The organism is Sphaerisporangium melleum (assembly GCF_014646695.1).
Lineage (GTDB): Bacteria > Actinomycetota > Actinomycetes > Streptosporangiales > Streptosporangiaceae > Sphaerisporangium > Sphaerisporangium melleum.
Window position 1 is genome coordinate 138,211 of the sequence record NZ_BMNT01000002.1, and the last position, 112,681, is coordinate 250,891.

Below are 112,681 nucleotides of genomic sequence, written 5' to 3' on the forward strand. Positions count from 1 at the left end.
TGCCGACGCTGGAGTTCCGCGCGGCCGACACCTGCGCCACGGTCGAGGAGACCGTCATGCTGGCCGCGCTGGTCCGCGCCCTGGTCGCGACCGCGCTGGACGACGTGCGCGCCGGCGTTCCCGCGCCCCCGGTCGAGCACGCGCTGCTGTGCGCGGCGTACTGGCGGGCGGCGCGCGACGGCGTGGAGGGTGCGGTCTACGACATGTTCAGCGGCCGGCTCGTCCCGGGATGGGTGCTCGCCGAGCGGCTGCTGGCGCGGGTGCGGCCCGCGCTGGAGGCCACCGGCGACCTGCCACTGGTGACGGCGGCGCTGTGCCGGATGCGCCGGGACGGCTCGGGGGCCGCGCGCCAGCGGACGGCTTTCCACCGCCGCAGGCGGGTCGCGGACGTGGCCGAGCTGCTGCTGCGGCAGACCGGCGCCGTCCCCGACTTCCTGGCCCGCTCCGGCCCCGGGCCGGGCACCGCGGTCGCCCGCCCGGCCCGCTGGGCCACCGTCCCGCGATCGGCGCGGCCGCACGAGCCGGCGCTGGTCGAGCACGCGCGGACGCGGGGGCCGTCACGGGTCGAGGAGGCGGGACGGATCCAGGAGCCGGCGCTGACTCAGGAGCCGGCGCGCCAGGAACGCAGGTAGTCGGCCTGGCCCGCGGTGAGCTCGTCGATCGCGATGCCGGCCGCCTCCAGCTTGAGCCGCGCCACCTCGGTGTCGATCTCGGCCGGCACCTCGTACACCCCGGGCGCGAGCCGTCCCCGCTCCTCGGCCAGCCACGCGACGGCGAGCGCGTGCGCGGAGAAGGACATGTCCATCACCGCCGCCGGATGCCCCTCGGCGGCGGTGAGGTTGACCAGGCGGCCCTCGGCGAGCAGCAGCAGCCGCCTGCCGTCGGCCAGGACGTACTCGTCGGTGTAGGGCCGCACGCCGAAGTTGACCTCCTGCGCCATGCCCTCCAGGGCCCGCACGTCGATCTCGACGTCGAAGTGGCCGGCGTTGGCCAGGACGGCGCCGTCCCGCATCTCGGCGAGGTGCTCGCCGCGGATCACGTCCCGATTGCCGGTCACGGTGATGAACAGCTCGCCGGCGCGGGCGGCGTCGGCCATCGGGAGCACCTCGTACCCCTGCAGCGCGGCGTCCACCGCCTTGACCGGGTCGATCTCGGTGACGATGACCCGGGCGCCCTGCCCCCTGGCCCGCTCGGCGACCCCGCGCCCGCAGAAGCCGAACCCGGCGACGACGACCGTACGTCCGGCGAGCAGCATGTTGGTGGCCCGCACGATGCCGTCCAGGGTGGACTGGCCGGTGCCGTACCGGTTGTCGAACATCCGCTTGGTGCGGGTGTCGTTGACCGCGACCATCGGGAACCGCAGTGCCTGCTCGGCCGTCATCTGCCGCAGCCGGATGACCCCGGTCGTGGTCTCCTCGCAGCCGCCGGTCACGGCGTCCAGCAGCTCGACCCGCTCGGTGTGCAGGATGTTCACCAGGTCGCAGCCGTCGTCCAGCACGAGGTCGGGCCCGATGTCCAGCGCGCGGTGGATGTGCCGGTAGTAGGTCTCGATGTCCACACCGGCCCGCGCGTGCACCTCCACGCCGTACCCGCCGAGCGCGGCGGCGACGTCGTTCTGGGTGGACAGCGGGTTGGAGGCCGCGAGCGCGATCTCGGCGCCCCCGGCCTTCAGCGCGCCGACCAGCACCGCCGTCTCGGCGGTGACGTGCAGGCAGGCGGCGATCTTCAGCCCGTCGAGCGGCCGCGTGTCGGCGAAGCGGGCGCCGATCGCGCGGAGCACCGGCATGGAGCGCATCGCCCATTCGATGCGGCGCTCGCCCACCTCGGTGAGCGGCGCGTCCTCGGTCTCCACCGTCTCCTCGTCCCAGGTGCCTTTGTGCGGCGCGGGGCCTCGTGCGCCGTGGCGCGGAGGCCCCGCCGTGCTCGTCCGCCGATCAGTAGCGGTAGTGGTCCGGCTTGTACGGGCCCTCGATGTCCACGCCGATGTACTCGGCCTGGGTCTTGGTCAGCTTGGTGAGCTTGACGCCGAGCGCGTCGAGGTGCAGCCGGGCGACCTTCTCGTCCAGGTGCTTGGGCAGGACGTAGACGCCGATCGGGTACTGCTCGGTCTTGGTGAACAGCTCGATCTGCGCGATCACCTGGTTGGTGAAGGAGTTCGACATCACGAAGCTCGGGTGGCCGGTGGCGCAGCCGAGGTTCATCAGGCGGCCCTCGGCCAGCACGATGATCTGGTGCCCGTCGGGGAAGGTCCAGGTGTGGACCTGCGGCTTGACCTCCTCCTTCACGATGCCCGGGATCTTCGCCAGGCCGGCCATGTCGATCTCGTTGTCGAAGTGGCCGATGTTGGAGACGATCGCGTTGTGCTTCATCCGGCTCATGTGGTCGGCCGTGATGATGTCGAAGTTGCCGGTGGTGGTGACGAAGATGTCGGCGGTCTCGACGACGTCCTCCAGCACGGTCACCTGGAAGCCGTCCATGGCGGCCTGCAGCGCGCAGATCGGGTCGATCTCGGTGACGATGACCCGGGCGCCCTGGCCGCGCAGCGCGTCGGCGCAGCCCTTGCCCACGTCGCCGTAGCCGCAGATTACGGCGACCTTGCCGCCGATGAGCACGTCGGTGGCGCGGTTGAGGCCGTCGATCACGCTGTGCCGGCAGCCGTACTTGTTGTCGAACTTCGACTTGGTGACCGAGTCGTTCACGTTGATCGCCGGGAACAGCAGCGTGCCGGCCTTGAACATCTCGTACAGGCGGTGGACGCCGGTCGTGGTCTCCTCGGTGACGCCCTTGATGGCCGAGGCCACGGCGGTCCAGCGGCCCTCGTCGGTCACCGTCCGGCGCAGGAGGTCGAGGATGATCTTCCACTCCTCCGGGTCGTCCTCGGAAGGCGAGGGCACGGCGCCGGCCTTCTCGTACTCGGCGCCCTTGTGCACCAGGAGGGTCGCGTCACCGCCGTCGTCGAGGATCATGTTCGGGCCGGTGCCGTCGGGCCAGCGCAGCGCCTGGTCGGTGCACCACCAGTACTCCTCCAGGGTCTCGCCCTTCCAGGCGAACACCGGCACGCCCTTGGGGGCGTCGACGGTGCCCTCGGGGCCGACGACGACGGCGGCGGCCGCGTGGTCCTGGGTGGAGAAGATGTTGCAGCTCACCCAGCGGACGTCGGCGCCGAGCGCGACCAGCGTCTCGATCAGCACCGCGGTCTGGATGGTCATGTGGAGCGAGCCCATGATCTTGGCTCCGGCCAGCGGGCGAGAGTCGGCGTACTCGCGGCGGACCGCCATGAGGCCGGGCATCTCGTGCTCGGCGAGGCGGATCTCCCTGCGGCCGAAATCGGCCAGCGCAAGGTCGGCGACCTTGAAGTCCATGGTGTCTTCTCCTCAACCAGGTCATTGTGCGTCTCTGCGAGTTTAAGAGCCGGGCGGACCCCAACGCATCCCCAGAACTCGGAAGCTGACACAAGAATGTAAGAATGGCCGTCATGCGCATCACTGAGGCGGCCAAGCGGCTCGGCGTGTCCCCCCGCATGCTCCGCTACCGGGAGGCACTCGGCCTGCTGCCGCCGACCCGCGAGAAGGGCTCCCACCGGCGTTTCGGCCCCGAGGAGCTGGGAGCGGTCACCCAGGCCATGGAGCTGGAGCGGCGCTTCGACGTCTCCCCCGCCGAGCTGGCCTTCGGCCTGCGCGTGCTGAGCGAGCCCGCCGTGGCGCAGGCCGTACGCGACCTCGGCCTGCGCATCGGCCGCATCCAGGCCCCCCGCAGAGCCCTCGACTTCGAAAAGGAGAAGGCCCTCCGCCTCCTCCGCCAGGGCCGCTGACAGCGTGCGGCCGACCGCACTACCGCATCTGATCAGCCGGCTGGTCGCCGCTCCGCAGGTCCGCGATGAATGCCCGCCATTCGGCGGCGGAGAAGGCCAGCTTGGGCCCTTCGAGATTCTTCGAGTCGCGCACGAAGTACAAGTTGTCGGCGCGGGCGACCTCCACGCAGTTCGCGCCCTCACCACTTCGGCTGCTCTTGCGCCAGGCGACGCGGGACCAGTCCACTCTGGACACCCCTGCGCTTTCTTGATCAGATTGCGACGACGGTTCAGGTGAAACGTTCGGCGGACCTTGCGATGACCGACTTCGACTCCTCTGTGCCGAGAGCGGCCGCCCGTAGGTGGTCGAACGCGAGGGTATACCGGTAGATCTCAGCATCACTCTCGACATACAGGCTACTGGTCATGCTTTCGAGGTAGACCACATCTGGATCATGCGGTTCGCGGAACTGCATGATGCTGAACGGTCCTGCCGTAGCCGGATGGGCACCGGATGTCGCCGGAAGGACTTGAATGGTGACGTTCGGCAATTCGGCCCCCATCCCCCAGGTTCCCGCCCAGGTGGGCCCGTTCAGTGAAGGCGGACGTGGTCTGTGGCTGGTCCGGGAGTTGTCCACGGCATGGGGGTGGTGGCAGGAAGGGCAGGGGCGAACAGTCTGGTTCGATCTGGAACCCTGACGTGTATCCTCCGGACGGCGACGGCGCCGTCCGGCAAAGGACATCCGCAGACCTGGTTCTGCATTGGATCTCCGTTCGGAATGCCGAACGCAGCGGCCTGCACTGAGGTCGGGGAGCTCGAGGGGCAGAGCCCTTCGATGGGGGGTCGAAGGGGGGCTTGCCCCCCTGGGAAACACGGCCCGAGCCGGAGCGCCCTCAGGGCGCGGAGGCGAGGACCTTGGTCAGGCGTGGTCTGCCTGCGCGCCTGAGGGGGTGGTGGGTGAGCTCGGCGCCTTGTCGGCGCGGTAGAGGTCGGGCTCGACATAGATGACCTTGGCGATCGGGACGGCCTCGCGGATGCGCCGCTCGGCCTCGTCGATGCCCCGGGCGACCTCGGCCGCGGTGTCGTCGTGCCGCACGGCGATCTTGGCGGCCACCAGCAGCTCCTCCGGGCCGAGGTGCAGCGTGCGCAGGTGGATCACGCGGTCCACCTCGGGGGCGCCCTCCAGCGCGTCGCAGATGCGGCGCTCGGTCTCGGGGGCGGCGCTCTCGCCGATGAGCAGCGACTTGGTCTCGATGGCCAGGATCACCGCGATGACCGCGAGCAGCAGGCCGATCATCAGCGTGCCGATGCCGTCCCAGACGCCGTCGCCGGTGACCACGGCCATGGTGACGCCGAACAGCGCGAAGATCAGGCCGAGCAGCGCGCCGAAGTCCTCCAGGAGCACGACCGGCAGCTCGGGAGACTTGGACCGGCGGATGAAGGTGAACCAGGAGTGGTCGCCCTTGTGTGGCAGCGACTCCACGATCGCGGTGCGGAACGAGAAGCCCTCGGCCACGATCGCGAAGATCAGCACGCCGAACGCCCACCCCGGCGACTCCACCGCGTGCGGATGGGCGATCTTCTCGAAGCCCTCGTAGATCGAGAACACCGCGCCGATAGTGAACAGCACGACCGCGACCACGAAGGCGTAGAAGTATCGCTCACGACCGTACCCGAACGGGTGCCGCAGGTCCCTGCGCCGCCGGGAACGCCGGTCTCCGAGCAGGAGCAACGCCTGGTTGCCCGAGTCGGCGACCGAGTGCACCGACTCGGCGAGCAGTGAGGACGAGCCCGTGAACAAGAACGCCACGAACTTCGCCACCGCGATCGCGAGGTTCGCCCCCAGCGCCGCGAGAATCGCCTTGGTACCGCCGCCCGCGCTCACCCGAAGTCTCCGCCCATCACCGTAGAACCGTGCACGACCCGCCTCAAGGCGGTCACCGCAGATCCTAGGGGGTAGCCCTGGCCTTGAGCTCCGTGACCGCCGCAACCGGCGCCGGATCGACACCGTACCCCAGGGCGAGATAAACAGTCCCATAATCGATCAGCCCGACGAGCGAGGCCAGCCGCTCCAGCGGGTGCTCGCCTTCGGCGGACACCTCGGTGACCGGGACCCCCCGTGCCTCGGCCAGCCGGACCGCCGTCACGCGCTTCTTGCTCACCTGGGGATGCTCGTCCAGGTCGCGCAGCACGACCAGCCGCAGGGTGGTGGACGGGCCGTCCGCGAAGATGTCGCGCTCGGCGAGCGGGCCGTCGAACACCGACACCTGGTCGTGGCCGGCCGCGGGCATCTCGCCGCTGATCGCGGGGTACTTGGCGTTCTTGGCGAGCTGGGAGGCCAGGCGGCTCGCCGCCACGGCGGTGACCGGGGAGGTGCCCCACACCATGGGGATGGTGCCGGCGAGCTCCATGGCGAGGGTCTTTCCGGGGTTGATGAACGACTCGCTGGAGGGACGGCAGCGGTGCGCGAGGTCTTCAAGACGCGCGGCCACGGCCTCCACGATCTGCGGCCCGACGTCGGTCAGCCCGAGCTCGGCGGCCACCGCGAGCATCGGGACGGCCAGCGCCCACAGGCTCGCCCGGGGTGCGGGGTGGCCGCCCGCGACGGTGGCGACGGGCAGGTGCAACCCGGACGCCTGCTCGGCGATCGCCGCCAGCGGGGACCCCGGCCGGCACACCGCCAGCAGGCGGCACCCCCGGCGGACGGCCTCCAGCGCCAGCGCCTGGGTCTCCTCGGTCGCGCCCGAGGACGACACCGCGATGACCAGGTCGGCGGCGCCCACCCAGCCGGGCAGCCGGTAGGAGCGGACGGTCACGATGGGGATCGGGACCCCGCCCCCGCACACCGCGGCGAGGACGTCCCCCGCGAGGGCGGAGGTACCCATGCCCGCGACCACGATGGCCCGGGGCCGGTCGCCGCGCGACAGCCGGGACACCCCGGCCTCCAGCGCGGCGCGGTGCGCGGTGCGCACCTGCGCGGCCGAGGAGGCGACCGCGGGCAGCATGCCCGAGGGGTCGCCCTCGCCGAGGAGCGCCGCGTCGTCCAGCCGCTCGGGCTCGAAGGAGGTCACGCCCTGCGCGCCTCGTCCACGAGCAGCACCGGGATGTCGTCCCGGACGGGGTAGACCAGCCCGCAGGTCTGCGAGGTGCACGCCAGCTCGTCGCTGTCGGGGACGGCGTTGAGCGGCGACTTGCACGCCGGGCAGGCCAGGATGTCGAGCAGCCAATCGTCGATCTTCATGGTGTACTCCTCACGACGGCGAGGACCTCGTCCCGGACCGCCGCCATCTGCTTCTCGTCGGCCGCCTCGGCGTTCAGCCGAAGGAGCGGCTCGGTGTTGGACGGACGAAGATTGAACCACCAGCCGGCCCCGGACACGGTGAGGCCGTCGAGGTCGTCGACGACCGCTCCCTCGCGGCCGGCGAAGGCCGCGCGGGCCCGGGCCAGCGCCGCCTGCTGGTCGGAGACGGTGCTGTTGATCTCGCCGGACGCGGCATAGCGGACGTAGACCGCGATGAGCTCCGACAGCGGACGGTCCTGCCCGCCGAGCGCGGCCAGCACGTGCAGCGCGGCCAGCATGCCGGAGTCGGCGAACCAGAAGTCGCGGAAGTAGTAGTGCGCGGAGTGCTCCCCGCCGAACACCGCCCCGGCCCGGGCCATCTCGGCCTTGATGAACGAGTGGCCGACGCGGGTGCGCACGGGGACGCCGCCGTGTTCGGCGATGATCTCGGGCACCGCCCGGGAGGTGATCAGGTTGTGGATCACCGGCGCGCCGGGATGCCTGGCCAGCTCGCGCGTGGCGACCAGCGCGGTGATCGCCGAGGGGGACACCGACTCGCCGCGCTCGTCGACCACCCAGCAGCGGTCGGCGTCGCCGTCGAAGGCGAGGCCGAGGTCGGCCCCGTTGGACAGGACGGCCTTCTGCAGGTCGCGGAGGTTGTCGGGCTCCAGCGGGTTGGCCTCGTGGTTGGGGAAGGCGCCGTCGAGCTCGAAGTACAGCGGGACGACCTCGACCGGCAGGCCCGCGAAGACCGCGGGGACGGTGTGCCCGGCCATGCCGTTGCCGGCGTCCACGACGACCTTCAGCGGGCGGACGCCCGACAGGTCGACCAGGGCGCGCAGATGGCCGGCGTACCCGGCGAGCAGGTCACGGCCGGTGACCTCGCCCACCGCGCCGTCGCCGTCCGCCGGACCGCCTGCGGCGAGGATCTCGGCGGCGCGGTCGCGGACGGCGGTCAGCCCGGTCTCGGCACCCACCGGGACGGCGCCGGCCCGGCAGAGCTTCATGCCGTTGTACCGGGCGGGGTTGTGGCTGGCGGTGAACATCGCGCCGGGCAGGGCGAGGCTGCCGCTGGCGTAGTACAGCAGGTCGGTGGAGCCGAGGCCCGCGTCGATCACGTCGGCGCCCCGGCCGGTGGCGCCACGGGCGAAGGCGGCCGACAGCGGCACCGAGGAGGCGCGCATGTCGCGGGCGATCACGACGGCGGCGGCTCCGAGCACTTCGACGAAGGCGGCGCCCACGGCCTCGGCGGCGGCTTCGTCGAGCTCACCCGGGACCACGCCGCGGATGTCGTACGCCTTGAAGATCTTGGCGAGGTCGCCCACTTCCGCTCCGCACCTAGTCATGTCTTTTCGGACGAGCCTACTGCGTCCTCGTGGAGTTCTGGCCCGAGCGGCAGGACGCCATCGCGCTCGGACACCCTAGGGACGGCGTGGTGCGGGACGCCGCCGGGATGTCAACGGTCGAGGTTCTGCTGCTGGGCCGAGCGCAGCACCCGGAGGTGGCCGCGGCGGCCGACCTCGACGCCCTGGCCCACCGGCTCGCCGGAGGAGGGCGTGGGCCGCGCGGCCTCGCGCACGGCGTTGGCCAGGGCTTCCAGGTCGTCGGTGCTCGGCTGCCCCGCCTCCGACGGCAGCCGGACGACCTCCCACCCGCGGGGGGCGGTCAGCCGCTCCGCGTGGTCCGCGCACAGGTCGTAGCAGTGTGGTTCGACGTACGTCGCCAACGGGCCGAGCACGGCGGTCGAGTCGGCGTAGACATACGTGAGTGTGAAGACGGCAGGCTGCCTGCAGGCGGTACGGGAACAGCTGCGGACGGGGCTCACGGAGGGACCGTATCCGGTCCGCGTTCACATTGCCACCACCGAGGAGCTCTTAACGAGCGTGTCGCCACATTTCGGACACTTACCCTCCATTTACGGCCGCTATAACCCTGCCCGGAACCCCCTTGACGCGCTCCCCGCTCCACCGGGGCCCATACGGTGCGTGGCCCGTGAGTACAGGGAGTGGGCACGGGATCCGGCAGGCACGATCTAGGCTTGGCTATGTGAGTTCGGCCCCAGGCGGCACGCCCCGCCCCAACGGCCCGCGACGCCGCGACCGGCACGGCCGCGGCATGCGCGGTCCGATCGCCCCGTCGCACGTGCCCATCGCGCGTTCCCGCAGCGAGCGCTTCGACGACTTCGTGCTGGACGCCGTCGAACGGCTGCGGCCGAAATGGGGCGACCAGCTCTCGGCGGTCGAGTTCGCGGTCGAGGACGTCCCGCCGCCCGACGAGCTGATCGACGGGCCGGGCAGGCTCTCCCCCGACCCCATTCCCTTCGGCCGGGCCCAGCAGGCCACCGCCGGCTCCCCCGCCGCCGTGGTCGTCTACCGCCGCCCGCTCGAGGCCCGGGCGCGCGACCGCGACACCCTGGGCGCGCTCGTGCACGACGTGGTCGTCGAGCAGGTCGCGAGCCTGCTCGGCCTGTCCCCCGAGACCGTCGACCCCGGGTACGACGACCGGCACTGACTCCGGCGGCCCGCCGCGGACGTCAGCGCGCGGCGGGCAGCACCACGTCGGAGGTCTCCTCGACCGGCGGGACGATCGCCCAGGTGCGGGCCAGTGCGAGCGGCTGGGCGGTGATCAGCAGCCCCTCGGGCGTGCTCTCGTCCAGCACCCGCCCGCCGTACACCGGGCCCGACCCCGCCAGCGGCTGCACCATGACGCTGAAGTCGCCCCCGCCCGGCGGGGCGAGTTTGATCTCCTTGGTGCGCGCGGCCGGGATCTCGACCTCCACCGGCGCGGGCGCGGCGCCCTTGCGGGGCAGTGCCTGCACACGGACCTTCGCGGCCGCGCCGGGCGCCGACAGGATCAGCCGCGACGAGAGCTTCTTACCGGCCCGGTTGTCGGCGACCACGCTGCCCACGTCGATCGCCGGGGCCCCCGCGCTGAACGCGACGTCCGGACGGCTGCCGGTGCCGGTGGTCATCGCCCCGGCGACGATCGGCACGTCCGCCGTCAGGACGATCGCCGCCGGCTGGCCGCCGATGCCGGTGGACAGGTCGAGCGAGGCGGTCGACCCGGCGGGGACCTCCAGGGACTCGCGGTTCTTCATCGCGTAGAACCCGTCGGCGGTCAGCGCCTTCACGTGGACGACCGTGTCGGCCTCCCCCGGCGCGGTGACGTACAGCTCACGCAGACCGCCGCCGCCGGGAATGCCGGGGACGACGACGGTCGTGGCGGGCTCGGCCGCGGCGGGCAGCCAGTCGGTGCCCTTGCCCTTGGGCAGCACCGCCCGCGCCGCCGCGGCGACACGCCCGCTGATGGTGCGCACCTCGACCGCCATGACCAGCGGCGAAGGGGCGAGGTCGCGCAGCCGCACGGTGCGGTGCTCGCCGGGTTTGAGCACCAGGCTGCTGCCGGAGTCGTTCACCACGGGCCCCTCGCCCGCGTAGACCAGGATCTCCACGATGGTCTCGGCGTCGTCGGCGTTGGTCAGGAAGAGCCGGACGTCGGCGGCGGCCGGGCCGGGCCCGACGAACCAGGCGACGGCGCCGGGCTCCGCGCACCGCACGCCGGCCAGGCCACGCGCGTCGCCGCCGAGCCGGCGGCTGGTCTGGGCGGCCTCCAGGCCGGCGGCCATCGCACCCGCGCCTGCGACCTCCACCGGGCCGACGCGGGCCGGCACGTCCCGCTGCCACGGCACGCCCGGCCCTTCCAGCCGCGACGCGGCGGACGGCTTGCCGCCGACCTCGGCCACCGTGGCGGTCCCCTCGCCCTTGCCACCCGGCGGAGTGACCGCGGTGACCCGGGCGCCGCCGGGGTCGGGGCAGACGGTCGAGACCGACTCCACCGCCACCCGCGCGGGGGCGGGGACGGGGGCCGGCGCGACGCCCTGGCGGGTGGCGAACGCCACGCCGAACATGGCCGCGAGGACCACCAGCACCAGGGCGAGGAACCCGAAGCGGTTCTCGATCAGCAGCCTCACCGGGCCGGCACCTCCTGAAGCTCGCGCTCGGCGGCCACCGGCTCGGCGTACTCTTCGGTGATCTCGGCGCCGCGCGCGCCGGGCGAGGCCAGCACGAGGACGAGGACGACGATCGCGAGCTGGGCCCACAGCCAGATCCGGTGCCAGGAGGCGCCGTACTCGATGGTGACGCGCCCGCCCGCCGCCGGCGGCTCGAAGCCCTGCGCCCAGCCGTCGATGGTGCGGGCGGCCGGCGAGGAGCCGCCGGCGGTGGCCGTCCAGCCGCCCGCGGGCTCGGCCAGCACCAGGGTGCGTCCCGGCTCGCCGGGCGGGACGGTGACGGCGATGCCGCCGCCCGCCGGCTCGGTGTACGGGACGGGGGTGCGCCCGCCGTCCTTGCCCTGCAGGTAGACCCGGCCGAGCGGTGCCACCATGCGCCACAGGCCGCCGTTCGGCGAGAGGTTGACCCGGGTGAGCGCCGGGTCCGCGTCCAGGGAGCGCCGCACCTTGGCGTCGACCGGGCCGGGGACGGCGACGAAGCGCACGCCGTAGGAGGCCAGGGCGACCGCGTCGTCCCCGCCGCGCCCGGAGATGACCCCGGCGACCAGGTCGGACAGCCGGCGGCGCAGAGCATCGGGCACCGGCAGCTCGGTCTCGCCGATCAGCGGGGTGCGTCCGCGCAGCACGGTGAAGGTCAGCAAGCCGTCCGCTCCCGAGCGGAGCACGATGGTGCCCTCGCCCTGCCGGGAGGCGGCGGCGACGAAGTCGGTGATCACGCTCGGCACGCCGCGCCGCAGCGGCCCGTCCACCCCGTCCTTGATCCACAGGCCGGCCACCAGGACGGGCGACGCACAGGCCACCAGCACCATCAGCGCCGCGCCGACCCGGCGCAGGCCGCCCGCCCGGTGCAGCTCGATGACGCGGTGACCGGTCAGCGCCGCGGCCACGATGAGGCCGGTGGCGGCGAAGGCCAGCGGCACGCCGGGCCAGGCAGGGGCGTCGCCGACCGGGACGCGGGCCGCCACGGTGGCCACCAGCACGCCGAAGACCGTGACGCCCCAGCCGACGACGACCACCATCTGGTGCCGGCGGAACAGCAGGGCGGCCAGCGCGGCGGCGAAGAGCCCTCCGGTCACCCAGACGGGCGGCACGCCGGGACCGCCCGGGCTGAGCAGCAGCAGCGCCTCGGGGGGCAGCCGGGAGTCGACCAGCTCGGGCCGGTGCAGGCCGGCCTCCAGCAGGATGCGCCCGGGGTCGGCGGCGAGCTGGGCCAGCCAGGGGGCCAGCAGCACGATCGGCACGGCCATCGCGATGCCGAGCGAGGCGCCCACCCCGCGCCGTACTCCGCCGAACGAGACGGCGGCGAGGCCGCCGAGCACCGCGACCAGCACGTAGACCAAGGGCGCGAACGCGGTGCCGACCGCGAGCAGCAGGCCGAGCGCCCAGGCGGCCCGGCGGGCGCGGCGCCGCTCGCCGGTGATGACCCTGGCGGCGAGGGCGGCGTAGGCGGGCAGCAGCACGAACACCACCGCCGTGCCGAGCCGCCCGGCCGCGACCGCGCCCGTCGCCACGGGCAGCAGCGCGTAGGACGCGGCGAGCCACACCCGGGCCAGCGGGTGCGAGATCATCGAGCGGGTGGCGATGTAGGCCGACAGGCCGGCGAGCGGCACGCAGCCGAGCAGCAGCACCGAGACCGCGAGCCAGGTCTTGCCGAGGAAGATCGTGGACAGCGCGGCCAGGACGGCGACGTACGGCGGAGCCCAGCCGCCGGAGCCGAGCCCGGCCGCGTGGTACCCGGAGGTGTAGAACTGCCACAGGTCGGAGGCGCCGCCCACGACGGGCACCAGCGCCCCGCCGCCGAGCAGCCCTCCGTACAGCAGCGACCGCTCCGCGGCGATGGTCACCGCGAGCAGCCCCAGGCAGAGCAGGACGCCGGGGTTGCCGAAGACGCGCTGCATGAGGCCGGCGTCGGTGAGCAGCTCATCGCCGTCGTCCTCGCCGGAGGGCTCGGAGATGACGGCGTGGTGGCGTCCGGCGGAGTCGATGGGCCCGGCGCCGGACAGATAGCCCTGCACCATGTCGGTGAGGCGCCGCAGGGCCATGCCCGGCGGGGTGAACAGGGCTTTGACCTTGGGATATCCCTGTTTCCTGCCCTGCTTCCTGGCCTTCCTGGCCTTCAGCAGGCGGCGCGGAGAGGAAAGGACGCCGCCGAAGGCGACCACCTCGTCCAGGGCGTTGGCCGGCTGTTTGGCCAGCAGCAGCAACAGTGTGCGCAGCAGGGAGACGAACAGGTTGCGCACGACCGACCACAGCATCGAGCGGAACGGCAGGTTCGCCATGACGACGAACATGGCGTTGCGCCGGTCGAGCCTGCGCGGGTGGGTGTCGCTGACCGCCATGCGGCGCCTGCGGCGCGCCGCCGCCTCGGCGTGCCAGGCGACGGCGGCGGTGACGCACAGCACCTTGTGCCCGGCCGCGGTGGCGCGCCAGCACAGGTCGAGGTCGTCGCGGAACAGCGGGAGCTCGGGATCCAGTCCGCCGAGCCGCTCCCACACGTCACGGCGGACGAGCATGCCGGCCGTGGAGACCGACAGCACCTCGTGGACGCCGTCGTGCTGCCCCTGGTCGTACTCCCGGGGCTCCAGCGCGGTGTCGCGGCGGCCCGACCGGTCGACCGTCACGCCGACTTCCAGCAGGGTGCGGCGGTCGAGCCAGTCACGGATCTTCGGGCCGAGGATGACGGCCTCGCGGTCACCGGCGGCGGCCCACAGCAGCGCCTCCAGCGCGTGCCGGTCGGGCGCGCAGTCGTCGTGCAGCAGCCAGATCCATTCCTCGCCGCCAGTGTGCGGCAGCCGTTCGAGCACCGCGGCGACCGCCTCACCGAACCCGGTGGAGCGGGGCATGGTCAGGACGGAGTTCGCGCCGAACGCCTCGGTGAGCAACGCGGCGCTGCCGTCACGGCTGCCGTTGTCCACACCGACGAGCCGGTCGAGGGGACGCGACTGACGCAGAACCCCCTGGAGTGTCTCCTTCAGCCAGCGTGCGCCGTCATGGGAGACGACGATGGCGGTGACCGATGGACGCGGCGGTTGCACGGGGACGGTGTCCTTGGGGGCTCGTGTGGCTTGCGCCGATCACGATACGGCAACCTGGGCGCGGAGGATCCGCTGGTCTGCCAACTCGGCCTGGCAGTGGATCCTCGGGCATACGTCATCGTCGGACGCCACGTCTCGCCGCCTCGCCGACCACGTCCCCTCGCCAGGCCGCCGCCGCGGGCTCCCCTCCCCACGCCGTGTGGCCGTGACCGTGATCATCTCGGCGTCGTGGCGCCGTTCACCTGCCGCTTCGCACCGTGCCGGCGGGCCGCGGCCCGCCCGGCCCGGTCAGCCGGCCTCTCGCTTGATCCGGCGACGCTCTCGTTCCGACAATCCCCCCCAGATGCCGAACCTCTCGTCATGCTGCAAGGCGTACTCCAGGCACTCGGCCCGCACCTCGCACGACCGGCAGACCTTCTTGGCCTCCCGCGTTGACCCGCCCTTCTCTGGAAAAAACGCCTCCGGGTCGGTCTGCGCGCACAGCGCGCGCTCTTGCCATCCCAGCTCTTCCGCGCCGAGCATCTGTGCCATGACCAGGTCGGTCACTGCACACCTCCTGCTGATCGCCCGCCCGCCCCGCAACGGAGCCCCCCTTAGAACACCTTCCTCCATACCCAGCATGTGAAAGGCGTAACAACACAGTTGTAATTACACGCGTGTGCCGCGTGTGGCGTCAAGCAGCATGACAGCGCACGGGGAGAACGGCTCTCCCCGGTATACGGGCCGCAGGGAACCCGCCACCGCCCGCGCCTCCCTGTGGAGGGCCGGACGGTCTAGCGCGATTCCCGATCTTGTATGCCCTCAGCGGTCCGAACCGTACCAGGGAGTTCCCTGGTCCGCGCCGGGAACTGCCCGATCTCTACCATCGCTTTCCTCCGGCTTGGCCGGAGAGGTCCGGTCGGGGGCGTAGATGGCGGTCGGGTCGATGGGCTCGTCTCGCCGGCCCGGCTGGACCTGCTGCGGCATCGGGGCGTTCAGCGGGTCCTTCTGGAACGCCGCCTGGTCGTACCGCACCGTCTTCTCCGAGTGCGGCTCCTCCCAGGCGGGCCGGCCCTGGCCGGAATAGGGCTGGTCCTGAGGCGGGTAGGACTGGTCCTGCGCCGGGCGGTACTGGGGGGAGTCCGCCGGGCGGGCGTATCCGGGTGCGTCGGCGGGCGACTGCGGGTGGCCGAACGGGCCGCCGCCATAGGTGTTGGTGTAGTCCGGCGTGCGCACCGGCTGGGTGCCGGTGTACTCCGGCGCGCCCGGCCCCGAGGCCGAGGAGGCCTGGCCGGCGCCGGAGTCGGCGGAGGACGTCCCGGCGACGCCGCTCTGCCTGCCGCCCTGCCCCTGCTGGTAGCTCTGGGCCTGCTGGTAGGCCTGCGCGAGCTGCTGCCGTCGCGGGTCGGCGGCGTTCTCGCCGTACAGCGGGGAGGGCTCCGCGGGCCGGCCGAACTCGCCGGAGGAGTAGCCGCCGTAGGGCTCGCCGCCCGGCTGCGCGCCGGTCGCGCCGTAGGAGCCGGGCTGGGTCGTGCCCAGGCCGTAGCCGGAACCGCCCTCCACCGGGCTGGTCTGCGGGCCGGTGGCCCCGTACGCCGGCGGCTGGTCCAGCGGGCTCGCCTGCGGACCCGTCGCGCCGTACGCCGGCGGCTGGTCCAACGGGCTCACCTGCGGACCGGACTGCCCGAACGACGAAGCACCCTCCACCGGACTCGTCTGCGGCCCCGTCGCGCCATACGACGGCTGGTCCAGCGGGCTCGCCTGCGGACCTGTCGCCCCGTACGCCGAGGGCTGGTCCGATGGGCCGGTCCGCCCGTACGCGGCGCCACCGGGCTGGGGGGTGCCATAGGGCGCCGAGTCGAAGGGGGACGGAGTGTCCGGCTCGCCGGTCGGCAGGGCCTGGCGGGCGCCGGTGGTGAAGGCGTCGGGGTGCCCGAAGGCGCCGGGGCCCGCAGGCGCGGTCGGACCCGTCGGGCCGTCGGAGCTCGCGGAGCCCGCGGAGCCCGCACCGGCCGGGGTGTAGGGAGAGGGCGTCTGCGGCCCGTAGGCGTCACCGCTCTGGGCCGCCGGCCCCGACGAAGCGGCGTACGCCGCGGGCTGCTGCCCGCCGAAGGCTCCGGTGCCCACCGGCCGCTCGTAGGCCCCGGAGGGCTGCGGCTCGTACGCCCCGGGCTGCTGCGGCTCGTAGGCGCCGGACGGCCGGGGCTCATAGACGGGGCCGGCGGGCCGCTCGTACGGGCCGGTGGCCTGCGGCTCGTATCCGCCACCGGGCTGGGACTGCTCGTATCCGCCGGCCTGCTGCGCCGCCCCGGCGGGCTGAGGCTGGTCGTGACCGGGCGCGGGCTGCCACTGCTCGTGGGGGTTCGACGGCTGCGGCTCGTAGGCGCCCGGCGCGGAGGGCTGCGGCCGCTGCTCGTCCGGCCGGCCCTGCGGGCCGTATCCGTCCGGGGCGGGCGGTGCGTACGGGTCGAGCGGCTGGGAGTGCTGCGAGGCGTACGCGCCGGGGCCGGGCGGCAGCGCCGGCTGCGACTGCGGACCGTCGTGGCCGCCCGAGTGCGCCTGCGGACCCGGCTGCCCGTGCTGCCCATGCTGCCCATGCTGTTCGGCGAACGCCGGCTGCGGGCCGGGCTGGTACGGGCCGGACTGCTGGTGAGGATGACCCGGGTGCTCGGCCATGCCCGGGGGCGGACCGGGGTGCTCGTGGAAGCCCTGGTGAGGAGCCTGCTGGGGGCCGGGCATGCCCTGCGGGGGGATGAAGCCCTGCGCGCCGAACGCCTCCTGCCGAGGCCGGGCCGCCGCGGGCGCGAGTACCGACATCGCGTACACCAGGGCGACGGCGGTGAGGGCGAGGGAGGACAGGCCGGTCAGCAGGTGCTCGATCACCGCCAGGCCACCGGCCGCGAAGGCGTCCCCGAAGCCGGCGAGGAAGGCGATGAGGCCGAACAGGGTCGCGACCGCGAGCACGCCGACGGCGACGAGGTTGACCAGGCGGGCGCGGGGGGTGGGCGGTCCGAACCGGGTGACCAGGACGATCGCCCCGATCGCGAGCGCCGCGTACACCGGTGAGGTCATCCGGATGAGCGAGGAGGACGCCCGTTCGGCGAAGGACTCCCCGGCTCCGAGGAACATCCGCTCGACGCCGACCAGGACCTGCGCGCAGACCACCGCGAGCATGAGCCAGGCCGCAGGCTCGCGGAGCCGTCCAGGCTCTACTTTGACCACAACTACCCCCCAATGGGTCCATACGGCATGCGCAGTTTCGCACATCTCCGCACTTTGGCGGCACAAGACCCAACAACCTCACAGATCACAGAAGATCACTGTGCTGCGCCGCTCGGAGCCGTATTCCGCCGTCGAGCAGGGCTTTCCGTCCCCTTTCGCCCACGCCGACCGGCCCGGAACCGGCGGCGCGCCGGCCAGTGGAACACTTGACGGCATGCGCATCCTGTCCCTCGCCGGCGGCATCGGCGGCGCCCGGTTCCTCCGTGGGCTCAAGGCCGCCGCCCCCGACGCCGAGATCACCGTCATCGGCAACACCGGCGACGACATCACCCTGTTCGGACTACGCGTCTGCCCCGACCTCGACACCGTCATGTACACCCTCGGTGGCGGCATCGACGAGGGGCAGGGCTGGGGCCGCGCCGACGAGCACCACACCGTCAAGGAGGAGCTCGCGGCCTACGGCATGGAACCGCAGTGGTTCGGCCTCGGCGACCGCGATTTCGCCACGCACATCGTGCGCACCCAGATGCTGGGCGCCGGCTACCCGCTGTCGGCGGTGACCGAGGCCCTGTGCGCGCGCTGGCGGCCGGGCGTCCGGCTGATCCCGATGACCGACGACCGGGTCGAGACCCACGTGGTCATCGAGGACGAGCAGGGCCGGCGGGCCGTCCACTTCCAGGAGTGGTGGGTGCGCATGCGCGCCGCGGCGCCCGCCCTGCGGTTCGTGCTGGTCGGCGCCGACGACGCCAAGCCCGCCCCCGGCGTGCTGGAGGCCGTCGAAGAGGCGGACGTGGTGATCCTGCCGCCATCCAACCCGGTGGTGAGCATCGGGACGATCCTCCAGATCCCCGGCATCCGCGAGGCGCTGGAGCCCAAGACCGTGATCGGAGTCTCCCCCATCATCGGCGGCGCCCCGGTGCGCGGCATGGCCGACGCGTGCCTCACCGCGATCGGCGTGGAGACCAGCGCCCAGGCGGTGCTCGACCTGTACGGCGCGCGGCTGCTCGACGGGTGGCTGGTCGCCGAGGAGGACGCCGGGGTCGCGCTGGACGGGGTACAGGTGGTGGCGCGGCCGCTGCTCATGACCGACGTCGAGGCCACCGCCGCGATCGCCCGCGCCACCCTGGAGCTGGCCCGATGAGCACCACGACCGGCCGCGAGCTCCGCGAGCTCGTCGTCCACGGGGTCACCGGCCTGCCCGAGGTGCGGCCGGGCGACGACCTGGCCGCGCTGATCGCCCGCGCCGTGCCCGGCCTGGCCGACGGCGACATCCTCGTGGTCACTTCCAAGATCGTCAGCAAGGCCGAGGGCCGGGTGCGCCGGGCGCACGACCGCGCCGAGGCGATCGCCGCGGAGACCGAGCGGGTCGTGGCCCGCCGGGGCGACACCGTGATCGCCCAGACCCGCCACGGGTTCGTGATGGCCGCCGCCGGGGTGGACGCCTCCAACACCGAGCCCGGCACCGTGCTGCTGCTGCCGCAGGACCCCGACGCCTCCGCCCGCCGCATTCGGGCGGGGCTGCCGGTCAGGGCCGGGGTGATCCTGTCGGACACCTTCGGCCGTCCGTGGCGCAACGGCCTGACCGACGTCGCGATCGGCGCGGCCGGCGTCCGGCCGCTCGACGACCTGCGCGGCCGCTCGGACGGCTACGGCAACCCGCTGTCGGCGACGGTCACCGCGCTGGTCGACGAGATCGCGGCGGCGGCCGAGCTGGTCAAGGGCAAGCTGGACGGCGTCCCGGTCGCGGTGGTGCGCGGCCTGGCCCACCTGGTCACCGAGGAGGACGGCCCTGGGGTACGGCCGCTGGTCCGGCCGGCCGACGAGGACATGTTCCGGTTCGGCTCCTCGGAGGTGCTGTTCGCCCGCCGGACGATCAGGGAGTTCTCCGCCGCGCCGGTGGACCCGGCGGCGGTCGGGCGGGCCGTGGCCGCGGCGGTCAGCGCGCCCGCTCCGCACCACACCACTCCGTGGCGGTTCGTGCTGCTGGAGTCGGCCGGGACGCGGGAGAAGCTGCTGGACGCCATGCTCGCGGCCTGGGTGCGCGACCTGCGCGCCACCGGCTTCACCGAGGAGTCGATCGCCCGGCGGGTGAAGCGGGGCGACGTGCTGCGCCGCGCCCCGTACCTGGTGGTGCCCTGCCTGGTGATGGAGGGCTCGCACACCTACCCCGACGCGCGGCGCAACGCGGCCGAGCGCGAGATGTTCGTCGTGGCGACCGGCGCGGGCGTGCAGAACCTCCTGGTGCAGCTCGCCGTCGAGGGGCTGGGCTCGGCGTGGGTGTCCTCCACGATGTTCTGCCGCGAGGTCGTGCGCGAGGTGCTGGACCTGCCGGAGTCGTGGGACCCGATGGGCGCCGTGGCCGTCGGCCACGCCGCCGCGCCGCCGCGTGACCGTCCCCCGCGCGACCCGGACGACTTCATCGTCACCCGCTGACCTGCCGGACCGCCCGATCACCCTCCGGCCGCGACCGGGCGGCCCCGCCCCGGGCGCCTGCCATGGCGACCGGGGCGAGGCCCGCCCGCAGCGGGGTCAGGGAGGTCACGAGGGAGGTCACGAGGGGGTGACGAGCGGGATGGTACGGCGGACGCTGCGGCAGACGCCGTCGCTGGCCCGCGCCGCGGCCACCCGCTCGGCCGAGGGCACGCCGTAGCCGGTGAGGCGCTGGCGCAGCGGGCGGCCGGTCGGCTCGACCATCGCGGCGATGTCGCTGATGGTCTTGTAGGAGCCGTTCTCCGAGCCGGCCATCCGGCTGATCGTCTCCTCCATCAGCGTGCCGCCCAGGTCGTTCACCCCGCCCGCCAGCACGGCCCGGCACAGGTCGTCCTGGAGCTTGACCCACGAGCACTGGATGTTGGCGATCGCCCCGTGCAGCATGACGCGGGCGAGCGCGTGGACCGCGCGGTTCTCCCGTGCCGTCGGCCCGGGCCGGGCGATGCCGGCCAGGTAGATCGGGGCGCTGTGGTGGACGAACGGCAGCAGCACGAACTCCGAGAAGCCGCCGGTCTCCTCCTGGATGCGGCGGATGAGCCGCAGGTGCGCCACCCAGTGGGCCGGGGTGTCCACGTGGCCGTACATCATCGTCGCGGTGGTCGGCAGGCCCACCCGGTGCGCGGTGGTGATGACCTCGACCCATTCGCGGGTGGGCAGTTTGCCCTTGGTCAGCACCCAGCGCACGTCGTCGTCCAGGATCTCCGCGGCCGTGCCCGGCAGTGAGTCGACGCCGGCCTCCTTGGCGGCCACCAGCCAGTCGTGGATCGACATGTCCGTCCGGCTCGCGCCGTTGATGACCTCCATCGGCGAGAAGGCGTGCACGTGCATATCGGGGCAGCGTTCCTTGACCGCCCGCGCGATGTCGAAGTACGCCGTGCCGGGCAGGTCGGGGTGGATGCCGCCCTGCATGCACACCTCGGTCGCCCCGGCCTCCCACGCCTCGGCGGCCCGGTCGGCGACCTGGTCGAGGGACAGGGTGAAGGCGTCGGCGTCGGTGCGCCGCTGGGCGAACGCGCAGAACCGGCAGCCGGTGTAGCAGACGTTGGTGAAGTTGATGTTGCGGTTCACGACGTAGGTGACGTCGTCGCCCGCGGCCTCGCGGCGCAGGTCGTCGGCCACCCGGCACAGCTCGGCGAGGTCGGCGCCGTCCGCGCCGAGCAGGGTGAGCGCCTGGGCGTCGGTGAGCCCGGCCGGGTCGGCGGCGGCCCGGCGCAGTGCCTCGCGCATGTCGCCGCCCGCGGCCCCGCCCGCCACGGCACGCCCTCCGCCTGAACCCTGCCGCTCGCCCGCGCCGGTGACACCGTCCGCGCCGCTCAGGCCGTCCGCATTGTTCCGGCCGTCCGCGTTGCCGAGGCCGTCCGCGCCGGTCCCGGCGTCCGCCGCCGGGGTGGCGCCCGCGCCGGCCGGGACGCGCTCGCGCAGGGCGTCCCAGTCGCCGTACACGTGCGCGAAGTCGTCCCGCCTGTCCTGCGCCCGCCCGGAGGCGTCCACCTCCACGTGCAGGTCCGTGCGCCCGGAGGCGGAGAACCCGCCGTCCGGCTCCTGCCAGGGCAGGCCCTGCGGCCGCAGGTCCCGGGCCAGGCCCGTCTCCGGGTCGGCCAGCGCGTCGACGTGGCCACGCAGGCGCGGGTCCAGCCACGGCTCCCCGGCCAGGACGTACTCGGGGTAGATGGTGAGCCGTTCCTTCAGGTCGTAGCCCGCGGCGGCGGTGCGCGCCGCGAGCTCCTCGATCTGCGGCCAGGGCCGCTCGGGGTTCACATGATCGGGAGTGACCGGCGAGACCCCGCCCCAGTCGTCGATGCCGGCCCTGATCATCAGTGCGTACTCGTCGCCGATGAGGTTCGGCGGGGCCTGAACGCGCATCTTCGCGCCGAGCACCAGGCGGGTGACCGCGATCGTGGCGGCCAGTTCCGAAAGGTCGGCGTCCGGCATGCCGCGCATCGCGGTGTCCGGCTTGGCGCGGAAGTTCTGGACGATGACCTCCTGGACGCCGCCGTACTCGCGGGCGACCCGGCGGATCGCGAAGATCGACTCGGCCCGGTCGGCCACGGTCTCGCCGATGCCGATCAGGATGCCGGTGGTGAAGGGGACGTTGGACCGGCCGGCGTCCTCCAGCACGCGCAGCCGGACGGCCGGGTCCTTGTCCGGGGAGCCGTAGTGGGCCTGCCCCTTCTCCTCGAACAGCCGACGGGAGGTCGTCTCCAGCATCATGCCCATGGACGGGGCGACGGGCTTGAGCCGTTGCAGGTCGCGCCAGGTCAGCACGCCGGGGTTGAGGTGCGGCAGCAGCCCGGTCTCCTCCAGGACGCGGACGGCCATGGCCCGCACGTAGGACAGGGTGTCGTCGTACCCGTGGGCGTCCAGCCACTCCCTGGCCTGGTGCCAGCGGTCCTCCGGCCGGTCGCCGAGCGTGAACAGCGCCTCCTTGCAGCCCATGGCGGCGCCCTGCCGGGCGATGGCGAGCACCTCGTCGGGGCTGAGGAAGGGCGCGGGGAGCTTGCCGGGGGCGGTGGCGAACGTGCAGTAGCCGCAGCGGTCCCGGCACAGCCTGGTGAGCGGGATGAACACCTTGCGGCTGTAGGTGATGGTCCCCTCCCGGCCCACGGAGGCGAGCCCGGCGTCGCGGACGCGGCCGGCGTGCTCCAGGAGGCGATCCAGATCGGTGCCCCGGGCGTGCAGGAGAACGGTGGCCTCCGCCGCGTCGAGCGCCTTCCCGTCCCTCGCCCGGGCCAGCGCCCGCCGCATGGCGGCGTCCGTAGGGTTCGCGTTCATGCATCGCACAGTACGAAACCGGTCAAGCTCGACACCCCGCCGGGGTGCATCAGGGCGGCACGACCAGGCAAAGACTTAGCATCTCTTAATGATGGGATAGAGAAAGTCTCGATAGACGTGAACATATGCACGGACACACACTTGGGAGTGCAAGCACCGACCCAAGGAGATCACGATGTCCTGGCTGATCATCGCCCTCATCGCCGCCGCCGCACTGCTCGCCCCGCTGTTCGGCGCCGACACCCGCGACGGCCGCGACTGGGCCCAGAGCGACCTGCCGGCCGGTCTGCGGTCGATAGCCTCCCGCTGACCGCCCCGCCCAGGCGAGCCCTGCGTACTGGGCACGCCGGCCGGGCCCAGGGTGATCGGGCAGCCGATCCGGTCGCGATGGCGACCAATGTCTCGCGAGGCCTCACCTCCTCACCGCCTCACTCAGCGGGAACCGCTTTCGACCGCGCCGTTTCCGACCGCTTTGAACCGCTTGAGACCGCTTCAGAACGAGCGGTAGTCGCGGGCGGCCATCCGCGGCCCGCGGGCGGGCGGGCGGCGCCCGCCGAGCTCCAGCAGGCGGACGACCCGGTGGCGGTGCCCGCGATAGGGCGCGAGCAACTCCAGCATCCCGGCGTCGTCGGTCCTGCCACCGGTCAGCGACCAGCCGACCAGTGACGGCAGATGGTAGTCGCCGACCGAGACGGCGTCCGGGTCGCCGTGGGCGCGCTGCCTGACCTCCGCCGACGTCCAGACGCCGACGCCCGGCAGTGCCCGCAGCAGCCGGTCAGCCTCGGCCTCACCTGCCGCCTCCAGCTTGGCCGCGTGCACGGCGGCGTTCACGATCGTCCTGGCCCGCACGGCCTCCGCCCCGGCCCGGTGCCAGTCCCATGACGGGATGGCCCGCCACACCTCGGGCTCGGGGAACACCCGCATCAGCGCCGGGGCCGGACCCGGCGCCGGCTCGCCGTACCGGGTGAGCAGCCATCGCCACGCCCGCCACGCCTCGCGCCCGACGACCTTCTGCTCCAGCACGGCCGGCACCAGCGCTTCGAACACCCGCTGCGTGCGGCCCACCCGGAGCCCGGGGTGACGCGAGGCCAGCTCGCGCACCAGCGGGTGCGCCTCGTGCCCGAGACCGCGCAGCAGATCGGCGAAGTCGGCGGTGCGGTCGTCCGCGCCGAGCAGGCCGGGCAGCGTCTCCAGCAGCCGGCCCGCCCCCGGCCCCCACGCCTGCGCGACCACCTCTCCCTCGCCCGGCTCGACGGTCACCCGCAGCGTGCCGGGCCCCTCCGGAGTGCGGGAAGTGCGCCACAGCGCGCGGTCGGCGGTGAGCTGCCAGGCGGGGTCGCCGCCACCGCGCCGGTGCGGCGCCATGACCGGCTCCAGCTCCAGCGGCCCGTCCGGCCGCCACCTGCGTTCCCGCACGACGCCCACACTATTGGCGCGCCCCGGCCGGCCCGTACGCCAGGGCGGCGAGCCCAGCGGCGCGGAGCGGATCAGACGTCGCTGGAGAAGCGCACCGCGCCCGCCGGCAGCCGGACCCCCGGCCACAGGCGCGCGCCGGCCAGCAGCTCGTTGCCGGGCCCGACGACCGCGCCCTCGCCGATCACCGCGTTGCGCACCACAGCGCCGGCGTCGACCCGTGCCCCCGCGCCCACCACCGAGTCGACGACGATGGCCCCGGACTCGACCACGCAGTCGGCGTCGAGCACGCTGCCGTGCACGGCGGCGTCGGACCGCACCATCGCCCGCGGCCCGACCACCGTGCCGCCCTCGATCTTGGCGTTCGGTGAGACCTCGGCTCCCGGCATGGCCAGGAACTCCCCGCACGGGCCGGGCAGCGCCGGAGAGGCCAGCCGGCCGAGCACCAGGTCGCACGAGCCCTGGACGAACGCGGCGGGCGTGCCGACGTCCAGCCAGTACGACCGGTCGGCGTACCCGAACACCGGCTCACCGGCCTCGATCAAGCCGGGAAAGGTCTCGCGCTCGACCGAGACCACCTGCCCGGCGGGGATCTCGTCGATGACCGAGCGGGTGAAGACGTAGCAGCCGGCGTTGACCCGGTTGGTCACGGGGTTCGGGGTCTTCTCCAGGAAGGCGGTGACCCGGCCGTCCTCGCCGGTGGGCACGCAGCCGAAGCGCGACGGGTCGTCCACCTCGGTCAGGTGGAGGGTCACGGCGGCCCCGCGCGAGACGTGCAGGCCGACCTGCTCGCCGATGTCGTGCCCGGAGAGGATGTCGCCGTTGAGCACGAGCACCGGCGCGTCCGACGGGCAGGTGAGCGCCTGGGCGGCGTTGCGGATGGCCCCGCCGGTGCCGAGCGGGGTCTCCTCGGTCATGTACTCCAGCGACAGGCCGTACGCCGAGCCGTCACCGAACGCCTCCGCGAACATCGACGCGCGGTAGGAGGTGGCGAACACGATGCGCCGGACTCCGAAGGAACGGGCCCGGGCCAGCTGGTGGGCCAGGAAGGGGACGCCCGCCGTCGGAAGCAGCGGCTTGGGGGTGCTCAAGGTCAGGGGGCGCAGACGGGTGCCCTGACCACCCACGAGGAGGATGGCCTCGAGGCGCGCCGACTCCGGCGAGTAGCTGCTCGTCACACCGTGAGGCTAGCTCACTGATCGGCCCCGTGGTGAGCCGCGGCCGGGACGTCCCAGGTGAACACCCGTGATCCGGCGAGACTCAGCCGTCGCGGCGGGCGGGCCGGTCACCGCCGGCGGTGACCGGGACGGCGTCCGCGCGGCGGGCGGCCAGCCCCGCCAGGCCCGCGCACACCAGGTCGCCGAGCGAGACCACCAGGCGCGAGCACAGCGCCGCCGCGACCGCCGTGCCGCCGTCCAGCACCGGGGCGAGCGCCGCCACCATGGCGACCTCGCGGACCCCTACCCCGGCGGGCGCGATGACCACGATGAAACCGAGGCACCACGCGAGCGCGAACGCCCCGAGGGACAGCGCCAGGGCCCGCGGGCCCGCCGCGCCGAGGCCGGCCGTGATCAGCCACAGGTGGACGCCGTACGCGGCCCAGCCGGCGAAGGCCCACCCGGCCGAGGCGAGCACCCCGTGGCGGGTGAGCGGGCGTTCGAGCGGCGGCCGCTTGAGCAGCCGGAGGCCCAGGCCGAGGACGCCGTTGACGACGCGCGGGTGCAGGGCGGCGACGAGGACGGGGAGCAGCAGGAGCAGCCAGGCGTAGCGGGCCACCGAGTCTCCGGCGAAGACGGGCAGGGTGAGCACGGCCACCATCAGCCCGCTGGCCAGATAGATCGGATATGTCAGGAAAAAGGCGGCGGCGCTGCGCGAACGCGGAATGCCGAGGTCCTTGCCCATCTCCATCTGCGCGAGGACCGGCCACAGCGACCCGGGGATGTACTTGCCGAGCTGCCCCACGAAGAAGACCTTGGCGGCGTCGGTGAGCCGCAGCGGCGAGCCGAGATCGGCCAGCAGGGCCCGCCACATGAGCATTCCCGCCGTCAGCGCGGCCAGCACGGCGACCAGCGAACCCGCCATCAGCGGCCAGGAGAGCCGGGCGAACGCGTCGGCCACCTGCGTCCACCGCCCGGCGACCGCCCACGCGCCGAACCCGAGGGCCACCAGCAGGAACAGCAGCCGGACGAGCTTCTTGCGGGTCATCGCCCGCGGCCCGCCCGCGTGCCTTCCGCCGCCGTACGGACCGGGGGCGTGCGGACCGGCTCGGGCGGCTGCGGGAGCGCGGGCCCGAGCGGCGCACGCGGCGTCTTGGTGGCCACCCACAGATAGGTCGGGACGATCGGCAGCAGCGCCCGCAGCACCGTGCGCGGCGTCCGGGCGAGCGTCCCCTGGGCGACGCGGCCCACCGCGCCGGAGAACAGCTCGCCGCCCGCGAACCGCTCGGGCGAGGCGAGCACCGGGAAGGAGTAGTCCCACACGTGGAAGCCCGCGAGCATGCGCCGCAGCCCGCCCCTGGTGCGGAACCGCTCGTAGTAGTGGTCGGCGCGGCCGAAGGCCCGCACATAGCGGTCGGCCGGCGACGGCGGCAGGTAGGACAGGAACGGCAGCTTGTAGTGCGGCTCCATCACCCCGAGGCGGTTGCCGAGCCCCAGGTAGAGCACGCCGTCGTCGGACAGCACGCGGTGCAGCTCGCCCACCACGGCGTCCGGGTCGACCACGTGCTCGTAGATGTGGTTCAGGACCAGCACGTCGACCGAGCCGTCGGGGAACGGCAGCGCGGTGCCGTCCGCGCACAGGAACTCCACCCGTGAGCCGAACCGCTCGTCCGCCTTGCGCAGCCCGGGCACGTCGATGTCCACCCCGAGGGCGTGCCGCGCGCCGGCCGCGGCCAGCTCGTCGGCGATGAACCCGGCCGAGCAGCCGATGTCGGCCACGGTCAGCCCGTCGAGGACCCCCGGGCCGTCGCCGGCGGGAGCGGGATCACGGCCGAGGAAGTGCGCGAGCACCGCGATGATCTTGGCGGCCTTGCGGCGCCGCTTGGCCTCGTCCAGCATCGCCGCCTGGAACTCCGAGTACTCCAGTTGCGCCACGCGTTCAGTGCCCACGGCGCCCAACATTAGTGCGTGAACGGCGCGCCCACGGCCCCGTCCCCGCGCACGCCCGCGTCCGGGACCCACGCACGCGCACGTCCGGGGCCCACGCACACCGGCCATGGCCTTGCGCACCCCACCACCGCGGCCTCCTGTACGCCCGCGCCACGGCCTCGCCCGCGCCAGGGGCCAGATGCACCCGTTCGTCGCACGTCCCGGCACCGGGCGCGCGGCGGTCACGGCTCGTACATGATCGGGTAAGGCGCGGCGCGCTCGGCCTACCCGCTGGTAACCGGGGACCGTACGCTGGGCGGGTGATGAGCCGGTTGCGATCGAATCCCCTGCTGCGGGCCGGGCTGGCGCTCGCCGCCCTCGGGTTCCTGGCCTACGGCCTGTCCCGCAACTGGGAGGGCACCGTGACCGCGCTCGGCCGGCTGTCGTGGTGGACGGTGGCCGCCTCCTTCGCGGCGGTCCTGGCCGGGCTGGGGTGCATGCTGGTCGCCTGGCAGGTGGTGCTGGCCGGGTTCGGCTCGCCGCTGCCGCTACGGGTGGCCGCGAAAGTGCTGTTCATGGGGCAACTCGGCAAATACCTGCCCGGCTCGGTGTGGGCGTTCGCCGCGATGATGGAGCTGGCCCGCGACCACGGCTCGCCGCCCCGCCGGACGTTCGGCGCCACCGTGGTGGGCCTGGTCATCTCGCTCGGCTGCGCGCTCGGCCTCGCGGCTGTGACCCTCCCCCTGGTCTCCGGAGACCTGGCGGCGCGCACCTGGTACCTGCTGGCGCTGATCCCGCTCATCGTCGTGGGCCTGCACCCGCGGGTGCTCACCTTCGTGCTCAACCTCGCCCTGCGCGTCGTCCGCAGGGAGCCGATCGAGCAGGTGCTCCCGGGCAGGGCGATGCTCGTGTCCGCCGCGTGGACCATGGCCGGCTGGCTGTGCTACGGCCTGCACATCTGGCTGCTGCTGGACGCGCGGGCCGACGGGCCGACGCTGTTCGCCGTCTCCACGGCGGCGTACGCGCTCGCGTGGGCGACCGGGCTGCTCGCCGTCGTCGTCCCGGCCGGCATCGGCATCCGGGAGGGCGCCATGGTGCTAGTGCTCGCGCCCGTGCTCTCCGCCCCGCAGGCGCTGGTCGTCGCGGTGGCGTCCCGGCTGGCCTTCACCCTCGGGGACGTCGTCTGGGCCGGCGCGGGATTCGCGCTGGCCCGTGGTCACGCGCCGGCGGAGGGCCCGGAGAGCAAGGCCGCGGTGTACGCGGCCCAGTAGGGCTCGGGGTCCACGGCCTTCACGCCCCGGCGCAGCCGCTCCGGCTCCCCCTGCTGGTAGAAGCGGGTGAGCGTCTCGGCGAGCGCGTCCACCGAGCCCGGCTCGACGAGCAGGCCGTCCACGCCGTCGGTGATGTGGTCGGCCAGCGCGCCCACCCGGGTGGCGATCACCGGCAGGCCGTGCTCGTGACCGAGCCAGGCGTTCTGGCTCGCCGTCGCCGAGCGGTACGGCAGCACCAGGGCGTCGGCGCCGGCGAACAGCCCCGGCACGTCCCCGGCCGGGACGTACCCCGGGCGCAGCTCGACCCGCTCGTCCAGGCCCAGCTCGGCGATCAGCGCCCGGGTCTCGTCCAGGCCGCCCCAGAACTCCCCGGCCACGGTCAGCGACACGCCCGGAACCCGGGCGAGGGCACGCAGCAGCAGGTCCAGGCCCTTGTACGGGCGGACCATGCCGAAGAACAGCAGCCGGCGGCGCACGCCGCCCGTGCCTTCCTCCGCGTCCGCCGGCGCGCCCCCGGCGGGCAGGTGCGGCGGCAGCCCGGCCACCCGGACCGGGGCGGGCGCGAGGCCGCGGGCGAGGGCCGCCTGCTCCTCCGAATGCGCGAGCACGCGGTCCACCCGCCGCAGCAGCGCCTTCACCAGCGGCGCGTCGTAGGCCTTGCGCTCGTGCGGCAGCACGTTGTGGCAGAGCGCGACCACCTCGGTCGCCCGGCGCAGCCCGGCCAGGATGCCGAGGTAGGGCGGCACCTGCACCGGGCTGAGCAGGGTCAGCACGGCCAGGTCGGCGCCGCGCAGCCGCCGTCCGCACCGCACCCAGCCGTCGGGACGGCGCCAGTCGAGGTCGCGCCGGACGTGCGGGAACGGCTCCCCCTCCGGCGAGGAGATCGTCTGCCGGCCGGGGTAGAGGAAGGAGGGGTACTGCGCGCGCCAGGACTCGATCACGACGTCGTGGCCGAGTGCCGTCAGCCGGTGGGCCAGCTCGGTGGTGTGCTGTGCTCCGCCGCCCTTGTACGGATAGGTCGGCCCGACGATCGCGACCCGCACCTCACTCGCCCCTGGAGCGGACGATCAGGTCGGCGAGCAGCGCGAGTGATCCGATGATCAGCCCGGACAGGAAGGTCATCACCGTGCTGGCCGGGAAGTAGAACGGGTGCCTGATCATGTCGACCACGCCCTTGCCCAGAGCGATCACCACCAGCCAGATCGCCGGGGGCATGAGCACCTTGAGCGGGTTGAAGTACATCACCATCCGCAGCACCTGCAGGATGTAGCGGTAGGCGTCGGAGATGAAGCTGAACTTCGACGTGCCCGCCCGCTTGCTGTACTCGATCGGCACATAGTGCACGTCGTGCTGGTTGGACAGGAACGCCAGCGTGATCGTCGTCACGCAGGAGAAGCCGGGGGGCAGCAGCCGGAGGTAGGGCAGCGAGACCGACCTGCGGAACGCGCGCAGCCCGGAGTTCAGGTCGGGGATCTCCTGCCCGGCCAGCCGCTCGGCCACCTTGCGGATGAACCACTTGGCCGGCACCCGCAGAATCTTGTGCGAGCCCTGCTCGCTGGTGCGCGCGCCGACGACCTGGTCGATCGTCGGGTCCTTCTCCAGGATCTGCACCAGCTCGGGGATGCGCTCGTTGGGGTAGGTCATGTCGGCGTCGGTCCACACGACGATCTCGCCGCGCGCGTCCTGGGTGCCGATGCGGCGGACGGTGCCCGAGCCGCCGTTGCGGTGGAAGGCGACGATGCGCATGTTCGGGAAGCGCGGCACGGCCTCGCGCAGCCGGGCGAGCGTCTCGTCGGTGGAGTGGTCGTCCACGGCCATCAGCTCGTAGGTGTAACCGCTCTCGTCCATGGCGCCGCAGATGCGCTCGACCTCTGCGATGACATGGTCCTGCTCGTTGTAACAGGGCAGAACGATCGTCACGTACGGCTTGGCGTCCACGGCGGATCCAGTCTCAGGCGTCTCGGTCACACTCACGTCGGGCGAGGATACAGTGCCCGGCCGGGTATCGAGTGGCCCTCGACCCATCAAGGCCCCTTCTGTCCCCTTTGGTGCTTCTGCCCGCCCCGGCGACGCCTATTCCCCGAACGCGGCTCACCGGCCAGGACGGGGCCCATGTCCGCATCGCGACAAGCCACCAGAAAATCAGAACATCCTTCACTCTGGGTGACCTATGCTGCCCTCACTTCGGCAGGCGATCGACGGCCGGCACAACCCTCAGCGCATGGATCACGGCCAAGTCTTTCTGTGGTGCACATCTGGAGGATTCCCGGTGACGAACCGTTGGGTCATGGCGTTCCTCATGTTCGCGGTGACGGTGGCAGGGTGCGCGGCGCCGGCGGCCACCGGGGCGCGTCCGCATTCGGGAGACAGCGCCACGTCTTCCCAAGGAGTGGCTTCGCCGGCCGACGTGGGCCCGGCGACCGCCTCCATGTGGTACGGAACCGTCGAGAACGCCGATCTCGGCGTGACCGTACAGCCAGCGTTCTTCGATCTCTTCGGCTCGTGGGCGATGCGGCCCGGCAAGGCGCCGCCCGCCCGCTTCGACGACCCCGACCGGCAGAAGTACCAGCCGTTCATGGCGGCACGCGCCACCCCCGTCGAGCTCGTCTCCTTCCTTCTGCGGGTCAAGGCGGGCGAGCTTCCCCTCGAAGTCCAGGACATCCAGGCGGTCGTGTCCCGCAGGAACGGCCCGCTTCCGCCCAGCGACGTGATCGTCCCGCTCGCCCTCGGCGGGCCGGACCTCGGCGGGGAGCTGCCCAAGACCGTGATCCTGCGGCTGGACGAGCCGAACGCGTACGCGTGGACACCCAAGGCCGACGAGGTCTCCGTCGAAGGGCTGACGCCGGTCCGGAGGTTCCGCCAGGCCGGTTACCCGATCCCCGACCTGCAGGACGGCACGTTCCTCATGTACGCCGTCACGCAGAAGTGCGGCCTGTGCCAATGGCACCTTCTGCTCCATTACGAGATCAATGGCGTCGCGCACAAGATCAGGGTGCCTGGGGCGGGGCGGGAGTTCCTGCTGGCGTCCTATCCCCGAGTGCGGCAGGTCTACACGGCGGACGGCCAGGACGAGGTGGGAATCGTGTTCAAGAGCTCGCCGCTGATGTGCGGGGCCACGTTGACCGACTGCGGGCGCGTCCGGCATCCGAGCCTGCTCGGCAGGCAGCCCGACGGCACGATGCTCCGGCGATGAGCGAAGCCCCGCCCTCCGGCGGTTCGGGCGAGACGGGTACGAGCCTCGTCTGGGGAGCCCTCCTCCCGGCCATTCCGCTGATCGTCGGATGCGTACAGCTCTGGGTCGCCGCCAGAGGGCAGATCTCGGTGGCCATCACCCTGGTCCAGTACGCGAACATCACGTCGATGACGTTCTCGGTCGCGCTGGACCTGCTGCCCTGGGCGGTGCTGGCGTGGCTGCTCGTCATGGCCGTCACCGCCGGCACGGGACGGCGGGCACCCGTGCACTCGACCGGTCTGGTCCTCCTCGCGGCCTGCTACGCGCTCCTGCTGCTCCCGATGTACGCGGCATGGGCCTCTCCCGCGGCCGCCATGCTGCTCCTGGGGCCGGCCGTGAGGGGAGCACCGCTCCCCGTGCCGCTGCCGTCGCGCGGGCCCGCCGTCGTCCGGGCGGCGGGCGGGGCCGTCAGGGCACTGCCGGTCGCGGCGCTCGCGGCGGCCGGTCTCGCGGACCTGCACGCGCTGCGGTACCCCGTCGCGCCGGTGACCGGCGCCGTCCTGTGCGGGGCGGCGCTCGCGGCGGTGGCCCTGGCCGGCCGCATCGGCACCCCGCCGCGCGCCGCCGCGGCCTTCGCCGCGGTGGCCGGCGTCGCGCTCATGGCGCTCAGCGTCCCGGGGATCGCCTGGCTCCCCAACGAGAGGGTCGGCATCGGCAGCCCGTCCACCTGGGTCGAACCCCAGGAAGCCAGGGTGCTGGCGCTGAGCGACGGCTGGGCGGTGCTGTTCCACACCGACGGCCGGGTGCAACACGTGCGGACCGATCGCATTCAGTACCGGGTCACCTGCAACGACGCCGGACCGGCCACCCGTCTGAGCGCGTCGGCCTCGATCGCCGGCCGGGTCATCTCACTGACCGCGGGACCACCGCCGGAGAGCCCGCTCTGCCGGACCCGCAAGCGCTGAGACCGGGGCAGCGGAGCAGGACGGACACGACCGGCGATGCCGTGGAGTGATCGAGCGTGCGCCGGCTAGCCGCCGCGGTAGACCCCCAGGACTCCTGGGACGCCGTTGATTGCCGCGCGTACCGCCGGTACGGCGTCCGGCCGGGCGATCTTGATCCGGAAGGATTCCTGCATGTAGGCGAGCGTGATGGGCGCCCCGTAATCCCGGCCTTCAGGGTAGTAGTGCTTCTCCAGCTTCAGCGCGTGCTCCCGGTCCTCGAAGTAGATCTTCTCGACGCCGTCCACCTCGCGGATCCGGTCGAGCACCGCCTGCCGCTCGTCGTCGGTGAGCGTGCGGTTCACGATCGGCCCGCACACCTTGGCGAAGGGGTTGCCGCACAGGGCCACCGTCACGTCCGCCTTGCCCGCCCAGAAGTCGGTCGGAGTGCGCTGGACCCGGAACACACCAGAGACGAGATGCGCCTCCGCCGCGACCTGGCGGAAATCGGCGGGACTGCGCAGCACACCGTCGAACTCGTCGTCGAACATGTCCGGCGTGACCTGCACCGAGGTACCGTCGTCCGGGTCGGACGACGACGTGCCGAACTGCTCGTACTGCTCCTGGGCGCTCACGAACCTCACGGACGCGACCCCGGGGATGGCCCGCAGCTCCGCCTCCATGCGCCGGTGGTCCCTGGCGGCCTCCGTCGCGCCGAACTGGCAGACGGGCCACCTGGCTTCGCACAGCTTGACGGAGAAGCGGTTCTGCACCGGCAGGGCGACGTCGGGCGGCGGGAGCGGCCTGCGGGACTCCTGGTACAGATACCAGCCGCCGGCGCCGAGCAGGACGACGACCGCCGCCCCGGCCGCGAGCAGCCGGCGGTGCGCCGACGCCCACCCCCGGACGGCCGTCTCCCAGAGCCGTAACCGCGACTCCCGGTCGGCATCGTCCCCGAACGACAGCTCCTCCTGGGCCTGCGGCGGTTCCACTCGCCAGTTCATTCCGCAACTCTCCTCATCATGACCGCTCGCCGTCAATCGGCGGACAGGCCAGAAGGGCGGGGCGGGCGGCCGAAAATCAGCCGGTGGCCGGGACGACCATCCACACGTCGATCGACAGCGACCAGGTGCCGTTCGGCGGGTCGACGAGAGAGCGCTCGTCCTGACGGGTGCGCAGGCGCACGACCTGCGTCGGGGTGCCGTACCTGAGCAGTTGCAGGCGCTCGGCGGCGAGCAGGACGGGGACACGGCCGGCGGCGCGGATGCGCCCGGCCAGGCGCAGCACGTCGGAGGCCGCCGCCACGTCCCGGCCGGCGCCCGTGCCGGCCGAGGAGCCGTCGGCCGCGCCCGTCCCGGCGCCGGTGCCGTCGCCCGGCGTGGCGTCGGCGCCGCCCGGCCTGCGCACCACGGCGGCGGGGCGGTCGCACATCGCCCGCACCACCTGGGTGAACCGGTCTCCGGTGACCCGTTCGACCATCAGCACCGAGGCGTCGCGGGGCAGCGCGGCGCACAGCCCGCGCACCGCGGCCGCCTCGCCACGCTCGACCGGCGTGAACGCCGTGCCGATCGAGGTGACCACCGCGGGCACCACCAGCAGCACGACGCTTCCCGCGACCGCCACGCGCAGCACCGGCGGCCCGTACCCGGCGTCGCGCATCTTCGCCCAGGCCCAGCGCGCCCCCCAGGCCGCGAGGACGATCAGGCCGGGGATCACCACGGGCACCAGCCGGCGGGAGGCGAACGGGTGATCGGGGGTGATGGCCGGGCGCCACAGCGTCGTGACCGTCGTCCAGCCGATGACGGCCAGCGGCAGCAGCCAGCGAAACTCCCTGCCCCGCGCCATCCGCCAGGTCACCACGGCCGCGGCGAGGGTGGCGAGCGCCACCGCCGGCACGCCGATGTACCAGAACACCCAGTACAGCGACTGCTCCGAATACAGCCGCTCTCCGTCGGCCGGCAGCCCGTTCGCCTGCTGCGTCCACTCGATGAAGATCGAATTGAGCCTGTCGTCCAGGTTGGCCGGCACGCGGCGCACCGTCTGCACCCACGGGCGCACCGCGAAACCGGCGGCCACCAGGACGACCAGCGCCGCCGCGAGGCCGGGCAGCAGGCGGGCACGCCACCCCGTTCGCAGCAGCCGCGGCACGCCCGGCGCGAGCTTCGGCCCGGCGACCGCGCCCACCGCGGTGAGCACCAGCACCACCGCGCAGATCGCCAGCAACGGCCGCACCGAGCCGGACAGGTAGTTCAGGTACGGCCTGGCCAGGAAGAAGGCCGCGGCCAGCCCCAGACCGCTGCCCACCAGCAGGCCGCCCAGCAGCGGGGGCCCCATGCGCGCGTACGCCTCGCCCCGGCCGCGCGCGCCGCGCAACGCGATCAGCAGCCCCGCGTACGCCAGGACGGGCAGCACATCGCGCAGCCCGTCGATGCGCACCAGGACCGCGAGCCCGAAGGCCAGCCCGGCGAGCGCCGCCATCCAGCGCGAACGGCCACGGGCGTCGAGCGCGAGGGCCATGCCGCCGAAGATGAGGATCAGGGACGGGATCTCGCTGAACGTCGTGCGCGAGGTGTACAGGATCGGCATGGCGACGGCGGACGCCAGCGCCGCCGGAGGCGCCCAGCGCCCGCCCGCCAGCCGGGCGGCGACCCCCGCCACGGTCAGCACGGCCAGCGCCCCGAGCACGGGCGGGACCATCAGCAGCCCGGTCAGTCCGCCGAGCCAGTAGCCGATGGCGTCGATGAGCGGCGCGCCCGCCATGAACTGCGGCACCACGGCGCCGCCGTGGTCGTAGAAGCCGATGGTCTCGAACTGCAGCGCGGGATCGGGGCCGCCGAACGCCGCCGTGGGGTACGGGATGGGCAGCGAACCGTGCCGGGCGATCCAGGCGGTGTACTGCGCGTACGTCGCGGGATCCCTGCGGACGATGAGCTGCTCGGTGCGGAAGACGGCGTTGAACGCGCCCGAGGCGGCGGCGATGACCGCGACCGCCACGACCTGCCACACCGACGCGTCCGTCACCTCCCCACCCGCGCCCGTCCCTGGCCGTCCCGCGCCCACCCCGCGCCATGCCATGCCCGTCCCTGGGCGTAGCACGCCCAACCAGCGCCGACCCACGCCCGTCCAGCGGTCCGCCCCGGTCCCGTGTCCTCCAGCCTCCCGCGCATCCCGGCCACCGGACGTCTCGCCTGCGCGCGCGCCACTGTGCCGGGCCGGTCCCGCCGCACCCTCGCGCGGACCGTCCCCCGTGCCCGCCGTGCGGTACGGCCGGACCGCGCGGGAGCCGGTGCCGTACAGGCAGAGGGCGAGCGCGAGCGCGCCGCCGAGGAGCAGGGCGGGCAGCGGACGGAACCAGCCGGCCAGCAGCAGGGGGAGCCCGGCGAGCAGCCAGCCGGTCAGCGCGAGGACGGGCATGACCGTGACCGCCGCGAGCACCCGGCCCGCCGGCGGCCATCGTGACCGATCACGCAAGATTCCGTCCATCAACCCCGCGAGCCTAGCCCCCGCCCCGTCGCCCCCATGCCACCGAAACCCTCCCCCTCTGACGACGGCCAGGACCTGCCCCCCCTCGGAGCCGTCCTGCCGGACCCATCGTCGGCGGGAATCCTCACCGGGCTCTGACCGGGCCGCCCCCATCAGCCCTCTGCCACCCGAATGCCGTCCTCTCCATCCCCCGGCCCCTCTCGGTCCCCGCCCTCATGCCGCCGAAGTGCTGCTCTCCCTGGTCGTTCCCATCTTCGGGCGGCGTCCCGGGCACGGCAGGTGGCCCGCCCGGCGGACGTCGCGTGGTTATCCACAGGCCCCGGCAGGCGGGCACCGGATGGCGCCGGTGACGGGTAACGTACGGCCCGGGTCACAGGTCAGGGCCCAGGTCCGGACGTCGATCCGGGCCGTCCATGAGCGACCGGCCGGGGGTGACGTGGTGGCAGGACGAACGCCGGGCGGTGCCGTCCGGCGGCGCCACTCCGAGATGCCCTTGAGGGCGGCTTTCCCGCTCACCGTCCGGACACGAGGAACGCGGGTGGGAACGGACGCACGGCGTCCGCCGGCATCCGGAAGGAGCCACGGGTGACCACACCGGCCCGGTCCCGGGCAGGCGGCGAGCATGCCATGAGCGGCATGGATGGGCGGCAGCAGCCCGGCGCGCCAGAGCGACGGTCCACGTTCGGCATACGGGTGCGGGCGTGGCCGGCGTGGGCACGGCGCGCCGCAGGGAGGCACCGCTGGTTCCTGGGGGTGCTCGGGCTCGGCGCGGCGCTGCGGGTGGTGGCCATGCTCGGCTACCGGCCCGCGCTGTGGTTCCCCGACTCCTACACCTACGTGGTGACGGCGTTGCGTCCCCGTCCCGATCTCGTACGCCCCGCCGGGTACTCCATGTTCCTGCGCCTGCTGGAGCCGTTCCACTCCTTCGGGGGCGTGGTCGCCGTCCAGCACCTCCTCGGGCTGGCCATGGGCGTGCTGGTCTACGCCGCCGTGCTGCGGGCGGGCGGGCGGGTGTGGGCGGCGGTGCCCGCCACCGTGCCGGTGCTGCTGGACGCCTACCAGGTGCAGCTCGAGCACCTGCTCGTCTCCGACACCCTCTTCGCCTTCCTGCTGGTGGCAGCCGTCTTCGTCCTGCTCGGCCGGCGTGGTCCGATCGTCTGGCGGGCGGCGGCCGGGGCGGGGGCGCTGCTGGGCGCGGCGACCCTCACCCGGACGATCGGCCTGCCGCTGATCGCGGTGGTCGCCGCCTGGCTCCTGCTCCCCCGCACCGCCTCCGTGAAGCGCCGCCGGGCGAGCGAGGACGCCCACCGGGCCGATTCCCCGGCCTCCTCAGCCGCTCCGGGCCCGGGGAACGTCACGCTCGACCCCACTCCCCCTTCCTCAGGTGCGGAGCCATCCCTGCCGGAGCGCGGAGTGACAGCCGGCCGAACACCCCGGAACCGGTCGCCCGGCATGCCCACTCGGGGCAGGATCCGGGCCTGGCTCCCAGGCGCACCCATTCGGGGCAGGGCAGGGCTGGCGGGGGTGCTGGTCGCGGCGGCGCTGGTGCCGATCGTGGGGTACGGAGCCTGGTTCTGGGGCACCTACCAGCGGTTCGGCATCGTGGGCGCCAACGGGGTGTTCCTGTACGGGCGCACGATGTCGTTCGCCGACTGCGCGGTGCTGCGGCCGCCGCCCGACCTGGCGGTGCTGTGCGACGACCGGCCGCCCTCCCGGCGCCCGCCGTCCCAGTGGTACGTCTGGGCGCCTGACGCGCCGCTGGTGAAGCTGCCGGGCATCACCTTCACCCAGGAGACCGACCGGCTCGCGGGACGGTTCGCGTTCCTCGCGCTGCGCGGTCAGCCCGCCGACTACGCGGCCTCGGTGCTCACCGAGCTGGCCAGGTCGTTCTCCTGGGGGCGGCCGGTCTATCCTGACCGGGAGACCTACGACTACTACGAGTTCCCCACGCGCGCTCCCGCGCCGCCGGACGGCTACCCGGCCCGGCACGGCGCCGAGCTCGCGGTGCGCTACGAGCGCGGGGCCATCGACACGCGTGTGGTGGAGCCGTTCGCCGGGTGGCTGCGCGCCTACCAGGGCGTGGCCAGGACGCCCGGCACGGCGCTGCTCGCCGTCCTGCTGCTCCCCCCCGCCCTGGCCGCCGTCCGAGCCGTGCATGGCCGTCGCCGCAACCGCGCACCGGGTCATGCACCCACGTCGGACCACGCTCCCGCGCCGGGCTGCGCACCAGCGTCGGACCACGCCCCCGCACCGGGCTGCGCCCCCACGTCGGACCGTGTCTCCGCGGCAGACCGTGTCGCCACGCCGGACAGGACCAGCGCGCCGGCCGAAGGCTCCGGAGCGGACGCGGCGGCCGGCGCCGATGGGCGATGGAGGGGCCGTGGGACGGGGTGGGCGTTGCCGTGGGTCGTGGCGGTGTCGTTGCTGGTGCTTCCTGCGGCCACAGCGGAGTTCGACTACCGCTACGTCCTGCCCGCCGTCCCGCTGGCGTGCCTCGCCGCCGCACTCCTTACGGCGGGGCGGCCGGGCCGGTCAGAACGGCCGCGACCTGCCGATCCTGTGAACTTCCAGTAAAGTCACCGATTCCGTTATTCCAGGAAATAAGCTCAGGTCGGTATGCTTGGCGGCCGAATCGACCCCCTCTGGAGTAATCATGATCATGCACCTGTTCCTCCGATCATGCCGCCCAGAGCCGGGCCGGTGACCTAACCTCGTGACGAAATGAGCGAGCACCGATACGGCGCGCCGGTCACCGACCAGCGGGCGGCGTCCTCTCCATCCGGTCGCCGGGCGAGCCGCGGCCGGGCGATGGAGCCACCGGCCGAGGGCCCACCGCGCGAGGGAGGCCGTGGCCGCCGAGGCATTCCTCCCGACCCGCGGCAGTTCCCCCCGCCGCCGAGGCCGGCCGGCCCGCAGGGGCCGTACGAGAACCACCCGTCCGGGCCGCAGGACTTCCCGGCGTCCGGGCCGCAGGACTTCGCCACGGTAGAGGCGCCACGCGGCCGCCGCCAGCGTGGCGCCCCGGTCGAGCCGGCTCCGCCGACGGAGGAGTCACCGGCCCGGTCCCGGCGCCGGGGCGGCGGTCCCGGGGAGCCGCCCCTGCCGCCGCCCCCGCACGGCGGCGGCGACCGGCGCATGCGCCTCCTGGCCTATGTCAGCGTCGCGCTCACCGGCGTCCTGGTGCTGCTCGCGCTCACCGGCTACACGCTGTACCGCAACGTCCTGGGCGAGGTGCGCACCGAGGACGTCGCCGGCGACCTCAACGCCAACCGCCCGGTGAACGCCACCGGCGCGCTGAACGTCCTGGTGGTCGGCTCCGACTCGCGGGCCGGCGACAACAAGAAGTACGGCCAGCACATGGGCGACCTGGGCGAGCGCACCGACACGATCATCTTGATGCACGTGTCGCCGAACCGCGACAAGGCCACACTGATCAGCTTCCCGCGCGACTCGATGGTGCAGATCCCGTCGTGCAGGAACGCACGCACCGGAGCGACCATGCCGCCACGGCTCGACATGATCAACTCCGCCTTCAACGAGGGCAGCATGGCCTGCACGATCAACACGATCGAGGCGAACACCAAGATTCGTATCGACCACTTCATCAAGGTCGACTTCACCGGCTTCAAGGCCATCGTCGACGCGCTTGAGGGCATCCAGATCTGTGTGCCGCACGCCGTCGACGACCGGCAGGCCAAGCTCCACCTGGCGGCGGGCAAGCAGACCGTCAAGGGCGAGACCGCCCTCGCGTACGTCCGGGCCCGCCACTCCCTCGGCGACGGCAGCGACATCAGCCGCATCAAGCGCCAGCAGATCTTCCTGTCCCAGGTCGTGAAGAAGGCCACCAGCGGCGACACCCTCACCGATCCGGTCAAGCTGCTGGCCCTGATCAGGGCCGCCGCGCACTCGATCGTGACCGACCCGCAGCTCGACGTGGACACCATGTTCCAGATCGGGCAGAGCGCGCGCAGCCTCACCGCCAAGGGCATCAAGTTCGTCACGGTTCCCTGGCAGCCGTACCCGGAGGACAAGAACCGCGTGCAGTGGAAGCAGCCGGACGCGGGCAAGATGTTCGAGTCCCTGCGTACCGACGTCGAGGTGACCCCGAGCGCCAAGCCGAGCGCGGCCGCCTCCACCGGCCCCGCCAAGCCGGCGATCAAGCCCGGCCAGGTGCGCATCCAGGTGCTCAACGGCACCAACACCGCCGGCAAGGCCAGAGAGGTCGCCGAGGCCCTCGCGGCGCAGGGCTTCAAGGTCACCCAGGTCGGCGACGCGCGCAACGCCGACGGCACCGACCGGCCCAAGACCATGCTGCTGTACGCCAAGAACGCCACGGAGGGCGCCGGCTACGCGGCCCCGGTGTCCGACAAGGTCGTGCCCAAGGTCGCCCCGGCCGCGGGCAAGGTCAAGGCCGCGCTGCTGCAGCCGTTCACCCCGTCGGTGAACGCCACGGCGCCCGCCGGGACGACCGCGACGCCGCCGGCCGGCTCGCCCATCATCCAGCTGGTCATCGGCGCCGACTTCAAGAACGTCAAGGTCCCGGTCACCATCCCCGACAGCGCCCGGGTCGTGGACGCCAAGACCGACGTCTGCAGCACCTGACCCGTCAAGGCGGCACGAGGGCCCGGTCCGATTCCCCCGGACCGGGCCCTTTTCCATGCCCGCGCCGGCCTGCGGGACCGGCTCCGCGGCGGCCGATCCCGGATGCCGGCGACCGGCCCCGAAAGGGCGGCCGACCTGGGGTGGACCTGTGCGGAAGGCGATGCGGACGGTCGTGGGAGAGGTGGCGGGCCAGGGCAACTTGCTGGTCCGTCGCGACATTTGAAGATCGGAGCGTTAGGGTGGATGATCTGGCAGGCGTGTTCTCGGGTCCCGTTCCGCCGCATCGGCCGAGGATGACCGCCACCATCAGAAGGTGCCCCTGGTTCCCGACAGATAGCCGAGCGTTTCCCCCGTGAGTGACTCCAGATCCTCTTTCCAGGCATCGGCATCCCGCACCGAAGGCGTCTCCACCGGCGCCGGCGGGGCCGCTCCGCCCGATGGACGAGGACAGGTGCCCGCCGACCCACTCGCGGCTCCCGGCACGGGCTCCGGCTCGCCCGAGGAGGACGCGCCCACCGCTCGCTGGCCGATCCCCGACTACGCCGAGCCGCCCACGGGAGCCTGGGACCGCCACCGCTCCCCCACCGGCGACCACGACGGCGGGCCGCGCTGGCCCGCCCCCGACTTCGCCGCGGGTGCGTCCGGCGCGAGCGCTGGCGCCGGCCACGGCACGGGTGGCGCCGGCGATGCGAACAGCACGTCCGGCGGGTACGGAACGAGCAACGGGCTCGACGCGTACGGCACGACCAGCGGGCCCGATGCCGGCGGTGCGTCCGGCGGCGCCAGGCTGCCGCGGCGCGCCCCGCGCTCGGGCCGGCCGCCGGCCGCCGACGATCCCGAGACCTTCACCTTCGACCGCCCCGACTGGGACGACCACGGCTCCGCCCGTCAGAGGCAGGACGCCGGCTCTTCCCGAACGGACGGGCACGCCGCCCCCGCCTGGCACGACCAGCGCCCGACCCAGGACGGCCGGCCCACGGCCCAGGAGGGCCGGTGGGAGGCCGAGCGGCCGGCGCACGAGGGCCGTGCCGCCTGGCAGGGCGGGCGGCCCGAGCGCGATGACCACCGCGCCGCCCGCGAGGACCACGTGGCCGCCGAGCCCGCCGCGGACGGTTTCTCCTACTGGCAGCGCCCCGCCGTCCACGAGTCCGCCGCGCCCGTTCTCACCGGCGCGATGACCGCCGGGCCGGGCGCCGCCTGGGGAGGTCAGCCCGGCCGGCCCGCCGACCCCGCGATGGACGACTGGGACCGGCCCGCGCCCGAGGAGGCGCCCCCGCCGCCACAGCCGGCCAAGCGCGCCCGCGAGCCGTACCTGGACAACGTGAAGTTCCTGCTCATCGCGCTGGTGCCCGCCGGGCACGCGCTCGTGCCCACGCTGTCGGCGCACTCCTCGCGCGCGGCCTACCTGTTCATCTACGTGTTCCACATGCCGCTGTTCGTGATCATCAGTGGCTATCTGAGCCGCAACTTCTGGAACTCCAACGCCAAGACCAACAAGCTCGTCGACACCTTCCTTGTGCCGTACGTGATCGTGGAGATCGGCTACGCCGTGCTCCGCTTCGCGCTGGGACAGAAGTGGAGCCTAACGATCATCGATCCGGCCTGGCTGAACTGGTACCTGCTGGCGCTGCTGCTGTGGCGGCTCTCCACGCCCGTGTGGAAGCGCATGCGCTACCCGCTGCCGATCGCGGTCGCGGTGTACCTCCTCGCCGGCCTGTCCGACCTGCCGGGCGACTTCAGCATGGACCGCTTCTTCGGGCTGATGCCGTTCTTCGTCCTCGGCCTGTGGCTGCAGCCGCGCCACTTCGAGATGCTGAACCGCGTGTGGGTGAAGATCCTCTCGGTCGTCGTGCTCGTCGGCGCGGCGGGGGTGGCGATCCTCATCGCGCCGCACGTGCCGCTCGACCCGATCTACTACAAGGACAGCTACGCCGAGCTGCACCTGTCCTGGTGGCTGGGCATGGCCATGCGCGCCGGGCTCCTGGTCGCCGCGCTGACCGTCTCGGTGGCGATCCTCGCGCTGGTGCCGCGCCGCAACACGTGGTTCTCCGAGCTCGGCACCCGCACGCTGTACTGCTACCTGCTGCACGGCGTCCCCGTGCTGATCGCCAAAGAGATGGGCTGGCTGAGCTTCCCCTGGCTGTACGGGCCGCTCGGGGTGATGGCCATCATGTGCAGCGCCTTCGCCCTGGCGATCCTGCTGTGCCTGCCCGAGACGCGCACCGTGTTCAAGTGGCTGCTCGAACCACGTCTGGTCTGGCTTTATCGCAGGCCGTCCGGCCAGGCCAGGCAGGCGGCGTCCTAACGGCGGATGTTCAGCCGCATTTCCTTTGTGATTCACGGTACGCACCCGGGCAGGATGGCAACGGCGCTCAGCATCGACACATGAAGGTATGTGTCGGCACGGTCGTCCACCACCCGGAGGACGCGCGGATCATGCACCGTCAGATCCGGGCGCTGCTCGACGCCGGGCACGAGGTGACGTACGTCGCGCCGTTCACCCACTGCAACGTCACCCCGCCCCAGGAGATCCGGGCGATCGATGTGCCGCGCGCCGTCGGCCTGCGCCGTGGGCACGCGCTGAACGCGGCGCGTGCCGCGCTCCGCAAGGGTGTGCGGGACGCCGATCTGCTGCTGATCCACGACATCGAGCTGCTGTTCGCGCTGCCGCGACGACGTCCGGCCACGGTGTGGGACGTGCACGAGGACACTGTGGGCGCCCTGGACACCAAGACCTACCTTCCGCCGTCCGCGCGCCGGATGCTGCCCGGCCTGCTGCGCCGCATCGAGCACCGGGCCGAGCGGCGGCTGCACCTGATCCTCGCCGAGGCGGCCTACCGCGACCGCTTCGCCGGCGACCACCCCGTGATCCCGAACACCACCTACGTCCCCGAGACGCCGCCGCCGCTGCCCGGCGCGAACCGCGTGATCTACGTCGGCCAGCTCTCCGAGGCCAGGGGCGCGCTGGAGATGATCGAGCTGGCGCGCAGGCTCCGTCCGCACGGCATCCGGCTGGACCTGGTCGGCGCGGCCGATCCCGAGGTGCGCCCTGCCTTGCGCGACGCGCAGCGTGAGGGTCTGCTCGACTGGTTCGGGTACGTGCCCAACGATCACGCGCTGCGCATGGTCCACGGGGCGCTGGCCGGGCTCTCGCTGCTGCACGACGTGCCGAACTACCGGCAGTCGCTGCCCACCAAGGTCATCGAGTACATGGCCAGGGGCGTGCCGGTGGTCACCACGCCGCTGCCGCTCGCCGCCTCGATCGTCGGCCGCGCCGACTGCGGGGTGATCGTCCCCTACGGCGACGTGGACGCGGTCGCGCAGGCCGTGCTGCGGCTGCGCGACGACCCCGAGCGGCGGGTCGTGATGGGCGCCCACGGGTACGCCGAGGCGCGCGGCCACTACCACTGGCCCGACCAGGCCCGCGAGTTCGTGGCCCGGCTGGAGGAGTGGGCCACCGCACCCGCCCTGGCCCCCGCCCGCACCCACGCCGCCCTCGCCTGACCGCCCCGGCTTCCGCGTCAACCACGCCGCCCTCGCCCGAAGCCCCGGCTTCCGCGCCGGCCCCCGCGTCAACCCACGCCGCCCTCGCTCGACCGCTCCGGCTTTCCCGCCCTCCGTCCTTCCGTCCCGCCGCACCGCATCCATGTCCACCGCGTCCGCCGGCAGATGCGTCGCCGTCATCGGCGCATGCACGCTCGCCGGCGGCCACGACACCCTCGATCGGAGTCCCCGCTTCCGCGCACCCACCTGCTCCCGGCCTTCGCCCAAGGCGCATAGGGGGCAAGCCATCCGTGGCGCACCTCCACCGAACCACCTCGCGTCGCCATACGGCCGTCGGGAACGACGGCGGATCCGGTCCCCGTACGGCTGGCGCCCGACATGCTTGGTTGGTGTACTGGACGCTGTGACTAGCCATCTCATCCAGGGACGCCGGGTCACCATGCCCGTGGAGGTCAGGGACGCCGCCGTCTGCGCCGCCCTCTACCTGGTCCGGGCCGGCGCCGCCCGCGCCGTGCTCGCCTACTCCGATCTGGACGTCACCGAGGTGCTGCCCGGCCGGGCGCTGTGCGTGCTGGGTTTCATCCGGTACAACGACGGCGACCTCGGCTCCTACAACGAGTTCGGCATGGGCTTCGTGGTCCGCCCGCCGGGCGCGGCGCGGCCCACCGCGCGCGGCGCGCTGGCCGGGCTCGCCGACCTGCGCCGGCACGGCGCGGGCGCGTTCGTCCACTGGCTGCCGGTGGACCAGGGCTTCACTCTGGAGGCCGGCCGGTCGATCTGGGGGTTCCCCAAGGAGATGGCCGAGGTGGACATCCGGCTGTCCTCCCCCTACAAGCGGTGCGTGCTGCGCAAGGACGGCCGCCTGGTGATCGACCTGCTGCTCCGCCCCGGCATGCCCGTACCCGGCCCACCCCCGCCAGGCATCCCCATCCCCGGCCTGACCGTCCCGGGCGGCGGCTCGATCGACCTGGACGCCTACACCCGTCTGGACGGGGTGACCCGGCGCATCCCCTGGACGACCCGTCTCCGCGGCCTGCGCGCCCGCCCCGGCGGAGCGCTGATCAGGCTCGGCAACCATCCCATCGCCAAAGAACTCAGCGAACTGGGCCTCCCCAAACGCGCCCTACTGACCGCCACCGCCACCCGCGTGAAAATGACCTTCCACCCCGCCCACCCCCTCCGCGATCCTCAGCCGCACGACCACTGACACCGTCTCGTCCGGCGGCATCGTCCGTCAGAAGGTGCGGTCCTGGCTCCGGGCCGGCTTGGCCAGGCCGGTGATGATCATGTGATGCAGGAGGGCGTAGGTGTCGTCCGTGTCGGCGGGCAGGCCGAAGCCTCCGGCGGTCTCCAGGACGGCGAAGCCATGGGCGGCGGCGCGCAGGCATCGCGTCGCGTGGATGACGTCAGCCCCCTTCAGCCCGTACCCGCGGAGCGCGCCGACCACGATGCCGACCAGCGCGTCGGCCGCCTTGGCCTGGGCGCCACCCTCGGGGGGCGCGGCCTGGCTCATCGCGGCGTACCGGCCGGGGTTGGCGACGGCGTAGTCCCGGTAGGCGTGCATGAAGGCGCGCAACGCCTCGTCTCCGGAGCGGCCGAGCAGCGCCTCGCGCAACCGGTCCGCCAGCTCGTTCATGACGCGCACGGACACCAGGTCGTTGAGTTCAGCAAGGTTGCGCACGTGCTTGTACAGCGACGGCGTGGCGACGCCCGCGCGCCCGGCCACCGCCGCCAGGGTGACCGCGGCCGGGCCGTCCTCGTCGATGATGGCGAGCGCGAGGTCGACGACCGCGTCCGGCGAGAGCCCCGCCCTAGCCACGGATGTCGTCCTTCAGAAAGCGCAGCATGGCCTCGGCGACCTCGGCGGGGAACTGCGCGTGCGGGTAGTGGCCGGCGCCGTCGATCATCGTGACGACGCCACGCCCAGCCGGCATTTCGGCGACGACGCCCTCGGCCTCGGCCCGCGGGTCGGCCCAGTCGGGGTCGAGAGTGCCCATGACGACCAGCGCGGGAACGGTGAGGTTCGGGAGCTGGGCGCCGGCGTCGGTGGGCGCGGACGTGCCCATCTTGCTTACCACTGCCATCCGTTCCGGTCGGCGCAGCGCGGTCGCCAGGTCGGACATGTACGCGTCGTAGTCGGCGGGCCGGATGCCGGGGTAGGCGTGGTCGAGGTAGCGGCGCCAGAACTTGATGCTGCGCAGCGTTGCGGTGGCCATCAGCAGTGCGATGCCCTTGCGGTGCCGCCCGTTCCGCAACAGGCCACCGAAGTCGATGTTCTGCGCCCGGGTGAACGGGCCGATCTCGACGACCGCGCTGACCAGTTCGGGGTGGCGGGCGGCGGCGATGGTGGCCGCACCGCCGGAGAAGGAGTGCCCGACGAGCACCGCCGGCCCGCCCAGGTGGCGGATGAGCGCGATCAGGTCGGCGGCGACGTCGGTGCGGGTGTAGGTGGGCCAGCCGGTGCTCGACTCCCCGTGACCGCGCAGGTCCACCGCGGCGACCCGGTACCCGGCCGCGACCAGGCGGGGCGCCAGCAGCCGGTACGCCCGCCGGCCGTCCCCCATGCCGTGCGCCAGTACGACCAGCGGCCCCTCGCCCGACACGTCGTAGGCGAGCCGTCCATCCCCGACCTCAAGGAACTCCGTCACGATGCCCTCCATCCGTTCAGCTACTCTGCTTAGCCTTAAAGCTAATGGCATTAGCTGGCGCCGTCAAGGCATCACCGTGACCGCTCGTGCGACCTCAGCACCGCGCCGGCGCGCTCACGACCAGGCTCCAGGGCTCGAACTCTTGGGGGCGGTCAACGGTGCGTCGCATCCGCCGTCGATCTCCTCGAAATCCCCTAAATCCGTAAGTGGTTGTCTAAAGTCGGAGCGTGAGCGGAGAGCTAGCACCGCAGTCGCCGGAAATGCGGATGTCCGACGCCGATCGTGAGCGGGTCGCCGAGAGACTGCAGGCCGCGATGGGTGAAGGACGGCTGACGGGCGAGGAGTTCACCCAGCGCCTGAACGCGGTGCTCGCCGCGCGCACGTTCGGCGAGGTCGAGCCGCTCCTCGCCGACCTGCCGGGGGCGCCGATGTCGGCGCCGATCCGGGATCGGGCCGAGCTGCGCACCACGGCGGCCTCCCTGAAACGGCGCGGCCAGTGGACCGTGCCCCGGCAGCTCCTGGTGACCGCCAAGGCCGGGTCGGTGAAGCTCGACTTCACCGACACCCGGATCCCGCACCGGGTCGTCGAGATCGACCTCGACGTGACCGCCGGTTCCACTGTGCTGGTGCTGCCGCGTGGTGCCACGGTGGACGTCGAGGACGTCGAGATGATCGCGGGCAGCGCCAAGGTGCGCAAGGTGACGACTTCCCCCATTCCCGGCGACGGGCTGCACTTCGTGGTGCGCGGCAAACAGCGCTTCGGCAGCCTCGTCGTCCGCACCCAGCGCCGCCTCGGCCCCTGGAGGTGGTGACCATTCACCCTCTCGACGGGACGCGCTGAGGCTTTCGCGCTTTCGGCCATTATCATCCCGTGATGGGATATCTCGATCTGCTCCGCGGCCGGCACGTGCTCAGGCTGCTGGTGGGCACGCTGGTCGGACGCCTTCCCAGCGCCATGGCACCGCTGGCCATCCCGCTCGCGCTCCGGCAGTCCGGCGCGACGTACACGGTGATCGGCCTGGCGGTCGGTACGTTCGCCGTCGCCGCGGCGGTGGGCGGCCCGGTGCTCGGCCGCCTGGTCGACCGCGTGGGCCAGGTCCGGATCCTGGCCCCGGCCGCCGTCCTGGCCGGGATCGGCCTGATCGCCATCGCGGTCGCGCCATCGTCGCCGGCCATCGTCTTCACCGGCGCGGTCCTGGCGGGAGCGGCGACCCCGCCGCTCGAACCCTGCCTGCGGGCGCTGTGGCCGGACGTCGTCCCCCCGGGCAGGCTGGAGTCGGCCTACGCCCTCGACTCCGCGTCCCAGGAACTGGTCTTCATCGGCGGCCCACTGCTGGTCGGCGCCTGCCTCGCCTTCGCATCCCCCATGGGCGCGCTGTGGCTCGCGGCGCTCGTCGGCGGCCTCGGCGTCCTCGTCGTCGCCACCGCGCCGCCGACCCGCGCCTGGCGCGCCCCGGCCAGATCCGCCGACTGGCTCGGCCCGCTCACCAGCCCTGGCCTGCGTGTCCTGCTGGTGAGCCTCACCGGGGTCGGCGTGGCCCTCGGCACGCTGAACGTCCTGGTGATCGCCTACGCCGAGCGGCAGCAGGTGCCCGGTGGAGCGGCCCTGATGCTCGCCCTGAACGCCGGCGGCGCCCTCATCGGCGGGCTGGGCTACGGCGCCATCCGCTGGTCGTCCTCGCCGCGGCGGCGCCTCGTACTGCTGACCGCGGGCCTCGCCTGCTCCTACGCCCTGCTGTGCCTGGTGCCGTCCCCGCCGTACATGGCCGTCGTGATGGTGGTGACGGGCCTGTTCCTGGCACCCGTGCTGTCCGCGAGCTTCGTCCTGGTCGGCGACCTCGCCCCGGCCGGCACGGTCACCGAGGCGTTCGCCTGGCTGGTCACCCTGATGACCGTCGGCGTGGCCCTCGGCTCGACCGCCGTGGGCGCCGTCCTCGAACAGTCCACCCAGTCATGGGCCGCCGCCTGCGGAGTCCTCGGCACCGCCATCGGCCTCCTCATCCTCCTCACCGGCCGCCACCACCTCTCCCCCACCCCGACCCCCGCCAGCACCCCCTCGAGCACATCCACCTGACCCACCACCGGCAAGCGGCGCCGACCGCAAGCGGCTGTGCGGACGATGATGCATGCCGCCCAGGGTGAAGGGAGCCGGGATCGAAGCGTGGACAGCGCAGCGCTGAAGTACAGTTCGGTGGACTGTACTTCAGTGGCGGGGTGGTGACTCTTGGTGGAGAAGCCGGATCACGTCTTCGGGCGTGACTGGGAGTGGGAGGCGCTGGCCGAGTTCGCGACCGGCTCGCAGGCCGAGGTGGCGTTCGGAGTGGTCAGCGGGCGGCGACGGCAGGGGAAGACGTTTCTGCTCAGGTCGTTGGCCGAGGCGCTGGGCGGCTTCTATTTCGAGGCGACCGAGGGCACCGACGTCGAATTGCTGCGCCTGTTCGGCATGGCCCTCGCGCGGCACACGGGCTCGCCGGTGGGATTCCCGTTCGCCGACTGGCGGGACGCGCTGACCTTCCTGTTCTCGCTCCCGAAGGACCGGCCGATGCCGCTGGTGATCGACGAGTTCCCGTACCTGATGAAGGCGAACCCCGCCATCGCGTCCATCCTGAAGCAGGAGATCGACCTGAGGGGTCGCACTCATGGGGGCAGCAGCAACGGGCGCCTGCTGATCTGCGGCTCCGCACTGTCGGTAATGGGCAAGGTCCTCGCCGGACAGGCGCCGCTGCGCGGTCGGGCGCGCCTGGAACTCCTCGTCCAGCCGCTGCCGTACCGCGAGGCGGCGCGGTTCTGGGATGTGCCGGATCCTCGGCTGGCCGCGATGCTGCATGCGGTCGTCGGCGGCACTCCGGCCTACCGCGACGAATTCGTGGCGGGCGACCGCCCGGCCTCACTCGCCGACTTCGACGCGTGGATCTCCCGTACGGTGCTCAACCGGCGTACGTCCCTGTTCCGGGAGGGACGCTATTTGCTGGCCGAGGAACCGGCCATCCGCGACCCGGCTCTGTACCACTCGGTGCTCGCGGCGGTCGCCGAGGGCAACAACACCTGGGGCGGCATCGCCGGGTACATCGGCCACAAATCAGCGGACATCGCCCACCCGCTCAACGTGCTGGAAGACTGCGGCCTGCTCGTCAAGGAGAAGGACGCCTTCCGCACCGGGCGGACGCGCTACCGCATCGCCGAGCCGCTGATCACCTTCTACCAGGCGATCATGCGCCCTGAGTGGACGGACCTCAGCCTCGGGCTGGCCGAGGAGGTCTGGGCACGCTCGCGCCAGCGCTTCCTGTCCAAGGTCATGGGACCGCACTTCGAGAACCTCTGCCGGGAATACGTCCTGCGGTACGGGCGGCACAACTTCGGGGAGGGCGGGATCGGGGAGGTCGTGGCCGGAACAGTGGCCGATCCGGGCGAGAGAGCACAGATCGACGTGGACATCGTCGTTCTCGGCGTGCCGTATCCCGGCGAACCCCGTGCGATCAAGTCGTTGGGCGAGGCCAAGTGGGACAAGGTCATGGATCTGCGGCACCTCGGCCGGTTGCGCCGGGCTCGCGATCTGCTGGCCGCCAAGGGCTACGAGACCGCCATCACGGTGCTCGCCTGCTACAGCGGTGCGGGCTTCGACGACGCCCTGCGCGCCGAGGCGGACCGGGACCCCCAGGTGCTGCTGGTAGACGTCCCCATGCTGTACGGGCTGGAGTGATCATGGCCGCCCCGAGGTCCGGGTCCTGCCGTCTCAGCTCGGTTCGGTGGGGAGGGTGGCGTGGATGGCGGGGAGGGTGGCGGCGCGGAAGGCGGCGTCCAACTCGGCGGGGGTGGCGGTGATCTCGCCGTCGGCCCAGGCGCGCACCAGCGCCATGAACGCGCCGACCACGCAGATCACCAGCAGGTCGAGCGATGGTCCCGGGCGGGCGCCGGCGGCGGTGAGCTCCTGGTGGACGGCCGTGCTGAGCACCTGCTCGCCGCGGGCCACGACCGGCTGCGCGCCGCGTCGCCCCAGCAGCGCCCGGAGCAGGCGTCCGTGTTCGTGCACGTGCTCGAACATCGGCAGGCTGAAGGCGAACAGCTCCGCCGGGCGGCCGGCCGGCGCGGCGTGCAGGAAGTCGAGCTGGTCGATGTTGCTGAGCAGCGCGTCCTTTTTGTCGGTGAAGTGGGCGTAGAAGGTCGAGCGGCCGACGTCGGCGCGGGCGATGATGTCGGTGACGGTGACCGCGTCGTACCCCTTCTCCAGGATGAGCGCCACCAGCGCATCCTGGACGGCCCGCCGAGTTCGCCGGACCCGCCGGTCTCCGGGGGCGGCCTGCGGGTGTCCGGAGGTCATTGGCCGGTCCGCTGAGACCACGTGCCGGTCCCCGGCGGCAGGCCTGATGTGATCTGGGGATCCTCGGGCATTTTCCGGCTCCTGTCCGGTACGGCACATCCGCGCGGATCTGCTCGTTGACCCCGTCAGCCTAACGGACGCACCATTCATAACCGAACAGGTTGTTCGGAAGGCGGAAGGGGAACGTCATGGGAATCGGCAAAGCACTGCGGCACGACCACGACGCCGGCGGCGGGACCATCGACCACCCGCGCGCCTACGAGGTCATGTCGTTCATCGGCTTCCTCGGCGGGCGACGTGCCGTCTTCACCCGGATCGCCGCACTGGCCGGGCCCCGGCCGGGCGAGCGCGTCCTGGACGTCGGCTGCGGCACCGGCTACCTCAGCAGGGTGATCGCCCCGGTCGTCACCCCGTCCGGCCACGTCACCGGGGTCGACGCCGCGCCCGCCATGGTGGAGTACTCCCGCCGCCGGGCTCCCGGCAACTGCGACTACGTGGTGGGCGAAGGGCAGGACCTGCCGTTCCCCGACGGCTCGTTCGACCTGGTGGTGTCCACCTTCGCCGTCCACCACATCCCCCCGGCGGCCCGCGCGGAGACCCTGCGGGAGATGTTCCGCGTGCTCCGGCCGGGCGGGCGGCTGCTGATCGCCGAGTTCCGCCCGCCGACCGGCCGGGTGTCCGGCCGCCTGATGAGCCTGGTGGCCGCCCCGGCCATGCGGAACACTCCGGGCGAGCTGCTGGGCACGCTGATCCCCGACGCGGGGTTCACGATCGACGCACAGGGCGACCTGAGCTCACTGCTGTACTACGTGCGGGCCGTACGCCCCGCCTAGCGCGGTGCCCGTCCCCGGCGCAGATGGTCAGCGCGGGAGTGCGGTCAGACGATGGGGGGGCGGCCGAGGCGGAGCATGCGCCAGGCGGTGCGCCACGCCATGGGGCGTCGCTCGCCGGCCGGCTCGCGCAGCCCTTCCTTGAACCCGCGGAACCACGACTTGATGGCCACGCCGGAGCGCTCGCGCACCACGGTCAGCAGCATCCAGTCGAGCAGGTAGAGCGCGGCCAGCAGCCAGGGAAGGTTGCGGCGGGCCAGCCACACCCGGTTGCGGGCGTTCAGCCGGTAGAAGTCGGCGTGCCGGGTGGGCGGCACCTGCGGGTGGTACATGACCGCGTCCGCGTCGTACTCGATGCGGTAGCCCTCACCGAGCAGCCGCCAGGCCAGGTCGGTCTCTTCGTGCGCGTAGAAGAACCGGCCGGGCAGGCCGCCCACCTGGAGGAACGCCGAACGCCTGATGGCGCAGGCCCCGCCGAGGAAGGTCGTGACCGGCGAGGAGCGCTGGGGGTCGCCGGCGCGCAACCGGGGCACGTGGCGCCGCTGGCCGACGCCGCCTTCGGGGTCCATCACGCGGAAGGAGATCACCGCCAGGTCGGGCTCGGCGGCGAAACGCTCGCGGACGTGCGCGGCGACCTTGTCGTCGGCGTACCAGCCGTCGTCGTCCAGGAAGAGCACGACGTCGCCGGTGCACTCGCGGACGCCGTGGTTGCGCCCCTCGGGGATGCCGACGTTGTGCGGGATGCGGACGGTGCGGACGGTGGCCGCGCCGTTCTGCGGCGCCGCGGCGAGCCGGGGCACGTCGGCGCCGTTGCCGACGACGATGACCTCGACGTCGCCGTCGGTCTGGGTCAGCGCGGACTCGACGGCCCGGTCAAGCTCGGCGAGGCGGTTACCCATGGTGAGGATGACACAAGAGATCTTCAACGCGTCATCGCCTCGACGCATGGAGAACGCATTGAATCATGTTCACCGAGTCTGTGTGAGCGGGCCATCGTGGGTGTCGCCGGGTACTGCGGACTAAGGGTATCGGAACTGCCAGCGAACCCCCGCCAAACGCTGGCGTAAGTCTGGTGGCGGCTCTTGACAGTGATACGACGCCGGTGAGCCGCCGCCGGTTCCGATGGGTTCGCAAGTCGGGGTGAACCCGACGAACCGCCCGGTGTCCGGTGGCGGCCGGACGCCGGGCGCGCGGACCAGCCGCGCCCCCGGCCGCCTCGGCACACACCCGCACTGGACCGCGCCCGGCTCATGTCAGTCCAGACGGCGGGACGCCAGGATGCTGACCAGGTGCAGGACGGTCTGCAGCACGGCGAACACGACGCAGGCGATGGTGAGCACCTGGGTGGCGGTCTGGCCGCCGGCGATCGCGTCCCAGAGGGCGGCGAGCACCGCGATGATCGACAGCTCCACGGCCTGGATGACCCGGTGGAAGCGCAGCGCCGCCACGATCTTGCGTGCCGCGCCCAGGCGCCGCGAACGGAAGTGCTCGGCCGCGGCCTCCGTCGTGGCCACCAGCCCGGAACGGGCCCGGGCGACGTCCACCAGGTCGGTCTCGGACTTGATCAGGATCGCGCCGAGGGCGGCGGCGAACCCGAGCACGGTGTACCAGTCGGGCAGCGTCTCGGAGGCCCGGAACCCCAGGCCGATGAGCAGCGCCGCCTCGGCGAAGTAGTGCCCCACCCGGTCGAGGTACACGCCGGTGATGGACGTGCGGTGCGTCCACCGGGCCAGCTCGCCGTCGGAGCAGTCGAGCAGCAGGTAGATCTGGATGAGCACGGCCGCGGCGACCGCCGCCCACAGGCCGGGCAGCGCGAGCACCACCCCGGCCAGCAGCCCGAAGAGGATCATCAGGCCGGTGACCTGGTTCGGCGAGATGGGCGTACGCGCCAGCGCCCACGTCACGTAGATCGAGAGCCTGCGCATGTAGAGCGCGCCCGCCCAGTGCTCGCCGGAGTTGCGCTCCATGGTGCTGTGCGGCTGGGCGACCGCGCGCAGCTCAATGACCGACGGCCCGGACATATTCCTCCACCCGGTCGTGCACCTCGGTCTCGGACAGACGCAGGTGCTCAAGGATCGTGTACCGCCCGGGGCGGGTGGACGGGGCCAGCATCACCGCTTCGGTGAACTGCTCGGCCGTCAGCCCGACGTCGTACGGGGTCACCGGCAGGCCGTGACGGCGCAGGCAGCCGGTCACGAGCGACAGCCGGGGCGCGTCCTCCCGCAGGAAGAAGCAGAAGGCCGCTCCGATGCCGGCGAGCTCGCCGTGGTTGGAGGTGCCGGGAAAAAGCTGATCCACGGCATGCAGGATCTCATGATCTCCACCGCTGCTGGGACGTGACGAACCCGCCACGACCATGCACATGCCGGACAGGATCAGCGCCTCGGCGAGGACGGTCAGGAACGCGTCCGACTCGATCGAGTCGGACCGGCCGAGAACGGCCTCGGCGCTGGTGCGCGACATGGACACGGCCAGGCCGTCGATCGGCTCCCCGCGCTCGACGTTGCCGAGCTGCCAGTCTTCGATCGCGGACAGGTTGCTGATCACGTCGCCCACACCCGAGCGCACCAGCTGCGACGGCGCCCCGTGGACGAAGTCCAGGTCGACGAGGATCGCGAGCGGCATCGGCACCCCGAACGAGCCCTTGCCGCCCTCGTGCTCCAGGGAGGAGACCGGGGAGCAGATGCCGTCGTGGGAGAGGTTGGTGGCCACGGCCACCATGGGGATGCCGGCGAGCGAGGCGGCGTACTTGGTCACGTCGATCGTCTTGCCGCCGCCGATGCCGACCACGGCCTCGTACGCGCCCTTGCGCAGGTCGGCGCCGAGTGCGACCGCGGCGTCCACCGACCCGTCGGGGACCCGGAAGACCTCGGCGTCGACCAGCGTCGGCGCGATCAGGCCGCTGATCGCGTCACCCTGCCCGGCGCCGACCGCGACCGCGACCCGCCCGGAGGTGGCCACCCGGCTGTCGGCGAGCAGCGCGCCGAGCTGGGCCACCGCGCCGCGGCGGACCTCGACGGTCAGCGGGGCGGTGAGCATTCGTGCTAGCAGCGGCATGCGGTCTCCCGTAGCCCGTTCCGGGCGATCGTCCCGGGGCGGGATCGTCTCCCGGCCCGGGGTCTCGTCCCGGCGCGGACCGGCGTGCCCGCCGGCGCCGGCTCGGCTAGTAGGTGCACGCGATCTCCCGGGCTCTGGCGAGGTCGTCGTGGTTGTCCACTTCCACCCAGTCGACCTTGCCGATGGGCGCGACGGAGATCTTCTCACCCCGGGCGACCATCTCGCCGTAGCCGTCCTCGTAGTACAGCTGGGGGTCGCGCTCGAAGGTGGCCTTCAGCGCGTCGGCCAGGCGCTCGGCCGCGCCGGGCCGGATCAGCGTGGCGCCGATGTACTCACCGTAGGCGTCCGCGGGATCCATCAGCTTGGTGATGCGGCGCAGGTGGCCGCCCTCGTCGAGGGTGACCTTCATCTCCTCGTCGGCGAGCTTCTTCACGTCGTCCACGGCGAGGAGGATGTCGCTGGTCTCCGGCGCGGAGAGCAGGGTGCGCTCGACCGAGACGGGGTGCACGGTGTCGCCGTTCACCAGCAGCGCGCCCTGCGAGAAGTGGTCGCGCGCGCACCACAGGGAGTAGGCGTTGTTCCACTCCTCGGCCTTGTCGTTGTGCACGAGAGTGAGCTTCACGTCGTGCCGCCGCTCGAGATCGGCCTTGCGGTCGTGGACCGCCTGCGCCGCGTAGCCGACGATCACCACGACCTCCCGGAGGTCCACCGCCGCGAGGTTACGCAGAGCGATGTCCAGAATCGTGGTCTCCCCGTCGACCGGCACGAGCGCTTTCGGCAGCGTGTCGGTGTACGGCCGCAGGCGTCGTCCGGCCCCGGCGGCCAGCACCATTCCCAGCAACGTGCACTCCTCAGTCAAGCCAGAATCCGTAGGCCAAAGGTTAGTTGCCTGGGAGCCGTGATCGTGTAATCGCCGGTTCACCTATTCCGTTCCCCGACCAAACGTTGGCAATGGCGGTGCGTGGCGCCCCGCGTGTCCCGCTCAGTCCTGGGCGCCGAGGTCGGCCGCCTCGACGCCCGATCTGGGCGCGGCCATCCAGCAGGTGACGCTCTCCCAGCAGAACAGCCCGGCCAGGTAGACCGCCATGAGCGCGAACACCGGCGTGACGATGCCGAGCAACGCGCCGAGGGCCACCAGCAGCATGCGGCCCTCCCAGCCCAGACCGGCCGAGGCCAGCCAGGGCGGCGGGTAGACGTGCTGACGGTAGCGGTAGACGACGTCGTAGTGGTGGAACAGGATCGCGCCGAGCAGGGCGTACACCAGCACCCTGGGCACCCCCCAGGCGAAGCCCACGGAGGCCACGAAGCCGTACTCGGTGAGGCGCAGGATCGGCGGCACCAGCCAGTCGAGCCGTCCGTCGTGCGGGTGCGAACTGCCCGGCCCGGCCAGCATCAGCGCGACGGCGGGTGCGAAGACGGCGGGCCCGTCGGCGCCCGCCACGCCGAGCAGGAGCATCACCCCGGTCACGAACGCCCCGGCCAGCGCGGGCGGCAGCGGTGGGAGCTGGCCCGCGACCAGCAGGCCCATGCCGCGCGACAGGACCCCGTCGTCGCGGTAGGCGGCCACCGAACCGCGCGGCACCCGGGTCATGTGGACCGTGGTCATGCTCATAGGGACCTCGCGAAGCGGCCGGTCAGGGTGTACAGGGCGGCCAGGCCGCCCCACGCGAGGAGCGCGAGGAAGGTCACGCGCCCGTTGAACAGGGCCGCCGTCACCGCGATCAGCAGCATGCGCTCGCCGATCGGCAGCACGACGATCTTCTTCAGCCAGCGCGACGCGGTGTTGCGGTCGAGCCGCGCCGACAGGCGCACCACCAGGCCGCCGCCCCCGCGCCGCCGTGTCACCGCTGCTTCGCCCGCCGAGGCTCCCGCGCGCGGGGCCGGCAGGTCGAGCGAACCGCCGTGCCCCGGGCGCTCCCAGATCGGGTCGATGCCCGCCGCGTCCGCCCGCGCGCCCGCGTACGAGAAGTCGATCATGTGGCGGATGGCCTGGAGCAGCATGGCCGCCACCGCCAGGGCCCAGATGCCCTCCGGACCGGTGACACCGCCTTCCGCGGCCCCGGCGTACCCCACCGCGAGCCCGACGTACACCACGTACTCCTTGACCCGGTCGAAGGTGGCGTCCAGCCAGGCGCCGAGCGGCGAGAAGGCACGGGTGTAGCGGGCGAGCTGCCCGTCCACGCAGTCGAGCACGAACGACAGGTAGAGCAGCACCGCGCCCACGAGCTGCGCGCGCCGCTGCCCGGCGGAGAAGGCCACCGCGGCCAGGCCCGCCAGCCCCACGGAAAGACCCGTCACGGCGTTCGGCGTGAGCCCGGCACGCGCCGCCAGGCGTACCAGACGCCCCGACCAGGAGCTGACGAGGAAGGTCGCGGCGAAGCCGTCCTCGGACTTGACGGCGGCGGCCAGCCGGGCGCGGTCTTCGTCCACCTCGGCGAGGTGGGCGATCGCGGCATCGGCCTCGCGCTGCCCGGTCACCCTGGTGCAGTGCAGGAGCCCGAGGGGCACCGCCCGGACGGCCACCCCCACCCGGACCAGCCCGGCCAGCAGCAGCTCGGTCACCTCGGCCTCGCCGGCCGAGCCGAGGCGTCGGTCGCCCGCCAGGTTGGCGAGCTCCTCGGCCACCTCGGCGAAGCTCGCCAGGTCGGCCTGCGCCACGTGCAGCACGCCCTGGAATCGGGCGTTCGGCGCGGTCACGGTGTGGAAGGAGTTGCCCGCGGCGACCACCCGCCCGCGCTCGGCGCGCACCGGCGCGCGGACGCCGCCCGCGCCGTGCCCGGGCTCGGCGGCGATCAGGACCGCGGTGCCGCGCGCGGGGTCGTCGAGCAGCAGGGCCAGCGCCTCGGTGTGCGCCACCAGGTCGCCGGGCAGCACGGCCACCGGCCCTTCGCCGGCCCGGGCCGCGGCGGCCACCGCCCGCAGGTCACCGGGCAGCCCGGAGCTGCGCACCCGGTCGGGACGGGGCAGGCCGGGCAACGACTCCTCCCCGCCCAGCAGGCCGGGAAGGGACTCAAGGGACTCATCCGGTCTCGCGGCGGCCACGCCGTCAGAACCGCCGGGAGCATCGGGCGCGAGGAGGCCGGGTACGGAGATGTCCGGCTCGCTGAGGCCCGACGCGGAGATGTCCGTGCCCGCGACCTCCCGGGCCAGGTCGTCCGGGAGAGGCGCGTCCGGCGGCGGACCGTCCGTACGCCGGACGACTTCGGGTACGTCAGGGGTGAGGGTGTCCGGTGACGCAGTGCCCGTACGCGGGACGACGGCCTCGGGTGGTACGCCGGAAGGCGCCGCGACCTGCGCGGACTGCTCCGCGGAGTGTGCGGGCCATCGGGGGACGGGGACCGGCGGGGCGTTCCCCGCCGGTTGGGCGTGACCGGCCCGGGTCGCCAGCGCGGGGCTGAGCACGGCCCTGGTCACCACGTGCAGCCGCCCGGCCTCCAGCGTGACGAGCTGGTCGGCCAGCCGCTCGACGAGAGTGCCTTCCGCGCACTCCAGCCGGGTCTGCGGGGTCGTGGCGAGCACCACGGCGACGACCGGCGACGACCGCCTGCCAGGCGGCCGGCCCGGACGGCTCACGGCCCCCCGCGCGCCACTGCCGGCGCCCGGCGGCCGTTCGGGAGGCGGGTACGCGGATGCGGGCAAACCAGGGGCTCCTTCCGCGACCGGGGATCGTCCACCCCGCAAAGTAACCGAGCCGTCACGGCCCTTGCAATCCCATCGGCCCGGTTCTCTGGCGCGCCGCAGGTCACGCTCCCCGGAACGCCGCCGCGAAGCCGGAGCGCCGGGCACGGAACGTGACGGATGACCACCGGGCGCGATCGGCCGCGGCAGGAGCCGGCACGGGGAGTGGAGACGGCGTCGGCCGCGGGTAGGGGTGGGTGAGGTCAGTAAGGTCTGCGGTGGAACCAGGAGCAGGAGGAAGTCGTCACCTTGGCCGCACAGGAACCACGCCTGCGGACCGTCGGAGTGGTGCTCGCCGGCGGCGTCGGGCAGCGCGTCGGGCTCGGCACGCCCAAGCAGCTCATCGAGATCGCCGGTCGCACCATCCTCGAACACACGCTGTCCGTATTCGAGAGCGCGCCCGAGATCGACGAGATCGTCGTACTGATGGCACCCGGCCACGTCGCCGAGGCCGAGCGGGTGGTCCGGCGTGGCGGCTTCCGCAAGGTGACCAAGGTCGTGGCGGGCGGGGCGAGCCGTCCGGAGTCCACCTGGCGCGCGCTCCAGGCGCTCGGCCAAGGCGACTGCGACGTCCTGCTGCACGACGCGGTGCGCCCGCTGGTGGAGCCGCGCATCATCTCCGAGTGCGTCGAGGCGCTGCGGACGCACCGGGCGGTGGGGGTCGCCATCCCCTCCTCCGACACGATGGTGGTCGCCGTCCCGGGCCCGGATCGGGAGACCATCGGCGCGGCCCCCGACCGGTCGCTGCTGCGGCGCAGCCAGACCCCGCAGTGCTTCCGGCTCTCGGTGATCCGCGAGGCGTACGAGAGGGCCTTCGCCGACCCGGAGTTCGAGAAGCGGCCGGCCACCGACGACTGCGGCGTCGTCCTGCGGTACCTCCCCGAGGTCCCCATCTGCATCGTGCCGGGCAGCGAGCACAATCTGAAGGTCACCCACCCGGTGGACCTGCACATCGCCGAGAGGCTCTTCCAGCTCGCCGCCGACGCCGTGGCAGAGCCGCAGGACCCGGCCGCGTACCGCGAGGCGTTGACGGGGAGCACGGTGGTCGTCTTCGGCGGCGAGCACGGCGCCGGCGTCGCGGAACTCGCGGCCGGGTACGGCGCCGCCGTGCACGCGTTCGCGGGCGGGCCGGGCGGCGTCCGCGTGACGGACCCGCTCGCGGTCGCCGAGGCCCTCGACCGGGCGGCCAAGGAGAGCGGCCGCATCGACCATGTGGTGTACGCCGCCGAGGTGTCCTACCTGGGCGGGCTGAGCGAGGCCGACGACGCCGCCGTCGCGGAGACGGTCGCGGCCGGTCACCTGGGCGCGGTCACCGTCGCCCGCGCGGCCCTGCGCCACCTCCGCGAATCCGGTGGCCACCTCCTGCTGACCATCTCCCCGGCCGGGTACGCGCGCCCCGGCGCGGCACGGCCACACGTCCCATCCGGCGACCTGTCCGGCTCACGGTCCGGCGGACAGGCGGGCCCCGCGTCCGGCGACCCGTCAGGCTCACGGTCCGGCGGACAGGCGGGCCCCGCGTCCGGTAGCGGGGATCAGGCGGGCTCCAGCCTGTACGCCTCGGCCCGCGCCGCCGTGGCCGCCCTCGCCCGCGCGCTCGCGGACGAGTGGGCCGAGTACGGAGTGCGGGTCGACTGCGTGACCGCCGGCGACACCACTCCCGTACGCCCGCCCCTCTCCGGCCGCTCCCCCGCCGACGCGCCCCCGCGCACCCTCGCGCAGGCCGCCATCGGCCTGCTCGCCTCCCCCGGGACCGGCCGCGTCATAGAGACCCACTGACCCCGCCGCACGCGACGGCGCCGGGGAAAGACACTCGCTGCTAGATCATTCGCGCGCCATACCGCGCGTTCGATCTTGCACCTGCGGGGAGGAAGCGCCCGGCCCGGCCCGGTGGTGGGCCGGGCCGGGAGAGGCTTGTGGTCAGGCGGGTGGGGTGGGGGTGCTCGGGGTGGTGTGGGCGGGGCGGGGAGCCTTGCTGAGGCCGGGCGGGCTGGTGAGGAAGCCCCAGCCCCACGACAGGTGCATGGTGGCGTACACCAGCGGCAGCCGGGCCAGCGCGGCGGTGGGCAGACCGCGGCCGGTGGCGAGCGAGCCGGCGAGGATGGCGGCGAGGTAGGCGCCGGGGATCAGCAGGCCGGGCCAGTAGAACGGCGAGATGAGCACCCCGAGCAGCATCGCCGCCACCGCGAGCGGCGGCGCGAGGTAGCGCAGGTTGATGGTGCCCTCGTGGGTGCGCGCCACGACCCTGCGCCAGCGCCCGTAGTGGAAGTACTGCTTGGCCAGCGCGCGGACGTTGGGCCGGGGCCGGTAGGAGACGCGCATGCGCGGCTGGAACCACACCAGGCCGCCGGTCTCGCGGATGCGGTGGTTCATCTCCCAGTCCTGCGCGCGCTGGAAGTGCTCGTCGTAGCCGCCGACGCGCTCCAGCGCCTCGCGCCGGAAGACGCCGAGGTAGACGGTGTCGGCCGGGCCGGCCTGCCCGCCGGTGTGGAAGCGCGCGTTGCCCACGCCGATCTTGGAGGTCATGGCGCGGGCCACGGCCTGCTCGAACGGCGTGACGCCCTCGGCGGCCATGATGCCGCCCACGTTGTCGGCGCCGGTGCTCTCCAGCGTCTCGACGGCGACCCGCAGGTAGTCCTCCGGGAGCATGGCGTGCCCGTCGACGCGGGCGATGATCCCGTTGCGGGACGCACCGATCGCGGCGTTGAGCGCGTTCGGCGTGCGTCCGGTCGGGTTGGGCACGACCGTCACACGGGGGTCCTCGGCCGCGAGGGCGTCGGCGACCTCCTGGGTGCGGTCCTGGGACGGGCCGATGGCGAGGACGACCTCGATGGGACCGTCGTAACGTTGGGCGAGGACCTGCCGGACGGCCTCACGCAGGTGCCGTTCTTCGTTGAGCACCGGCATGATGACCGAGATCGGCGGCCAGACGCGGGTGCTCTGGCCGGTCAGGGGCGAGTCGGGGAACTCCTTCATGGCGGCGCTCACGCTACTGTACGAGCGGGTGGGGACGGCAACCCATCGGCCGGCGCACACGTCCCCACCGGTGGGCGTTCGACACGCGGAGGAGGCCGCCAGGTGACCGACGACGACTCCGGCGTGCACGTCGGCGGTGATTCCTATGGCGGCGTCCGGCTGTCCCCCCGCCGCACCAAGCGGGCCAGGGCGGGGCTGCGCGGCCTGGTCGTCAGCGGGACGCTGTCCGCCACGGTCCTTCTCGGGTCGGGGGTGTCGTGGTTCCTGTCGGCCTACGCGGCCGGCCAGATCAAGCCGGTCGAGGCGGGGACGGTGGAGTCCGACGCCACCGGCGCGATGAACATCCTGCTGGTCGGGGTGGACAAGCGGGACGATCTCACCCGGCGGCAGCAGAACCAGCTCCATCTCGGCCGGGAGGTCGGCCAGCGTACCGACACCATCATGGTGATCCGCCTCTCCGAGGACCACTCGAAGATCACCGTGGTGAGCATCCCCCGGGACAGCTGGGTGGACATCCCCGGCAAGGGCCAACACAAGATCAACTCGGCGTACTCCCTGGGCGGCGCCCCGCTCGCCGTCCGCACCATCCGCGATCTCACCGGGCTGACCATCAACCACTACGTCGAGGTCAACGTCCTCGGGTTCATCAACGTCGTGGACGCCCTCGGCGGCATCTCGGTCTGCACCCCGGTCGCCATCGACGACCAGCACACCGGCTTCAAGCTCCAGCCGGGCACCTACGAGCTGGACGGGGCGAAGGCGCTGTTCTACGCGCGCACCCGCGCCACCGCCCGGTCCGACCTCGACCGCATCGACCGCCAGCAGCAGGTCATCTCGGCCCTGCTGCAGCGCGCGCTCAGCGGCGGCACGCTGACCAATCCCGGCAAGCTCTTCGGGCTGGTCTCCTCGACCCTGAAGACCCTCACCGTCGACCAGGCGCTCGCGAACGACCTGGTCGGACTGGCCGAGCAGCTCAAGGACGTGTCCACCGACGATGTGACCTTCACCACGGTGCCGCTGGCCGACGTCGACTACAAGACCCCCACCGGGGAGTCGGCGGTGCTGTGGGACAAGCCGGCGGCGCGCGACCTGTTCCGGCGCATCGAGGCCGACGAGTCCCTGGTCAAGCCCGCGCCGTCCAAGAGCGCCACCGCGTCCGCCTCGCCCACGCCGTCGGCCTCGGCGACGGCGCTCACCATCGCGCCCTCGCGCATCGCGGTGCGCGTGCTCAACGGCACCGCGATCACGGGCCTCGGCGCGCGGACGAAGAACGACCTGCTGAAGGGCGGTTTCCTGGTGCCGTCCGCGCCCGGCGACGTCACGCCACGAGACCAGGTGGACACCCTGGTCCGCTACCCTGCCGGGCGCGAAGACTCGGCCCGTACGGTCGCCGCCGCCATCCCGGGCGCCAAGCTGCGCCAGGCGGACGTCTCGGGCATCGAGGTGGTCGTCGGCACGAAGTACTCCGGCGTCAAGAAGGTCACCGTGGCGGAGGCGACCCCGTCGAGCTCCCCCACGCCCTCCTCGGCGCCCGTGGCCCGCACGGCCACGCAGAACATCTGCAAGAAGTGACTCCACCTCCGCCGGGCGGTCGATCGGCCGGCGGCCGCGTGTACGAGCACGAAGCGGCCCGGCCGTGACGGGTGCCGTTGACATCCGCCGGGCACGCGCGCGACCGTGATCCTGATCGTTCGCGGCCGTGGGGAGGGCGAGGCTTGGGCGTGAACGTCGTGCCGCCGCTTCCTTCCGGCTCGGTTCCCCCGGGGACGGGAGCCCCCGCGCCGCCGCGGCCGGACGCGGCCGTGCCGTCCACGCCGGGCGAGGTGCGGGCCCTGCTCGACGACGCCGAGCGCCTGCTGAGCGCCGCCCGGGCTCTGCTCGATGACGACGCCGCCGCCCGCACCGCCGTCCAGCGCGCTCTGAGCGCCCTGCGATCCCGCGCGGCGCGCGCGGACCTGGCCGCCATCCCGTCCGCGCGGCTGAAGGACGTCACCGACGGGCGGCTGCGGCTCGGCGTCCTGGAACAGGCCGGGTACCGCACGGTTCTCGACATCCTGGACGCCACCCCGTACGCGCTGCAGTTGCTCCCGGGCATCGGCGCGCGCACCGCGGCGCAGGTGCACGCCGCCGCCGCGCAGATCGCCCGGGCCGCCGAAGAGACCGTGGCCGTGCGCATCGACGTCGACCATCGCGAGGCCGAGACCACCCATCTGCTGATCGCGCTGCACCGGCTGGTGTCGGCCGGCCCCGACCTGCCGCGGGCGCAGCGGGCGGCCGGAGCCGTGCGGGAGGAGCTGGCGGCGCTCCTGCCCGCCGCGCAGCCCGCGCGCGGCCGGGTGCGCATGCTGCTCGCGGGGCGAGAGGGCCGCCACCGGGCGCGGGAGGCCGTCGCGGAGGTGGCGGGCCTGCTGGCGGCGGCACGCGCGTCCGGCACGCCTCTGCTGCTCGGCCAGACGTCGGTCGACCTGCTCCGCCCGCCGCCCTCCGACATCGAGGCCTGGTCGGACTTCGAGCTGCGCCCGCCCGAGTACTACAACCTGCTGGCCGAGATCGCCGCCCTGGAACCCGACCGGGTGGCGGCCGAGGGCTTCCTGCCCGACTCGGTCTCGACGCGGGTGCGGGCCCAGGCGCTGGACGACACGCACCGCCGGGTGTCGCTGCGCGGCTACCAGGCGTTCGGCGCCCGCTTCGCGCTCACCCAGCGGCGGGTGATCCTGGGCGACGAGATGGGCCTGGGCAAGACCGTCCAGGCCATCGCCGCCATGGCGCACCTCTGGTCGTGCGGGGAACGGCACTTCCTGGTCGCCTGCCCGGCGAGCGTCGTGATCAACTGGACGCGGGAGGTCGAGGCGCGAAGCACGCTGGCCGCCTACCGGCTGCACGGCCCCGACCGGGCGGCGGGCCTGGCCGAGTGGATCCGCGCGGGCGGCGTCGCGGTGACCACGATCGACTCCCTGCACCGGCTGCCGGTGCCGGCCGACGTGGCGCTCGGCATGCTGGTCGTGGACGAGGCACACTACGTCAAGAACCCGGCGGCGCGCCGGTCCCAGGCGGTGGCCGAGTGGTGCGCCCGCACCGAGCGGGTGCTGTTCATGACCGGTACGCCGATGGAGAACCGCGTCGAGGAGTTCCGCAGCCTGGTCGGCCACCTGCGGCCCGACATGGTGCCCGAGATCCGCGGCAGCGACGCGGCGGCGGGCGCGCAGTCCTTCCGCAGGGCCGTGGCCCCGGTCTACCTGCGGCGTAACCAGGAGGACGTGCTCACCGAGCTGCCCGAGGTCGTCCTGGTCGACGAGTGGGAGGAGTTCAGCCGGACCGACCTCGCCGCGTACCGGGCGGCGGTGGCCGAGGGCAACTTCATGGCGATGCGCCGGGCCGCCTACGCCGTGCCGGGGACCTCCGCCAAGCTCCAGCGGCTGCTGGAGCTGGTCGAGGAGGCGGCGGGCAGCGGCCGGAAGGTCGTCGTCTTCTCCTACTTCCGGGACGTGGTGGCCGCGGTGCACGAGGCGCTCGGCGGCCGGGCGCACGGGCCGATCTCCGGCGGGCAGTCATCGGCCGCCCGCCAGCGGGCCGTCGACACGTTCACGGCGGCGCCGGGGCACGCGGTGCTGCTGAGCCAGATCCAGGCCGGCGGACTGGGGCTCAACCTCCAGGCCGCCTCGGTCGTGATCATCTGCGAGCCGCAGGTCAAGCCGACCCTGGAGAGCCAGGCGATCGGACGGGCGCACCGCATGGGGCAGACCCGCAGGGTGCGGGTCCACCGCCTGCTGACGACCGACAGCGTGGACCAGCGGATGCTGGACATCCTGCGGGGCAAGACGAAGATCTTCGATGTGTACGCCAGGCACAGCGACCTGGCCGCCTCGACTCCGGACGCCATCGACGTCTCCGAGCAGACGCTCGCCCGGCGGATCGTCGAGGAGGAGCAAGTCCGCCTCGACCTGCCCCCCGCCGCCGCTCCGCCACCGGAGGACCCCATCGCGGAAAACGCGGCCGGCTGAGGTCCACGCGACCCCGGACACCTGCCGAACTCCCGGAGGCACCTCCTGCCGACCCTACGCCTGCCGGGTTCCCGGAAGACATGTCCGCACAAAGGCACCCGGCGAGGACCACCCCCGGAGGAACCGGGCCGGGACCCGATGAGACCGGGGGTACCGACGCCTCCCCGCCGGCTACGCCTGCGCCTCCCGGATCCGGACCGACCGGCACGCGCGCCCGCACAGGCCCGGTGCAAGGACCGGGTCCGGGCTGGCTCCCGGGGCGGGCCCGAGAAGACCGGCGGTACCTCGACGCCTTCCCGCCGGATACAGCGTCCGGATCAGAGCCGGCCCGCGCGGGGACCCGCCCGGGCAGGCCCGGGTGCGGGCGGGAGCCCGGGCCGGGGCGGCGGGGGTTACCAGGAGGTGCCGGTGATGCGTTCGTACGCCTCGATGTAGCGGGCGCGGGTGCGCTCGACGACCTCCTCGGGCAGCTCGGGCCCGGGGTCCTTCTTGTCCCATCCGGTGCCCGTGGCCCAGTCGCGGACGTACTGCTTGTCGAAGGCCAACTGCGGCCGGCCGGGCTCCCACTGCTCGGCGGGCCAGAAGCGCGAGGAGTCGGAGGTCAGCACCTCGTCCGCCAGCACGAGCGTGCCGTCGGCGGCCCGGCCGAACTCCAGCTTGGTGTCGGCGATGACGACGCCCCGCCCGGCCGCCAGCTCCGAGCCGCGCCGGTAGATCTCCAGGGTGAGACGGCGCAGCTCCTCGGCGGTCTCTGTGCCCTCCTGGGCCACGACGTCGGCGAAGGTGATGAACTCGTCGTGCGCGCCGAGCTGGGCCTTGGTGGTGGGGGTGAAGATGGGCTCGGGCAGCTTGGAGCCCTCCACCAGCCCCGGCGGCAGCGCCACGCCGGACACCGCGCCGCCCGCGCGGTACTCCTGCAGGCCGAGCCCGGCCAGGTAGCCGCGGGCGATGCACTCGACCTGCACCATGTCCAGCCGGCGGCAGCGCAGCGCGCGGCCCGCGAACTCCTCCGGCACGTCGGTGGCCGAGATGACGTGGTTGGGCACGATGTCGGCGAGCCGCTCGAACCACCACAGCGAGAGCCGGGTGAGGATCTTGCCCTTGTCGGGGATCGGCGTCGGCAGGATCACGTCGTACACCGAGATGCGGTCGGAGGCGACGAGGATGAGGTCCCCGCGGTCCTCGTAGACGTCCCGGACCTTCCCTGAGTGGAGGAGCTTCACCCTGCCCGCGCCCTGCTTCCTGTGCTCGACCTGCGATGACCGGCGGCGCCGGCCGCCGTCCGCCAGGTTACCCCCGCCACACCTCCCCACCCACGGCGGGCTCTCGCCGTCCGCGGGCCCGCCGGACGGCCGGACGGCTTCCGGGGGAACGGTCAGCGGGTGGCGCCGGTGAGCGCCTCGCCGGGGGCCGCCTGGTGGGCCGGGGCACGGCGGGCGGCGGGGACCAGCAGCGTCAGCGCGACGGTGACCGCCGCGCACGCCGCCAGCAGCAGGAAGGCGTACGTGAAGCCGGACTCCTGCGGCAGGCCGTCCGGCCGGGCGCCGGAGGCGATGACCGTCCCGACGACGGCGGTGCCGATCGAGCCGCCGATGGTGCGGATGTTGGCGTTCATGCCGCCCGCGACGCCGGTCTGGTGCGCCGGCACGCTGCGCACGATCAGGCCGGTCATCGCGGCGTAGGCCAGGCCGATGCCGATGCCGATGATGCCCTCGGCGAGCGCGATCTGCCACGGCCGGTCGTGGTAGGCGGCGAGCAGGAGGCAGGCGACCAGGCAGAGCACCGATCCCCACACGAGCTGGGCCTTGGCGCCGATGACCGGCGAGATGGGGCCGCTGAGGCCGCCGGCCACGGCCATCGTGACGAGCATGGGCAGCGTCATCAGCCCGGCCTCGGTGACGCTGGAGCCGAACCCGTATCCGGTGGCCGACGGGATCTGCACGAATATCGGCACGAAGGCCACCACCGAGAACATGCCCGCGCCGAAGAGCAGTGCCACCAGGTTGGTGGTCCACACCGCGGGGAGCCGCATCATGCGCATGTCCACCAGGGGCGCGCTCGATCGCGTTTCCACGGCGATCCACCCGGCGAACGCGAGCACGGCGAGGACGAGCAGCGTGATGACCGGGAGCGAGGTCCAGCCCCACGCCGCGCCGTTGCTGAGCGGGATCAGCAGGGCCACCAGCCATCCCGACAGCAGCGCCGCGGCCGGCCAGGCGACGCGGCCCTCGGTCCGGACGGGGGACCGTGGGATGTACCGGTGCGCGAGGACGGCGGTCGCGGCGACGACGACCATGGGGATCCAGAACAGCCACCGCCAGTTCAGCAGCTGGACGATGGGCCCGGCGATCAGGGTGCCGAGGCCGCCGCCCACCGCGAGGACGGCCGACAGCCCGCCGACCGCTCCGGACACCCGCTCGGGCGGGAACTCGTCGCGGATGATGCCGAACGACAGCGGGAACACCGCGCCCCCGAGGCCCTGGATCACCCGGCCGGCGATGAGCACTTCGATGGTGGGGGCGAGCGCGGCGACGAGGCTGCCCAGCGCGATCGCGCCCAGGGCGACGAGCAGCGTGCGGTCCTTGCCGAGCATGTCGCCGATCCGGCCGAGCAGCGGGGTGGCGACCGAGGCCGACACCAGCCACGCGGTCAGCACCCAGGTCACGGCGCTCTGGGTGGTGGCCAGGTCGTGCTGGATGGTGGGGAGCACCGGGCCGACCAGCGACTGCAGCATCGCGAACGACGCCGCGGCGGCCGACAGCACGGCGAAGGTCAGCCGATGTGAGGAGGTCTTGCCTGCCATGAGGGTCCTTCAGTGGGTCATCACGCGGGCACACGGGGTCGTACGCCGTGTGCCGTGCGTGGCGGGAGCGGGCGCGGCCGAGCCGCGGCGCGCGGTAAATTGGAGGGGAGCCTCCGCATCAGCGGAGCCGTACCGGAGGCACACCTCCACAATAGCGGAGGCATACCTCCGGTTCAACCGGGGTCACAGAGGAGGCCGAGCGTGACCGAGCAGGCGCCATCCGTCACCGGTGTCACCGTGCGCCGCCCGCAGCGCGCCGACGCCCGGCGCAACTTCGACGCCCTGCTCTGCGCCGCCCGCGAGGCGTTCGCCGAGCACGGCACCGGCGCCTCGCTGGAGGACATCGCGCGCCGCGCCGGAGTCGGCATCGGCACCCTGTACCGCAACTTCCCCACCCGCCAAGACCTCTTCGAGAGCGTGTACGTCGGCGAGGTGGAGGCACTGTGCCGCGCGTCGCAGCAGGTGAGCGGCATGCCGCCGTGGGAGGGCTTCGTCACCTGGCTGGGCGACTTCGCCTCCTTCGCCGCGACCAAACGCGCCATCTCCGAGGCGCTGAACCGCGACTCGGAGATGTTCCGCTCCTGCCGGCAGGCGATGTACGCCGCGGGTCAGCCGCTGTTCGCCCGCGCCCAGCAGGCCGGCCAGGCCCGTGCGGACGCCGATTTCGACGATGTCCTGCGCATGGTCGCGGGCCTGCTGTCCGCGGCCTTCGTGGACGACGAGCAGCGCGAGCGCGTCCTCGGCTTCGCCCTCGACGGCATCCGCGCCCAGCACACGGCCCCCACCCTCTGAGCCCGGCCGGCCCGGCCCTGTTCCCTCAGCGCGGTCGCGAGCCTCAGGATCACGACATTGCCGGTCGTGTCGGCGGTGAAGACCTGCCCGAGGCGGCATGGGCGGCCAGGCCCTTCCGGCGGCACCCCTGCTCGTGCCGCACCGGCGCCTCTGGCCGGACCACTAGGCCGGTGACGGTGACCGGGCGCCCCCCCGGAGGTTGCTATAGTGGGCAGCCCCTGACCTCTATCTGGGAGACGTGACATGGCAGGTGACGACGACATCTCCGGGTGATACCGGAAATACCGCCCGCGGGTTGAGCGCAGCAGCGCCCCTGCGTGGCCGTGCCGTCGTTCGTCCACCTCGTCCGCATCCGCTGGGCCGCCGCCCCGGCGTGCCCGCGTCGTCCTCAAGGTCTGTCACATGTCCGACGCGTTCATCGTCTGCTCCAGCCTCTCCTTCTCCTGGCCCGACGACACCTCCCTCTTCCAGGACCTCTCCTTCACCGTGGGCGCCGGCCGTACGGGCCTCGTCGCCCCGAACGGCGCCGGCAAGAGCACGCTGCTCAAGCTGATCGCCGGCGAGCTCCGGCCGCGCCACGGCTCCGTCACCGTCTCCGGCGTGCTCGGCTACCTCCCGCAGAGCCTGCCCCTGTCCGGCGACCTCACCGTGGCCGACGTGCTCGGCATCGCCCCGGTGATCAGGGCCCTGGACGCCATCGAGTCGGGGGACACCGGCGAGGAGCACTTCGCCGTCATCGGCGACGACTGGGACATCGAGGAGCGCACCCGCGCCCAGCTCGACCGTCTCGGCCTCGCCGATCTCCCGTTCACCCGGCGGCTGGACACGCTCAGCGGCGGCCAGGTCATCTCACTGGGGCTCGCCGCGCAGCTTCTGCGCCGGCCCGACGTCCTGCTGCTCGACGAGCCGACCAACAACCTCGACCTCGACGCCCGCCGCAAGCTCTACGACGTGCTGGACACCTGGAACGGCTGCCTGCTGCTGGTCAGCCACGACCGGACGCTGCTCGACCGCATGGACCGCATCGCCGAGCTCGACCGGGGCGAGCTGCGGTCCTACGGCGGCAACTTCACCGAGTACGAGGAGAGCGTCCGCGCCGCGCGCGAGGTGGCCGAGAAGAACATCCGCACCGCCGAGCAGGAGGTCAAGCGGGAGAAGCGCGAGATGCAGCAGGCCCGTGAGCGGGCGGCCCGCCGGGCGAGCAACGCGAGCCGCAACCTGAAGAACGCCGGCCTGCCCAAGATCTTCGCGGGCACGATGAAGCGCAACGCGCAGGAGTCCGCCGCGAAGGCCGACGAGACGCACGCCTCGCGGGTGAGCGATGCCAAGGCCCGGCTCGACGAGGCGAGCCGGGCGCTGCGCGACGACCAGAAGATCACGCTGGAGCTGCCCGGCACCAACGTCCCCGCCGGGCGCACGGTCTTCCTCGGCGAGCGGCTGCTGGTCCGCTACGGCGACCGGCCGCTGTTCGCGGGGGACGGCGTCGACCTGACGATCCGCGGGCCCGAACGCATCGCGCTGACCGGCCCGAACGGCGCGGGCAAGTCCACACTGCTGCGCCTGGTCAACGGCGACCTGACGCCCGACGGCGGTACGGTCAGGCGGGCCGAGGGCCGGGTCGCGTACCTGTCGCAACGGCTCGACCTGCTGGACCTCGACCGCACCGTGGCCGAGAACCTCGCCGCGTTCGCGCCGGCGATGCCCGAGGCGCAGCGGATGAACCTGCTGGCCCGGTTCCTGTTCCGCGGATCCCGCGTCCACCTGCCGGTCGGCGTGCTGTCCGGCGGCGAGCGGCTGCGCGCCACCCTGGCCTGCGTGCTGTGCGCCGAGCCGGCGCCGCAGTTGCTGCTGCTGGACGAGCCGACCAACAACCTCGACCTGGTCAGCGTGGGGCAGCTCGAAAGCGCGCTCTCCGCCTACGAGGGCGCGTTCGTGGTGGTCAGCCACGACGAGCGGTTCCTGGCCGAGATCAAGGTGGACCGCTGGCTCCGCCTGGCCGACGGCCGTCTGCTGGAGACCGCCGCCCCCGAGGCCGGCTGACCCACCCGCCGTCCCCGGGTCTTCGAACGGCGGACGGTCCTGCCCCGGGGGTTCATCCCCGGGGCAGGACCGTTCGAGGTCGCGGGCTCAGCCCACCGGGTTCCAGCCGTCGGAGCCGGCCAGGTAGCGCTGCGGGGTGTAGTTCGCGGCCTGCGCGTCGCTCAGCTGCGGCCGGTTGGTGTTCGTCCCCGCGCCCGCGCCGGTGTTCCGGTACTCGAAGAACCGGGCGTTCTTCCATGAGTTGCCGGACATGTCGGTCCAGGGCTGCGAGGTCTTGATCGTCGCGCTGAGCGACGACTCCCGGTAGAGCACCTGGGCGTCCGGCCCCCACGGCCGCCCGAGCTGGGTGGTGTTCCCGGTCGCCCCGGTGATCCGGGACCGGTAGATCAGGAAGCCGTACGTCTTGGCCGCCGGGGTGCGGGCCGCGGTGATCGGGGCGCCGGAGCTGCGCTTCTCGTAGATGTCGCAGTTGTCGATGACCAGAACGCCGTCGCCGAAGATGAAGTCGACGGTGCCCTCGATGTAGGAGTTGCGCACGTACGCGCGGACCGAATCGTTGATCAGGAAGGTGTCCTGGTCGCCGAGCAGGCGCACGTTCGTCAGGGTGGCGCGGTCCCCGGCGATGCGCAGCGCCACGGCCTGCTGCCCCTCGGAGGTGTTGTTCTCGGTGTAGTCGTTGGAGACGGTCAGGTTGGTCGCCGCGACGTCGCGGGCCGAGATGATCGCGGTGTAACTGCTGAACGTGCCCCCGCTGCTGGATGCCGACCGGTTGTTCACGATGACCGTGTTCGAGGGCGACGAGCCGAGCCCCTGCAGGGTGACGTAGGGCTTGTTGACCGTGACGATCTCGCGGTAGGTGCCCGGCTTGATGGTGATGACGACCCTGCTGGTGTTGTTCGCCGGGACCGCGTCGATCGCGGCCTGCACCGTCCGGTACCTCCCGGTGCCGTCGGCCGCCACCGTCGGCTGGCCGCCCGTCGGCGTGGGGCTCGGCGTCGGTGTCGGGGTGGGAGTGGGGGTGGGGGTCGGCGTGGGTGTCACCGTGGGAGTGGGCGAGGGCGTGGGGGTGGGGTCGGTGGTGGACCCGGTGCAGGCGGTGCCGTTCAGGGCGAACGACGCCGGAACCGGGTTGGCGCCGGTCCAGCTCCCGTTGAACCCGAACGAGGTGGACGCGCCGGTGCCGAGAGCGCCGTTGTAGGAGACGTTCGTCGCGGTGACCGCGCTCCCGCTCTGGGCGAAGGTCGCGTTCCAGCCCTGGACGATGGTCTGCCCGGCGCCGAACGACCACGTCAGCCGCCATGAGGAGATCGGATCGCCCAGATTGGTGATCGCGACCTCGGCGCCGAACCCGCCCGACCACTCCGAGGCGACCGTGTAGGTCACCCGGCAACCGGCGGCGGCCGACGCATGGGTGACCGAGACGACGGCGAGGAGGAACCCGGCGACCGGCGCGGTCACGGCCGCGACCGTCCGGCGTCCCGGCCACAGCGCCCGGGCGACGCCGCGGCACCGTCTCAGTAGTACCGCCGGCAGGAGTGACCGTGTCCGCATGGCGAAGCCCTTTCGTGGTCTGGGCGCTCCGTGGCCAGTCCATGGTCAGGCCCCATTCGGCCGGGAGAAAGTTTTCCGTCGCCACCTGAAGGCATTCGCACAGGTCGGTGGCGGCGATGTGCGGAGATTCGCTGAAAATTACAACGGACCCGCCCCGAAGTCCGGTAGGGCGTCCAGAAGTGACCACAGGTCCGGTCCCGTGACACCCTGTTTTTTCCGGTCCGGTGACAGATTGAGTTAGACCTATCCCAAAGGGAATGAGTTAGGCTCATCGCCATGGGGAATCCGGCCACCGGTCCTGCCGCCGAACAGGCTGAGTCCGGGCCTCGGCAGCGCGGGGCCACAATCGCCCAGGTGGCCGCCCAGGCCGGCGTCTCGATCACCACCGCGTGGAAGGTCGCCAACGGCCGCTCCGACGTCTCCCTCGGCACCCGGCGCAAGGTCCAGGCCGCGCTGATCGACCAGGGGTACCGCCCGCGCAGCAGGAACCCCCGCCGCACCCGGCTGATCGAGTTCGTCGTGCACGAGCTGGAGAGCGCCTGGGTGCTGGAGCTCGTCAAGGGCGTCCAGCAGGCGGCCCGCGCCAACCGCGCCGCGCTGGTGTTCTCCGAGCTGGAAGGGCGGGTCACCCCGCTGGACTCCTGGCTCACCGACGTCCTGGAACGCCACCCGCTGGCCGTCGTCTCCGCCTTCTCCGTGCCCCCCGAGGAGCACCGCAAGAGCCTGGCCGCGGCCGGCGTGCCCTTGGTGGCCATCGACCCGGTGACCGAGCTCGCCGACCGCACTCCCTCGGTGAGCGTCGCCAACTGGAACGGCGGCCTGGCCGCCACCCGGCACCTGCTCGCCCTCGGGCACCGGCGGATCGGCATGATCAGCGGCCCGCCGGACATCCTGTGCGGGCGCGCCCGCCTGGACGGCTACCGCGCCGCCCTCGACAGCGCGCAGGTCCCCGTCGACCCCGAGCTGATCCGGCACGGCGACTTCCTGGTCGGCGGCGGCCTGCGCGAGGCCCGCGCGCTGCTGGCTCTGGAACGTCCCCCCACGGCCGTGTTCGTCGGCAACGACATCCAGGCGCTGGGGGTCTACGAGGCGGCCCGGGAGGCGGGTCTGCGCATCCCCGCCGACCTCAGCGTCGTGGGCTTCGACGACCTGCCCCTGACCCCCTGGATGGGCCCGGCCCTCACCACGATCCGCCAGCCCCTGAGCGACATGGGCGCGGCCGCGCTCACCATGGCGCTGAACATCGCCAACGGCGAGCCGCCACCGCACAGCGAGCAGATCTTCCCGGCCGAGCTGGTCGTCCGCGCCAGCACCGCCCCACCGGCCTGACCCGATCAGCCCCCTACGCCAGCCGGCCCTCGCACGCCGTCCGGTCCGCTCAGACCTGCGGCCCCTGGAGCTGCACGCGAACAGCCCCCGAGCAGCAGGATGCGGGCTTCTCTCACGACGTGGATCTTGGGGCTAGAGTCTCCGGAATCAAGACATCGGCGCGGAGAAGTGGCATGTCGGCTATTGAGCAACTTGTGGTACCTGATCCCGAGCTGGCCGAGCGCCTGCGCAAGGGCATGGCCGAAGTCGAGACCCGGTTGCGCGAAACCGCCACGGACTCCCCCGATCCGCTGATCGGCCAGGCCGCCGGATATCTGCTGGACGCGGGCGGCAAGCGCTGGCGCCCGCTGCTGGTGCTGCTGGGAGCCCAGTTCGGCGATCCGGAGCGCGCTTCGGTGCTGGACGCGGCGGTGGTCGTGGAGCTGATCCACGCCGCCTCCCTCCACCACGACGACGTGATGGACGAGGCGCCGCTGAGGCACGGGGTGCCGAGCGCGCACCTGCGGTGGAACAACAAGATCGCGATCCTGGTGGGCGACCACCTCGTGGCCCGGGGAGCCACGCTCAGCGTGGACCTGGACGAGGCGGCGCGCCGTATGCAGGCCCAGGCGTTCGAGCGGCTGGTACGGGGCCAGGTCAGGGAGGTCGCGGGGCCCCGGCCCGGACAGGATCCGGTCGAGCACCACCTTGAGGTGGTCGGCGACAAGTCGGCGTCGCTGATCGCGCTGGCCGTACGGCTGGGCGGGATCTGCGCGGGCGCGGACGCCGCGACGGTGGCGGCGCTGGGCGAGTACGGCGAGGCCCTCGGCGTCGCGTTCCAGCTCTCCGACGACGTCATCGACATCGTGTCGGGCGCGGACCGGGCGGGCAAGGCTGCGGGGACCGACCTGCGGGCGGGGGTGATGACCCTGCCCGCCCTGCTGGCGGTCCGGGAGGGCGGGCGGCTGGGCGAGATCCTGGCCACGGGCCCGGTCGAGGACGCGGACCTGCGGGCCGAGGCGCTGGCCTTGCTGCGGTCCTCGCCGGGACTGGCCGCCGCCCGCGCGGAGGTGGCCCGGTACGCCGGCCGGGCACGCGCGGCCGCGCTCCGGCTCCCGGACGGCCCGGCCAGGCGGGTCCTGGAGCCGCTGTGCGACCTGGTGGCCTCCCGCTCGTCCTGACCGACCATCACCCGGACCGACCACCGGCCGGAGGTTCGCCGCCTGAGCCGACGCCGGGATGGACGAGGCCGGTCGGTGCCCCTTTCGCATTCGACCGTGTGCGATCGGCCACGACATGGCCGGCGGATTTCCGGCGCGGAACCCCGGGCCGCCGGAGCCGACCGCCCGGCCTGGCCGCCCGGGGCGCGGCCGGGCTCGCCGCGCCCCGGGCACGGCCGCGGACACCGTCAGGCATCGCGGCCAGGCCTGGCCGGGTCAGAGGTTGAGCGGGGTCTTCAGGTAGGAGCCGTCGATGTTGCCCGCCTTGTCGATGCTGCGCAGGTGCAGGGTCCAGGTCGCCGTCGAGCCGGTGGGCTTCATCCAGTAGAACGGCAGGCCGTACTTCTGGTACTGCGTCGGCTCGTCCGGGTCGCTGGACTCGATCGCCCACTCGATGCGCTCCACCCCGGCGCCTCCGCTGTCGGTGGCGCCGGCGTCGATGTGCACCCGCTTCCTGCCGTCGAGCTGGTCGTAGTCCAGGGTGACGGTGGTGTTGGGCGGCGTCTCGTCGTCGGCGGCGGAGCCGGTCACGGTGGGCAGCGGGTCCTCCGCGGGGCAGCCCGCGTCACAGGGCGTCACCGACACCCTGCTGACCGGAACGGTCACCCCCTCGCCATTGAGGGTGATGTGGTCGCCGGTGGCGATCAGGATCGGCGCGTAGGGGATCGTCGAGGTGATGACGCCGTTGACGTAGCTGCGCAGCCGGACGTAGACGTAGCCGAAGTCCGTGGCGGTGATGGTGGCCTTGGCCTTGCCCTGGGTGAGGAAGGCCGAGATGTGCTTGTAGGGCCCGGTGCCCGCGCCGTAGGTGCTGCCGGGGATGTCCTCCAGCTCGATCTCCGTCGACGGGTCGGTGAACCCGGTACGCCGGCCGGCGGCGTCGGTGAGCAGCAGGTTGACCGGCCCCCTGATCATGATCTCGGTCCCGGTCAGGCCGCCGGCGGCCGCGGCGGCCTGGACCGGCTCGGCCTCCTGCTTCTGGGGGGCCAGGGTGCCGGTCGGCCCATCACCCTGGATCGAGTTGACGGCCATGTCCATGACCTGCGCGGTGTTGGGCAGCGCCTGGTGCTTGACGCCGGGGTACTCCTCCGGCGTCCCGGTGTTGCCGCGCAGTTCGGGGGTGAGCCGGGCGGACCCGAGCGGCACCGTGCCGTCGCCCTGGTCGCTCCAGTTGATCGTCACGCCCTTGCCCTTGGTGCACTTCTTCCACCAGCCGTGCTTCTCGTCGCACTGCTCCTCGTCGACCTCGTCGAAGCTCACCGGGGTGGTGACGCCGGTGCCGACCAGGCGGGTGAGCCCGATCCTTCCGTCGACGGGGTCCCACCTATCGGCCGCCCGGTGCCACGCGCGCGCCTGGTCGATCAGCGCGAGGTTCTTGTCGCTGAGCATGTCGCGCACCTGGTCGGGGGTGAGCGGGCCGCCCGGGACGCGGTTGACCGGCGGCTGGACCACGTCGAAGTAGTCGTCGGAGGGCAGCAGTTCCAGGAAGCCCGGGAAGTTACGGGTGATCTTCGCGGCCTCGTTCCGGTTGATCAGGCACCGGGTGAGGATGTCGATCACGCACGGAGTCTTGTAGTGCATCACGCCCAGGGCCTTGGCGGCGCCCAGGTAGGGCGTGCCGATGGTGGCGATCCGGTTGATCTTGCCGAACGACCGCTGCATGCGGACGGCGGCCAGGGTCACCAACCCGCCCTGCGAGTGGGCGATGATGTTGACCCGCTCGGCGCCGGTGACCTGCCTGATCTCCTCGATCCGGTCCAGCAGCCTCCCGGCGTTGTCGTTCGCCGACTTGCGCCAGTCCACGGGGTTGAGGAAGAGGTTCTCACCCGGTTGCGGATTGTCGATGTCGCCCAGGACGTAGCCGTGACCCTGCAGGAGCGAGACGGCCTTGCTGTAGATCGGGACCGCGCCGAGGACGTTCATCAGGACCTCCGGCGCGTACACCCCGTTGCCGTTGGCGTCGGTCTTGCCGTCGTCGTTGAGCATGATGTTGTCCAGGTGCGCGTCGGTCGGGCTGAGCAGCTTGGAGCCGCCCGGCCACCACTCCGCCGTCTCGTCGACGAGCTTGCTGCCCAGGATGCCCGGCACGAAGACCACCGGCTTGGTGGCCGGTTTGGCCCCGCCCCCGCAGTCGGCCTCCTCGTCCTGGGTGTAGCGCAGGTTGCGCACCAGTGCCGCGGAGTCGTACACCGCGTCGTGCTGGTCGAAGATCGACAGGTACAGCTTGTGCGCGCCGCCGGTGATCGGGGTGGCCGCCCGCATCATGGGCGTGGCGCCGTCGTAGGTGCTGCCGGCCGCGGCCGAGGCGGTCATCGCCAGCCGGCCGGTGGTGTTGGTGGAGATGACGTTGCCCGAGGGGTCGTAGGCGAAGTTGTCCGGCGCCGAGATGGTGGAGTCGTTGGTCGCCCAGGTGGTCCGGTCCAGCTCGGCGACGAAGCCGTCGTTGTAGGCGGTCCGGACGAACTCGGGGAACTCCTCGGTGAGGTACTTCACCTCGAAGGTCAGGCAGCTGACCCCCGCGGGCACGTCCAGGTCCACCTGCAGCACGGTGACGTCGTAGGCGCTGTCGCCGCGTACCTTGCCGCCGCCGGAGTCGCGGCCGGAGGAGTGGAACTCGTTGGGCTGGGGGGCCAGCGTGGCGTCGCCGGTCGTCAGCAGGACCGAGGTGCCGGAGACTCCGGCCACCCCGACGGCCACGCCGTTGGTGCCGGAGGTGGGCGGGGTGGTGACGTACTTCGCGCCGGCCAGGCTGCTGTCGGGCACCAGCGCCCGGCCCAGAGCGAGGGCCGCGTCCGTGCCCGTGCCCACCGGGGTCACGCTGCCCGCGTCGACGTCCAGCGTGGTGACGCTCCGCGACTGGGCCTCGCGGGTCTGACGCGCTTTGGCGGCGCGTTCACGGGCGGTCTTGTCGCCGCCCGGGAAGCCGGGCGAGATCGTGTGCCGCTCCGGGGGCGGTGACGAAGACGGCGATGAGTCCGGTGGATTCGGTTCGCCGGAATCGGCGAAGGCGGGGACGCTCGCTCCGGTGCCTGCCAGCACGACGGCGAGCATGACCAACAAGAACCTGCGACGCATCGGATGCCTCCAGGCTGGGGTCGAGCCGTGAGAAGAAGCCGGTTTCGGACGTTTCGTGGCACGGCGGACCCGGCCGGGATCAGTGGCGCCAAGATCAAAGCGACGTAAACGTACATATCCACAAGGTGTCGGTCAAGACCGAAAAATTGGATATTGACGGAACCGGATTTCCCGCCGGATACTCCGGTTGATCATCGCTGCCGATCTTCGACGCCCGTTTGGCCCCAATGCCGGTCGTGGGCCGACGCATGCCTGAGCGCAGGGCGGCTTGAGTCACTCCGGCTACCCACCGCTCATGTGTGGAGGCTTGTCATGCGCTCGGCGAAGAACGTGAACGTCTACCGTGCCACCGTCGCCGCGTTATCCGTCGGCGCCATCGCGGCGGCGGTCTGCGTCGCGGTGACGTGGGCGGTGCTGGACCTGTTCGTGGCCGGGGCCGAAGGGCTCGTCGGCGGCTACCTGACCGGTAGCGCGAACGGCGTCACCGCCGCCGCCGCGGCGGCCACCGGCGGCCCGGTCGACTGGTGGTCCCCCACACTCTCGACGGGCGGCCGGATCTGGCCGGCCCGGTTCCTGCTCCAGGGATCGCCGCTGGTCCTGGTCGCGCTCGGACCGGTGGCCGCCGGCCTGGTGGCGGGCCTGCTCACCCGGGGCAGACGGCGGCTGCTGGCCGCGTCGGCCGGTTACGCCGCCGTCCTCACCGCCGCCGCCGCGATCACCGCGGCCGTGGCCCCCGGCGAGCTCGCGGTGGTCACCACGCCCGCGCCTTCGGCCTTCGTCCTCGGCCTGGCCGTGTGCTTCGCCGCCGGCCTGGCCGGCCAGGCCGCCCGCCGCGTCAAGGTGCTGGCCACGGCCGCCGCCATCCTGCTGGTCGCCCAGTTCGCCGTCTCGGGCTCGGCGGTGGCCGCCCCGGCGCCGCAGGGCGCGGCCGAGTTGCCCATCACCATGGCGGCCGCCGGCCCGCCCGAGCCCGCGCCGGTCGGCTACCTGCGCCCGGGGGTGGCCGAGGCGCTCGCCAAGGTCGGCGTCAAGGACGCGGCGAGCGGGCAGCGGATCGCCCCCGGCGCCGGCCCCGCCGTGGCCAAGGACCCCTGGCTCGGCGTGGCCACGATGCTGAGCATCGAAAGCCCGGCCGGCAAGGGCGTCAAGAGCTGGCTGCGCGCCAACGCCGGGCTCTTCGCCGCCAAGGACCCCGTCGCGCAGTTGCGCGCACTGCCCGCCCGACCCGAGGACCCGCTGGGACTCAAGCACGACTGGTTCCAGCAGGAGGTCGACGGCGTCCCGGTGTACGGCGCGCGGGTCGGCGTGCACCGCGACGCCAAGGGCGCGACGGTGCGCGGCCTGACCAACTACTTCATCCCCGACCTGGTGCCCTCCGGCACCAGGCCCACCCTCGCCGCCCAGGGCGCGGTGGCCGCCGCCGGGCGCGCCATGCCCGGCGCCAGGGCCGGCGCGCCGCCCGAGCTCCTGCTGCTGCCCGACGAACCCGACCCCGGCAAGCCGGTGCCGGCCACTCTGGTCTGGCGGGTGCCGATGGTCGCCGACGACGGACGCTCGACCATCTTCTCCATCGACGCGCTCAGCACCGGCCGGATCGTCAAGTTCGAGCCAGGCCGGCTGGAGTACAAGAACCGCAGCGTCTGGGACCTGGACAACCACCCACGCCCCAGCGGCGGGCCCGCCAGGACCGAGGGCCAGGGACCGGTCGCGGTGGACGACGTCAACAAGGTCTACGACAACAGCGGCCACTTCTACGACTACATGATGTCCACCTTCGGCCGGGACAGCTGGGACGGCGAGGGCGCGCCGATGCGGTCCTCCGCGCGGTACTCCAACAACCGCGACAACTCGCCGGTCAAGAACGCGTTCTTCGACCCGCTGACCGGCGAGACCATGTTCGGCGAGGGCACCGCCACGCTCACGATCGTGGCGCACGAGTGGCAGCACGGCGTGACGTACTCCACGGCCGGACTGTTCTCCTACTTCCAGGGCGGCGCGCTGCACGAGAGCTTCTCCGACGTCTTCGCCGCCTTCACCGAGTACAAGCTGAAAGGCAGCACCTCGTGGAAGGCCGGCGAGGGCAGCTCGCTCGGCGTCATCCGCGACCTGGCCGACCCGCACGCGATCAGCTTCGACGGCAGGCCGCACCCCGCCCACTACAGCGAGTACTGGCTGGGCTGCCTGGACGGCGGGTGGGTGCACTTCAACAGCCTGATCCCCAGCCACGCCTGGTACATCCTGGCCACCCGCATCGGCATCCCGAAGACCGCCGAGATCGCCTACCGCGACCTGAGCATCATGCTCGGCCCGCGCTCCCGCTTCTCCGACACCCGCGCGGGCGCCATCCAGGCGGCCTCCGACCTGTACGGCAAGAACTCGCCGGAGATGCTGGAGACCTGGCGCGCCTTCGGGGCCGTTGGGATCGACGGCTCCTACGAGTCGCCGCGCCAGTTCTGCCTCTGCTTCGCCGACGAGTCGCTGTCCGGGGTGGGCCTGGAAGCGCTGGACCCCCAGGGCTCCAGCACCGACGCGACCGTCGCCGCACTGCTGCGCCTGCGCGGCATGTTCGAGAACGCCGAGTCCGGCGCGGTCATGCACTACGCCCAGCTCTACTCGCGCGCCAACAGCCGGGCGATGGAGTTGCTCACCTCCGATGACGACCTCCGCCGAAAGACCGCGCACGTGATGCAGTCGCTGGAGCCCGCCTTCCGTACGGTCGGCACGTCGGCGGGCGACCGGGTCTTCATCACGCAGTCGCTGGTGGACGAGATCAACGGCGTGGTCGACGCCTACGTCCAGGCCGACGAGGACTCCGGCGGAGACGGGATGTGGCCGGCGCTGGCCCGCTCGGAACGCGAGTACGCCGACATCCAGGCGATGGTCGGCATGACGGCCAACCAGGCGCTCACCTACCTCGACTCCCTCTTCGAATAGGAACTCCATGCGCCTGAGACCCCCCGCGCGCCCCGGAAGCCTGCGCTCGGGCATCCCCCTGCGCCGCCTGCTGCCGGCCCTGCTGGTCCCCGCTCTGCTGCTGGGATCCGCCGTACCGGCCGCCGCCGGCGACCCGCCCCTGCCGGATCGGCTGGACCGTGTGGTCACCGCCCCGCTCGCCGAGCGGGACACGGCCGACGTGTTCGTCATGCTCAAGGAGAAGGCCGACCTGTCCGGCGGGCGCAGGCTGCGCGGCCACGCAGAGAAGGCGGAGTACGGGTTCCGCACGCTGCGCGCGACCGCCGAGCGCAGCCAGAAGGGCCTGCGGTCCTTCCTGCGCGAGTCCGGCGCGGCATTCACCCCGTACTGGCTGGTCAACTCGGTGCTGGTACGCGGCGCCGACCCCGGCCTGGTGCGCAGGCTGGCCGAACGGCCCGACGTCGCCCGGGTGCGGCCGGCCGGCACCGTCTCCCTGCCCGAGCCGGTCGCCACCGCCGAGGCGGTCGCCCGGGCCGCGGCCGGCGTGGAGTGGGGCGTGGACCGCGTGGGCGCCCCGCGTGTCTGGTCCGAACTCGGGACCAGGGGCGAGGGCATCGTGGTCGCGACCATCGACTCCGGCGTGCAGTACGACCACCCGGCTCTGGCAGCGCAGTACCGGGGGAGGAAGGCCGACGGCACCTACGACCACAACTACAACTGGTTCGACCCCACGCTGGTGTGCGGCGCCCCCTCGGTGACGCCGTGCGACAACAACGGGCACGGCACCCACACGATGGGCACCATCGTCGGCGCCGGCGGCATCGGCGTGGCGCCCGGCGCCACCTGGATCAGCGCCAAGGGCTGCGCGACCAGCTCGTGCAGCGACACCGCCCTGCTCGCGGCCGGCCAGTGGATGCTCGCCCCCACCGACCTGCGCGGCCAGAACCCGCGCCCCGACCTCGCGCCGCACCTGGTCAGCAACTCCTGGGGCGGCGACGCGGGCGACCCCTTCTACCAGGAGATCGTCAACGCCTGGGTCGACTCGGGGATCTTCCCGCTGTTCGCCGCCGGCAACGAGGGCCCCGAGTGCGGCACCGCGCACTCCCCCGGCGACTACGAGAACACCTATGCCGTCGGCGCGTTCGGGGCGAACGGCACGATCGCCGCGTTCTCCAGCCGCGGCGACCCCGAGGGCACCTGGACCAAGCCGAACATCACCGCCCCCGGCGACGCCGTACGGTCGTCGGTGCCCGGCGGCGACTACAAGGTGATGAGCGGCACCTCCATGGCCACGCCGCACGTGGCCGGCGCCGTCGCGCTGCTGTGGTCGGCCGCGCCCGCCCTGCGCGGCGACGTCGCCGCCACCCGGCGGATGCTCGACGAGACGGCCGTGGACGTCACCGACTACAGCTGCGGCGGCAGCAGCGCCGACAACCGGGTGTGGGGCCAGGGCAAGCTGGACGCCTTCGCCGCCGTGACCTTCGCGCCGCGCGGCACCACCGGCACGCTCACCGGCACGGTACGGGACGGCACCGGCTCCCCCGTGCCGAACCCGACCGTCACCCTGACGACCTCCGGCGTCAAGCGCACCACCCAGGGCGATGCCGGCGGTGCCTTCAGCCTCAAGCTCCCGCCCGGCTCCTACGCGTTCTCCGTCTGGGCCTTCGGCTTCGCGCCCGCCACCGGCACCGGCACCGTGTCCGCCGGCGCCACCACCACCCGCGACCTGACCCTGTCCGCCGTCCCGCGCTACGACGTGTACGGCGAGGTGCACCAGACCGGCGGCGAACCGCTGCCCGGCGCCGTGGTCTCCATCGACGGCGCGCCCTACACCCCGGTGACCACCGAGTCCGACGGCACGTTCGCCATGTTCGGCGTGCCGATCGGCACCTGGCGGATCAACGTCAAGGGCGCCCGGTGCGGCGGCTCCACCACCGTCACCCTCGAGGTGGACGGCGATGAAATCCTGCCGATCGACACCCCGCTGCGCAAGGACGACTTCGGCAACAAGTGCGACGTGATCCCGCAGCTGAGCTGGCAGCCCGGCAGCACGGCCCTCGCCCTGACCGGCGACGACGCGGGCCTGGCCGTCACGCTGCCGTTCACCTTCCCGCTGTACGGCAAGCCGTACACCAAGGCCTGGATCTCCACCAACGGCTTCATCAACTTCCAGCGGCTCAGCACCTTTTCCTTCAACGGCCCGATCCCGAGCGGCGGCCTGCCGAACGCGGCGATCTACGCCTTCTGGGACGACCTGCTGGTCGACTCCTCGGCCCAGGTGCTCACGACCACGCTCGGCACCGCGCCCAACCGGCGCTACGTGGTGGAGTGGCGCAACGTCTCCCTGGTCGCCCAGCCGACAGCCCGGCTCACCTTCTCCGCCGAACTCCACGAGAACGGGCAGATCCTCTTCCAGTACAAGTCCCTGTCGAGCGGCCTGATGCCCCGCGGCTCCTCCGCCACGGTCGGCATCGAGAACGGCACCGGCATGATCGGCTTCGACTACTCGGTCAACGAGCCGGTGCTGCGGTCCGGCATGGGCATTCGCTTCTACGGCTCCGGCGTCGTCCAGGGCATCGTCCGCGACTCCACCGGCGCGCCGGTCAAGGACGTCGAGGTCTCGCTGGTGCGGTCGGCCGAGGCCGTGGTGGACACCGTCACCGACGCCTCGGGCGTCTACCGGCTCTACGCCCCCACCGGCGGCTACGTGCTCACCGTCAGCGAGCCCGAGTGGGCCTACTGGCGCAAGGATGTCGCCATCGCCGAGGAGGGGCAGGTGATCAACGCCGACATCACCCTGTATCCGGCCAGGGGCACGGTCACCGGTACCGTCCGCGACAGCTCCGGCAAGCCGCTCCCCGGCGCCACCGTCGCCGTCATGGACACCGGCGTACCCGTGGCCACCACGGGCGCGGACGGCTCCTACCGGCTCACCGAGGTGCGCGGCGGCACCCAGTGGATCCAGGTCTTCACCCGGGCCTGCGAGGTACTCGCGCAGAAGCGGCTCACCGTCAACGGTGACATCGTGGTCGACCTCACCGAGGGCATGCCCATCGACCACTCCGGCTGGGCCTGCACCCGCAAGCCGAAGGCCTGGGTCGAGGGCACCGACGTGGTCGCCGTGAACGCCACGACCAGCGCCATGGTGCCGCTCCCGTTCGCCTTCCCGCTGTCCGGCGACACCTTCACCAGCGTCGGCGTCACCGGCCCGGGCCTGCTGCTCTTCTACGACCTGATGAGCGGCAAGTGGTCCTGGGCGGCCCCGTACAACCACCAGCTGCGCTACGACGGGCGGTCCTCGGTGCGCACGGCCACCGCCGGCCAGTCGTTCGTCGTCGAGTGGCGCGACCTCTTGGTCGGCACGAGCGACCTGCGCGTCACCTTCGAGGCCGTGCTGTACCCGGACGGGCGCATCCTCTACCAGTACCGCGACCTCCCCGACGACCCCGAGGTCAGGAACGGCGAGACCGCGGTCGGCGTGTCCAACGCCTACGGCCCCGACATCCTGCTCATCCGTGGACCGCTGGACCCCGAAACCGCCTTCGACATCCGCCCCGCCCCGCACACCTAGCCCCCGTACGGCGGGCAGGAGGCCGCCACGAACCCGGCCCGGAACTTCACCGGGCCGGGTTCGCGCCCTTACCCTCCCGGCTCGGATTCGCCGCCGTCGCGGCGGAAGGCGAACCGAACGACCGGGACCCGACGTCTAGGAATCGTGAAGATTCTCACCTGGACCCGTCTCGGTCTCGCGGCGGCGGTGGTCTGCGCGGCGGCCGCGACGCTCACGGCGTCGTCCGGCGAGTCGCTCTCCTCCCCCGTACCGGCCACCTGCCCGCAGCGCTGGGACAGCGCCGAGATCGGCGGCTGGGTGCCCGCCGTGGCCCGCGTCCGGGGCGCGGCGCGGTCGCTCGTCCCCGGCTCGCCGGTGCGGGCCCTCATCTGCGCCTACCCCGGGGACAACACGCGCCCGGGCGGCGAACGGCTGGCCGGCTCGCGCACGCTGACCGACCAGGCCGCGCCGATGGCTCGCGACCTGGCCTATCTCCCGGTCGTCACCGGCGATGTGGGCCGCGCGTGCACGCAGATGGGCGGACCGTTGACCAACTACCTCATCCGGTTCGCCTACCCCGACGGCCACGCCCTGTGGGTGGGCACCGCCGAGGAGGTCAACCACTGCGTGCGGACCACCAACGGCACGGCCACCAGCAACGCCTACCCCGGGCCCGCCATCGCCACCGCGTACAAGCACGGCGTCTGGCGGCCCACCGCACCGGACGACCCCTGCCAGGGCTCCGGCGCCCGCAAAGGCCAGGACGAGCTGATGGTCCCGGGACGGCCCGGCCGGCTCACCGTGTGCAGGAACGCCACGTACAACAGGCCCCCCTACCGCAAACGGCACGGCAGAGACATCGCCCGCGCCCTGGCCGCGACCCTCAACTCCCTGGACACCATCCCGAGCTCGAACGGCTGCCACGAGACCTCCGGCACGCACGAACGCGGCATCCGCCTCATCTTCGACTACCCCGAAGGGCCGCCCGCCGCGGTGACGATCCTGATCGGCTGCACCCCCGCCGTCGACAACGGCCTCCTCCAGGCCGACCTGCCCGCCCCGCTGCGCGACCGGCTCCTCCGCCTCGCCCCACGCTGACAACGCGCCCGCCTTCGGTGGACGGCGGTGTACTTCTCCCCGATGGGCGCCTTCGGCGGCGTGGTTCCTGTGCCACCCGACCGTATTCGTACCGAGACGCCGTTTCGGGGCGGACCCAAAGAATTACGGCTGGCACTGAAAGACAAGTACTTGGCGCTCAGCGGCATGGATCTTCCCTTCCCCGACGCCAGAGGATGCTTGCACGCCTGAGCCGCGCATCGTCATGCGCGCCCCCTCGGCGTGCGGCCGTACGCATCGCACGGACCGCGTATCACCATCCATGCCCGCCCAGCCGACCGCCTCGGAAAGGCAGACAGAATGCGAAACCGCACCCTCCATCGCGTCGCGTCAGGACTGACCGGCGTGGCACTCGCCGCCACGGCCTTCGTGTCGTTCACCCAGCCGGCGAGCGCCTACACCTGTTCCGGCGGCAAATCCACCACGCTCAACGCCTCCGACGGTGTGGGCTCCGCGGACATCACCTTCTACCCCAAGTGCTCCGACGGGAAGGCGCATTGGAGTGGCACCATCCGCGACACGAAGTGCGACGCGCGCGCCGCGCGGATCATCGTCCAGTCCATCTGGAGCGGCGTGCCGGGTACCCCGGCGTGGAGCTATGACTACGAAGCGCCCAACGGCTGCAACACGGGCCGCTCGTTCAGTGGCAGCGCCGCGGGCATGTCGGGCAACTGGCGGATCGAACTGTACGTCGGCGCCTGCAACTCGACGTCATGCTCCTCCTACACCTACGGGAGCCTGGCCTACAACAGCGCCTGAGCGGCCTTCCGTCCCCCGGACCACCGGCGGACGCAAGGCGCGGAACCCGCGCCTCTGCCGGACCACGCGCCAGAGGACGCACGCCCCCTTCAGGCCATCCGTTTCCTGGCCGGGCCATCTGCCCATCGATCACCCACCCAACGGGAGACAGTGTTGTGAACCGCTGGAGAAGAACGCTCACCCTACTCATCTCGGCATTCCTGGCGACCGGATCATTCTTCGCCATCTCCTCGTCACCGGCGATGGCCGCGAGTTGCTCCAGCCCGATCGTGGTCTCCAGCTCCCCCGTCGCCTCCGTGGACTTCGCGTGGGACGTGTGCAGCGACGGGAAGATCCACGTATGGGCCGGAACGCTGTACGACAGAAGCTGTGACGACCGGACCGCCTACACCAGGTTCTTCCTGCAGCGGAAGTTGAAGGGCGGCTCCAGCTGGAGCTTCATGAACGGCTCATCGCAGTACAAGGTGAACGGCTGCGGCAACTGGTCGACCCTGCCGGAGATCGTCCTCGACCGCAACACCTCCAGCCCTTCGTCGTACGACTTCCGCCTGGTCAACGAGCTGTGGGCCTGCAGTTCCCTCTCCTGCAGCACCTACTACCACTCGTACTACTCCTACAGCTACTGACAGACGAGGGCCGGCAGCCGGTCGTCCCGGCTCCCGATCCACCTCCGTCCCCGTAGCACCACACTGCCGGGCATCGCCAGCCGCGATGCCCGGCAGTCGTCGTTGGTGAAGTCACCACAGCGGGTCGAGGCCACCTCGGCATCGTCAGCACGTCACCGCTACCCGACCGGGTTCACCCTTCCTAGCGGCCATGGCTCGGCCGGTTCGTTACCTTCGGGTGGCGGCGCCCGTCATAGGGGCGACGGCCGTGGATGCCCGCGGTCGTCGGACCGACGAACGGATGGAGACCAAGGTGCTGACCACCATCATGTACGTGACGATCTATGTCACCGACCAGGACCGCGCGCTGGAGTTCTACACCGAGAAGCTCGGCCTGGAGAAGCGCGCCGACCATCAGTGGCCGGAATCACGCTTCCTCACCGTGGGCGTCCCCGGCAGCCCGGTCGAGATCCTCCTCTGGTCGCACGCGCCGGCCGCGGGACAGCCGATGGGGAAGCGGCCGGGGGCCGACCCCGGTCCGATCTTCCTGGAGTCGGACGACCTGCGGAAGGACTTCGAGGTGTTTCGCGGGCGAGGCGTGACCTTCGATGAGGCTGAACCGCAGGACTACCCGTTCGGCGTCCGCATCGAGGCGGTGGACCCGGACGGCAACCGGATCTCGCTCCGCCAGCGGCGCCTGCCGAACCGCACGGACGGCTGACCACGACCCGCACGATTTATCAGCGAGCGATCCGAGGACGATGACGAGATGACCGACACCAGCCGGACGAACATGGTGGCCGAGGCGTTCGAGGCCCAGCGCGACCGGCTGCGTGCGGTCGCCTACCGGGTGCTCGGATCGCACGCCGACGCCGAGGACGTGGTCCAGGAGGCCTGGATGCGGCTCGCCCGCCAGGACACGGCGACCATCGACAACCTGGCGGGCTGGCTGACCACCGTGGTCGGCCGGATCAGCCTGGACGTCCTGCGCTCACGCCAGGCCCGCCCCGAGGCGTCCTACGGCGAAGGGTTCCCCGGGCTCGTGGTGACGGCCGACGACGGCGCCGAGCCCGAGGAGCACGTGGCGCTCGCCGACGCGGTGGGGCTCGCGCTGCTCGTCGTCCTGGACTCGCTCGGGCCGAGCGAGCGGCTGGCGTTCGTGCTGCACGACCTGTTCGCGGTGCCGTTCGCCGAGATCGGCCAGATCCTCGGCAAATCCGCCGACACCACCAAGATGATCGCCAGCCGTGCCCGCAGAAAGGTACGGGCGACCGAACGACCGCAGACCGTCACACGGGAACAGCGAGAGGTCGCCGAGGCCTTCCGGGCTGCGGCCATGAACGGCGATTTCGAAGCACTCCTGCGCGTGCTCGACCCGGAGGTACGGCTGACCGTCGACACCCCCGACGGCGTGGTCGTCGCCCTCGGCGCCACCAAGGTCGCCACCGGCGCGACGACGGTCTCCCGCCACATCGCACGGCATCAGGCGGTGCTCGTCAACGGCCTTCCCGGATACCTCTCCTGGCGCGAGGACGGCACCCCCCTATCGCTCATCTCCTTCACGGTCACCAACGCCCGCATCACCGCCATAGCAATCGTGACCGACCCTGCCAAACTCACATCCCTCCACCTGCCGACCCCCACCTGAGCCACCCCACGCGGGCTTGTACGACCCTGCCGGCGGGCCATGGACGGTCGCTCGCTCCGTCCCACGCCCGGCGTCCCACGGAACAGGCACATCCCGAGATCATCCAGGGGTACGGCAGACCCGGCCCGGGTGCTTCTTCCGGGCCGGGGTCTTGCTGGTCAGGGGTTACTTGAGGAGTTGGCGGGCCATGACGACGCGTTGGATCTGGTTGGTGCCCTCGTAGATCTGGGTGATCTTGGCGTCGCGCATCATGCGTTCTACGGGGTAGTCGCGGGTGTAGCCGTAGCCGCCGAGGAGCTGGACGGCGTCGGTGGTGATCTCCATGGCGGCGTCGGAGGCGGCGCACTTGGCGGCGCTGGAGAAGAAGGTCAGGTCGGCGACCTTCTCTCCGTGCATGGCGGCCTCGGACTTGGCGGCGGCGGCGTAGGTGAGCTGCCGGGCGGCCTCTAGCTTCATGGCCATGTCGGCGATCATGAACTGCAGTCCCTGGAACTCGGCGATCGGCTTGCCGAACTGCTTGCGCTCCTTGACGTACCCGATGGCGTAGTCGAGCGCGCCCTGGGCGATGCCGAGGGCCTGGGCGGCGATGGTGATGCGGGTGTGGTCGAGCGTGGCCAGGGCCGTCTTGAAGCCGGTTCCCTCCTCGCCGATCAGCCGGTCGGCCGGGATGCGGGCGTTCTCGAAGATCACCTGGCGGGTGGGTGAGCCCTTGATGCCGAGCTTCTTCTCCTTGGCCCCGAAGGAGACCCCTTCGTCGCCCTTCTCGACCACGAAGGCCGAGATGCCGCGCGCCCCGGCGTCCGGGTCGGTCACGGCCATGACGGTGTAGAACTCCGACACGCCCGCGTTGGTGATCCACATCTTGGTGCCGTTGAGCACGTAGTGGTCGCCGTCGCGGACCGCCCGGGTCTTCATCGCCGCCGCGTCGGAGCCGGCCTCGGGTTCGGACAGCGCGTAGGAGAACATGCCCTCCCCGCGCGCGACACGCGGCAGGTAGCGCTGCTTGAGCTCCTCGGACGCCGACAGCAGCAGTGGTACGGTGCCGAGCTTGTTCACGGCCGGGATCAGGGACGAGGAGGCGCAGGCCCGCGCGACCTCCTCGATGACGATCACCGTCGCGAGCGCGTCGGCGCCGGCCCCGTCGTACTGTTCGGGGACGTGCACCGCGTGCAGGTCGGCGGCCACGAGGGCCTTGTAGGCGTCCCACGGGAACTCGCCGGCCTCGTCGACCGTGGCGGCGTGCGGGGCGATCTTCTCGTCAGCGAGAGCCCGGACGGTCTCGCGCAGCATCACGTGCTCTTCGCCGGGCGCGTAGAGAGGGAAGCTCATGGACAAATACTAGGACGTCCAACAATACGGTGTCCGGCCTGGGGGTATATGAGACACAGCTCTCTGCGAAATGTCCGGTTTGTACTGTTGCTGCGACCGGAGGGGCCGATAACATGCCCCGGCAACGTTGCGGTAAAGATTGGGTCGAACAGCGATACACGAAAGGAGCACGCTCGTGCCCTATCGCCTGACGGTCCTGGGGACCGGATACCTGGGTGCCACGCACGCGGCGTGCATGGCCGCGCTGGGCTTCGAGGTGCTCGGCCTGGACGTGGATCCCGGCAAGGTCGCCTCCCTGCAGGCGGGGCGGCTCCCCATCCACGAGCCGGGCCTGGAGGAGCTGCTCCAGCAGGGCCTGGCCTCCGGGAAACTGCGCTTCACCACCTCCTACGAGGAGGCCGCCGAGTTCGGCGACGTGCACTTCATCTGCGTGGGCACGCCCCAGAAGAAGGGCGAGTACGCGGCGGACGTCTCCTACCTGGACGCCGTGGTCGAGTCGCTGGCACCGCACCTGACCCGCGAGTGCCTGGTGGTCGGCAAGTCCACCGTGCCGGTCGGCACCGCCCAGCGGCTGGCCGACAAGCTCGTCCGGCTGTCGCCCGCCGGAGACGCCGTGGAGCTCGCCTGGAACCCCGAGTTCCTGCGCGAGGGCTTCGCCGTCCGGGACACCATGCACCCTGACCGCATCGTCCTCGGCGTGGTCTCCGAAACCGCCGAAAAGGTGATGCGGGAGGTGTACGAGGCGATGCTCGCGGAGGGCACGCCCCTGGTCATCACCGACTACCCGACCGCCGAGCTGGTCAAGGTCGCGGCGAACGCCTTCCTGGCCACCAAGATCTCCTTCATCAACGCGATGGCCGAGGTCTGCGAGGCCGCGCACGCCGACGTGAAGGACCTGTCGCTGGCGCTGTCGTTCGACGAGCGCATCGGCGGCCGGTTCCTCAACCCGGGTCTGGGCTTCGGCGGCGGCTGCCTGCCCAAGGACATCCGGGCGTTCATGGCGCGGGCCGGCGAGCTCGGCGCCGACCAGGCGCTCACCTTCCTGCGCGAGGTGGACGCCATCAACATGCGCCGCCGCGCCCGCATGGTCGACCTGGCCCGCGAACTGGCCGGCGGCTCCTTCCGCGGCTGCTCGGTCACGGTGCTCGGCGCGGCGTTCAAGCCGAACTCCGATGACATCCGCGACTCGCCGGCGCTGGACGTCGCCGTGAACATCCGCGAGCAGGGCGGCGACGTCACGGTGTACGACCCGGTGGCCCTTGCGAACGCGCGCCGCGCCCATCCGGCGCTGCGGTTCGGCGAGTCGGCGCTGGAGGCCGCCCGGGGCGCGCACGTGGTGCTGGTGCTGACCGAGTGGCAGGAGTTCATCGACCTCGACCCGGAGGAGCTCGGCCAGGTCGTCGCCGGCCGCAAGATCGTGGACGGGCGCAACGCGCTGGACGCCGAGACCTGGCGCGCCGCCGGCTGGCACTACCGCGCCCTCGGCCGCCCCTGAGGGTCCGGCAACCGGAGTTCGCGCGGATCAGGTCACCATGGTGCGGAACCAGGGCCCGCCGTCCGTACGGGACGGCCGCCCGGGTGGAACGACCGTCGCCGGGAACGCCGCTCCTGCGGGCAGAGGCGGGACGGCCCGGCCCGGAACGCCGTTCCGCCGCCACGATGCCGCGGTGACCTGCCGGTTCTGACGTCGCGGGCCACGTCCCCCTCGCGAGGGGCGTGGCCCGTTCCGGTATTCGTACGCCGGGTGTCAGCCGTCGCCGGCCGCCAGGGTGGCGGCCTCGGCGCGCAGGCGTTCGCCCTTGGCGTGCGCCTGGTCGCGCAGCGACGCCTGGAAGCCGGTCATCTTGCCGCGCAGCTCCTCGTCGGCCGCCGCCAGGATGCGTACGGCGAGCAGGCCCGCGTTGCGCGCGCCGCCGACCGCCACGGTGGCGACCGGCACGCCCGCCGGCATCTGGACGATGGACAGCAAGGAATCCATGCCGTCGAGGTACTTCAGCGGCACCGGGACGCCGATCACCGGCAGCGGCGTGACCGAGGCGAGCATGCCCGGCAGGTGGGCGGCGCCGCCGGCTCCGGCGATGATGACCTTCAGGCCGCGCCCGGCGGCCTCTTCGCCGTAGGCGATCATCTCCTGCGGCATGCGGTGGGCCGAGACCACGTCCGCCTCGAAGGGGACGCCGAACTCGCCGAGCGCCTCGGCGGCGAGGCGCATCACGGGCCAGTCGGAGTCGCTGCCCATCACGATGCCGACCACGGGTGCGCCGGCCATCAGACGTACTCCCCCGTGGCCAGGTGGACGGCGGCGTGCCGGGCGCGGGCCCGTACCTCGTCCAGGTCGGTGCCGAACGCGGTGACGTGCCCGATCTTGCGACCGGGCCGCACCTCCTTGCCGTAGAAGTGGATCTTCACGCCGGGGTCGTGCGCCATCACGTGCTCGTACCGGCCGAACACGCCGGGGTCGGCGCCGCCGAGCACGTTGACCATGACCACGACCGGCGCCACCGGGGCGGGCGAGCCGAGCGGCAGGTCCAGCACGGCGCGCAGGTGCTGCTCGAACTGCGAGGTGCGCGAGCCCTCGATCGTCCAGTGGCCGCTGTTGTGCGGGCGCATGGCCAGCTCGTTGACCACGACCTTGCCGCCGGGGAGCTGGAACATCTCGACGGCGAGCAGGCCGGTCACGCCCAGCCCGTTGGCGATCTTCAGCGCGATGTGCTGCGCCTGGGCGGCGTCCTCGGGGTCCAGGCCCGGCGCCGGGGCGATCACCTCGACGCAGATGCCGTCCTGCTGGACGGTCTCCACGACCGGGTAGCTCACCCCCTGGCCGTGCGGCGAGCGCGCCACCAGCACCGCCAGCTCGCGCTCGAACGGCACGAACGCCTCGGCCATCAGCTCGGTGCCGCTGTCCAGCACCTCGGCGGCCTCCTCGGGCGAGGAGCAGACCCACACGCCCCGGCCGTCGTAGCCGCCGCGCACGGCTTTGAGCACCACCGGCCAGCCGTGCTCCTTGCCGAACGCCTCCAGGTCCTCCCGGCCGGAGACGCGGGCCCAGGCGGGGCAGGGGACGCCCATCGCCGTGAGACGCTCGCGCATCACGGCCTTGTCCTGCGCGTGGACCAGCGCCTCGGCGCCGGGGCGTACGGCGACGCCCTCGGCGGTCAGCGCCTCGATGTGGCCGGTCGGCACATGCTCGTGGTCGAAGGTGATCGCGTCGCAGCCCTCGGCGAACGCCCGCAGGACGTCAAGGTCGCGGTAGTCGCCGAGCCGGGTGTCGGCGATCACCCGGGCCGCGCTCTCGTCGAAGGAGTTCGCCAGCACGCGCAGGTCGATGCCGAGCGCGATGGCGGCCTGCTGGGTCATCCGAGCGAGCTGCCCGGCGCCGACCATGCCGACGACGGGCCCGATGGGAGGGGTTTCTCTCCTGGTCACAACACTGGTCACAAGCCCAAACCCTACCCAGGCCGGTCAGGTGACCGTGTTGACGGCCCAGTCCCCATGGCGCTCGCTCCGCTCCCGCGTGCTCAGGCGCCCTGGGGATCAGGTGGTGATGTCGGCCAGGGAGCGGGACATGGCGATCGTGGTGAGCTTCTGGTCGGCGCCGACCCTGGTGGCGAACTGGACGATCTCACTGACGTGGATGGTCTTGGGGCGGGCCGAGCGGGTGAACGCGCGCACCGCGTCCGCGCCGAACAGGGGGTGGGCGAGCCTGCCCGAGCGGGCCCTCTGCGTGTACACGATCTTGACGGCGTGGAAGACCAGCGCGCCGCCCTCGCCCACGCCGAGCGCCGTGGTCTCCCCCGGCACGAGCTGGACGTCGTAGCTCAGCCGGTCGGGCCGTACGCCGGCGGGTTTGCGCACCAGCTCGGTCAGCAGAGCGCGCAGCGGGTCGCCGGAGGCCACCCGCACCCCGCTCAGACCGAACCGGTCGGACAGGAACGCCAGGTGCTTCTGCGGCACGAGCCGGGCCCGCAGCCCGTCCTCGGGGTCGTCGGTGGGGACGGCGCGGGTGGCGTGGTCGGCTTCGAGGTCGGGGGCCTTGCCGACCAGCCGCACCGGCCCGTACGCCAGCCGCCAGCGGTCCTCCTCGTAGGCGAACAGGAAGTAGGACGGCTGCGGCTTGCGGGCCAGCGCGACGAACCAGGGACGCTCCTGCGGGCGGTCGGGGAGGAAGTACTCGACCTTTTCGTAGGAGACCCGCGCGGGAACCGGGCGGCCGTTCCGGGTGGCCTCGCAGGCACGGCCGCCCAGTTCGCTCGCGGCGGAGGTGGTCAGGAACAGGACCTCTTCGCAGTCCCGCTTCTCCCGGGCGTAGTCCAGCTCTTTGAGCAACTCGAACGCCGTCGCGGCCTCGCTCTGCGACAGGGTCCGCGTGGGAACGGCGGCCGAGGTGGATTCGTCCGGTGCGGGGGTGGGACCGCCCCCGCTTCCCGCGCCACAGCCGGTGAGGCCGGTCAGCAGCGCGACGCTGACTCCCGTAGCGACCAGTCGGCGCAGCACAGCGCAGCCACCTCCATGGCACACCTGTGGGATCTGCGGCGCAGCCTAGCGCACCACCCTGGTTACTAGCCGTGAAAATCCCGATATTTCCACAAATGGTGTCAATGATGGGACGGATGGGCAGAAGCCAAGCGGCCGGTACCCGGGTAACCTGTGATGGCTCCCGGACACCTAGGAAGGACCGTTGTGCAGTTCATCCGTCGCCTGTATGACCAGTTCTCCTCCCTCGTCCGAGAGCTCGCGAAGTTCGGCACAGTGGGAGCCGTCGCGTTCGTCATCGACTGGGGTGGCACCAACCTCCTGCGGTACGGCGTGGAGTTCGGCCCGCTGACCTCGAAGGTCATCGCCACGGTGGTCGCCGCCACCTTCGCCTACCTGGCCAACCGCTACTGGACCTGGCGCCACCGCGAGCAGACCGGCCTCGCCCGCGAGTATTTCCTGTTCTTCGTACTGAACGGCATCGGCCTGCTCATCTCGCTGCTCATCATCGGGTTCGTCGAATACACGCTCGAAATGACCGACCCGTTGAGCTACAACATCTCGCTGATCATCGGCACCGCGCTCGGCACCCTGTTCCGGTTCTGGTCGTACAAGAAATGGGTCTTCCTGCCGGCTGATCTGCCGCCGGTCGCCGCGGCCACCGGGCTGCCGGAGGCCACCGACGAGGCCCCGCCGCAGCGGAGCACGTCCACCCCGGTTCCGCGGCCGATGCCGCAGACACAACCGTTGCCGCCGGCCGGGCTGTCCGGCGCCGAGGCCAGTGCCAACGGCAGCACTCCGGGCATCACTCCGGCCCGCTGAGCAAGCGGGCCCACGGCCCGCAACGGCCCGCCGCGCGGCGGGTCAGGCCGGCCCGCTGACCACCCGGTGGCGGGCGGCCTCCTCGGCCGGGCGCAGGAACAGCGCGAACACGGCCGGTCGCATGCGCACCAGCTCAAGTCGTCCCCCGTCGGAGGCGGTGAGCGCGCGGGCCAGTGTCAGTCCCAGGCCCGTGCCGCCGCCGCCGCTGACGTTGCGGTCGAACACGCGGGCGCGCAGGTGCTCGGGGATGCCCGGCCCCTGGTCGGCGATCTCGATCACGATGGACTTGTCCGAGCTGCCGGTCGTGATGGTCACCTCGCCCGCGCCGTGCTCCAGCGAGTTCTCCAATAACGTGGAGACCACCTGGCTGAGCCCGCCCGTGCTGACCATGGCCCGCAGGCCGCGGTCGCCGGCCAGGCGGAGCGTCCTCTTCGCCCGGCGGAAGGCGGGCTCCCACTCGGTGACCTGCTGGTGCAGCACCTCGTCCACGCGGATCGCCTCCGCCTGGGCGTGGCGCTGGCGGCGCGCGGCGGCCAGCAGCTCGTCGATCACCGCGGTCAGCCGTTCGGCCTGGACGATCGCGGCCTCCCCCTCCTCGCGCACGATGGCCGGCTGGTCGGCGGCCGCCACGATCTCCTCCAGTCGCATCGTCAGCCCGGTGAGCGGCGTGCGGAGCTGGTGGGAGGCGTCCGTGGCGAACTCCCGCTCGCGGCTCAGCAGGTCGGCGATGCGGGTGGCGCTGCGGTCGAGCACCTCGGCCACCCGGTCGAGCTCGGGTATGCCGTAGCGGTGCCTGCTCGGCCGGGCCTCCCCTGACCCCAGCCGCTCCGCGATCCTCGCCAGGTCCAGGAGCGGCAGGGCGAGGCGGCGCGACTGCACGACGGCGAGCGACACGGCCACGGCCAGCGCCAGCCCGGCGAGGGCCACGATGAGCATGAGCCATCCCCGGACGTTGCGCTCGACCTGGGCGCGGTCGCGCGTTATCCGGACATAGACCCCGCTCTCCGAGTGGGACTCCTCGGTCATCTGCCGGCCCGGCGGTGGTTCGCCGCCGACGATGACGGTCGGGCTGTTGCGGATGAAGATCTGGACGTACCTGCTGGGATACTGCCGCTGCAGTTCCTCGGGATCGATCGGGCGATCCTCGATGCGGGCGTATTCCACCTGGCTCAGCAGCAGCGTCGCCTGTGCCCGGAGCTGCTGGACCGCCTCGTCGTTGATGAGGCGGGTGACCACCAGCCCGAGCGGCACCCCCAGGAGCAGAACCGCGATGGCCGCGACCACCAGGGTCGAGGACAGCAACCTCCGGCGCATCTAGCCGTGCGCTATTCACGCTCGAATCGGAAGCCCACCCCGCGGACCGTGGTGATGTAGCGCGGCTTGGCGGCGTCGTCCCCCAGCTTCCGCCGCAACCACGAGATGTGCATGTCGAGCGTCTTGGTCGATCCCCACCAGTTGGTGTCCCACACCTCGCGCATGATCTGCTCGCGCGTGACGACCTTGCCGGCGTCGCGGACGAGCACGCGAAGGAGGTCGAACTCCTTGGTGGTGAGATGCAGCTCCTTGTCCCCCATCCAGGCACGGCGCGAGTCGGCGTCGATGCGCACGCCCTGGACCACAGGGGTCTCGGACGTGCCACGCCGCAGCAGTGCGCGCACCCGGGCGAGAAGTTCGGCAAGCCGGAACGGCTTGGTGACATAGTCATCTGCACCGGCGTCGAGCCCGACCACCGTGTCGACCTCGTCGACGCGTGCGGTCAGGATGAGCACGGGCGTGCCGTGCCCTTCGGCGCGGATGCGGCGGGCGACCTCCAGGCCGTCCATCTCCGGTAGGCCCAAATCGAGCACGATGAGGTCTACGCCCCCGGACAGAGCCCTTTCCAGGGCCTGCGGGCCATCGGGGCTCACCTCAACCTGGTAGCCCTCACGGCGCAGGGCACGCGCCAGGGGCTCTGAGATCGAGGTGTCATCCTCGGCGAGAAGTACGCAGGTCATAAAGCGATCGTAGGACCTTAGGCGATCGTTTCCCGGGTACAGCGCGCGGTTTGACTCGTCGTTGACCCACCAATTGACCTGGGCAAAGACTCCGAAACTCGGACGACCCCGCCCGCATTGCCTTCTACCCCAATGGCATCAGCTGTACCCTCGCGAAGCCGTCCGGGAAACGCGTCGCGGCGTGTCGCGGCCACGACCGGAAACCGGGGACGGAAGGGACGCGGAGGCGAAGAGGCGGGCGGGGCCCGGCGGAGATCAGGAAGCGGAGCCGGAGCCGCCGGGGAGGTCCACGTAGCGCTGGAGGTAGAGGCCCTCGCCGAGGGTCTCCAGCAGGTGCAGCTCGGTCTCCAGGTAGTCGATGTGGTGCTCTTCGTCCTGGAGGATGTCCTCGAAGATGCGAGCGGAGGTGACGTCGCCGCGCTCGCGCATGAGCTGGATGGCCGGGCGCAGCCGCCGCACCACGTCGATCTCGAGCTGCAGGTCGGCGGTGTGCTGCTCCTTCACGGTCTGCCCGATGTGCAGCGTGCCGAGCTTCTGGTAGTTGGGCAGGCCCTCCAGGAAGAGGATGCGGTCGGTGAGCACCTCGGCGTGCCGCATCTCGTCGATCGACTCGGCTCTGGTGACGGCGGCGAGCTTGGTGTAGCCCCAGTGCTCCTGCAGCTTGGCGTGCAGGAAGTACTGGTTGATGGCGGTGAGCTCGGACGTCAGCTGCTCGTTGAGCAGAGCGATGATCTCCTTGTCTCCCTGCACGGGCAGGCACCCCTTCCTAGGCGGTTATGACCAGTTCCTCCGATCTCTTCAGGATTGCACATATCTTCCGCACGCATGTCGCGCAGTCCCCGCCCGCGCCCGTGGCGTCGCGGATCTGCCGCGCGCTCCTGGCGCCCGAGGCGATGCAGTCGTGCACGTCGTTCTCGGTGACGGCACGGCAGATGCACACGTACATAGGGGGACGCCCTCCGGGGTCAAATAGGTTAGGCATACCTAAGGTAACCCGTGTTGGTAAGGCTTGCCTATGTGAGCTGTACGACACAGGCCGGACCTTCACCCGGCCGTGCCCGCCTCCGGCCCTCTGCCGTACTCCGCCCGCCCGGCGCAGGACCACGCCTGGACGTACTCCGCCCTGCCGGTGACCCGGCGTCAGTGCCCCCGGGCGACCCACTCGGCCAGGTCGGGCGCCTCGGCGCCGATGCTGGTGGAGTCGCCGTGCCCGGTGTGCACCACGGTGACCGACGGCAGGGTCAGCAGCCGCTCCCTGATCGAGTCGATGATCGTGTCGAACGACGAGTACGACCGGCCGGTCGCTCCCGGCCCGCCGGAGAACAGCGTGTCGCCGGTGAAGACGGCGCCCAGCGCCGGCGCGTACAGGCACACCGCCCCCGGCGAGTGGCCCGGCGTGTGCAGCACGCGCAGCTCGGTGCCCGCGACCCGCAGCACCTCGCCGTCCGCGAGCGGCGTGAACTCACGGGCCCCGCCGTAGACCATGTCCCACAGCACCTCGTCGGCCGGGTGCAGCATGATCGGCGCCCCGGTCGCGTCGGCCAGCGCGCCGGCCGCGTTGATGTGGTCGTTGTGGCCGTGGGTGCAGACGATGGCCACGAGGCGCCGGTCGCCGACCGCCTGCCTGATCGCCTCGGCGTCGTGCGCGGCGTCGATCACGACCACCTCGTGGTCGTCGCCGACCAGCCACACGTTGTTGTCGACGTCCCAGGTGCCGCCGTCCAGCGTGAACTTCCCCGATGTGACGATCTTGGCGATCATCGCGCGCCTTCCCCTCGTACCGTCCCCCGTCGCGAGCGCACCGCTCCCCGGCTCACAGGACGACCACCGAACGCAGCACCTCGCCGCGGTGCATCTTGGCGAAGGCGTCCTCGACCTCGTGCAGTTCGATCGTCTCGGACACGAAGCCGTCCAGGTTGAGCCGGCCCTGCAGATAGAGGTCGATCAGCATCGGGAAGTCGCGGCTCGGCAGGCAGTCGCCGTACCAGGAGGACTTCAGCGCCCCGCCCCGGCCGAAGACGTCCAGCAGCGGCAGCTCCAGCGTCATGTCCGGCGTCGGCACCCCGACCAGCACGACCGTCCCGGCCAGGTCGCGCGCGTAGAACGCCTGCTTGTAGGTCTCCGGGCGGCCCACCGCCTCGATGACCACGTCGGCGCCGTGCCCGCCGGTCAGGGCGCGGATCGCCTCGACCGGATCGGTGGTCGTCGAGTTGATCACGTGCGTGGCGCCGAACCCTCCGGCCCAGTCGAGCTTGCGGTCGTCCACGTCCACCGCGATGATCTTGGAGGCGCCCGCGAGCGCGGAGCCGAGGATCGCCGCGTTCCCCACACCGCCGCAGCCGATCACCGCGACCGAGTCGCCGCGGGTCACCCCGCCGGTGTTGATCGCGGCGCCGAGGCCCGCCATCACCCCGCAGCCGAGCAGCCCGGCCACGGCGGGACGGGCGTCCGGGTCGACCTTGGTGCACTGACCGGCGGCGACCAGCGTCTTCTCGGCGAACGCGCCGATGCCGAGCGCGGGGGCGAGCGGCGTACCGTCGGCCAGGGTCATCTTCTGCGTGGCGTTGTGCGTGGCGAAGCAGTACCACGGCCGGCCGCGCAGGCAGGCCCGGCAGGTGCCGCACACGGCGCGCCAGTTGAGGATCACGTAGTCGCCGGGAGCGACCTCGGTCACGCCGGGGCCGACCGCCTCCACCACTCCCGCGGCCTCGTGGCCGAGCAGGAAGGGGAACTCGTCGGTGATGCCGCCCTCGCGGTAGTGCAGGTCGGTGTGGCACACCCCGCACGCCTGCACGGTGACGACGGCCTCGCCCGGCCCGGGGTCGGGCACGATGACGGTCTGCACCGTCACGGCCTCGCCCTTGCCACCCGCGATCACACCCTGGACTTCGTACGGCATGGTGCGTCTCTCCCTCTTTCGGCCTGACCAACGTATATCGGCACGCCGTCACGGTTGACAACGAGGGCGGCACGCTCCGATGGCGCCCCCTTCAGGCGGCCGGGCGGGGCGCCCGGTTCAGCCGCGGCGCAGGACGTACGGCTGGATCACCCCGAGCCCGCGGGCGGGCCTGCGGCGGATGCGCTGGAGCGAAAGGCCGGTGCCGTCCTCGATCGACTCGGCGACCCCGGGGTCCACCAGCACCGTGCAGGGCCGGGCGATCGCCGTGAGCCGCGCCGCGAGGTTCACCGTCGTGCCGAACACGTCCCCCATGACCGGGAGCACCGGTCCGTACGACAGCCCGACGCGCACCTCCCGGCCGTCCTCCTGGATCACGTCCACCAGGTCGAGGGCGACCCGCGCGGCGATCTCGGCGGTCGGCGCGGTGAACAGCACCTCATCGCCCAGGGTCTTGACCAGGCGGGCGCCGTGACCGGCGACGACGTCGGAGGTCTTGGCCTCGAAGTTCTCCACCAGCTCGGCCAGCCCCTGCTCGTCCAGCTCGCGCGACACCTGGGTGAACGACACCAGGTCGGCGAACCCGACGGCCAGGCTGGGCCGGCCGGGCCCGCCCTCGGCGTCGGCGTCGGCCGTCGCGAGCAGGCGGGTGCCGACCGCGGCGAGCTGGGAGCGCCACACGTGCACCAGCAGGCTCTCGAAGTCGGGCAGCAGCCGCTCGGTGACCGCCACCAGCCCGGCCGGTTCCTCGCCGGCCGGCGCCTCGGCACGGTCGAGCACCGCGCCGATCATGATCTCGGTCTGCCACTGGGCGAGCCGGGCCGTGGTCTGGCCGAGCGCACGGGCCATCCGTACGACGGTCTTCTCGTCGATCGCGTCGTCGTCCAGCATCGCGGCCACCCGGCGCAGCGCCGTCACATCGGCGTCGGTGAAGGCGGGAGTGTCGTCGGCCGGGGTGGCGAAGCCGAGCGCACGCCAGAGGCGCTGGGCCAGCTCCCCCTGGACGCCGGCCAGCCGTGCCACCTCACCCCGGGTGTGGCGCGGCGCCGAGCCGACGAACAGCCGCTCGATCTGCTCCGCCGTCGGCCATCGCGCCGTGTCCGTCTCACGCACCTTCAGGAGGTTACGCCACGTTCGGGACAGGTCTCACCGGCCGTCCACCTCGCCGTCAGAGGCGTCCTCCACCAGCCGGAACAGCTCGGCCCGGACCGACTGGATCTTCGGGATGTCCTTGAGGACGATCTCTCCCCGGTCGGAGGCCGACTCGACCACCAGCGTGCCGCAGCCGAGCAGCCGCTCGACGATGCTCTGGTCGGAGCTCACGCTGTTCACCTTGGCGAGCGGGATGTCGTCCTCGGACTTGCTCAGGATGCCGGTGCTGATGTTGAACCGGTGCGTGGTCAGCGTGTAGGAGGTCGTCTTCCACCGCAGGTACGGAATGAACGACCACAGCGTCAGCGCGACCACCGACACCACCGCCACCGCCAGCCAGGCGACGCCCGCGTACTCATAGCCGCTGGGGATGAAGAAGAACGCCGCGCTGGAGGCGGCGACGACGATCAACAGTGCGAAGAACGGCAGGACGAGGCGCTTCCAGTGCGGATGGAAGGACGCGACGACCCGCTCCCCCGTCGTCAGAAGGTGTTCAGGGAGACCCATGCCGCAAATCGTGGCACGCCGCCCGCCCTCGCGTCTGCATGCGTTCTCCAGGCGTGATCCGGAGTCGCACCCGCGTGCGCCCGGCCGGGAGGGGTCAGCCTTCGGCGGGGCGCAGGTGGACGATGTCGCCGACGCTGAGCGCGTGGTCGGTGCCGCCGGCATGGACGATCAGGAATCCGGCGGCGTCCACTCCGGTGGCCACCCCGCGCAGCACCTGGTCGCCGGGCAGCTCGACCCGGACCTCCTTGCCGATCGTGGCGCTCGCCGCGGCGTAGGCGGTGCGCAGGCCGGAGGCGTCGGCGTCCCCCTCGGCGGCCGCCCAGTCGCGGTAGTGGCTCTCGACCTCGCGCAGGATCGCCCGGATCAGCGGATCGCGGTCGGTGCACGCGGCCTTCTCGATCACCAGCGAGGTCGCGGTCGGCACGGGCAGCTCCTCGGCCCGCAGCGAGACGTTCAGGCCCATGCCGATGACCACGCCGCCGTCCACCCGCTCGGCGAGGATGCCCGCCAGCTTGCGCTCGCCGATCATCAGGTCGTTCGGCCACTTCAGCCGGACGTCGACCTCGGCGAGGCGGCGTACGGCGGTGGCGGCGGCCAGCGCGAACATCAGCGTCAGCCAGCCCTGGCGGGCGGGCGGGACCCGCGGGCGCAGCAGCACGGAGAAGGTCAGCCCCGACCGGGCGGGAGAGGTCCAGGTGCGGTCGAGACGGCCGCGCCCGGCGACCTGGTGCTCGGCGATCAGCACGGCCCCCTCGGGGGCCCCCTCGCGGGCCTGCCCCGCCAGGTCGGCGTTGGTGGAGCCGGCGCGGTCGACGACGCTCAGCCGCGTCCACAGGCCCCCTTCGTGGACCAGGGCGCGGGTCAGCGCCGCCTGCGACAGGGGCGGCCGTTCGAGATCGGTGTAGGGCGAGTCCGGCACCCCTCCATCCTGCACCCACCACCATGGTCCGCCCACCTCACCCCGGCCGGGAAGGCATGGAGGCCGGCGGCGCGTGGCTCCCGGCGGCCACCGACACGGCGGTACCGGCGCGGCCCGGGGTTTCGCACAGTCCTATCGAAGCGTGATGCTATGAAGTGAGCCGGGCGAACCACCGGCTGCTGCCACGAGAAACAGGTGAACGTCCGGTGAGCATGCGTCTGGACCCTCGGAACTGGGCGAGTTGGAAGCCCTTCGGCATCGGCGAGCGCAAACCCAACAACTACCTGGAGCTGTGGAAGGCATTCCGTTCGGTCAGGGGCAACCGGCGTTACGCCTGGCGCATCCTCAACCAGGGCACCTGTGACGGCTGCGCGCTCGGCACCAAGGGCATGCGCGACTGGACCATGGACGAGATCCACCTGTGCAACATCAGGCTGCGCCTGCTCAAGCTCAACACCATGCCGCCGCTGGACATCTCGCTGCTGTCGGACGTCTCGGGCCTGGCCGGTCGGCGCAGCGCCGAGCTGCGCGACCTCGGCCGCCTGCCGCATCCGATGCTGCGCCGCCGGGGCGAGCCGGGCTTCACCCGGGTGAGCTGGGACGAGGCGCTGGACCTGACCGCCTCCCACTTGCACGGCGGCACCCGGCTCGGGGCGTACCTCACCAGCCGGGGCGTGCCGAACGAGAACTACTACGCCGCGCAGAAGGCCGTGCGGGCGCTCGGCACGAACTCCATCGACAACGCGGCGCGCATCTGCCACTCCCCCTCGACCGTCGCGCTGAAGCAGAGCATCGGCGCCGCCGCGACCACCTGCTCCTACAGCGACTGGATCGGCTCGGACCTGATCGTCTTCATCGGTTCGAACCCGTCCAACAACCAGCCGGTCGCGATGAAGTACCTGTACCACGCCAAGAAGGCCGGCACCCGCATCGCGATGGTCAACTCCTACCGCGAGCCCGGCATGGAGCGCTACTGGGTGCCGTCCAACGCGGAGTCCGCGATGTTCGGCACCAAGATCACCGACCACTTCTTCGGCGTGAACGTCGGCGGGGACATCGGCTTCCTCAACGGCGTGCTCAAGCACCTCATCGAGGACGACCGGCTGGACAAGGCGTTCATCGACGCGCACACCTCCGGGTTCGAGGAGGTCCGGCGGGCGGTGGCCGGGCAGTCGTGGGAGTCGCTGGAGGCGCTGAGCGGGGCCTCGCGAGAGCAGATGGGCGAGCTGGCCCGGCTGCTCGGCGAGGCGCGCTCGGCGGTGCTGGTGTGGTCGATGGGCATCACCCAGCACACCTACGGTGAGGACAACGTCCGCGCCATCGTGAACCTCGCCCTGGCCCGGGGGTTCGTCGGCCGCGACCACTGCGGGCTGATGCCGATCCGCGGGCACAGCGGCGTGCAGGGCGGCGCCGAGATGGGCGCCTACGCCACCGGTCTGCCCGGCGGCCTGCCGATCACCCCGGAGAACACCGCGCGGTTCGCCGGCATGTGGGGGTTCCACGTGCCGTCCGCGCCGGGGCTGACCGCGACCGACATGATCGACGCCGCGCACCGGCGCGAGCTGGACGTCCTCGTCTCCTCCGGCGGCAACTTCCTGGAGGTGCTGCCCGACCCGGCCTACTGCCGCGAGGCCCTGTCGCGCCTGCCGCTGCGCGTCCACATCGACATCGTGCTCTCCAGCCAGATGCTGGTGGAGTCCGAGGGCGACGTGCTGCTGCTGCCGGCGCAGACCAGGTACGAGATGGCGGGCGGGGTGACCGAGACCTCCACCGAACGCCGCGTCATCTTCTCCCCCGAGGTGGAGGGGCCGCGCATCGGCGAGGCGTGGCCGGAGTGGAAGATCTTCACCGAGCTCGCGGCCCGGGCGCGGCCCGAGCTGGGCGACAAGATCCGCTACCCGGGCGGCACGCCGCAGATCAGGCAGGAGATCGAGGAGGCCGTGCCGTTCTACGCCGGCATCGCGGGCCTTGCGAAGTTCGGCGACAACGTGCAGTACGGCGGGCGGCACCTGTGCCCGGACGGCCGTTTCCCCACCGCCGACGGCCGCGGCCGCTTCGCCCCGGTCGCCCTCCCCGAGCTGGAGCGGCCGGACGGGGCGTTCATGGTGGCCACGCGGCGCGGCAAGCAGTTCAACAGCATGGTCCACGAGCGCAGGGACGGCTTCAACGGCGCCACCCGCGAGGCCGTGCTGATCAGCCCGTACGACGCCGACCGGCTCGGGCTGCCCGACGGCGCCGAGGTGGAGCTGCGCGGGGCGGCGGGCACGTTCACCGGCAGGGTGCTGCGCGCGCCGCTCACCCCGGGCAACCTGCAGATCCATTGGCCGGAGGGCAACGTCCTGCTGGACCCGGTGCGCCGCTCCCCCGACGCCCGCATCCCCGACTACAACGCCGTCGTCACCCTGCGGAAGACCGCCTCATGACCACCACCGGCCCCGGCCGCCGCCCGCCCGGCGCCCCGCCCCGCACCGCGGCCGAGCCACCCGGCACCCGGGGGGCTCGGCCGGCCGGCGGCGAGGCCGGCCCGGTCGTGGAGGACCGGTGGCTCGGTCCGCTGGAGTCGGGCGCCGCCGTACGGCCGGGGCCGACGCGCAGGGCGCGGGTGCGCGAGGTGTCCGCCACGGGCGTGCGCGACCGGCGCGACGACCTGGCGACCGAGGAGCCGCTGGAGATCCGCCTCAGCGCGGGGGGCCACACCCGCACCCTGGCGATCACCATGCGCACCCCGGGCGCCGACTTCGAGCTCGCGGCGGGCTTCCTGTCCGGCGAGGGCATCGCGGGCCCGGACGAGATCGCGTCCATCGCCTACTGCACCGACGAGGACCTGCCACCGGAGGCCCGCTACAACACCGTGACGGTGCGCCTGCACGGCGACACCCTGCCCGACTCACCCGCCCTGCACCGGCATTTCGTGACATCGAGCGCCTGCGGGGTCTGCGGCACCGCCAGCCTCGACGCCCTCCGCACCCGGCGGACCACCCTCGGCCGGGTGGCTCCGCCGGCCCTCCCGCCGGTCCCCGCCGAGGTGCTCTACACGCTGCCGGACCGGCTGCGCGCGGCCCAGGGCGTGTTCGGCAAGACCGGCGGACTGCACGCCGCCGGGCTGTTCACCGCCGACGGGTCGCTGCTGGCCGTCCGCGAGGACGTCGGCCGGCACAACGCCGTGGACAAGCTCGTCGGCTGGGCCCTGCTGTCCGGACGGCTGCCACTCGCCGCGAACCTCCTGCTGGTCAGCGGCCGCACGAGCTACGAGATCATGCAGAAGGCCCTCGCCGCCGGCATCCCCATGGTCTGCGGCGTCTCCGCCCCCTCCTCCCTGGCCGTCGACCTGGCCAGGGAGTTCGGCCTCACCCTCGTCGGCTTCCTCCGTGGCGAACGCTTCAACATCTACGCCACCCCCGACCGCGTGATCACCTGAGGCCGCGTGAGCATCCGCTACCGCTCGCCGTCTCCCCTGCGCTTCGCCGCCCGTCGCCGGGACGGGCGGCGAAGCGCAGGCGGTCAGCCGGTGTTCTGGAGGCCGGCGGCCACGCCGTTGACGCTGAGCAGCAGGAGGGTCTCCAGGCGGCCGCGGTCGTGGTCGGACAGATCACCCTCGGCGCGCAGGGCGGCGAGGGCACGCAACTGCAGGTGGGACAGCGCGTCGACGTACGGGTCGCGAAGCTGGACCGCACGCGACAGCACGCGCCTGCTCTCCAGCAGCCACGCGTGGCCGGTCACCGCGAGCACCAGCTCGCGGGTCAGGTCGTACTCTGCCAGCACCTGCTCGGCGAAGTCGGAGCGCCCGCCGAGCGCGAGGTAGCGGGCGGCGATCTGCCGGTCGGTCTTGGCCAGCGACATCTCGGCGTTGTCGATCAGCGAGGCGAACAGCGGCCACTCGCGGTAGGCCCGGCGCAGCTCTTCCAGGCCCGGCCCCGGCACGGCCTCGTCCGGCCCGCCGTCGGCGGCAGGCTGCGGGTCGGTGGCGGCGAGCAGGCCGCTGCCCAGGCCGTACCAGCCGGGGAGGTTGACCCGGGTCTGCGCCCAGGAGAAGACCCACGGGATCGCCCGCAGGTCGTCCAGCGACCGCGGCGCGCCGAGGCCCCGGCGGGCCGGGCGGGAGCCCAGACGCAGCGAGCCGAGCTCTTCCAGCGGGCTGACCAGGCCGAACCACTCCGGGAACCCGGGCGCCTCGGTCAGCGAACGGTACGCGCGCTCGCTGGCGGTGGCGACCCGCTCGGCCAGCAGGCGGTAGCGGGCGGCGGCGTCGGCCGCGCGGGACTCCACCGAGGGGGTGGAGGCGAGGAGCACGGCGTTGGTGACCTGCTCGATGTGCCGCAGGGCGATGGCCGGGTGCCCGTAACGGGCGAAGATGACCTCGCCCTGCTCGGTGACCTTGAACCGCCCGGCGACCGACCCCGGCGCCTGCGCCAGCACGGCGCGGCCGGCGGGGCCGCCGCCGCGGCCGAGGGCGCCGCCCCGGCCGTGGAACAGCGTCAGCCGGATGTCGTTGGCCGCCGCCCAGGCGGCGAGCTCGGCCTGCGCGTCGTACAGCTTGAGGGTCGCGGCGGCCGGGCCGAGCTCCTTGGCGGAGTCGGAGTAGCCGAGCATGACCTCAAGGCGGCGGCCGGAGGCGTCCAGGCGCTTCTGGACGGCGGGCAGCGCCAGCATGCCGGTGAGCACGGCGGCGGAGTTCGCGAGGTCCTCGCCGGACTCGAACAGCGGCACGACGTCCAGCACGGGGGCCCGGCCGCCCAGGGCGTGCTCGGCCAGCTCGTACACCGCGGCGATGTCATCGGCCGACCGGGTGAAGGACACGACGTACCGCGAGCACGCCCGGACGCCGAAGCGCTCCTGAATCCAGGCGATCATGCGGATGGTGGCCAGGACCTCCTCGGTGCGCTCGGAGGTCGCGCCGGCCCTGATCTCGGCGAGCGCCGTGGCGTGGACCTGCGAGTGCTGGCGGACCTCCAGCTCGGCGAGGTGGAACCCGAAGGTCTCGACCTGCCAGATGAGGTGCTGGATCTCGCCGTACGCCTGGCGGACCGCGCCGGCCTCGACCATGGACGCCTGGCACAGGCGCAGGTCGTCGAGCAGGTCGTCGGGCGAGCGGTAGGCGAGGTCGAGGTCGCGGCGGCGGGTGGCGGCGATGCGCGCGGCCACGAACAGCAGCCACTGGCGGTGCGGCTCCTGCGGAGACCGGGTGGCGAGCTCGGAGGCCAGCTCGGGGTGGTCGTCCTGCGCGGCGGCCAGCGCCTCGCGCAGCGCCTTGCCGGGCCGGCTGATGTCGGCCCAGAGGGTGAGGGTGCGCCCGATGCGGGTGGTGGCGTTCTCCAGCGCGGTCAGCACGTGCTCGGCCTGGATGAGCACGGCCTCGCGGGTCACCCGGGCGGTGACGTTGGGATTGCCGTCACGGTCGCCGCCGATCCAGCTCCCGTAGCGGATGTAGGCCCTGGCCTGCGGCGCGCGCCTGCCGCCGTCCTCGGCGAGCGCGGAGTCGAGCGCCCGGTAGATGCGCGGGACGGTGCGGAACAGGGTCTCGTCGAAGGCCGCCATGGCCGTGCGGACCTCGTCCAGCGGGTCGAGCTTGGTGTGCCGCAACTGGGCGGTGCGCCACAGCAGGTCGATCTCCTCCAGCATCCGCCGGTGGGCCTCCTGCCGTTCGTAGGAGCCCCGGTCGGGCGCGTTGTACTCGGCGAGCTGGGCGCTGATGCGCTGGATGGCGGTGGCGACCGCGCGGCGGCGCGCCTCGGTCGGGTGCGCCGTCAGCACCGGCCGGAACTCCAGCTCGGCGATCACGCGGGCCAGCTCGCCGTCGCCGAGCTCGTTCTTCAGCTCCTTGACGGCCTGGGCGAGCGACTCGGGAAGCGGCGCCTCGCCGGTGTCGCGTGAGCGCAGGATGCGGATGCGGTAGTGCTCCTCGGCGAGGTTGACCAGGTGGAAGTAGCAGGTGAAGGCGCGTGCCACCTCGACGGCCCGGTCGATGGGCCACTCGGCGACCATCGCGGCCACCTCGTCGACGGACAGCTCGCGCCTGCGGGCGGCGATCACCGCCTTGCGCAGCCGTTCGACGTCGGCGAGGAGGTCGGGCCCGCCGTTCTCGGCGATGACCCGGCCCAGCGACTCACCCAGCATGCGCACGTCCGCGCGCAGCTCGTCGGGCATCTCGGAGACGGCGCTGCGGCGTTCGACGGGAGAACGCTCAGCCTGCTGTGATGCGTTGGCGGCCATACCACGAAGAGTATCCAGTGACTCCGGAGCGCTGGATACCAGTCTCATCCATTGGACTAGACCAGTGGTTGCGCAGCGGTTTCCCGCGCCGGACGCCCGGGTGAACGCGCCGTCCCCGTGGCCCGGCCGGGGCGGCAGGATCAGGACGGGCGGGAGACGGCGGCGAGCAGGTCGGGGAGGCGGGCGTAGCCGATCGTGGCGGCCAGCCGGCGGCCGCCGTACGCCACCGCGAGGCCGTAGGGCACGGCCACCACCGACAGCCAGGTCACCCCCATGAGGACCGGGATCACCACCGGTGCCGCGAGCAGGGCCGTGGCGAGCATGGCGCCGAACGACCCGGCGACGGCCACCCCGCCCTGTCCCGGCGCCGCGCTGGTGAAGGCGTTGACCCGCTGGGGATAGGTGTACGGCGTGATCACGCTGGTCACGGCGCCCACGCCGAGCGCGATCGGCAGCGCCCCGGCCGCGGTGAGCAGCGCGGGGACCGCCCAGACGAGGTCGCCGGCGACCAGCGCCCCGGCGACCGCCAGCACGGCGATCGCCGGACCCGCGGCCAGCGAGATCGCCAGGTGCCGGGCGGCGAGGTCGGTGCGCAGGTCGCGCGGGGCGGAGTACACGACCGCGTTCATCCACAGCGCGCGGCCGTCGATGCCGAAGACGTTGACGCCCTGCAGCCCCAGCATGAGCGCCGTCAGGCAGGCCACGGCGATGGCGAGCGACGCGCCGGACAGGCCGCCGGGGCCGGAGCTCAGGGAGAACAGCAGCACGGTCGAGACGCCGACCGCCGACAGCCACCCCATGCGCCCCCGTGGCTCGCGGCGCAGGTACTTGAGCTCCTTGGCCACGACCGCGCCGAACGGCCCGCCGGGGAGCAGGCGGTCGAAGCGGCTGCGGCCCACCGACGCCGCCTCGGTGGAGGAGTCGGCCCGCACGAGCGTCCTGCGCAGCACCGCGACCCACACGGCGGCGAGGACGATCACCAGCACGCCGACCGCCGCGAGCTCGGCGAGGCCCAGGAGTCCTCCGCCGGCGATGGCGTGCGCGGCCATCCCGGGCGGGCTCCAGCGCACCAGGGCGGCCAGGCCCGCCAGCAGTTCGAGCGGCGGCCCGGCGACCCCCCGGTTGATCACCAGGTTCGGGACCTGGCTGAGCAGCACGACGAAGACGACGCCGATGGCGAGCAGGTCGCGGCCGCGCCGGCTGCGCAGCAGGCGGGACAGCGCGGTCGTGACGGTACGGGAGGCGACCAGGCAGAACGCCAGGTGCAGCGGCACGGCGACCAGCCCGATCAGCAGCCCCGAGACGTCACGCGCCAGGCCGGCGACCGCGCCGAGCAGGACGATCAGGGAGGCCAGCGGCCACGGGCCGGTGGCCGAGGCGGCGAACATGCCGACGGCCATCTGGCGGGCGGTCAGCGGGAACAGCACCAGCCGCGCGGGGTCCAGCGTCTCGTCCACCCCGAAGACCAGCAGCGGGCCGACCACCCAGATCAGCGCGATCACAGTGAAGATCACCATGCCCGCGTCCACCGCCACGTCCTGGGGGGCGAACCTCAGCAGGGCGATCAGCGCGAACCCGCCGAGGGCGACGGCGGCCGCCGCGATCAGCGTGAACACGAAACCGATCTGCCGCATGGCGTCGCCGCGCAGGTTGCCGGCGATCAGCCGCAGCTTCAGCCGCACGAAGAGCCAGGCCATGGCGTCCTTTCTCACGATTCACGCGCGCGCTGAAGGCGCCGGCGCGCTCCTTCAGGCGCCGGGGGAGCCGAGCCAGGACAGGCCCTGCTCGCCGGTCGCGCGGGCGCCGACCAGGTGGAGCAGCGCCTCGTTCAGGGTCTGGCCGCCGCGGACCTCGCTCAGCGGGCCCTGCGCGACGATGCGGCCGAGGTTCATCACCGACACCCAGTCGCACAGCCGCTCGACCAGTTCCATCACGTGGCTGGAGAAGACGACGGTCGAGCCGGAGGAGGTGTAGCGCCGCAGCACCTCCACCAGGGTGTTCGCGCTGATCGGGTCGACGCCCTCGAACGGCTCGTCCAGGAAGAGCACCCGCGGGTTGTGCAGCAGCGCGGCGGCCAGGCCGATCTTCTTGCGCATGCCGGTGGAGTAGTCGACCACCAGTTTGTCGGCCGAGCTCACCAGGTCCATGACCGTGAGCAGTTCCTCGGACCGGCGGGCCACCTCGTCCTTGGGGATGCCTCTGAGCCGGCCGTTGTACATGAGCAGCTCGCGTCCCGACAGCCGTTCGAACAGCCGCAGGCCCTCGGGGAGCACGCCGATGTGGGCCTTGACCGCGACCGGGTCGCGCCAGACGTCCGACCCGCCGACCTCGGCGGAGCCGGCGTCCGGCAGCAGCAGCCCGGTGATCATGCTGAGGGTGGTGGTCTTCCCCGCGCCGTTCGGCCCGACCAGCCCGGCGAAGCTTCCGGCCGGTACGACCAGGTCGACGCCGGCCACCGCGACCTGGCGCCCGAACCGCTTGTACAGCCCCCGCGTGCGGACCGCCTCGGCCGGGGCGGGGGCACCCTCGGTGACGGACGGGCCGTCACGCTCCGCGAAATCGGTCATTCCGTCACTCTAACCGCGCGTACCGCGCGGCTCGCGGATCCGACGCGGTAATCCACCGGCCGGATCCGGGTGAACGCGCGGGTGTGAAGGAGGATTAACCTACCGGCATGAGCGCTGATCCGGTTTCCCACGTCTCCGGCCTCGACCCGCACACCACCGCGGGGAAGATCGCCGACCTGGAGCGACGCCTGCACGAGGCCGCCCACGCCGGTTCGGCGCGTGCCGTGGAGAAGCAGCACGCCAAGGGGAAGATGACCGCGCGCGAGCGGCTGGTCGCCTTCCTGGACGAGGGCTCGTTCGTGGAGTTCGACGAGCTGGCCCGCCACCGGGCCTCCGCCTTCGGGCTGGAGCGCGAGCGCCCGTACGGCGACGGCGTGGTGACGGGGTACGGCACCGTGGCGGGGCGTCCGGTCGCGGTCTTCGCCCAGGACTTCACCGTCTTCGGCGGCTCGCTCGGCGAGGTCTTCGGCGAGAAGATCGTCAAGGTGATGGACCACGCGGTGAAGACCGGGTGCCCGATCGTCGGCATCAACGACTCCGGCGGCGCCCGCATCCAGGAGGGCGTCGTCTCGCTCGGCCTCTACGCGGAGATCTTCAAGCGGAACGTGCACGCCTCCGGTGTGATCCCGCAGATCTCGCTCATCATGGGGCCGTGCGCGGGCGGCGCGGTGTACTCCCCGGCGCTGACCGACTTCGTGCTCATGGTGCGGGAGAAGTCGCACATGTTCATCACCGGTCCGGACGTCATCAAGACGGTGACCGGCGAGGAGGTCACGTTCGAGGAGCTCGGCGGCGCGCACACCCACAACTCCCGGTCGGGCGTGGCGCACTACGAGGCCGCCGACGAGAACGACTGCCTCGATTTCGCCCGCGCGCT

Annotated in this window: 88 protein-coding genes and 1 pseudogene; 37 read left to right on the forward strand and 52 right to left on the reverse strand. The window is 72.6% G+C overall.

Annotated elements, in window-relative coordinates; all coding sequences use genetic code 11:
* Positions 1–632 (forward strand): carboxylate-amine ligase (locus IEY93_RS37735; protein WP_444544675.1); only part of this gene is annotated, 632 nt, incomplete at its 5' end.
* On the opposite strand, the gene ahcY (IEY93_RS02440) is transcribed toward IEY93_RS37735, so the two are convergent.
* Both ahcY (IEY93_RS02440) and ahcY (IEY93_RS02445) read right to left on the reverse strand, forming a co-directional pair.
* Entirely contained in the window at positions 602–1,795 is a 1,194-nt protein-coding gene (gene ahcY / locus IEY93_RS02440) for an adenosylhomocysteinase (protein ID WP_229690809.1), read from the reverse strand. The two genes, IEY93_RS37735 and ahcY (IEY93_RS02440), sit on opposite strands and share 31 nt — an antisense overlap.
* A 139-nt stretch (positions 1,796–1,934) precedes the next feature.
* Positions 1,935–3,362 carry an adenosylhomocysteinase gene (gene ahcY, locus IEY93_RS02445; RefSeq protein WP_189161275.1) on the reverse strand — a complete coding sequence of 476 codons (1,428 nt, stop codon included), beginning with the start codon at positions 3,360–3,362 and terminating at the stop codon, positions 1,935–1,937.
* 113 nt (positions 3,363–3,475) lie between these two features.
* On the opposite strand from ahcY (IEY93_RS02445), the gene IEY93_RS02450 reads away from it, so the two are divergent.
* Positions 3,476–3,811, forward strand: coding sequence for a MerR family DNA-binding transcriptional regulator (locus IEY93_RS02450; RefSeq protein WP_189161276.1), 336 nt, complete (start codon positions 3,476–3,478; stop codon positions 3,809–3,811).
* A 19-nt stretch (positions 3,812–3,830) separates the two neighbouring features.
* Here IEY93_RS02450 and IEY93_RS37740 read toward each other — a convergent pair whose 3' ends face one another.
* From IEY93_RS37740 to IEY93_RS02485, 7 genes are all read right to left on the reverse strand, one after another.
* A complete protein-coding gene (locus IEY93_RS37740; RefSeq protein ID WP_308425727.1) occupies positions 3,831–4,046 on the reverse strand; it encodes a DUF397 domain-containing protein in 216 nt (71 codons plus the stop codon).
* 34 nt (positions 4,047–4,080) lie between these two features.
* Positions 4,081–4,353 carry a Scr1 family TA system antitoxin-like transcriptional regulator gene (locus IEY93_RS02460; RefSeq protein ID WP_189161400.1) on the reverse strand — a complete coding sequence of 91 codons (273 nt, stop codon included), beginning with the start codon at positions 4,351–4,353 and terminating at the stop codon, positions 4,081–4,083.
* Between the two features lie 357 nt (positions 4,354–4,710).
* On the reverse strand, positions 4,711–5,676 hold the full coding sequence (locus tag IEY93_RS02465; RefSeq protein ID WP_189161278.1) for a cation diffusion facilitator family transporter: 966 nt from the start codon (positions 5,674–5,676) through the stop codon (positions 4,711–4,713).
* Positions 5,677–5,740: 64 nt separating this feature from the next.
* On the reverse strand, positions 5,741–6,862 hold the full coding sequence (locus tag IEY93_RS02470; protein WP_229690790.1) for an SIS domain-containing protein: 1,122 nt from the start codon (positions 6,860–6,862) through the stop codon (positions 5,741–5,743).
* The gene (locus tag IEY93_RS02475; RefSeq protein WP_189161279.1) at positions 6,859–7,032 is read right to left on the reverse strand and encodes a Trm112 family protein; all 174 of its coding nucleotides are present in this window, start codon (positions 7,030–7,032) and stop codon (positions 6,859–6,861) included. Before IEY93_RS02475 ends, IEY93_RS02470 begins: the two co-directional genes overlap by 4 nt.
* Complete coding sequence (locus IEY93_RS02480; protein WP_189161280.1) at positions 7,029–8,396, reverse strand: phosphomannomutase/phosphoglucomutase; 1,368 nt, start codon at positions 8,394–8,396, stop codon at positions 7,029–7,031. The genes IEY93_RS02475 and IEY93_RS02480 overlap by 4 nt, the downstream gene beginning before the upstream one ends.
* Positions 8,397–8,527: 131 nt before the next feature.
* Positions 8,528–8,896 (reverse strand): DUF3499 domain-containing protein, encoded by a 369-nt coding sequence (locus tag IEY93_RS02485; protein ID WP_189161281.1) that lies wholly within the window; start codon positions 8,894–8,896, stop codon positions 8,528–8,530.
* A gap of 221 nt (positions 8,897–9,117) precedes the next feature.
* Between IEY93_RS02485 and IEY93_RS02490 the strand changes: the two genes are divergently transcribed.
* Positions 9,118–9,582, forward strand: a complete 465-nt coding sequence (locus IEY93_RS02490) for a metallopeptidase family protein (protein ID WP_229690791.1) — start codon at positions 9,118–9,120, stop codon at positions 9,580–9,582.
* A 22-nt stretch (positions 9,583–9,604) separates the two neighbouring features.
* On the opposite strand, the gene IEY93_RS02495 is transcribed toward IEY93_RS02490, so the two are convergent.
* From IEY93_RS02495 to IEY93_RS02510, 4 genes are all read right to left on the reverse strand, one after another.
* Complete coding sequence (locus IEY93_RS02495) at positions 9,605–11,041, reverse strand: DUF5719 family protein (protein ID WP_189161282.1); 1,437 nt, start codon at positions 11,039–11,041, stop codon at positions 9,605–9,607.
* Positions 11,038–14,115: a glycosyltransferase family 2 protein gene (locus tag IEY93_RS02500; RefSeq protein ID WP_203968331.1), complete on the reverse strand. Its 3,078-nt coding sequence runs from the start codon at positions 14,113–14,115 to the stop codon at positions 11,038–11,040. Before IEY93_RS02500 ends, IEY93_RS02495 begins: the two co-directional genes overlap by 4 nt.
* 288 nt (positions 14,116–14,403) lie before the next feature.
* Entirely contained in the window at positions 14,404–14,646 is a 243-nt protein-coding gene (locus IEY93_RS02505; RefSeq protein WP_184889896.1) for a WhiB family transcriptional regulator, read from the reverse strand.
* Between the two features lie 270 nt (positions 14,647–14,916).
* Positions 14,917–17,316 carry a hypothetical protein gene (locus tag IEY93_RS02510; protein ID WP_189161283.1) on the reverse strand — a complete coding sequence of 800 codons (2,400 nt, stop codon included), beginning with the start codon at positions 17,314–17,316 and terminating at the stop codon, positions 14,917–14,919.
* 214 nt (positions 17,317–17,530) lie between these two features.
* Here IEY93_RS02510 and cofD point away from each other — a divergent pair, with 214 nt between their 5' ends.
* The gene (gene cofD / locus IEY93_RS02515; protein ID WP_189161284.1) at positions 17,531–18,457 is read left to right on the forward strand and encodes a 2-phospho-L-lactate transferase; all 927 of its coding nucleotides are present in this window, start codon (positions 17,531–17,533) and stop codon (positions 18,455–18,457) included.
* On the forward strand, positions 18,454–19,749 hold the full coding sequence (locus IEY93_RS02520; protein WP_189161285.1) for a coenzyme F420-0:L-glutamate ligase: 1,296 nt from the start codon (positions 18,454–18,456) through the stop codon (positions 19,747–19,749). The genes cofD and IEY93_RS02520 overlap by 4 nt, the downstream gene beginning before the upstream one ends.
* A 117-nt stretch (positions 19,750–19,866) precedes the next feature.
* Here the strand turns inward: IEY93_RS02520 and IEY93_RS02525 are convergent, their stop codons facing one another.
* Positions 19,867–22,578, reverse strand: coding sequence for a bifunctional FO biosynthesis protein CofGH (locus IEY93_RS02525; protein ID WP_189161286.1), 2,712 nt, complete (start codon positions 22,576–22,578; stop codon positions 19,867–19,869).
* A gap of 175 nt (positions 22,579–22,753) precedes the next feature.
* Between IEY93_RS02525 and IEY93_RS39250 the strand changes: the two genes are divergently transcribed.
* A complete protein-coding gene (locus IEY93_RS39250; RefSeq protein ID WP_268241517.1) occupies positions 22,754–22,888 on the forward strand; it encodes a hypothetical protein in 135 nt (44 codons plus the stop codon).
* Between the two features lie 182 nt (positions 22,889–23,070).
* Here IEY93_RS39250 and IEY93_RS02530 read toward each other — a convergent pair whose 3' ends face one another.
* The 4 genes from IEY93_RS02530 to IEY93_RS02545 form a co-directional block, all read right to left on the reverse strand.
* Positions 23,071–23,994: a DNA-3-methyladenine glycosylase family protein gene (locus tag IEY93_RS02530; protein WP_189161287.1), complete on the reverse strand. Its 924-nt coding sequence runs from the start codon at positions 23,992–23,994 to the stop codon at positions 23,071–23,073.
* Positions 23,995–24,065: 71 nt separating this feature from the next.
* A complete protein-coding gene (gene manB, locus IEY93_RS02535; RefSeq protein ID WP_189161288.1) occupies positions 24,066–25,169 on the reverse strand; it encodes a mannose-1-phosphate guanylyltransferase in 1,104 nt (367 codons plus the stop codon).
* An 82-nt stretch (positions 25,170–25,251) separates the two neighbouring features.
* Positions 25,252–26,196, reverse strand: a complete 945-nt coding sequence (locus tag IEY93_RS02540) for a lysylphosphatidylglycerol synthase domain-containing protein (protein ID WP_189161289.1) — start codon at positions 26,194–26,196, stop codon at positions 25,252–25,254.
* Positions 26,193–27,098 (reverse strand): class I SAM-dependent methyltransferase, encoded by a 906-nt coding sequence (locus IEY93_RS02545; RefSeq protein WP_203968329.1) that lies wholly within the window; start codon positions 27,096–27,098, stop codon positions 26,193–26,195. The genes IEY93_RS02540 and IEY93_RS02545 overlap by 4 nt, the downstream gene beginning before the upstream one ends.
* A gap of 302 nt (positions 27,099–27,400) precedes the next feature.
* Between IEY93_RS02545 and IEY93_RS02550 the strand changes: the two genes are divergently transcribed.
* Positions 27,401–28,348, forward strand: coding sequence for a lysylphosphatidylglycerol synthase transmembrane domain-containing protein (locus IEY93_RS02550; RefSeq protein WP_229690792.1), 948 nt, complete (start codon positions 27,401–27,403; stop codon positions 28,346–28,348).
* Here IEY93_RS02550 and IEY93_RS02555 read toward each other — a convergent pair.
* A complete protein-coding gene (locus tag IEY93_RS02555; RefSeq protein WP_189161291.1) occupies positions 28,294–29,391 on the reverse strand; it encodes a glycosyltransferase family 4 protein in 1,098 nt (365 codons plus the stop codon). The two genes, IEY93_RS02550 and IEY93_RS02555, sit on opposite strands and share 55 nt — an antisense overlap.
* 1 nt (position 29,392) lies before the next feature.
* On the reverse strand, positions 29,393–30,322 hold the full coding sequence (locus IEY93_RS02560) for a glycosyltransferase family 2 protein (RefSeq protein ID WP_229690793.1): 930 nt from the start codon (positions 30,320–30,322) through the stop codon (positions 29,393–29,395).
* A gap of 295 nt (positions 30,323–30,617) precedes the next feature.
* Here IEY93_RS02560 and IEY93_RS02565 point away from each other — a divergent pair, with 295 nt between their 5' ends.
* Positions 30,618–31,541 carry a hypothetical protein gene (locus tag IEY93_RS02565; protein WP_189161293.1) on the forward strand — a complete coding sequence of 308 codons (924 nt, stop codon included), beginning with the start codon at positions 30,618–30,620 and terminating at the stop codon, positions 31,539–31,541.
* On the forward strand, positions 31,538–32,485 hold the full coding sequence (locus tag IEY93_RS02570; protein WP_189161294.1) for a hypothetical protein: 948 nt from the start codon (positions 31,538–31,540) through the stop codon (positions 32,483–32,485). The genes IEY93_RS02565 and IEY93_RS02570 overlap by 4 nt, the downstream gene beginning before the upstream one ends.
* 65 nt (positions 32,486–32,550) lie before the next feature.
* Here IEY93_RS02570 and IEY93_RS02575 read toward each other — a convergent pair whose 3' ends face one another.
* Both IEY93_RS02575 and IEY93_RS02580 read right to left on the reverse strand, forming a co-directional pair.
* Positions 32,551–33,465 carry a permease-like cell division protein FtsX gene (locus tag IEY93_RS02575; protein WP_189161295.1) on the reverse strand — a complete coding sequence of 305 codons (915 nt, stop codon included), beginning with the start codon at positions 33,463–33,465 and terminating at the stop codon, positions 32,551–32,553.
* Between the two features lie 76 nt (positions 33,466–33,541).
* A complete protein-coding gene (locus IEY93_RS02580) occupies positions 33,542–35,944 on the reverse strand; it encodes a hypothetical protein (protein ID WP_229690794.1) in 2,403 nt (800 codons plus the stop codon).
* Between the two features lie 585 nt (positions 35,945–36,529).
* Between IEY93_RS02580 and IEY93_RS02585 the strand changes: the two genes are divergently transcribed.
* The 5 genes from IEY93_RS02585 (at position 36,530) to IEY93_RS02605 (ending at position 45,257) form a co-directional block, all read left to right on the forward strand.
* Positions 36,530–38,518: a hypothetical protein gene (locus tag IEY93_RS02585; RefSeq protein ID WP_189161401.1), complete on the forward strand. Its 1,989-nt coding sequence runs from the start codon at positions 36,530–36,532 to the stop codon at positions 38,516–38,518.
* A 147-nt stretch (positions 38,519–38,665) separates the two neighbouring features.
* Positions 38,666–40,546: an LCP family protein gene (locus IEY93_RS02590; RefSeq protein WP_229690795.1), complete on the forward strand. Its 1,881-nt coding sequence runs from the start codon at positions 38,666–38,668 to the stop codon at positions 40,544–40,546.
* 451 nt (positions 40,547–40,997) lie between these two features.
* Positions 40,998–42,851 carry an acyltransferase family protein gene (locus tag IEY93_RS02595; protein WP_189161297.1) on the forward strand — a complete coding sequence of 618 codons (1,854 nt, stop codon included), beginning with the start codon at positions 40,998–41,000 and terminating at the stop codon, positions 42,849–42,851.
* Positions 42,852–42,931: 80 nt separating this feature from the next.
* A complete protein-coding gene (locus tag IEY93_RS02600; RefSeq protein WP_189161298.1) occupies positions 42,932–44,050 on the forward strand; it encodes a glycosyltransferase in 1,119 nt (372 codons plus the stop codon).
* Between the two features lie 403 nt (positions 44,051–44,453).
* The gene (locus IEY93_RS02605; protein ID WP_189161299.1) at positions 44,454–45,257 is read left to right on the forward strand and encodes an acetoacetate decarboxylase family protein; all 804 of its coding nucleotides are present in this window, start codon (positions 44,454–44,456) and stop codon (positions 45,255–45,257) included.
* A 27-nt stretch (positions 45,258–45,284) separates the two neighbouring features.
* On the opposite strand, the gene IEY93_RS02610 is transcribed toward IEY93_RS02605, so the two are convergent.
* Positions 45,285–45,869: a TetR/AcrR family transcriptional regulator gene (locus IEY93_RS02610; RefSeq protein WP_189161300.1), complete on the reverse strand. Its 585-nt coding sequence runs from the start codon at positions 45,867–45,869 to the stop codon at positions 45,285–45,287.
* Positions 45,862–46,698: an alpha/beta fold hydrolase gene (locus IEY93_RS02615; protein WP_189161301.1), complete on the reverse strand. Its 837-nt coding sequence runs from the start codon at positions 46,696–46,698 to the stop codon at positions 45,862–45,864. Before IEY93_RS02615 ends, IEY93_RS02610 begins: the two co-directional genes overlap by 8 nt.
* Positions 46,699–46,925: 227 nt before the next feature.
* Between IEY93_RS02615 and IEY93_RS02620 the strand changes: the two genes are divergently transcribed.
* From IEY93_RS02620 to IEY93_RS02630, 3 genes are all read left to right on the forward strand, one after another.
* Entirely contained in the window at positions 46,926–47,510 is a 585-nt protein-coding gene (locus IEY93_RS02620; protein ID WP_189161302.1) for a DUF1707 SHOCT-like domain-containing protein, read from the forward strand.
* A gap of 62 nt (positions 47,511–47,572) precedes the next feature.
* Complete coding sequence (locus IEY93_RS02625; protein ID WP_189161303.1) at positions 47,573–48,772, forward strand: MFS transporter; 1,200 nt, start codon at positions 47,573–47,575, stop codon at positions 48,770–48,772.
* 153 nt (positions 48,773–48,925) lie between these two features.
* Complete coding sequence (locus tag IEY93_RS02630; RefSeq protein WP_189161304.1) at positions 48,926–50,398, forward strand: ATP-binding protein; 1,473 nt, start codon at positions 48,926–48,928, stop codon at positions 50,396–50,398.
* Between the two features lie 33 nt (positions 50,399–50,431).
* Here the strand turns inward: IEY93_RS02630 and IEY93_RS37745 are convergent, their stop codons facing one another.
* On the reverse strand, positions 50,432–50,938 hold the full coding sequence (locus IEY93_RS37745; RefSeq protein WP_203968327.1) for a TetR/AcrR family transcriptional regulator: 507 nt from the start codon (positions 50,936–50,938) through the stop codon (positions 50,432–50,434).
* 266 nt (positions 50,939–51,204) lie between these two features.
* Between IEY93_RS37745 and IEY93_RS02640 the strand changes: the two genes are divergently transcribed.
* Entirely contained in the window at positions 51,205–51,849 is a 645-nt protein-coding gene (locus tag IEY93_RS02640; RefSeq protein ID WP_189161305.1) for a class I SAM-dependent methyltransferase, read from the forward strand.
* Positions 51,850–51,893: 44 nt separating this feature from the next.
* Here the strand turns inward: IEY93_RS02640 and IEY93_RS02645 are convergent, their stop codons facing one another.
* The 6 genes from IEY93_RS02645 to IEY93_RS37750 form a co-directional block, all read right to left on the reverse strand.
* Positions 51,894–52,793: a glycosyltransferase family 2 protein gene (locus IEY93_RS02645; protein WP_189161306.1), complete on the reverse strand. Its 900-nt coding sequence runs from the start codon at positions 52,791–52,793 to the stop codon at positions 51,894–51,896.
* A 306-nt stretch (positions 52,794–53,099) separates the two neighbouring features.
* Positions 53,100–53,867, reverse strand: coding sequence for a CDP-alcohol phosphatidyltransferase family protein (locus IEY93_RS02650; RefSeq protein ID WP_189161307.1), 768 nt, complete (start codon positions 53,865–53,867; stop codon positions 53,100–53,102).
* Positions 53,845–54,885, reverse strand: a complete 1,041-nt coding sequence (locus IEY93_RS02655) for an iron-containing alcohol dehydrogenase family protein (protein WP_189161387.1) — start codon at positions 54,883–54,885, stop codon at positions 53,845–53,847. Before IEY93_RS02655 ends, IEY93_RS02650 begins: the two co-directional genes overlap by 23 nt.
* Before the next feature lie 124 nt (positions 54,886–55,009).
* Positions 55,010–55,744, reverse strand: a complete 735-nt coding sequence (locus IEY93_RS02660; protein WP_189161308.1) for a phosphocholine cytidylyltransferase family protein — start codon at positions 55,742–55,744, stop codon at positions 55,010–55,012.
* Positions 55,745–55,885: 141 nt separating this feature from the next.
* The gene (locus tag IEY93_RS39255) at positions 55,886–56,509 is read right to left on the reverse strand and encodes a DUF5941 domain-containing protein (RefSeq protein ID WP_189161309.1); all 624 of its coding nucleotides are present in this window, start codon (positions 56,507–56,509) and stop codon (positions 55,886–55,888) included.
* A gap of 2 nt (positions 56,510–56,511) precedes the next feature.
* Positions 56,512–58,542: a CDP-alcohol phosphatidyltransferase family protein gene (locus IEY93_RS37750; RefSeq protein WP_268241518.1), complete on the reverse strand. Its 2,031-nt coding sequence runs from the start codon at positions 58,540–58,542 to the stop codon at positions 56,512–56,514.
* Positions 58,543–58,830: 288 nt separating this feature from the next.
* Here IEY93_RS37750 and IEY93_RS02675 point away from each other — a divergent pair, with 288 nt between their 5' ends.
* Positions 58,831–60,357, forward strand: coding sequence for a bifunctional cytidylyltransferase/SDR family oxidoreductase (locus tag IEY93_RS02675; protein ID WP_229690796.1), 1,527 nt, complete (start codon positions 58,831–58,833; stop codon positions 60,355–60,357).
* A gap of 141 nt (positions 60,358–60,498) precedes the next feature.
* Here IEY93_RS02675 and IEY93_RS02680 read toward each other — a convergent pair whose 3' ends face one another.
* Positions 60,499–61,554 carry a glycosyltransferase family 2 protein gene (locus tag IEY93_RS02680; RefSeq protein ID WP_189161389.1) on the reverse strand — a complete coding sequence of 352 codons (1,056 nt, stop codon included), beginning with the start codon at positions 61,552–61,554 and terminating at the stop codon, positions 60,499–60,501.
* Between the two features lie 102 nt (positions 61,555–61,656).
* Between IEY93_RS02680 and IEY93_RS02685 the strand changes: the two genes are divergently transcribed.
* Together IEY93_RS02685 and IEY93_RS02690 are read left to right on the forward strand one after the other, a co-directional pair.
* Complete coding sequence (locus IEY93_RS02685; RefSeq protein ID WP_189161310.1) at positions 61,657–63,126, forward strand: LCP family protein; 1,470 nt, start codon at positions 61,657–61,659, stop codon at positions 63,124–63,126.
* Between the two features lie 149 nt (positions 63,127–63,275).
* The gene (locus tag IEY93_RS02690) at positions 63,276–65,555 is read left to right on the forward strand and encodes a DEAD/DEAH box helicase (RefSeq protein WP_229690811.1); all 2,280 of its coding nucleotides are present in this window, start codon (positions 63,276–63,278) and stop codon (positions 65,553–65,555) included.
* A 392-nt stretch (positions 65,556–65,947) separates the two neighbouring features.
* On the opposite strand, the gene IEY93_RS02695 is transcribed toward IEY93_RS02690, so the two are convergent.
* Positions 65,948–66,778: a phosphoribosylaminoimidazolesuccinocarboxamide synthase gene (locus IEY93_RS02695; protein ID WP_189161311.1), complete on the reverse strand. Its 831-nt coding sequence runs from the start codon at positions 66,776–66,778 to the stop codon at positions 65,948–65,950.
* Positions 66,779–66,930: 152 nt separating this feature from the next.
* The gene (locus tag IEY93_RS02700; protein ID WP_189161312.1) at positions 66,931–68,358 is read right to left on the reverse strand and encodes an MFS transporter; all 1,428 of its coding nucleotides are present in this window, start codon (positions 68,356–68,358) and stop codon (positions 66,931–66,933) included.
* Positions 68,359–68,559: 201 nt separating this feature from the next.
* On the opposite strand from IEY93_RS02700, the gene IEY93_RS02705 reads away from it, so the two are divergent.
* Positions 68,560–69,150, forward strand: coding sequence for a TetR/AcrR family transcriptional regulator (locus tag IEY93_RS02705; protein ID WP_189161313.1), 591 nt, complete (start codon positions 68,560–68,562; stop codon positions 69,148–69,150).
* A gap of 402 nt (positions 69,151–69,552) precedes the next feature.
* Positions 69,553–71,190, forward strand: coding sequence for a ribosomal protection-like ABC-F family protein (abc-f, locus tag IEY93_RS02710; RefSeq protein WP_189161314.1), 1,638 nt, complete (start codon positions 69,553–69,555; stop codon positions 71,188–71,190).
* 87 nt (positions 71,191–71,277) lie between these two features.
* Here the strand turns inward: abc-f and IEY93_RS02715 are convergent, their stop codons facing one another.
* Positions 71,278–72,648, reverse strand: coding sequence for a pectinesterase family protein (locus IEY93_RS02715; RefSeq protein WP_203968325.1), 1,371 nt, complete (start codon positions 72,646–72,648; stop codon positions 71,278–71,280).
* Positions 72,649–73,095: 447 nt separating this feature from the next.
* On the opposite strand from IEY93_RS02715, the gene IEY93_RS02720 reads away from it, so the two are divergent.
* Entirely contained in the window at positions 73,096–74,070 is a 975-nt protein-coding gene (locus IEY93_RS02720) for a substrate-binding domain-containing protein (RefSeq protein ID WP_229690797.1), read from the forward strand.
* A gap of 173 nt (positions 74,071–74,243) precedes the next feature.
* Positions 74,244–75,230, forward strand: a complete 987-nt coding sequence (locus IEY93_RS02725) for a polyprenyl synthetase family protein (protein WP_189161317.1) — start codon at positions 74,244–74,246, stop codon at positions 75,228–75,230.
* Between the two features lie 255 nt (positions 75,231–75,485).
* Here the strand turns inward: IEY93_RS02725 and IEY93_RS02730 are convergent, their stop codons facing one another.
* Positions 75,486–78,344 (reverse strand): choice-of-anchor L domain-containing protein, encoded by a 2,859-nt coding sequence (locus IEY93_RS02730; protein ID WP_189161318.1) that lies wholly within the window; start codon positions 78,342–78,344, stop codon positions 75,486–75,488.
* A gap of 312 nt (positions 78,345–78,656) precedes the next feature.
* Here IEY93_RS02730 and IEY93_RS02735 point away from each other — a divergent pair, with 312 nt between their 5' ends.
* From IEY93_RS02735 to IEY93_RS02765, 7 genes are all read left to right on the forward strand, one after another.
* Positions 78,657–81,278 carry a M4 family metallopeptidase gene (locus tag IEY93_RS02735; RefSeq protein WP_189161319.1) on the forward strand — a complete coding sequence of 874 codons (2,622 nt, stop codon included), beginning with the start codon at positions 78,657–78,659 and terminating at the stop codon, positions 81,276–81,278.
* Positions 81,279–81,285: 7 nt separating this feature from the next.
* A complete protein-coding gene (locus tag IEY93_RS02740; protein WP_189161320.1) occupies positions 81,286–84,828 on the forward strand; it encodes an NIDO-like domain-containing protein in 3,543 nt (1,180 codons plus the stop codon).
* A gap of 144 nt (positions 84,829–84,972) precedes the next feature.
* Positions 84,973–85,905: a hypothetical protein gene (locus tag IEY93_RS02745; RefSeq protein WP_189161321.1), complete on the forward strand. Its 933-nt coding sequence runs from the start codon at positions 84,973–84,975 to the stop codon at positions 85,903–85,905.
* Between the two features lie 318 nt (positions 85,906–86,223).
* The gene (locus IEY93_RS02750) at positions 86,224–86,682 is read left to right on the forward strand and encodes a hypothetical protein (protein WP_189161322.1); all 459 of its coding nucleotides are present in this window, start codon (positions 86,224–86,226) and stop codon (positions 86,680–86,682) included.
* A 155-nt stretch (positions 86,683–86,837) separates the two neighbouring features.
* Positions 86,838–87,308, forward strand: coding sequence for a hypothetical protein (locus tag IEY93_RS02755; RefSeq protein WP_189161323.1), 471 nt, complete (start codon positions 86,838–86,840; stop codon positions 87,306–87,308).
* A gap of 292 nt (positions 87,309–87,600) precedes the next feature.
* Positions 87,601–88,008 carry a VOC family protein gene (locus IEY93_RS02760; RefSeq protein WP_189161324.1) on the forward strand — a complete coding sequence of 136 codons (408 nt, stop codon included), beginning with the start codon at positions 87,601–87,603 and terminating at the stop codon, positions 88,006–88,008.
* Between the two features lie 48 nt (positions 88,009–88,056).
* Positions 88,057–88,935: a sigma-70 family RNA polymerase sigma factor gene (locus IEY93_RS02765; protein WP_189161325.1), complete on the forward strand. Its 879-nt coding sequence runs from the start codon at positions 88,057–88,059 to the stop codon at positions 88,933–88,935.
* Between the two features lie 165 nt (positions 88,936–89,100).
* On the opposite strand, the gene IEY93_RS02770 is transcribed toward IEY93_RS02765, so the two are convergent.
* Complete coding sequence (locus tag IEY93_RS02770) at positions 89,101–90,264, reverse strand: acyl-CoA dehydrogenase family protein (protein WP_189161326.1); 1,164 nt, start codon at positions 90,262–90,264, stop codon at positions 89,101–89,103.
* A gap of 175 nt (positions 90,265–90,439) precedes the next feature.
* Here IEY93_RS02770 and IEY93_RS02775 point away from each other — a divergent pair, with 175 nt between their 5' ends.
* Complete coding sequence (locus tag IEY93_RS02775; RefSeq protein WP_189161327.1) at positions 90,440–91,759, forward strand: UDP-glucose dehydrogenase family protein; 1,320 nt, start codon at positions 90,440–90,442, stop codon at positions 91,757–91,759.
* 252 nt (positions 91,760–92,011) lie between these two features.
* Here IEY93_RS02775 and purE read toward each other — a convergent pair whose 3' ends face one another.
* The 3 genes from purE to IEY93_RS02790 form a co-directional block, all read right to left on the reverse strand.
* Complete coding sequence (purE, locus tag IEY93_RS02780; protein ID WP_189161328.1) at positions 92,012–92,533, reverse strand: 5-(carboxyamino)imidazole ribonucleotide mutase; 522 nt, start codon at positions 92,531–92,533, stop codon at positions 92,012–92,014.
* Positions 92,533–93,702 carry a 5-(carboxyamino)imidazole ribonucleotide synthase gene (locus IEY93_RS02785; RefSeq protein ID WP_268241519.1) on the reverse strand — a complete coding sequence of 390 codons (1,170 nt, stop codon included), beginning with the start codon at positions 93,700–93,702 and terminating at the stop codon, positions 92,533–92,535. Before IEY93_RS02785 ends, purE begins: the two co-directional genes overlap by 1 nt.
* Positions 93,703–93,798: 96 nt before the next feature.
* Positions 93,799–94,758 carry a DUF8094 domain-containing protein gene (locus IEY93_RS02790; RefSeq protein WP_189161329.1) on the reverse strand — a complete coding sequence of 320 codons (960 nt, stop codon included), beginning with the start codon at positions 94,756–94,758 and terminating at the stop codon, positions 93,799–93,801.
* Positions 94,759–94,944: 186 nt separating this feature from the next.
* On the opposite strand from IEY93_RS02790, the gene IEY93_RS02795 reads away from it, so the two are divergent.
* The gene (locus tag IEY93_RS02795) at positions 94,945–95,559 is read left to right on the forward strand and encodes a GtrA family protein (RefSeq protein ID WP_229690798.1); all 615 of its coding nucleotides are present in this window, start codon (positions 94,945–94,947) and stop codon (positions 95,557–95,559) included.
* A 42-nt stretch (positions 95,560–95,601) separates the two neighbouring features.
* Here IEY93_RS02795 and IEY93_RS02800 read toward each other — a convergent pair whose 3' ends face one another.
* The 9 genes from IEY93_RS02800 to IEY93_RS02840 all read right to left on the reverse strand — a co-directional run bounded on the left by IEY93_RS02800 (position 95,602) and on the right by IEY93_RS02840 (position 103,027).
* A complete protein-coding gene (locus IEY93_RS02800; protein WP_189161331.1) occupies positions 95,602–96,873 on the reverse strand; it encodes an ATP-binding protein in 1,272 nt (423 codons plus the stop codon).
* Between the two features lie 11 nt (positions 96,874–96,884).
* Positions 96,885–97,553, reverse strand: coding sequence for a response regulator transcription factor (locus IEY93_RS02805; protein ID WP_030451323.1), 669 nt, complete (start codon positions 97,551–97,553; stop codon positions 96,885–96,887).
* 255 nt (positions 97,554–97,808) lie between these two features.
* On the reverse strand, positions 97,809–98,303 hold the full coding sequence (bfr, locus tag IEY93_RS02810; RefSeq protein WP_189161332.1) for a bacterioferritin: 495 nt from the start codon (positions 98,301–98,303) through the stop codon (positions 97,809–97,811).
* Positions 98,304–98,319: 16 nt separating this feature from the next.
* Positions 98,320–98,535, reverse strand: a complete 216-nt coding sequence (locus IEY93_RS02815) for a (2Fe-2S)-binding protein (protein WP_308425728.1) — start codon at positions 98,533–98,535, stop codon at positions 98,320–98,322.
* Positions 98,536–98,693: 158 nt separating this feature from the next.
* A complete protein-coding gene (locus tag IEY93_RS02820; protein ID WP_189161334.1) occupies positions 98,694–99,314 on the reverse strand; it encodes an MBL fold metallo-hydrolase in 621 nt (206 codons plus the stop codon).
* A 52-nt stretch (positions 99,315–99,366) separates the two neighbouring features.
* Positions 99,367–100,452 (reverse strand): S-(hydroxymethyl)mycothiol dehydrogenase, encoded by a 1,086-nt coding sequence (locus IEY93_RS02825; protein ID WP_189161335.1) that lies wholly within the window; start codon positions 100,450–100,452, stop codon positions 99,367–99,369.
* A gap of 117 nt (positions 100,453–100,569) precedes the next feature.
* Positions 100,570–101,562, reverse strand: a complete 993-nt coding sequence (locus IEY93_RS02830; RefSeq protein WP_189161336.1) for an adenylate/guanylate cyclase domain-containing protein — start codon at positions 101,560–101,562, stop codon at positions 100,570–100,572.
* Between the two features lie 33 nt (positions 101,563–101,595).
* Positions 101,596–102,108 (reverse strand): PH domain-containing protein, encoded by a 513-nt coding sequence (locus IEY93_RS02835; protein WP_189161337.1) that lies wholly within the window; start codon positions 102,106–102,108, stop codon positions 101,596–101,598.
* Between the two features lie 94 nt (positions 102,109–102,202).
* Entirely contained in the window at positions 102,203–103,027 is an 825-nt protein-coding gene (locus tag IEY93_RS02840) for a biotin--[acetyl-CoA-carboxylase] ligase (protein ID WP_189161338.1), read from the reverse strand.
* A 212-nt stretch (positions 103,028–103,239) separates the two neighbouring features.
* On the opposite strand from IEY93_RS02840, the gene IEY93_RS02845 reads away from it, so the two are divergent.
* Entirely contained in the window at positions 103,240–105,450 is a 2,211-nt protein-coding gene (locus IEY93_RS02845; protein WP_189161392.1) for an FdhF/YdeP family oxidoreductase, read from the forward strand.
* On the forward strand, positions 105,447–106,445 hold the full coding sequence (gene fdhD, locus IEY93_RS02850) for a formate dehydrogenase accessory sulfurtransferase FdhD (RefSeq protein WP_189161339.1): 999 nt from the start codon (positions 105,447–105,449) through the stop codon (positions 106,443–106,445). The genes IEY93_RS02845 and fdhD overlap by 4 nt, the downstream gene beginning before the upstream one ends.
* Positions 106,446–106,528: 83 nt before the next feature.
* Here fdhD and IEY93_RS02855 read toward each other — a convergent pair whose 3' ends face one another.
* From IEY93_RS02855 to IEY93_RS02865, 3 genes are all read right to left on the reverse strand, one after another.
* Positions 106,529–109,237: a phosphoenolpyruvate carboxylase gene (locus IEY93_RS02855; RefSeq protein WP_189161340.1), complete on the reverse strand. Its 2,709-nt coding sequence runs from the start codon at positions 109,235–109,237 to the stop codon at positions 106,529–106,531.
* A gap of 140 nt (positions 109,238–109,377) precedes the next feature.
* Positions 109,378–110,934, reverse strand: coding sequence for a hypothetical protein (locus IEY93_RS02860; RefSeq protein WP_189161341.1), 1,557 nt, complete (start codon positions 110,932–110,934; stop codon positions 109,378–109,380).
* A gap of 51 nt (positions 110,935–110,985) precedes the next feature.
* Positions 110,986–111,804: an ABC transporter ATP-binding protein gene (locus tag IEY93_RS02865; RefSeq protein WP_189161342.1), complete on the reverse strand. Its 819-nt coding sequence runs from the start codon at positions 111,802–111,804 to the stop codon at positions 110,986–110,988.
* Positions 111,805–111,911: 107 nt separating this feature from the next.
* On the opposite strand from IEY93_RS02865, the pseudogene IEY93_RS37755 reads away from it, so the two are divergent.
* A pseudogene (locus tag IEY93_RS37755) lies at positions 111,912–112,681 on the forward strand (acyl-CoA carboxylase subunit beta); the annotation flags it as partial.

What these genes read in the sequence shown, in the direction of transcription:
- IEY93_RS02765 (WP_189161325.1), top strand. Translation starts at nt 88,057, where the DNA reads ATGACCGACACCAGCCGGACGAACATGGTGGCCGAGGCGTTCGAGGCC.
- IEY93_RS02505 (WP_184889896.1), bottom strand. Translation starts at nt 14,646, where the DNA reads ATGGCACAGATGCTCGGCGCGGAAGAGCTGGGATGGCAAGAGCGCGCG.
- IEY93_RS39255 (WP_189161309.1), bottom strand. Translation starts at nt 56,509, where the DNA reads ATGACCACGGTCCACATGACCCGGGTGCCGCGCGGTTCGGTGGCCGCC.
- IEY93_RS02860 (WP_189161341.1), bottom strand. Translation starts at nt 110,934, where the DNA reads ATGGCCTGGCTCTTCGTGCGGCTGAAGCTGCGGCTGATCGCCGGCAAC.
- IEY93_RS02825 (WP_189161335.1), bottom strand. Translation starts at nt 100,452, where the DNA reads ATGCCGTACGAAGTCCAGGGTGTGATCGCGGGTGGCAAGGGCGAGGCC.
- ahcY (WP_189161275.1), bottom strand. Translation starts at nt 3,362, where the DNA reads ATGGACTTCAAGGTCGCCGACCTTGCGCTGGCCGATTTCGGCCGCAGG.
- IEY93_RS02700 (WP_189161312.1), bottom strand. Translation starts at nt 68,358, where the DNA reads ATGGCAGGCAAGACCTCCTCACATCGGCTGACCTTCGCCGTGCTGTCG.
- IEY93_RS02845 (WP_189161392.1), top strand. Translation starts at nt 103,240, where the DNA reads ATGCGTCTGGACCCTCGGAACTGGGCGAGTTGGAAGCCCTTCGGCATC.
- IEY93_RS02540 (WP_189161289.1), bottom strand. Translation starts at nt 26,196, where the DNA reads ATGACCCGCAAGAAGCTCGTCCGGCTGCTGTTCCTGCTGGTGGCCCTC.
- IEY93_RS02580 (WP_229690794.1), bottom strand. Translation starts at nt 35,944, where the DNA reads ATGGACGGAATCTTGCGTGATCGGTCACGATGGCCGCCGGCGGGCCGG.
- IEY93_RS02770 (WP_189161326.1), bottom strand. Translation starts at nt 90,264, where the DNA reads ATGAGCTTCCCTCTCTACGCGCCCGGCGAAGAGCACGTGATGCTGCGC.
- IEY93_RS02655 (WP_189161387.1), bottom strand. Translation starts at nt 54,885, where the DNA reads ATGCTCACCGCCCCGCTGACCGTCGAGGTCCGCCGCGGCGCGGTGGCC.
- IEY93_RS02740 (WP_189161320.1), top strand. Translation starts at nt 81,286, where the DNA reads ATGCGCCTGAGACCCCCCGCGCGCCCCGGAAGCCTGCGCTCGGGCATC.
- IEY93_RS02800 (WP_189161331.1), bottom strand. Translation starts at nt 96,873, where the DNA reads ATGCGCCGGAGGTTGCTGTCCTCGACCCTGGTGGTCGCGGCCATCGCG.
- IEY93_RS02820 (WP_189161334.1), bottom strand. Translation starts at nt 99,314, where the DNA reads ATGATCGCCAAGATCGTCACATCGGGGAAGTTCACGCTGGACGGCGGC.
- IEY93_RS02625 (WP_189161303.1), top strand. Translation starts at nt 47,573, where the DNA reads ATGGGATATCTCGATCTGCTCCGCGGCCGGCACGTGCTCAGGCTGCTG.
- abc-f (WP_189161314.1), top strand. Translation starts at nt 69,553, where the DNA reads ATGTCCGACGCGTTCATCGTCTGCTCCAGCCTCTCCTTCTCCTGGCCC.
- ahcY (WP_229690809.1), bottom strand. Translation starts at nt 1,795, where the DNA reads ATGCGCTCCATGCCGGTGCTCCGCGCGATCGGCGCCCGCTTCGCCGAC.
- IEY93_RS02570 (WP_189161294.1), top strand. Translation starts at nt 31,538, where the DNA reads ATGAGCGAAGCCCCGCCCTCCGGCGGTTCGGGCGAGACGGGTACGAGC.
- IEY93_RS02550 (WP_229690792.1), top strand. Translation starts at nt 27,401, where the DNA reads ATGAGCCGGTTGCGATCGAATCCCCTGCTGCGGGCCGGGCTGGCGCTC.
- IEY93_RS02600 (WP_189161298.1), top strand. Translation starts at nt 42,932, where the DNA reads ATGAAGGTATGTGTCGGCACGGTCGTCCACCACCCGGAGGACGCGCGG.
- IEY93_RS02730 (WP_189161318.1), bottom strand. Translation starts at nt 78,344, where the DNA reads ATGCGTCGCAGGTTCTTGTTGGTCATGCTCGCCGTCGTGCTGGCAGGC.
- IEY93_RS02865 (WP_189161342.1), bottom strand. Translation starts at nt 111,804, where the DNA reads ATGACCGATTTCGCGGAGCGTGACGGCCCGTCCGTCACCGAGGGTGCC.
- IEY93_RS02735 (WP_189161319.1), top strand. Translation starts at nt 78,657, where the DNA reads ATGCGCTCGGCGAAGAACGTGAACGTCTACCGTGCCACCGTCGCCGCG.
- IEY93_RS02835 (WP_189161337.1), bottom strand. Translation starts at nt 102,108, where the DNA reads ATGGGTCTCCCTGAACACCTTCTGACGACGGGGGAGCGGGTCGTCGCG.
- IEY93_RS02640 (WP_189161305.1), top strand. Translation starts at nt 51,205, where the DNA reads ATGGGAATCGGCAAAGCACTGCGGCACGACCACGACGCCGGCGGCGGG.
- purE (WP_189161328.1), bottom strand. Translation starts at nt 92,533, where the DNA reads ATGGCCGGCGCACCCGTGGTCGGCATCGTGATGGGCAGCGACTCCGAC.
- IEY93_RS02645 (WP_189161306.1), bottom strand. Translation starts at nt 52,793, where the DNA reads ATGCGTCGAGGCGATGACGCGTTGAAGATCTCTTGTGTCATCCTCACC.
- IEY93_RS02460 (WP_189161400.1), bottom strand. Translation starts at nt 4,353, where the DNA reads ATGGGGGCCGAATTGCCGAACGTCACCATTCAAGTCCTTCCGGCGACA.
- cofD (WP_189161284.1), top strand. Translation starts at nt 17,531, where the DNA reads ATGCGCATCCTGTCCCTCGCCGGCGGCATCGGCGGCGCCCGGTTCCTC.
- IEY93_RS02805 (WP_030451323.1), bottom strand. Translation starts at nt 97,553, where the DNA reads ATGACCTGCGTACTTCTCGCCGAGGATGACACCTCGATCTCAGAGCCC.
- IEY93_RS02855 (WP_189161340.1), bottom strand. Translation starts at nt 109,237, where the DNA reads ATGGCCGCCAACGCATCACAGCAGGCTGAGCGTTCTCCCGTCGAACGC.
- IEY93_RS02680 (WP_189161389.1), bottom strand. Translation starts at nt 61,554, where the DNA reads ATGAAGGAGTTCCCCGACTCGCCCCTGACCGGCCAGAGCACCCGCGTC.
- IEY93_RS02575 (WP_189161295.1), bottom strand. Translation starts at nt 33,465, where the DNA reads ATGAACTGGCGAGTGGAACCGCCGCAGGCCCAGGAGGAGCTGTCGTTC.
- IEY93_RS02520 (WP_189161285.1), top strand. Translation starts at nt 18,454, where the DNA reads ATGAGCACCACGACCGGCCGCGAGCTCCGCGAGCTCGTCGTCCACGGG.
- IEY93_RS02450 (WP_189161276.1), top strand. Translation starts at nt 3,476, where the DNA reads ATGCGCATCACTGAGGCGGCCAAGCGGCTCGGCGTGTCCCCCCGCATG.
- fdhD (WP_189161339.1), top strand. Translation starts at nt 105,447, where the DNA reads ATGACCACCACCGGCCCCGGCCGCCGCCCGCCCGGCGCCCCGCCCCGC.
- IEY93_RS02590 (WP_229690795.1), top strand. Translation starts at nt 38,666, where the DNA reads ATGAGCGAGCACCGATACGGCGCGCCGGTCACCGACCAGCGGGCGGCG.
- IEY93_RS02815 (WP_308425728.1), bottom strand. Translation starts at nt 98,535, where the DNA reads ATGCCTAACCTATTTGACCCCGGAGGGCGTCCCCCTATGTACGTGTGC.
- IEY93_RS02650 (WP_189161307.1), bottom strand. Translation starts at nt 53,867, where the DNA reads ATGTCCGGGCCGTCGGTCATTGAGCTGCGCGCGGTCGCCCAGCCGCAC.
- IEY93_RS02750 (WP_189161322.1), top strand. Translation starts at nt 86,224, where the DNA reads ATGCGAAACCGCACCCTCCATCGCGTCGCGTCAGGACTGACCGGCGTG.
- IEY93_RS02475 (WP_189161279.1), bottom strand. Translation starts at nt 7,032, where the DNA reads ATGAAGATCGACGATTGGCTGCTCGACATCCTGGCCTGCCCGGCGTGC.
- IEY93_RS39250 (WP_268241517.1), top strand. Translation starts at nt 22,754, where the DNA reads ATGTCCTGGCTGATCATCGCCCTCATCGCCGCCGCCGCACTGCTCGCC.
- IEY93_RS02525 (WP_189161286.1), bottom strand. Translation starts at nt 22,578, where the DNA reads ATGAACGCGAACCCTACGGACGCCGCCATGCGGCGGGCGCTGGCCCGG.
- IEY93_RS02725 (WP_189161317.1), top strand. Translation starts at nt 74,244, where the DNA reads ATGTCGGCTATTGAGCAACTTGTGGTACCTGATCCCGAGCTGGCCGAG.